The sequence below is a fragment of the Rhizobium skierniewicense Ch11 genome (assembly GCF_023757665.1).
Classification (GTDB): Bacteria; Pseudomonadota; Alphaproteobacteria; order Rhizobiales; family Rhizobiaceae; genus Agrobacterium; species Agrobacterium skierniewicense.
The window spans coordinates 283,782-397,806 of record NZ_RXPG01000009.1 but is presented as its reverse complement, the minus strand read 5'-3'; the positions used below and the strand labels follow the sequence as shown (position 1 = coordinate 397,806).

Genomic DNA, 114,025 nt, shown 5'->3' with positions numbered 1-114,025 from the left:
TGCGCTTCGAGGTTTATGGCCGACGATAACGTCAACCCGTCAAATGGTTAGGCCCGGTCAACTGCGCCCTTTACGGCGTCCTTGGCTTTACCGGTCGTGGACTGAATCTTGCCCTTTGTTTCCTGCGCTGCGCCTTCAGCTTCCAGACGGTCGTTGTCTGTTGCAGAGCCAATGCCCTGCTTTACCTTGCCAGCGATTTCATTGGCCTTGCCAGCGACTTTATCAGACATGCTACCCATGATGCTTCTCCCTAGTTTTTAAACCAGACTTGGTGCTGGCAACCGGTGTAAAAACGTCATCAGTTAAATTTTAGTTCCGCTAAATTTTAAATTCCTCAAGCATGCCCCGCTTGCGCCGAGAGCATTCTAGGATCGACGCCAAGAAGCCCCAGTGCGCGTTCGTATTTGTTGTCCAGCGTTCGATCAAAGATCAGCTCTTCGGACGCAGGGCAGTTCAACCACCCATTGCTGGCCATTTCGTTTTCCAACTGACCAGCACCCCAACCCGCATACCCCAACAACATGGTGGCCCGGTCCGGCCCCTGCCCGCTGGAAATGGCGCGCACGATATCCAGGGTCGATGTCAAGGAGATATCATCACTGACGGGAATGCTGGACTCGCTGCTGTAGTCATCCGAGTGCAGGACAAAGCCGCGACCTGCTTCCACAGGACCGCCGCATTGAACGGGAAAATCGCGGGTCTGGGTGGGCAGCATGATGGCGTCGGTCTGGTTCATCATCTTCAAATGCAGAAGCAGGTCGGTGAAGGTGATCTGCTGGCTCCGATTGATGATGAAGCCCATGGCACCCGCATCGGAGTGCGCGCAGATATAGACAACGGAACGCTCGAAAGCCCCACCCTCCAGCCCCGGCATTGCGATGAGAAAGTGGCCATCCAGAAAGCCTCTTTCTCTCTTGTTCAAAAGGGTCGAAAACGTCACCAGGGCCTCCGGTCTGCCGTACTCTGGCGCGACACCCGTACGGCATAATGGTTGGTCATGGCGTCAGGATGCGGCATCAAGGACAATCAATCAACCGAAAATGATGAACGGGTGAAAATCGTAACTTGGCCCCCGGCGCGGGTTAGGCTAGACCGAAAATATGAACGCCAAAGACTTTTTTATCACGCGCGCATCGCTGCTCGCATTTGCTCTCCTCGTGGCAGCGCCTTTCACTCCAAGACTGGCCCACGCCGAGACGACGGAGTGGGCGCAGAGCGAGGGCGGACGCATGCGCGTGATCAGCTTGCCTGTCAGTGCCGATGGCCGCATCGAAGCGGTTTTGCAGATCGATCTCAAGCCCGGTTGGATTACCTATTGGCGTGAGCCGGGTGAATCGGGCATTCCGCCGAAGATCACGCTCGACAAGACAAGCGAAGCAAGTTTGACTTCCTTGTCCTTTCCTGTGCCGAAGCTGATCAGGAACGACGAAATCGAAGATATCGGTTACGATACTTCGGTGTCCCTGCCGTTCGTGCTGCAATCCCAACCCGGCTCAAACAGCGAAAAGGCACGATTGACAGCCTTTATCGGCGTATGCCTCAACATTTGCATCCCGTTCGAGGCAAGTTTCGAAATCGACAAGGGCGCGGAAAAGACGGCGGTACAGCAAGAGACGGATGCGATCGCTGCGGCAAAAGCAACCTTGCCCGCACCTCCATCGGATGAGTTCAAAGTCGAGAATTTTCACATCACGCCTGACAAGACATTGCTTGGCGTGGACCTGCGCTTGCCGGAAAATTCGCCCAAGGAAACCGACATTTTTGTCGCCGGACCGTCGGGCTACGCCTATTTCGAGCCGCAGAACATGGTCCGTGACAAGCGCAAGCTGTCCTTTTACATGAACATCAAAGGTCTGCCGAAATCCTACAACCCGCGGGGGCAGCGCTGGATGATTCTGGTCAAATCCGGCGATCAGGTCATGGAAGCACCGCTCGAATTTCCGCGATGATAAACGCCAAAAATCAGTGGCGACTTTATAAAATCATCCTCTATAGTCGCGCCGGATCATTGCCACAGGAGCGATATTATGACCATCAAAATCGGCGACAAACTCCCCTCCGCGACATTTAAGGAAAAGACGGCCGACGGCCCTGTCGATACCACCACTGACGCCCTTTTCGGCGGCAAGAAGGTGGTTGTCTTTGCCGTTCCCGGCGCGTTTACCCCCACTTGCTCTCTCAACCACCTGCCAGGCTATCTCGAAAACCGTGATGCCATTCTGGCCCGGGGCGTGGACGATATTGCCGTTGTCGCCGTCAACGACTGGCACGTCATGGGCGCATGGGCCGAGTCGTCGGGTGGACAGGGGAAAATTCACTTTCTGGCAGATTGGGATGCCGCCTTCACTAAGGCACTCGGCCTTGACGCCGACCTGTCTGCGGGCAGCCTCGGTGTGCGCTCCAAGCGCTACTCCATGTTGGTCGAGGACGGTGTTGTAAAGTCTCTCAACGTGGAAGAAAATCCGGGTCAGGCGACTGTTTCATCCGCTGCGACGATGATCGAACAGCTTTAGTTCGATTTTCACTGCTATCCTCGGGCTTGGCCCGAGGATTTTCTGACTGCCCTTGGACGTCCCAAGCGGTTGATCCTGGCCAGCAGGCATGGCCGCATCGGCCAAAATCCCCCATACAGTCCCATCCATGCCACTCAAAACAGGCCTTTCTTCCGCCGCAATTGTTATATCATTACAGTAATTGTATAACATTATTGTGAGCACCCCATGCTGCATTCCTTTTCTCCCCGCCGCCTGTTGCAACAATCCGCAGCGGCAAGGCTTCTCGTCGCATTCGTCATCCTCGTTCCCCTATGGTTGGCCATCCAATGGGCGGTCCTGCTGTCATGACCGGCGCTGCAGTGCTGACGATCGACAACCTGACGGTGGCCTATAACCGTCATCCGGCAGTGCATCACGTCTCCGGCAGTTTCAACGCAGGCAGCCTGACAGCGATCGCGGGGCCAAATGGGGCTGGGAAATCCACGCTGCTAAAGGCCATCATCGGCGATCTCAAAGCATCTGAGGGCAGCATCATGCACACTTTGAAACGCGCGGAATTCGGCTATTTGCCGCAGGCAGCGGATATCAATCGGCGCTTTCCGATTTCAGTGTCGGAAACGGTGCTTCTGGGTTCCTGGAAAACCGCTGGCGCTTTCGGCACCATGGGCAAGGCCGATGAAGTGCGGGCACAGGACGCATTGGCCACAGTGGGACTGGCGGGTTTCGAGAACCGGTCGATCAGTGCATTGTCTGCCGGTCAGTTCCAGCGTGTTCTCTTCGCCAGGCTGTTGCTGCAAGATGCAAGCGTCATTCTTCTGGACGAACCCTTCACAGCCATCGATGCGCGCACGACCCGTGACCTTCTTGATATCGTTAGCCGCTGGCATGGCGAAGGCCGCACCGTTGTTGCTGTGCTGCATGATTTTGAGCAGGTCCGTTCGCATTTTCCGGAAACGCTGCTGATCGCGCGCGAACTGATCGCGTGGGGACCGACCCAGCAGGTCATGTCACCGATCAACCTCATGCGCGCCCGAACCATGTCCGAACGTTGGGACGATAACAGCGTTGTCTGCGAGCCCGCAGCATGACGGCTTACGATATCTTCCTCGCCCCGTTTCAGGACTACGGCTTCATGCGACGGGCGCTCATCGCCTGCTTTTGCCTTGCCGCCGGTGCCAGTCCCATGGGTGTTTTCTTGATGTTGAGGCGGATGAGCCTGATGGGCGACGCGCTCAGCCACGCTATTTTGCCGGGAGCAGCCATTGGATATCTCATCGCAGGATCACTCTCCCTGACAGCCATGGGCCTCGGTGGACTGGTTGCTGGCCTATCCGTTGCCCTGCTTTCCGGCCTAGTCAGCCGCATCACGCCGCTACAGGAAGATGCGAGCTTTGCGAGTTTTTATCTGGCATCCCTGGCTCTGGGCGTTTTGATCGTTTCCCTGCACGGGTCGAATGTCGATCTTCTGCATGTTCTGTTCGGCACGATCCTTGCGATAGATGCGCCTGCTCTCTATCAGATTGGCGCCATCACATCGCTGACGCTAATCGTTCTCGCCGTCATCTACCGCCCTTTGGTCACCGAATGTTTCGACCCCGGCTTCCTCAGAGCTGTGGGCGGGCGCGGGCCTCTATACCACGTCGTGTTCCTCGTGCTGGTCGTCATCAATCTGGTGGCGAGCTTTCAGGCACTGGGCACACTGATGGCCGTGGGGCTGATGATGCTGCCGGCAGCCATCGCGCAATTATGGACGCGTAGCCTGCCCGCCATGTTGATCCTTGCAGCGGTGAGTGCTGCCATCTCGGGCTATCTCGGCCTCGTCGTATCCTACCATTTCGAGCTCGCCTCCGGGCCGACCATCATCATGGCCGCAACCTGCCTCTACGGTCTGTCCATTCTGGCAGCACCGGCTGGCGTCGCAGGCCGCTATTTCACCCGCCCGCACTTGAAGGGCTAACCCCAGGAGACCTCCCACCATGCTGTGCCGCACATATCTTCTGACTGCCGCTGCCCTACCCGCCCTCTTGGCCTTCGCCGCGCCCGTCTCTGCTGCCGAACTGAAGGCCGTCGCCTCCTTCACGGTGCTTGCCGATGTTGTGAAACAGGTGGGCGGCAAACACGTGACGGTGACGAGCCTCGTCAAGCCGGATGGCGATCCGCATGAATTCGAGCCATCGCCATCAGACGCGAAAAGCCTGAAGGCGGCAGACGTCGTTTTCGTCAGTGGCCTTGGTCTTGAAGGATGGATGGACCGCCTGATTTCCGCATCCGGTACCAAAAGTATACCAGTAACGGTATCGGACGGCATAGAAACACGCAGCATGGAAGAAGACGGCAAAACCATCACCGATCCCCACGTCTGGAACAGCCCGATCAACGTAAAGACATGGGTGAAGAACATCGAAACGAAGTTGGCCGCCGCTGATCCTGCCGATGCCCGGGACTTCAAGGCAAACGCCGACGCCTATATCAAGACGCTGGATGAGCTCGACGCCTTTGCCCATGCCAAGTTCGATCCCATCCCGGCAGATCGTCGCAAGGTCCTGACCAGCCACGACGCCTTTGGTTATTTCGGGCGCGAATACAAGGTGACGTTCCTGTCGCCACTGGGCGTCTCCACCGAAACGGAAGCGTCTGCCGGAGACGTCGCCAAGCTGATCGAGCAGATCAAGGCGGAGAATGTGAAGACTTATTTCTTTGAGAACTCCAACGACCCGCGTCTGGTCAAGCAGGTGGCCAAGGCAACCGGTGCCAAGCCGGGCGGCGAACTTTATGTGGAGGCGCTCTCGAAAGCCAATGGCCCCGCCCCGACCTATGAGAAGATGTTCCGCTACAATGTCGAACAACTGGCCTCGGCCATCAACAAATCAAGCTGAGGCCTGAATCAAGAAGAGGTGCAGAACCGTTCTGCACCTCTTCGTATCTCACAGCCGGCCTCTGCTCAGGTCGCCATATCGAACACCAGAAGACCGGCGGCGCCGCCATCCACAAGGCCCATCAACCGTTCGCCAACATCCATATGTTTGGGATGCGCCAGATATTCGTCGCGCGCTTCGATGCTGTCCAGCGTCACGGCGAATCCATCCATGAAGCCACCATTCAGGCCTTCGGATGAAACATTCTGGCCGCATTTAACGTCTGTAATGCCCGGAACGACGTCTTTCAGTGCCGTGATAGCGTCAAAGATACCCTGTTTTTCGCCCGTCGTCGTTGCCGACTTGAAGCGTATGAATACGCAATGCATGATCATGAAGTGTTCCTCGCCTATTTTGTATTTGCCAGCAGGATAGGTTCCGACGCGTGATGCGCAACCCCAAATGCGTGTGAGTGTTTAACCGAGCAAAGACCAGGGTGAATACCCAAGGTGGTCTACCGCCGCTTGAACGGCTCCATACCCTTGCGGGCGAGTTCATCGGCGCGCTCATTCTCCGGATGTCCTGCATGGCCTTTGACCCAGTGCAGGGTGACCTTGTGGCGCTCTCTCGCCAGCTCCAACGCCTGCCATAGCTCGACATTTTTCACGGGCTTGTTATCAGCAGTCTTCCAGCCTTTTTTCTTCCAGCCGAAAATCCACTTGGTAATGCCGTCCTTCACATAAGCGCTGTCTGTGTAAAGATCGACCTCGCAAGGCGCCTTCAGGGCATTCAGCGACGAAATGGCAGCCATCAGTTCCATGCGGTTGTTGGTGGTTTCAGCCTCGCCGCCGCAGAGTTCCTTTTCAGTCTCACCGTAGCGGAGCACAGCGCCCCACCCACCTGGCCCCGGATTGCCGGAGCAAGCACCATCGGTGAAGATATCGACATGCTTCATGGTTCGGTCAATCCGTACTCGGCAACATTGCCAACGGCACGGTGGAAGCGCAGTTTGCGCAGATATTCCAGTGGGTCTTTCTTGACCACAAGTGCCCCTTCCGGCGTGGTCAGCCAGTCATAAAGGCGGGTCAGGAAGAACCGCAGCGCTGATCCACGCGCCAGAAGCGGGAGCGCATCAAGCTCAGCCTGGCTCATGGGCCGCACGGACTGGTAGCCTTCCAGCAGCGCCTTGCCTTTGGTGACATTGTACGAACCGTCCTTCTCAAAGCACCACGCGTTGAGGCAGATCGATACGTCATAGGTCAGGAAATCATTGCAGGCGAAGTAGAAGTCGATCAGACCGGAGAGCTCATCGCCGAGGAAAAACACATTGTCCTGAAACAGGTCGGCGTGGATGACGCCTGTGGGCAGATCCTTCGGCCAGTGTGCCGCAAGGAACGCAAGATCAGTGCCGATTTCCTGCTGCAGACCCTTTTCGATCTCGTCGGCGCGGGCTTGCGATTTCTCCCAGAGAAGCTTCCAGCCGTCCACGGACAGTGCGTTGGGCCGCTTCAGTTCAAATCCCTCTCCGGCCAGATGCATAGCGGCGAGAGCCTTGCCAACTTCGCGGCAGTGACGCGCCTCCGGCTTGCGCAGCCACATGCCCTCCAGAAACGAGATGAGAGCCGCTGGACGGCCCGATAACTCGCCCAGCAGTTCACCATCGTGACGTGGCAGCGGCAGGGGGCAGGACAGACCCTTTGCGAAAAGATGCTGCTTCAGGCCCAGAAAAAACGGCAGATCGGATTTCTCCACACGCTTTTCATAGAGCGTGAGGATCAGCGGATCCGTGGTGGTATGGAGCAGGAAGTTGGTGTTTTCGACACCTTCGGCGATGCCCTTGTAGGAGGTTAACTCGCCGACATCATATTGCGTCAGAAATTGCTTCAGATCGTCTTCGCTGATGTCGGTGTAGACTGCCAATTGATGATCTCTTCTGCGGGAAATAGGGTGTTACAGGATCAAACCGCAGGCTTGGGTCTGGATGGCAAAGCGTCGCTTGCCGTTCCATTGACGAAAGCCATATCCTGTGTGGTCAATTCGATATCGCGCAGTTCGCGGTTGACCAGAAAATGTTCTGTTTCCTCAACCGTGACAGCCAGATCGAGCGTGGTTTCATAACGCGCCTTGAAGGCCTGAATGATCTCGTCAACGATGACTTCTGGCGCCGACGCACCCGCAGACAGCCCGACTGTCTGTACATCACCTATGTCGTCCCAATCGATTTCAGCAGCGCGCTGCACCAGCACGGAGCGCTTGGCGCCAGCGCGCAAAGCCACTTCCACCAGCCGCTTGGAGTTGGAGGAGTTCGGCGCACCGACGACGATGAACAGATCGCAACCCGGCGCTGCCTGCTTCACAGCATCCTGACGATTGGTCGTGGCGTAACAAATACTGTCTGCAGCAGGCGCCTGCATGGCCGGAAACCGTTCCTGAAGCTTGGCGATAACGCCAGCCGTATCGTCTACGGAAAGGGTCGTTTGCGTGACGAAACCCAGATTTTCCGTATCGACCGGCTGGTAACGGGCCGCGTCCTCCACGGTGTCAACCAGCGAGACCGCGCCCTCAGGCAGCTGTCCCATCGTGCCGATCACTTCCGGATGGCCTGCATGGCCGATAAGAACAACATGCCGACCGAGGCGCTGGTGGCGCATGGCCTGCTTGTGTACTTTGGACACCAGTGGGCAGGTCGCATCCAGATAAAACAGGTTCCTGGCTTGCGCGTCTTCCGGCACGGATTTCGGCACGCCATGAGCAGAAAAGACAACGGGCTGCTGGCGATGCTCGGGCGGGATTTCGTTCAACTCTTCGACGAAGATCGCACCTTTGGCTTCCAGCCCTTCCACGACGTAGCGGTTGTGGACGATCTCATGGCGAACATAGACAGGCGCTCCATAGGCCTTCAACGCCAAGACCACGATCTGGATTGCGCGGTCTACACCGGCGCAAAAGCCGCGCGGGCCGCAAAGCCTGATCGTCAGAGGCGGCTTGGAAACGGTCACGTTCATTCCTTCTCCTTCAGCCTCCCGGTCTTTCATCCACGCGAATTTCGTCTACCCCGGACATAGGCAAAACCGACCACGATGACAAGGGCGAGCGCCAAACCGTACCATGTAATCGCGTATTGGAGGTGATTATTTGGCAGATCAATCAGTGTCACGCCACCCTTGGGCCAGCCACCGGGATTGGGCGTGGCATCCGCATCCACGAAAAACGGGACGACCTGACCGAGCGGCAGACCGGCACTCCCGACCATGGCTGACAGGTCTTTCCAGTAATAGATGTTCTTTGCCATATCGTTTTCGGGGAGCAGGCTTGACGGCTTCGAACCCAGACGTGCGCGCGAAAGACCCTGGACGGTTACAACGCCGGGCACCTGGCCTGCGGCCCGTTTGGCCGGCTCTTTCATGTCATAAAGCGCGAAACCGCGATTGACGAAGATAGACCGCCCATCCGGCAGATGAAGCGGCGTGTAGATGTAATAGCCGGTCTGCCCCTGGAAGGTCGCGAAGAAATGCTGTTCCTTGGCGTGATCAAAGGTGCCGGACACTGTCACGGTCCGATATTCGATATCGCCGCCGGATGCCGCCATCGCCTCGATCTGCGCAAGCGGCGCGGCGGGAGCCTGTGTGCGCTGCTGGATGTCGGCGAGAAGTGCTTCTTTCCAGTACATGCGTTTGACCTGCCACGTGCCCAGCGCGATAAGAAGCACAAGTGCCAGAAGCACGAGGGGGGCAGCGAACCAGATACGGCGATGACTGGGCTTGATTGTCTTCTTATCAGTCACGATCAATCCGGCCCTCGCTGGCATTGTGGCGATATTGCAAAGCGATCATGATGCCTTTCATCTTCCGAAGCAGGACAAGAGACAGGGTAATCGCAAGGGGTATCCAGATCAACGCATGCAGCCAGACGGGGGGCGCAAAGCGTGCATCGAACCAGAGCGCCATACCGATGATGACAAAACCAACGATGAGCATCACGAAAACGGCTGGCCCCTCTCCCGCATCGGCAAAGGCGTAATCGAGGCCGCAGGCGCTGCACTTCGGGTTCAGCTTCAAGAAGCCTTTGAACAATCTGCCATGCCCGCACCGTGGGCAGCAGCCACGCAAACCCGTTTTGACCGGGTCCACCGGTGGATAGAACGCCTCGTCATCCTGCGTCACCGTATCGCTCCTCCTTAGAATCGTTCAATCCGCAGAAAAACAAAGGGCGGCCCGCGCCGCCCTCTGTTTCATCGATGAATTGGCTTCAACCTGCCAGAGGCGCACCCCAGCCACCCCAGACGTAGATGGCGAAGAAGAGAAACAGCCAGACAACGTCCACGAAGTGCCAGTACCAGGCGGCAGCCTCGAAGGCGAAGTGACGCTCGGGTGAGAAATCACCCTTCATGGCGCGCAGCAGGCAGATGAGCAGGAACACCGTGCCCACGAAGACGTGGAAGCCGTGGAAGCCCGTCGCCATGAAGAATGTCGCGCCGTAGATCGAGTTTTTAAAGTCGAATGGCGCGTGCATGTATTCGTAGACCTGCACGAAGGAGAAAAACGCGCCGAGTGCAACGGTCAGCGCCAATCCGTTGACGAGACCCTTGCGGTCATTGTGCAGCAGCGCATGGTGCGCCCAGGTCACGCAGGTGCCCGATAGCAGAAGAATGACCGTGTTGTAGAGCGGCAGATGCCAGGGATCGAGGACCTCGATACCCTTGGGCGGCCACTGCCCGCCGGTGAAGGCCAGACGCGACGCTTGAATGGCCTCGTGCGGATAGAGGCTGGCATCGAAATAGGCCCAGAACCATGCCACGAAGAACATGACTTCCGAAGCGATGAACATGATCATGCCGTAACGCAGATGGAGTGAGACGACAGGCGTGTGATGCCCCTCGTGCCCCTCCTTCACCGTATCGGCCCACCACGCGTACATAACGTAGAGAACCATGGCCACACCGATATAAAACAGCCATGGATTGGCCAGCTCCATTCCGAACAGGTGGAAAGACCCGCCATTCAGATAGCGAATGTAACAGACGGCGCCAAATGCCAGAAAGAACGCGCCGACCGAGGCCAGAAGCGGCCAGGGACTGGGGTCTATGATGTGATAGTCGTGTTTCTTTTGATGTGCGTCTGCCATGTGTTCGATCCCCGCAGGCTCTTCCCTGGTCTCACTCGATGCTATGACCTTTTTTAAAAAAAGATCACTTAATGCGGCACGACCGGCAAAGGTCGTACCTCCCTCTCTCAAAGTTTCGTCTCGCCAAGCGCCGTCTTGACAGGCAAGGACGCAACCGGTTTTTCCGTCTTGGCTGGATAGAATGTATAGGACAGTGTCAACGTATGGATGCCTTTGGTTTCCCGGGCCTTCACGATTTCCGGATCGATGAAGAATACCACCGGCATGTCGAGCGTCTCACCCGGCTGCAAGGTCGTTTCGGTGAAGCAGAAGCATTGGACCTTGTTGAAATAGGCACCGGCCTCCATCGGCGTGACGTTGAAGACGGCGCTGCCCGTGGTGGCGACAGGCGAACGATTGGTGGCCCTGAACATCACCTGCACTGTTTCGCCGATCCTCGGCTCCACTATTTTGTCAACTGGACGGAAATCCCAGTTCAAACCGTTGGAGGTGTTGGAATCAAACGTCACCTTCATCGTCCTGTCGAGAATGACATCCGAATATTGCTCGACGCGCTGCGTGGTACCATTATAGCCGGTGACCTGGCAAAACAGCCGGTACAGCGGAACGGATGCGTAGGCCATACCGACCATGCCGCACACGAATACGAGGCACAACACCAGGATCGAGCCGTTACTCGTTTTATTTGCGGTTGTCTCCGTCACTGCCATGTCTCCTCCCCTCCTGCCGCTCGCCGGTCAGAAACCGCCGATTTTTATGATGGTGATGATGTAGAAAAGAACAACAAGCGCAGCCAGGGCGATCCCCAAGGCGACATTGCGGCCTCGTCTGGACCTCTTTTGCGCTTCGTTGAGCTTGATCGTTTCCATTATGCCGAACCTCCCAGCAACGTCAGGAATGACGGCGCGAGATGATCGGCCAGCAAGCCAGAAAAAATCGCAAACAGGTAAAAGACGGAATAGGCAAACATCTTCTTGGCTTGGACCATGCGCTCATCGCCATCAGGCATGCGTCGAACCGAGATGGAACAGTAGATGAAGATGGCGCTGAGCACGGCGGCGAAGATGCCGTAGCCTGCACCGGCAAGCCCGGTAAAATAAGGTGCGACAGCGGCAACTGCGGTCAGCACCGCGTAGGCGATCATCTGATTCTTGGTGGAACGTTCGCCAGCGACATTCGGCATCATCGGAATGCCAACGGAACCGTAATCGCGCATCTTAAACAGAGCCAGAGCCCAGAAATGCGCCGGCGTCCAGAGAAAGATGATGAGGAACAGGATCGTGCTGTCCACCGATACACCGCCCGTGACACAGGCCCAGCCGAGCATGGGTGGAAACGCGCCCGCCGCTCCACCGATGACGATGTTTTGCGGTGTCGAGCGCTTGAGCCACATGGTGTAAACGACAGCGTAAAACACAATCGTGAAGGCCAGGAGACCGGCGGAAAACCAGTTGACGGCAAGACCAAGGATTGCGACGGAAAAAACCGAGAGCGTCAGCCCGAAGGCCAGTGCTTCCGTTGGCGCGATCCGGCCGGAGGGGATGGGACGCCGGGCTGTTCGCGTCATGACGGCGTCGATATCGGCATCATACCACATGTTCAACGCACCAGACGCGCCAGCGCCCACCGCGATGCACAGAATAGCAACGACGGCCAAGACTGGATGAATGCTGCCCGGTGCCAGAACCAGCCCTGCAAAACCGGTGAACACCACCAGGGACATGACGCGGGGCTTCAACAGTTCGAAATAATCGCGTGCGCTCGCTTCGGAAAGCCTGATGCCATCCATATCCAGCGTGTCGCGATTGTCGATAACGGTCATATTACCTGCTTTCATAGGAAACGCCGCGCATATATGCGGCGCTCCTTTTAAGTCTTTTATCTGAGCGTGAAACCCATCTCTACCATGACTGGTTGAAGGACACGCTTGGACAAAATGCCTCAGCGGATACGGGGGAGCTGTTCCCACTGGTGATACGGCGGAGGAGACGACAACTGCCATTCGAGCGTCGTCGCGCCTTCACCCCATGGATTGTCGCCTGCTACCCGCTTCTTGGCGAAGGCTTCCCAAACGCCGGCGAGGAAGATGAGAACCGCCACAGCCGAGATATACGAGCCATAAGACGATACCGCATTCCAACCTGCGTAGGCATCCGGGTAGTCGATGTAACGACGCGGCATGCCAGCAAGACCGAGGAAGTGCTGCGGGAAGAAGATGAGGTTAACGCCGACGAACATCACCCAGAAGTGAAGGTTGCCGATCTTCTGGCTGTACATGTAACCGGTGATCTTCGGGAACCAGTAGTACCAGCCCGCGAAGATTGCGAAGACGGCGCCCAGCGACAGCACGTAATGGAAGTGCGCCACGACGTAGTAGGTGTCGTGCAGAGAGCGGTCGAGACCGGCATTGGCCAGTTGCACGCCCGTCACACCACCCACCGTGAAGAGGAAGATGAAGCCGATGGCCCAGATCATCGGTGTCGAGAACGTCAGAGAACCGCCCCACATCGTTGCAATCCAGGAGAATATCTTGATCCCCGTGGGAACCGCGATGACCATGGTTGCGAAGACGAAGTAGCGCTGCGCTTCGAGTGAGAGGCCGACCGTGTACATGTGGTGCGCCCACACGATGAAGCCGACGGCGCCGATCGCCACCATGGCGTAGGCCATCCCGAGATAGCCGAAGACCGGCTTCTTGGAGAAGGTCGATACGATGTGGCTGATGATACCAAAGCCAGGCAGGATCAGGATATAGACTTCGGGGTGACCGAAGAACCAGAACAGGTGCTGGTAAAGGATCGGATCACCACCGCCCTCCGGCGAAAAGAACGCGGTGCCGAAGTTGCGGTCTGTGAGCAGCATGGTGATGCCACCGGCCAGAACAGGCAGGGACAGAAGCAGAAGAAACGCAGTGACCAGAACCGACCATGCAAAGAGCGGCATCTTGTGCAGGGTCATGCCCGGCGCGCGCATGTTCAAGATGGTGGTGATGAAATTGATCGCACCAAGGATCGACGACACACCAGCAATGTGAAGCGAAAAAATCGCCAGATCCACCGCAGGCCCCGGCATCCCGCTCGTCGAGAGCGGCGGATACATGGTCCACCCGCCACCGACACCATAAGCGCCTGCAGGTCCCTCCACGAAAAGCGAGAGAAGCAGGAGAATGAAGGCGGGCACGATCAGCCAGAAGGAGATGTTGTTGAGGCGCGGAAACGCCATGTCCGGCGCGCCGATCATGATCGGCACCATCCAGTTGGCGAAACCGCCGATCATGGCGGGCATGACCATGAAGAAGATCATGATCAGCGCATGGGCTGTTGTGAACACATTGTACATGTGCTTGCCACCATCGATAGCGGCATCGCCTTCAAAGCCGTACACCATGGCTGCGAGACCATGGAAAATCTGAATGCCCGGCTCCTGCAACTCCATGCGCATGACAACGGACAGGCCACCGCCAATGATACCGGCAATGATCGCGAAGATCAGATAGAGCGTGCCGATGTCTTTGTGGTTGGTCGAAAAAAACCAGCGCTGAGCGAAGGTCGGCGTGTGCGCATGGTGCGCGTGGTCGTCATGATGAACATCATGGGCGTGAGAGTGGTGATCGTCGTGTGCGGATGGTCCAGCCATTGTCCTCACTCCTTACCTTACTTGGTTTCGTTTTCGGCAACTTGAACGGCACTTGGCGCACCATCCATCGAAGCCATGAGCGCCCGGTTCGCACCGCTCAGATCTGAGGCGGCAGCGGTATGCCAGGTGTTGTACTGCTCTTCGGAAACCACCCGTATGGCGATTGGCATGTAAGCGTGATCCTTGCCGCAGAGCTCGGAACACTGCCCGTAATAGAGGCCTTCCTTCTCAGGCTTGAACCACGTTTCGTTCAAACGACCCGGCACAGCGTCGATCTTGACGCCGAAGGCCGGCATGGCGAAGGCGTGAATGACATCGGTCGGCGCAGATGTCACCAGCAGGCGCACGGTCTTGCCCACCGGAACGACCATTTCATTGTCCACCGCAAGAAGGCGCGGATAACGCGCAATATCGCTTTTGCCAGCGGCCGAACGGTCGGCGTCTTTCAGCAGGTAGCTGTCGAAAGCGAGCGGCTCGGCACCTTCCGCTGCGGTGTATTCATAATTCCACTGCCACTGGGTGGCGGTCGCCTTCAGTGTCAGATCCGGGTTTTCCGGCTGCGTCAATTGCGCATTGAGAAGGTTGAACGACGGGAATGCCAGGAACATCAGGATGAGGACCGGCGCCAGCGTCCAGACGATTTCAATCGCAGTGTTGTGACTGGTCTTGGATGGAACCGGATTTTTCGATGCACGGAACTTGACGGCAACGACAATCAACAATGCGAGCACGAACAGCGTGACCGGAACGATAAACCAAAGGGTATATTGTTCGAACCAGCGAATTTCATGCATGATGGGCGTTGCCGCCTCCTGCAAACCCATCTGCCACTCTTTCGGCTGATCGGCGCTGACGCCGCCAGCCGTGAGCAGACAGATACTGCCCACCAAGCTTGCGTAAATTCTGTTAGTCACGGTACCTCTCCCTCACGCGCCTGATCAAGATCAATCTCAAACGCAGAATCCATGCATATAGACTAGACTTCAAATCATAGTTTGCCTTTCGCCGCAATATCGCCTTGGTTTGCAAGCGACGCATTTTTGCCTCTCTCCTCCCCCATTTAACGCGGTTAAACTGCCCGTAAAGAGCTCGCATCCCGCAAACCGTGTTGGGAGAGGGCCACAAAGTCCTATTTTGGCCGCACTCCCTTGGAATTGAAGACGGCGGCTCTTTCCTTTCCGGTTCGGGAGGTCAAAATAGCCGCACTGATTCGAATCCTGAGGTATCCATGCGTCTGTCCCCGATTGCGCGCGCTTTATTTATCGCCGCCGGTCTTTCCATCACCCTTCCGGCAGTCGGTTCTGCCCAGCAGCAGCAACAGCCGGCACCGGGTCAGCCGCAGCAACCGGGAACGCCGAAATCGACGCATGGTGCATGGTCCGTCATCTGCGACAAGCCTGCAGGCGCATCTGAGGATCAATGTGCTCTGATGCAGAACGTGATTGCTGACGACCGGCCCGAGGTTGGGCTGTCCGTCGTCATCTTGAAGACAGCGGACCGCAAATCCCGCATCCTGCGCATTCTCGCACCCCTGGGCGTCTTGCTGAAGGACGGGATGGAACTCTACATCGACAACAACAATATCGGCCGCGCCTATTTCACACGCTGCTTCTCCGAAGGTTGCTATGTGGAAGTCGATATCGACGACGAATTGCTGAAGGTGCTGCGCGCCGGCAAGAATGCGGTTTTTGCACTACGTGAATCCGTTGATCAGGACCGCGTGGGTATTCCCATCGAGCTTGCCGGCTTTGCCGAAGGCTATGACACGCTTCCTTGACCAAACTTGCGCGCCGAGGCCTCAGCACTTAAATGCGCTGTCAACAGCAACGACTGGAGCCTGCGATGACCCAAGATCTTTTGACGCTTTTCGATTGCGATGAAGGGCAGTTGCGCGCCAAGGTCGCTGATGCACTAGCGGGTTCCGATGACGGCGAGTTGTTCGTGGAGCACGCGCAGGCGGAATCGCTGACCTTCGACAATGGTCGCCTGAAGGGCGGGAGCTTTAACACCGATCAGGGTTTTGGGCTTCGCGCCGTGGCGGGCGAAACCGTGGGTTATGCCCATGCGGGCGAGCTTTCGCTTTCGGCCCTTGAGCGTGCATCCGATGCCGTTGGCGCGGTGACACGCGGTTACTCCGGCTCTTACGCGGCCGCCCCGCAGCGCACCAACAAGAAGCTCTACGGTGACGAGAACCCAATCGGCGCGCCAAGCTTTGAGGAAAAGGTCAAGCTTCTGACAGAAATCGACGCTTACCTGCGTGACAAGGACCCGAAGGTTCGGCAGGTCACGGCAAGCGTTGCCGCAAGCTGGCAGGTGGTGGATATCCTGCGTGCCGACGGACACCGCGTCAGCGACATCAGACCTATGACACGGATCAATATTTCGGTGATTGCCGGCGAAGGCGACCGACAGGAAAGTGGTTCCTACGGCATTGGCGGGCGCGCCGGCTTTGGCGATTTCATCACGACGGAAAACTGGCAGCGAGGCGCGGATGAGGCTTTGCGGCAGGCGCTCGTCAACCTCACTGCGGTCGATGCGCCTGCGGGCACGATGGATGTGGTGCTGGGCGCCGGGTGGCCTGGTGTGATGCTGCACGAAGCTGTCGGTCACGGTCTGGAAGGCGACTTCAACCGCAAGAAAACGTCGGCCTTCGCGGGCCTGCTGGGCGAGATGGTGGCCGCACCCGGCGTGACCGTCGTGGATGATGGCACCATCGACAACCGCCGCGGCTCGATAACCGTCGATGATGAAGGTACGCCTTCTGCCTATAATGTCCTGATCGAGGATGGCAGGCTGGTGGGCTACATGCAGGACCGGCAGAATGCGCGCCTTATGGGCTTAAAGGCCACCGGCAATGGCCGTCGCCAAGGCTACTCGCATGTGCCGATGCCACGCATGACCAATACCTATATGCTGGGCGGGGACAAAACGCCGGAAGAAATCATCGCTTCGGTGAAGAAGGGTATCTACGCTGTCTCCTTCGGTGGCGGTCAGGTGGACATCACATCAGGCAAATTCGTCTTCGGCTGCACAGAAGCCTACCTTATCGAAAACGGCAAAATCGGCGCGCCGGTCAAGGGTGCCATGCTGATCGGCAACGGGCCTGACGCCATGAAGCGAGTTTCGATGGTTGGCAACGACATGAAACTCGACACCGGCGTCGGCAATTGCGGCAAGGCGGGGCAATGGGTGCCTGTGGGCGTGGGCCAACCGCATCTGCGCATGGACCAAATTACCGTTGGTGGAACGAAGGCGTAAGCGCCCGCCCCCCCAACCTATCGAAAAACCTCTTCCGATTGTGCGCTGCACTGCAACGGTTTCGATCAACTGGAGTTGCCATCTCTGCGCGTCAGCGCGATATTACTCTCTTTTTAAAGGCGATATGGCCCAAAAATGACTTTTACAGCAAATGCCCTCGTCCCCGAACTGGCCGTCAGCGACTGGCCGAAAAGCCGATCTTTCTATTGCGATCTGATTGGTTTTCACGTGGTGTACGAGCGCCCGGAAGAGGGGTTTACCTATCTTGCGCTGGGCGACGCACAATTGATGATCGACCAGTTGGGTGCGGGGCGCACATTCGAAACCGGGAAAGTGCCGATCAACTACCCCTTCGGACGTGGCATGAACCTGCAAATCGTCGTTCCTTCTTTGGAAGCTATTCTGGAGCGGATCGAGCGAGCCGGTATCGAGCTTTACCTGCCGCTTGAAGAGAAGTGGTATCGCCGCGGAGAAACCGAGGTGGGAAATCGGCAATTCATCGTGGCGGACCCGGACGGTTACCTCATCCGTCCATTCGAAAGCCTGGGCGAACGCCCTTTCCGGTTCGGTTGAACGAATGAAGCAACTGCTACGAAGACCAAAAGCCATTATTTTCGATATGGATGGTGTCCTGATCGAAAGCGAAAAGCATTATCGCGATTCCTTTCTGGCCGCCTCGGATGAGGGTGGCCACGGCATGTCTGTGGAGGTCTATCAAAGGGTGTGCGGTAGCCCGTGGGATACGATCACGGCGACGATCCGCGAGGATTATGGTGATGATTTTCCGATGAGCGACTTCCGCGATGCGTGGCTTCGGCATCTGGCGATCCAGATGGCCGATGGGGTGGCCTTGAAAGCGGGTGTTTTCGAAATCCTGGATTTACTGGATACACTTGGGCTGCCTCGGGCTATTGCAACCTCATCCGGTCACGACTCCGTCAACCGCCACCTTGGTCCTTTCGGCATCCTGAAACGGTTCGATCATATTCTGGCGCGCGGCGATTATGCCGAACCCAAGCCTTCGCCACTCCCCTATCTGACCGCAGCGGCACGTCTGGGCGTAGCACCGGAAGATTGTCTTACGATAGAAGATTCCTACCACGGCGTTCAATCGGCCTGGAGCGCCGGTACGCAGACGGTCATGGTGCCCGATGTTGCACCAGCAACCGATACGATGCGAGAGAAATGCGTGGCGATCTGCGACAGTCTTTTCGATGTCGCAACACTGTTAAAGTCAGTATAATTTGATGTCAGACGCTCGGATCAAATAGCCATTTGCGCTTGATCGACTCGTCAAGGTCGAGCCCGCTGTGATGGGCGAGCAACAGCACATGTCCCAACACATCAGCGGTCTCGTCCGAAAGATCCCGACGCATTTCCTCTTGCGTCTTGCCTTTGCTACGTCCGCGACCACTCAACCGGTTCCACGCCTGGGTGACCTCTCCGACTTCTTCCTGAAGCTTGAGAAGATACCAGTCCGGGTCCCGCTCGATACCATTGGCTTTTGCGTATGTCTGCGAGGCAGACTCAAATTGCTGCATGAGTTTGGTCAGCATGATGTTCATCCTTTGTTCGGAAGAACCCAACATGATTCCTTTTGGCGTGTCGAGATGAAACAGGCGGTAGCTGTAAAAGCCACCGCCTGTGAGTGGTCAGGGATACATCCGCACCTTGGACCATTCGCCTTCCGGCATATCACGGCGGAATTCGATGCGGTCGTGCAGGCGGAACTTGCCATCCTGCCAGAATTCAATCGTCAGGGGCTGGATGCGGAAACCGGACCAGTGCGGCGGGCGTGGAATCTCGCCGATCGCGTATTTTGCGGTATAGGTGGCAACGGCTTTTTCGAGCGCAAAGCGGCTTTCAAGCGGGCGCGATTGCTTGGACGCCCATGCCCCGATGCGGCTGCCGCGGGCGCGCGATGCGTAATACTCGTCCGCCTCCTGATCGCTGACGACCTCGACCGAGCCACGGATACGAACCTGCCTGCGCAGGCTCTTCCAGTGGAAGCACATGGCACCTTTTTTCTGTCCCAGCAGCTCTATGCCCTTGCGGCTTTCGAAATTTGTGTAGAAAACAAAGCCGCGTTCATCGGCATGTTTCAGCAAAACCATACGCACGCTGGGCATGCCATCTTCGTCCACCGAGGCAAGCGCCACGGCGTTTGGATCATTGATTTCCGAGGCCGTTGCATCTCGCAGCCAGTCCGCGAAAAGTGCAAAAGGTTCATTTTCCTCAGTAAAGTCACTGGATGTTAACCGACTTTCCGACATATTGAATAAAATGCTCCTGAGCTGATTTTCACACCAGAGATGGATTCTGGCCTTAAGATGGTGATCGTCATAGCAAAGTCGAACAGTCGAACAAAGAGCTTCTTAGCTTCAGTCGTGGATGTTTCCGCGACTGCCTGCATGCTTGTCATGTTGACCAGTTGCGTTAGTCTCGATCTTTTCGGCGGAGAGAAGGTCGACAAATCCCTGTCCACCGCTTCGGTACCCAACCATCAGACAACGCAGACTGTGTCTGATGATGCGACAATCCGCAATGCCGTTACCTCGGCCGATCTTGCCAAAGTCTCGGACGCGCCTCTTCCCTGGGCCAATGCAGCAACCGGCAGCGCAGGCGTTGTCACTGCCATCCGCGAGGACCGAAGCACCGGCTTCGTCTGCCGCAACTTCGATACCACCCGCCATTCCTTCGAGGGCGTTGCCAGCTATAGCGGGCAAGCATGTCTGTCCGAGACGGGTGACTGGTTAATGACCCGGTTCAGCCAGAAATAAAGCATTTACCTTATCTGGCTGTTTCAGCAATGCGGTAAGTCCGGTTGCTGGACCGTAAAGGTCTGATTAGCAACTTCTTGCGACAGTGAAGCCCAATTTCAAAAGAACGATGCAACGCAAAACACTGCGTGAACGTTCATGGCGGGTGTAATTCGTGTTGAAGGCTTTTCATGACGAAAAAATACCGCCTCAACAGACAAGCATGACGGGTGGTGCGGATGCGTGATCCCTACTCTATTCTCGGCGTTCAAAAGGATGCCGGATCGGATGAGATAAAGGCGGCCTGGCGGTCGCAGGCGAAAGCCGTTCACCCGGATCATAACCGCAACGATCCCGATGCCACCGCACGCTTTGCGGAAATTGGTCAGGCCTATGATCTGTTGAAAGATCCTCAAAAGCGCGGGCTTTACGATCAGGCACGCCGCGCTGCCGAGACCAAAAAGCGCGATCAAACCATCATTCAGCAGCGTGCTGCCGCCAGAGAGGCCGCACAGCGAGCAAAAGCCGCCGAAAAACTTATGGAAGAGCTCGCGAAGGCGCAGGCTCGAAATGTCGAAGCCCAGGCGCAAGCCACCGACGAGAGCGCAAAGCCTGAAACGGCCGAAGACATGCTGGAGCGGATTTTCGGAGCAGATGCCAAGGCCAAGGCCGCAGCTGCTGGTCAGGCGACAGGCGCTGAAGCAGCCCAAGCTTCTGCCGACGACAGCACCAAGACCCAGAAGGAAAAAGACGACGCGCGCACCGAACAGGCGACGAGCTTCTTTGCCGCCCTGATGCGCCGTATCCGCGGTACAACCCCGTCAGCGGAAAAAGCCCCTGATATCACGGCGGAAGCTATCATTACCGTGACCGACCTGATCGAGCAGAAGTGGCTGACGATCAATATGCCGGAGGACCGGGAAGTTCGTTTCGCGCTGGAGCCCGGCATGACGGACGGTTATGTGGTGCGGTTGAAAGGCCAGGGTCTGAAACTGCCCGACACCAACAGGGGCGACCTTGTCGTAACCCTGCTCGCATCGCGCGAAGGTCCGTACACGATCAACAATTTCGACATACACACGACGCTTCCGGTTTCCTTGGCGGATGCGGTCCTGGGTTACGAAGCGACAGTTCAATCCCCACACGGCGAGCTGAAGGTGGATGTCCCGCCATGGTCCGGTTCTGACCGCTCCATCCGGGTAGAAGGCAAAGGTCTGCGCGACGCGTCCGGCGGTTACGGCGACTTCGTGGTCGAGGTCCGCATCGTCCTTCTGGATACGCCTGACGCCAAGGTCATGGACCTCATGCGCCACATGCGTGAAGGCCTTTACCTTTAAACCCTGGCCATCAGGATTTCCCGGATTTAATCGGCAAAGCCATTGCCAGACGAACCGTTTGTCTACTTGGCGTCTAGTCGCGAGCTGTCGAGACCTGTTTCACGGAAAGACGTGCACAACCCACCCTTTGTTACATTCCCTAACATGAGATGATCTCGGGCCTGCTTGAACCCGCGTTCGGGCTATGCCATAGGCAGGTTCGATTTATGTATAGGGAGCATCCAATGGCTCAGACATCCGGCCTGATGGCTGGCAAGCGCGGCCTCATTATGGGCGTCGCAAACAATCGCTCGATCGCCTGGGGGATTGCGAAGGCCTGTGCCGACGCAGGTGCCGAACTTGCATTCACCTGGCAGGGTGACGCCCTGAAGAAGCGTGTCGAACCACTCGCGCAGGAACTTGGCGCGTTTATGGCAGGCCATTGCGACGTGACCGATCTCAGCACGATCGATGCGGTTTTTGCAAACATCGAAGCGCATTGGGGCAAAATCGATTTCGTCGTTCACGCCATCGCGTTTTCCGACAAGGACGAGTTGACAGGTCGTTATCTCGACACCAGCCGCGACAATTTCAATCGTACCATGGATATCTCTGTCTACTCGCTGGCCGCTGTTGCCAAGCGCGCAGACCCTGTCATGAACGATGGCGGCTCGCTGCTGACGCTGACCTATTACGGCGCGGAAAAGGTGATGCCGAACTACAACGTCATGGGCGTTGCAAAGGCTGCGCTTGAGGCCAGCGTCCGCTATCTGGCGGTCGATCTGGGTGGCCGTGGCATTCGCGTCAACGCCGTTTCGGCCGGTCCGATCAAGACGCTCGCCGCCTCCGGCATCGGCGACTTCCGCTACATTCTCAAATGGAACGAGTACAACGCTCCCCTCAAGCGTACCGTTTCCATCGAGGAGGTTGGCAAGTCTGCGCTCTATCTTCTGTCGGATCTGTCGACGGGCGTGACGGGTGAAATTCACCACGTCGATTCCGGTTACCACACGATCGGCATGAAAGCGGTGGACGCACCAGACATCTCTGTCGTAAAGGATTGAAGGGTTAGCTGTCGCGCGAATGTGTAAGGCATATTTGCGCGACATGTGCGATCAACGGTCGAAACGCGTCATCAATGATTCGTTTATAATGCATCGTATAAGACAGGAGTGCCGCTTTGCTGGTCTATGTTATCCGCCACGGACAGACAGACTGGAATGCGATACGCAGGCTTCAAGGCCAAAAAGATATTCCCCTCAATGACTTCGGTCGCTCGCAAGCTGTTGCGAACGGCAAAGCCCTGTCCGGGATTCTCGGCACGACAGCCAATGATTTCGACTATGTCGCAAGCCCCCTTGGCCGAACCCGTGAAACGATGGAACTGTTGCGCGGCGCGATGGGGCTGGAGCCTGATGCCTATCGCACGGATGCACGTCTCGTCGAGGTTTCGTTTGGCGATTGGGAAGGCTATACCATACCAGAGTTGAAGCTGGCCCACCCTGACAAGGTGAAAGCGCGCAAGGCAGCGAAGTGGGACTTCATTCCACCGGGTGACCATGCCGAAAGCTACGAAATCCTATCCTGGCGGATTGGTGCCTGGCTGTCCTCGGTCGAGCGTCAGACAGTGTGTGTGTGCCATGGCGGCGTTATCCGCTCCATCTTCCGCCTCATCACCGGTATGGATAAGGAAGAGGCTGCGGATATCCCTATTCCGCAGGACCAGATTTTGAGGGTTGAAGCAGATCTTCGAAAAGCCGAATGGGTCGATACAATCTCTCACGCGTAACGTCGGTTACTGGATGACCTCGAGATCATCCACCACCCTCTTGCCATCGACCTCAGTGTAGAAGACCACGACCTTCACACCTGCCTGCAAACCGTCAAAGTTGAACTCTTCCGGCACTTTGTAGCTTTTGCCATCCGCAAGGGTAATTGTCAGTCCCTTCACATCAACTTTGCTGATGGTCGATTCGACGTCGACGCTCTGCGCAAATGCGTTGAACGGAGCAAACAGACCTGCCGTGGCCAAAAGTGCGGCAATCATCAAACGCATCGCAATTGCTTTCTTAAAGCTGCTGAGAAAATTCATCTGCACCAAGATTTGCCTCCCGAATGTGGCGGAATTTGCCCGCAAACATGACATTTTCAATCCAATTGATGAATGAATTTTAACCTTTGATCAAGGCTTTAGCCAGGTTTCCTGTCCGCCTATAAGAGCATGCTTCCGTTTGGTTTACTGTGTTCATTCGATATCACTGAAATCGACGCCGATATTTACAGATTCAGAATATATTCGGTTTTAAGCTGTATAGACGTGTTATTTCGAAGATTACCGAAGGATAAGACCGGGTGAGTGTTTGGGCCAATATTGGGGACAGCCTCAACCAAATTATCAAAAAGCGAGCAATTGCGGCCCTTCTGGCGGTCGCCATCGCAGGCGTGACGCTCAGCGCCTTTCACATCATCGAAACCCGCGAAGAGACTGCCCATCGCGATGGGACGACGGACGATCTCGAGCGTGCCGTTACCCTTTTGCATGACAGGCTGGTCACGCGCATCCGTCAGGATGTTACCACGCTGAAGGCGCTGGCCCATTTCACCACCATAAACCCGGCAGCCACTCCGCAGGATTTCAGTGCAATGGCTGATCACCATCTTGCGCAGAACCCGCATTTCGTGGGTATCGGCTTTGCACCCCATCTCAAGCTTCAACAGTTTTATCCCGCCCCATCACCGGCAAGCCTCCCACACGAGACCCTGGATGCCATCTTGAGCGACCGACTGGTCCGACTTGAGGCTGTATCCGAGACGAAGAACGATTGGCAACCGATCATCGAGACGGGACCGAACGGCACGTTGTTGTTGATCGTTCCCGTCAAGTCGGGCGGGGAGGTATCGGGCGCAATACCCGGCCTCATCGATTGGCGCAGAATGCTGGACGGCATCGGATACGCATCCGGGACATCCGGCGACATGCGATTCGAGATTCGAGACAAGCTGACAAATACCACGGTGGCAGGCGACGTTGGTCCAGCGGGCGAAGACCCGTTCGTCAAGGCTATTGATCTGGATGGGACCGATTGGGAGATCCGTGCAACACCTGCGTTGGGATGGGGAGCGGCACCGAAGACCAGTCAGTCCTTGCAAGCCACCCTCGTGATCGCCGTCGCCTCCATGCTGCTGCCCATCATCGTCGCCGCATTGCTGCTGTCGGAACGCAACCGCAACATCAAGACGTTGCGTCTTCGCGAGGCAAAACTGGTGGAGCTTTCCCAACGTTTCAAACTCGCGATGGATTCGTCCAATATCGGGATCTGGGAAATCGAGAACGACACGTCCTGTTGCTATCTCGATGAGCGAGCCGCGAGCCTGCACGGTTTTCACATGGTGGAAAAACGTGTTTTACTAACGGAGTGGCTGACTGCGCTTGTGGTGGGGGACCGGTCCAAGGCTGCGCGGTTCTTCTTCACATGTTCCAGAGGACAGCAAACCTCTTCCGAGGTCTACAGAATTCCCGTGGTTGACGGTACCGTGCGATATCTGCGATCGGCTGGTTCCAGCTACATCAAACCCGACGGATCGCACCAGACCACCGGTATCATCTGGGACGTGACCGCAGACATGTTGATGGCGCAGAAACTGCGCGAATCGCGCGATACCAGCGACATCAAGAATGCTGAACTGGAGCTTGCCTTACAGGAACTATCCAACCGCGAGCACGAGCTGGAAGAATTGTCGGGGCGTTTGACCCTTGCGCTTGAATCCTACAATTGCGGGATATGGGAGGCTACGCACGACTATTCTCTGGCGATCTGGAACGAGCGCATGTGCGAGCTGTATGGGTTAGCTCCGCAGCCGGAACGTCGCGTGACACAGCAGGATTTCCTCAATTGCCTAGCGCTGGAGGAGCGTGCCGGCCTTTTCGACGACAACCTGATCAGTGAAGCCGACCCTTACCGCGCTGTCGTTCATCGAGTCGTCCTGCCGGATGGAAGCCTGCGCTATGTGAAGGCCGTCGGTCGCCTCCACGTTCACCGCGATGGTCGAAAGAAAATCGTCGGTATCGCTTTCGACGTGACAGCGGATGTGCTGATTTCCGACCAGCTTCAGTCGGCGAAAAACGATGCGGAAGCGAAAAATGCCGAGTTGGAGCAGACAAAGACACGCATCGAGCATAATGCGCTTCACGATCCGCTCACCGGCCTCGCAAACCGTCGCAAGTTCGATCAGGATCTGGATGCCTTGTCTTTGCAGACAAACGACGAAACCAAGCCATACGCGATCCTGCATCTCGATCTCGATCGCTTCAAGCAGATCAACGATACGCTGGGTCATGCTGCAGGCGATGCCGTGCTGGCCCATGCCGCCGGCATCTTGAGGAGCATCGTACCGGAAAACGATACGGTAGCGCGCATCGGCGGCGACGAGTTCGTCATTCTCATCCGAAACCTCGGCGACAAGGATCACATCAAGTCTATCGCAACGAAGATCATTGAAGCCTTCAGCCAACCTTTCGAATTTGCCGGCTTCACCTGTCGTTACGGGGTGTCCATTGGCATCGCGTTTGGAGATGGGACCACGGTGGATGCGCGAGCAACCCTCATCAATGCCGATCTTGCACTTTACCGCGCCAAGGCGACGGGCCGAAACCGATACGAGTTCTTCACCCAGAACCTTCAGGCCGAAATCATCAACCATAGGAAAATCGCCGACGAAATTCTGGTCGGCCTGGAGAACGGCGAGTTCGAAACCTGGTACCAGCCGCAATTTTGCGCCAACTCGCTTGAAATGACGGGTGTGGAGGCTCTGGTTCGATGGCGCCATCCCGTCAGAGGCATTCTGACGCCGGACAAGTTCCTGAAGATCGCTGAAGAACTCAATGTCGTATCGAAGATCGACCATCTCGTCTTGCAGCAGGCTCTTCATGACAAGGACATCTGGCGCATGAAGGGCATCGACGTGCCGCGCGTCTCGGTCAACGTCTCGGTTCGCCGCCTGCATGACGATCACCTCATTGAAAGTCTCAGCACTCTCCCGATCGGGCCTGGCGAAATCACCTTCGAACTGGTGGAGGCGATCTTCCTCGACGAGCACGAGGATGTGGCCACCGGCAATATCGACCGCATCAAGGCTTTGGGCATTGAGATCGAAATCGACGATTTCGGCACCGGCCACACGTCCATCATCAGCCTTTTGCGCCTGAAGCCGAAGCGTCTGAAGATCGACAGACAACTTGTCATGCCCATTCTCACCTCGCCACAGGAGCGGTCACTGGTCAGCTCCATTATCGACATTGCCCATTCGCTGGGCGTCGAGACCGTGGCCGAAGGTGTGGAAACACAGGAGCATGCGGTGTTGCTGAAACAATTGGGCTGCGACATTTTGCAAGGCTATGCCTTTGCCCGACCGCTTGCGCCACAGGATTTCTCGGCATTCGCCAGCGCACAGGAGTGGCGCCAGGTTTCCTGAGGAACACACTCGTCACCCATCAATGCGAACCGAATTGGTGAAATAAGGCTTTCGTCCCTGCCATCTTTTACACTATGACAAACCCGCTTCTTTTTAAAAACGTATTCCGTGTCTGGAATGCTGCTGGTTCGGTCTGGTTCTATGTCGCATAATACATTTGGTTATCTCTTTCGTGTGTCCACCTGGGGCGAGAGCCACGGCCCGGCCCTTGGCTGCGTGATCGATGGCTGCCCTCCGGGCATTCGCTTTACGCTCTCGGAAGTCCAGTCCTGGATGGACAAGCGCAAGCCGGGCCAGAACCGTTTTGTCACCCAGCGGCGTGAAGACGATATCGTCAAGGTGCTCTCCGGCGTCATGATGGATGCGGACGGTGAGACGATGATCACCACAGGCACGCCTGTGTCCATGATGATCGAGAACACTGACCAGCGCTCCAAGGATTACGGCGAGATCGCCCGCAGTTTCCGTCCCGGCCACGCCGATTTTACCTATGATCTGAAATACGGCATTCGCGATTATCGCGGCGGCGGACGCTCTTCTGCCCGCGAAACAGCCGCCCGTGTTGCCGCTGGCGCACTGGCCCGCAAGGTCGTACCGAGCCTTAACGTTCGCGGCGCGATGGTGCAGATCGGCAAACACAAGATCAACCGCGCCAACTGGGATTGGGCACAGGTCGATCAAAACCCGTTTTTCTGCCCGGATGCGGAGATGGTTCCGGTGTGGGAAGCGTATCTGGATGGCATTCGCAAGGCAGGCTCCTCCATCGGCGCCGTCATCGAAGTGGTGGCGGAAGGCGTGCCTGCCGGTATCGGCGCACCGATCTACGCCAAACTCGATCAGGATATTGCCTCCAATCTGATGTCCATCAACGCCGTTAAAGGCGTGGAGATTGGCGAAGGGTTTGCCTCTGCCGAACTGACAGGCGAGGAAAACGCCGATGAAATGCGGATGGGCGATGACGGCAAGCCGCTTTTCCTGTCCAACCATGCCGGCGGCATTCTCGGCGGCATCGCGACGGGCCAGCCCATTGTCGCACGCTTTGCGATCAAGCCGACCTCTTCCATTTTGACCGAGCGCCAATCCATCGATGCTGATGGCAACAATGTCGACGTGCGCACCAAGGGTCGTCATGACCCATGCGTGGGCATCCGCGCCGTGCCGATCGGTGAAGCTATGGTAGCCTGCACGGTTGCCGATCATTATCTCAGAGACCGCGGCCAGACCGGGCGTTTGAAGTAGGAACTTAGCATGGCATATGATCAGAAGCGTGTTGTTGAAGCTATCCGAGCCTTTGAGGCTGGCGAAATCGTTGTGGTCATGGATGATGACGACCGCGAAAACGAAGGCGATCTGATTGTTGCCGCCGTGCATTGCACGCCGGAAAAGATGGCCTTCATCGTGCGCCACACATCCGGAATTGTCTGCGCGCCCATGCCACGGGACGAGGCAAAACGCCTCAACCTCAACGCCATGGTCGCGGAAAATGATAGCGCGCATACGACTGCCTTTACGGTTTCGGTGGACTTCAAGCACGGCACCACGACCGGTATTTCCGCCAGCGACCGCAATGTGACGGTTCGCAACCTGGCAAATCCCAATGCGGGCGCGGCCGATTTTACCCGCCCTGGCCACATCTTCCCGCTGATTTCGCGAGAAGGCGGGGTTTTGATGCGCTCCGGGCATACGGAAGCTGCCGTCGATCTGTGCAAGCTGGCCGGCCTTCCATTGATCGGCGTCATCAGCGAACTCGTCAATGATGACGGCACCGTCATGCGCGGCCCTCAAGTTTCCGCCTTTGCCGACACACATGGGATGAAGCAGGTTTCGGTTGCCGATCTCATCGCCTATCGCCAGCGCAAGGAAACACTGGTCGAAAAGGAAAGCGAGTTTACGCTCGAAACGCCATTTGGCCCTGCAAAGGCGCAGACCTACTCCCTGCCCTGGGATCCGATGGAGCATATGGCTGTCATTTTTGGCGATATTCGCGATGGCGTCGATATTCCTGTGCGCCTGCATCCCGAAAACGTGGCCGACGACATCTTTGGCAAGAAGAAGCCGGTTCACCACTACATGGAAAAGATCGCAGCCGAAGGGCGCGGCGTCATCATCTACTTGCGTGAAGGATCGGTCGGGGTCGGACAGGTCGCAGGACGACGCAAATCCCGCGATCCTGATGAAGCCCACGTGCAGGCCCGGTCACGCGACGACGAATGGCTGGAAATCGGCCTCGGTGCGCAAATCCTGAAAGAACTCGGCATCACGTCGATCAAGCTTCTAACCTCCCGCGAGCGCCACTATGTCGGCCTCGAAGGTTTTGGCATCGAGATCAGCTCGACAGATATCGGATGATTTGCCGCGCATCTTGTCACCCGGCCTTGAGCCGGGGCGACGGGGTTGTGTCATTCACCGCTGATCGCTCTACCCCAGCCAGCCATCCAGATACCGAACGGTTTCCACACCCGTGAACTTAGCAAGGCGGTTCAACTCGGCATCCAGCTTTGCCAGACGTCCCGACGTCGCGAGCACGCCCTTTTCAAGCCAAAGGCGCTTCACATCCAGCCTACCGCCCTTACGCTCCGCCTTCATGTCGATGCGGCCGATGAGGCGATCCGCTTCCAGAAGCGGGAAGACGTAGTAGCCGTATTGCCGTTTCGGCTCCGGCACGAAAACCTCGATACGGTAGTAAAAGCCAAACAAGCGTTCCGTGCGGGCGCGGTTGCGCAGAAGCGGATCAAACGGGCTGAGGACACGGATGCGGTTGGGAGCCTCGATATTGGCGTCCGTCTCCCCGGCAAACCCTTCGAAGGCATAGGAAACGCGCGCCTTTTCCCCGTCGCAGGAAGCGAGCGAGACCTCGCAGAGTTCGTCGCGATGATCTGTCACCCATGCCCGCGCTTCCTGCGGCGTGACGATATCGAAAAAGGCGGCAAGCTCGCCCGAGGTGGCAAAACCGAGCCGCGTCAGCGCTTCCCGGCAGGCCCAGTCCAGGAATTCGTGGTGAGGCACTTCAAGGTCGTGATGCACAGGTGGAATGACCCGTTCCGCGAGATCATAGACCTTCTGGAAATTGACGCGGCCAGCCACGGCCAGCTTGCCGGTGTGCCACAGATATTCCAGTGCCGTTTTCGATGGATGCCAGTTCCACCAGCCGCCGGATTGATGCCCCTGCGCTTTCATGTCGCGTGACATGGTGGGGCCGTTTTCGGCGATGCGACGATAGGTTTCCTCGAAGGCCGAATCGAACCCCTCCCCGTGCCAGTTACGCCAGCGTTCCTGAATGATCGGCTCACGGCGGCGGAAGCGGTGTTTCCAATAGGGGTAGAAGGTCGCCGGCAGGATCGAGGCGTCATGCGTCCAGTGTTCGAACAGCGCCCGGTCTTTCTCCAGCAGTTCTGTCAGATGGTGACGCTTGTAGGTCTGATTGCGGGAAAAAATGATCTGGTGATGCGCCCGCTCCACGGTGGCGATGCTGTCGAGTTGCACAAAGCCGAGATCGGTGATGAGTTTCAGCAAGTCGTCCTTGCCCATGGCGCGGCTGGGCGATGCGGATAGCCCCTGTCGCGCCAGAAAAATACGTCTTGCTGCTTCGTTCGAAATCCTGATCACCATGGCAAAAGCGTATGGTCACATCCCTTAAAAATCAATGTTCTTTTTTTGTTCCTTGTTTCGTTTGCCCTCCCATCCGTTTATAGAAACCGGGACATATTTCGGGGACCAGCAGTTGGATATTCGTTTTGACGAAGCAGGCGTAGCCTTCGAGGGCAGAGCGGCAGTAGAGCCGCTGACGCTTGCGCTGACCGAACGACGCATCGGCGTGATCGGCCTCAACGGGTCCGGCAAGACGACCTTTGCGCGGATGATCAACGGACTGACGAAGCCGACCAGCGGCCGTGTCATCGTCAACGGGCTGGATACGGTCAAAGACGCATCCGAGGTCTTGAAGGACGTTGGCTTCATTTTCCAGAACCCGCAAAACCAGATCATCCTGCCGATTATTCGTGACGACATCGCTTTTGGATTGAAAAACAAGGGACTGAAGAGCTCGACCATCGATGAGGCGGTGGATGCCATTTTGCAGCGTTTTGATATCCCGCATCTAAGCCAGCGTCGCGCACACGAACTATCTGGTGGGGAATTGCAGCTCTCCGCTTTGGCGGCGCTGACCATCACACGTCCGAAAATCCTCATCATGGACGAGCCGACGAACCAACTGGACCTAAAGAACCGCGCGCTGGTTGAGCGGACGATGGTGGCGCTGGAACAGGATCTGATCGTCATTACCCACGACCTGCCGCTCTTGGAGACTTTCGACCGCGTGCTTGTGTTTCATCGAAACAGACTGCACGCCGATACCTCTCCCACCGACGCCATTCAGCTTTACCGGAAGCTTGCGCTCACATGAAAAGCCTCCACGTCGAAGGAACCGGCTGGCTCTACCGGATCTCGCCACGCATCAAGCTACTCGGCCTTGCGCTCTTCAGCATCGGCCTGTTTCTGACGCGTGATCCAGTCATCCTCTCCTCAGCGGTTCTCATGGCGGCGGTGGTGCTATGGCAGGCGCATTTGGGGTTTCAGGAAACCGTAGCACGGTTGCGGCCCGTTTTGCTGACGATTGCCGTGATCGCGCTGTTCAGTTTCCTGTTCATGTCGGCGCTGGATGCAGCGATTGCCCTCCTGCGGTTGACGGCGTTGACGGTGCTGGCAACGGCTATAACCGCGAGCGTCAGCATCTCGCAGTTCATGGATGAAATCACCTTCGCGCTTCGTCCACTGGAAAAAATCGGCGTTGCCAATGCCGCCGATGTGGGCTTGGCCGTTGGGCTCGTCGTGCGTTTTGTGCCGGACGTCATCAATCGATACGAGACGCTGCGCGATGCCCATCGCGCGCGCGGAATGAAGGTCAGGCTGCATACGATTCTGGTCCCGCTCATCATTATGACGTTGAAGGACGCCGATGCCATCGCGGATGCCATTGACGCGCGCGGTTTCAGAGGCCAAACCTCAAAAGACATAAAAGGGAGAGTTCCATGAAGACGCGTGACCTCGTTCTGATTTCGCTGTTTTCGGCCATCATCATTGCGCTTGGCCTGCTGCCGCCCATCCCGCTTGGTTTCATTCCCGTTCCCATCACCGCGCAATCGCTCGGCGTCATGCTGGCCGGTGTGGTGCTGGGCGCGAAACGGGGGGCATTTGCCGTACTGCTCACCATTCTTATCGCCGCCATCGGCCTGCCGGTGCTATCGGGCGGTCGTGGCGGTCTTTCCATCTTCTACACGCCGACGACGGGCTTCCTGATCGGCTGGATCGCTGCAGCCTTCACGACCGGATATCTCTCGGAGCGTTTGGTGAAGCGCGATCAATCGGGTCTCGCGCAGGGCGTCGGCTTCTTTCTGGCCAGTGTCGCCGGTGGCGTGATCGTGCTTTACGCTTTCGGCATCACCTATCTCGGTTTTGCAGCAGGCATCGGCTTCACCAAGGCGTTCATCGGCTCCATGGCGTTCATTCCGGGTGATGTCGTCAAGGCGGTCCTCGCTGCGTTGGCTGGTCGTGCTGTCATGGCCGGGTACCCCCTGCTGCCGCAGCGCGCTTAATTCCCTACACAACCGTTCAGGAGTCACCGCCATGGCCACACGGCTTTACGAGCACCCGATATTCCTGGAACACATAACACCGGAAGGGCACCCTGAGCGCCCTGACCGGCTGCGTTCGCTCAACATCGCACTGGAGCATCCGAATTTCGAACGGTTGGACCGGAAGGAGGCGCCGCAGGCAAATGAGGATGCCGTGCTTCTGGCGCACCCGGAAAGCCATCTCATCTCCGTCATGCGACAAATCCCGGAAGAGGACGGCGAGATCAATCGCATCGAGGCCGATACCTATGCTTCACCCAAAAGCCTTCAGGCGGCGCTGACCGGCATCGGTGCTGCGATGGCGGCGGTGGACGATGTGTTCAGCGGCGCAGCCGATAACGTCTTCGTCGCCAGCCGGCCACCCGGCCACCATGCCGAGACGGAAAAAGCCATGGGCTTTTGTCTGTTCAACAATGCCGCCATTGCAGCGCGCCATGCGCAGAAGACCTATGGCGCGGAACGCGTCGCTATCGTGGATTGGGATGTCCACCACGGCAACGGGACACAGGATATTTTCTGGAACGATACATCCGTTCTCTTCTGCTCCACACACCAGATGCCGCTCTATCCCTGGAGTGGTGACAAACGCGAGACAGGCATCAAGAACAACGTCGTCAACGCCCCACTTTCGCCCAACACCGGCAGCGACCACTTTCGCGAAGCATTCAAATCCCGCGTTCTTCCAGCGCTTGCCGATTTCTCCCCCGATCTTATCATCATCTCGGCGGGTTTCGATGCGCATCACCGCGATCCGCTGGCGCAGATCAATCTGGTGGGTGAGGATTTCGACTGGGCAACGGGGCGAATTCTGGAGATGGCCGACAAATTTGCCGCCAACCGGGTCGTCAGCCTGCTTGAAGGTGGTTATGATCTGGAAGGGCTGGCGGAATCGGCAGCCATGCATATTTTGAGAATGATGAAGGGTTGAACATGACGGAAAATGCCAACACAGCCGATGTCAGCGGTTATTCTTTCGAAAAGGCTGTCGCCGAGCTGGAAAGCATTGTCGCCCGTCTGGAACGCGGCGATGTGGCGCTGGACGAATCTATCGCCATTTACGAGCGCGGCGAAGCCCTGAAGAAACATTGTGAAGTCCTGCTGACGGCCGCAGAAAAGCGGATCGAGAAAATCCGGCTGGATCGCGCAGGCAAGCCGGTTGGCGTGGAGCCATTGGACGGCGAATAGGCTCCCTTCCCCGGTTCTTGGGCTTCGACGGACCGCACGAAAACAGACCGTTTAGTATTGATTGCTAACGAACGCCTTGAATCATGGTAAGCTACGACCTGATCTCAGGAGATTGCCATGTCATTTTTTCCGGGAAGAGACCCGGCAGCAGGCGATGCTTTTGCCTGTGACGCCATCGAAAACCTGATTATTCCGCGCTCCAGTGATATTGGCGGGTTTGCCGTGCGCCGGGCCCTGCCAACGCGGGACCGGCGGTTGGTGGGCCCCTTCATCTTCTTTGACCGGATGGGCCCGGCCATTCTCAGAGCCGATCAAGCGCTGGATGTGAAACCGCATCCCCATATCGGCCTTTCGACGGTTACCTATCTGTTTGATGGCGAAATCAAGCATCGCGATAGCCTCGGTACCGAACTGGTGGTCCGCCCCGGCGATCTCAACCTGATGACCGCAGGACGCGGCATTGTGCATTCCGAGCGGACACCGGAAAACCTGCGCGGCCACCCCCTTTCCATGTCCGGTCTGCAAACATGGCTCGCCCTGCCCGATGGCAGCGAAGAAATCGCACCAGATTTTTCCCACACCGGACGCGAGGCCATGCCTGTGATTGAAGTCAAGGGCGCGACCGGCCGGATCGTCATCGGAGGATTTGCAGGCGCTGCATCCCCGGTCAAGACGTTGACCGATACGCTTTACGTTGATCTGACGCTTGATGCCGGGGTCAAGTTTCCCTTTCCAGCTGATCACGAAGAGCGGGCGGTCTATATTCTCTCCGGTTCACTTGATGTCGCGGGTGACGTTTTTGCAGCCGATCAGCTCATCGTCTTCCGCGCGGGCGATGATATTACGTTGAAAGGCGGCATCAGCGGTTGTCACATCATGCTTTTCGGCGGCGCGGCCATGAATTCCAAGCGTTATATCTGGTGGAATTTCGTATCGTCATCAAAAGAACGCATAGAAAAAGCCAAGGAAGAGTGGAGAACCGGGCGCTTCGACATCGTACCGGGGGACGAAGAAGAGTTTGTCCCTTTGCCGCAGAGTTGAAATTCGTTAAAACGAATTAAATCTTGCCGAAGTCTGCATTGCACACCATCTGGTAGCAGCAGGTTGAACCGATAAATACGAAGGCCGAACGATTGACCGGAATGCCAGAGACACCATTGCTTGACCGGGTGAAATTCCCATCCGATCTCAAGTTGATCGAGGATCGCGATCTGCCGCAATTGGCCAGAGAATTGCGCGACGAGATGATCGATGCTGTCTCAACGACCGGCGGCCATCTGGGTGCAGGTCTGGGCGTGGTCGAACTGACCATTGCCATCCACAAGGTGTTCAACACACCGGACGACCGGCTCATTTTCGATGTCGGCCATCAATGTTATCCGCACAAGATTCTGACGGGCCGCCGTGATCGCATTCGCACCTTGCGCCAGGAGGGCGGTCTGTCCGGCTTCACCCGCCGCGCCGAAAGCGAATATGATGATTTCGGCGCCGGCCACTCGTCCACCTCCATTTCCGCAGGTCTCGGCATGGCTGTAGCGGCTGAGCTTGATGGCAGCGACCGCAAGGTGATTTCCGTAATCGGCGATGGCTCCATGTCCGCTGGGATGGCGTTCGAGGCGCTCAACAATGCCGGTGCGCTGGATGCCAGGCTGATCGTCATCCTCAACGATAACGACATGTCGATTGCACCGCCAACGGGGGCGATGAGCGCGTATCTGGCGCGTCTCGCCTCCGGGCGCACCTATATGGGCTTTCGCGATTTCGGCAAGAAGCTGACGGCCTATCTCGGCAAGACCATCGACCGGGCGATTACGCGCGCTGTGACCCATGCACGGGGCTACGTCACAGGTGGCACCCTGTTCGAAGAACTCGGCTTCTACCACATCGGCCCTATCGACGGTCACTCCTTCGAGCATCTTTTGCCCGTTCTGCGCAATGTGCGCGACAACCAGAAAGGCCCCGTGCTGATCCATGTCGTGACGCAGAAGGGTAAGGGCTACGCCCCTGCCGAAGCGGCCGCGGACAAATATCACGGCGTCAATAAGTTCGACGTCATCACCGGGGCGCAGGCAAAAGCCAAGCCTAATGCACCCAGCTATACCAGCGTGTTTGCAGAAGCGCTGATCCACGAAGCCACGCTGGATGACAAGATTGTCGGCGTCAGCGCCGCGATGCCAAACGGAACCGGTCTGGATAAACTGGCCGAACTGTTCCCGAAACGCAGTTTCGATGTGGGCATTGCCGAACAGCATGCCGTGACCTTCGCGGCGGGCCTTGCTGCCGATGGCTACAAACCGTTCTGTGCGCTGTACTCCACCTTTCTGCAACGCGGTTACGACCAGCTGGTGCATGATGTGGCGATCCAGAGCCTGCCGGTGCGCTTCCCGATAGATCGCGCCGGGTTTGTTGGTGCTGATGGCCCCACGCACTCGGGCTCTTTCGACACCACTTTCCTCGCTACCCTGCCCGGCATGGTGGTCATGGCGGCGTCTGACGAAGCAGAGCTGAAACATATGGTGCGCACGGCGGCCGCCTATGACGAGGGTCCAATTTCCTTCCGCTATCCGCGCGGCGAAGGCGTCGGCATCGAAATGCCTGCGCGTGGTGAAATTCTAACGATCGGCAAGGGTCGCATCGTCAAGGAAGGCTCCAAGGTCGCCCTGCTTTCCTTCGGCACCCGTCTTACCGAGTGCATGTCTGCTGCGGAGGATCTGGACGCGGCGGGCCTTTCCACCACCGTTGCCGATGCACGGTTTGCTAAGCCGCTGGACCTCGATCTCATTCGTCAGCTCGCCAGCCATCACGAAGTTCTCATTACCATCGAAGAAGGTTCGGCGGGCGGCTTCGGCGCGCATGTCCTGCACTTCATGGCAAGTGCCGGTCTCCTCGACACCGGCCTGAAGGTCCGTACGCTGACACTTCCCGACCAGTGGGTCGAACAGGCCAAGCCGGAAATCATGTATGCCAATGCGGGGCTTGATCGTGCAGGTATCGTTTCCACGGTCTTCAAAGCGCTGGGCCAAAAGCAGGCCGGGCTTGGTGTCGCCGGATAATCCCGTTTCCCGACTCGATAAGCCATTAGAGCGTTTCCTTGTTAAATGGAAACAGTTCTGTTGGTTCAAACGGGATCGACTGCTTGTCCGGATGGCGCGTGGCGTAGCCTTAGCATGCGGCCAAGCCGTCCGGGCAGGCAGATGGCCCGTTTCAACCAACCCAGAGGGCCGGAGCATATTTCCGCCAGGACAACGGCGATCGGCTCGGCCGTACCTTAGGGTATGCCCTTCGTCAATCGCCGTTGTCCTGACGAAAATCTGCTCCGGCAGAACGTTTCCATTTAACAAGGAAACGCTCTAAAAAACCCGCCAGATCGCTCCGGCGGGTTTTGCGTTTCAAGTCATGGCTTATCTCAGAATTCTTCCCAGTCCTGTGCCACCGGCTTGGCGGATGTTTCGGCCTTGGGCGAGAAGGCTTTTGCCAGGCTCTGGCCGAGCGCGCGCGCCGGAGACGAAACAGGACGCGCCGTTGGCTGAGCAATCTTTGCTGCAGGGCGTGGAGCCTGCGAATAGACCGGCTTCGGCGCCGACGCAGAGAAGGAGCGCGGTGCAGTGTGCTGTGCTGGTGCAAAGGCTGGGGCGGCACGGGCGCCATTGCCCAGGTTGAACTGGCCGATGAGGTCGTTCAGTGCTTCTGCTTCGCGGGCAAGGGCGTGGCTCGCGGCTGTCTGCTGCTCCACCATCGCGGCGTTCTGCTGCGTGCCTTGATCCATCGTGTTGACGGCCGTGTTGATTTCCTGAAGACCGGTTGCCTGTTCGCGGGCAGCCGTGACGATGGTGCTGACGTGGGTGTTGATTTCCTCGACTTCAGCGATGATCAGTTCCAGCGCCTTGCCGGTTTCTCCGACGAGGTTCACGCCGTTTTCGACCTGCTGGGTAGAGGCGCTGATCAGTGTCTTGATCTCCTTTGCCGCGTTGGCAGAACGCTGCGCCAGTTCACGCACTTCCTGCGCAACAACCGCAAAGCCTTTGCCCGCTTCACCGGCACGCGCCGCTTCGACACCGGCGTTCAAAGCCAGAAGATTGGTCTGGAACGCGATGTCGTCGATGACACCGATAATATTGGTGATTTCGCCCGAAGACTTTTCAATGGCCTGCATGGCAGAGACGGCGCTGCGGACGACGGTGCCTGATTTTTCAGCTCCGGAGCGTGCACGCTGAACCAGAGCGCTTGCCTCTTCTGCGCCCTTGGCGCTGTCACGCACGGTGGTCGTGACTTCTTCGAGCGCTGCGGCCGTCTCTTCGATAGAAGCCGCCTGCTGCTCGGTGCGACGCGACAGATCATCGGCAGACGACAGCATCTCGGACGCACCGGCATTGATGGCGGACGCATTTTGACCGACCGTGCGCATGGCTTCCTGAAGCTTGTCCAGAGAGTTGTTGAAGTTGACGCGCAAGGGCTCGATGAACTCGGCAAACGGCGTGTCGATCCGGTAAACCAGATTGCCGTCGGCCAGCGCTTGCAGACCCTTGGCCAATTCATCGCGCGCAAACGTCTGTTCAGCTTCGGCGCGGGCTTTGTCGGCTTCATGGCGACGACGATCTGCCTCTGTCGAGGAGCGCATACGGTCGCTTTCGTCCGAAAGGCGGGACTTTTCGATACCGGCTTCCTTGAAGACCAGAACGGCTTGCGCCATCTTGCCCACTTCGTCGCCACGGTCCAGTGCTGGAACCTCGACGGTGGTGTCACCACCGGCAAGGCGGCTCATCGCATCCGTCATACCGACAATCGGCGAAACGATGGCACGCGATAACGACCAGATCAGCACAACGGCAACGAGACCAGCGGCAGCACCGCCACCGAGAAGCGCAAGCTCAAGGTTGGTATGGGCGGCGGCCTGTGCAGCAACCTGCGCTTCGGACGCGGTGGTCAACTCCGCCTTGATCTTGGCCGCAGCGGCACGGAAACTATCCAGCTGGCCCTTGGCCTGATTGCGTCCAATCTCGATGACCTCGGAAATCGGCGCCTCGGTGTTCTTGCGGGCTGCCATCTGAGGCTGAGCCAACTGCGTATAGAACACGGTGGCCGTTGCCTGCATGTCATCGATGGATTTCAGAATGTCGGGCTGGCCGGCGGCCAAGATACGGGCTTCGTCCAGTTTCTTCAACATCAGGTCGCGCTGGGCAAACACATCATTATACGTGCTGTCGCTGCGAAACAGCAGGAAGCCGCGCTGGTTGACCGCCTGCTCCAGCATCGCCGCTTTTGCATCATCGATATTCGACACGATTTTGGCGGTGTTCGTCTGACGTTCAGAAACACGCTTGGCTTCAATCGTCTGCATGAATACAATCGCTGACGCCACCAGGCAAACAGCCATCAGGGCAACGAATGTGACGACCAGCTTCAGGTTGATAGGTAGATTTTTCAAAGACATCGAGAACTCTTTCGACACGCTTTCGGTGTGACAACAGGCAAGCAGCCTGGACACCACGCAATCTCTTTCGGGGAGGCCCGCCTTCATGGCGGAAATGTTACGTCTAAAATCAGTTATACGAGACAATGCCATAAAGCCGTTTATTTTCGCTTAAGCGCTGGGGAGGACCACAGGTGCTGGACCAGTGTGGAAACTATGTTTTGCGCTCCGCTCAGTGCTTGGCCGTTACAAAATGCTTGCTTTCCGGGCTTTTGGCAGTCATTGACACAACATGTCTCATTCATCTGAAAATCACCGGCTGGACCAGCTTCTGGTATCGCGCGGCCTGTTTGCCAGCCGCTCCCGTGCACGCGATGCCGTGGCGCGCGGCACCGTTCGCGTCAATGGCAAGGTCGTCACAAAACCCAGCCTGACATTCCCGGGAAATGTCGTCTTTGAGATCAGCGATCCCGCGCAGGATTACGTATCGCGCGCGGCATTGAAACTGGTTGCAGCACTCGACTATTTCGAACTGGACCCACGCAATCTGGAATGTCTTGACGTTGGCGCCTCCACGGGTGGCTTTACCGAGGTGTTGCTGAAACGCGGCGCCTCCCACGTCACCTCTATCGATGTCGGCCACGGCCAAATCCATCCCCGCATCGAAAACGACCGTCGTGTTACCAGCATCGAAGGTTTCAACGCACGTTTCCTGACAAGCGACGATATCGATAACCGGCCGATACGGTTTATCGTGTCGGATGTGTCGTTCATATCGTTGAAGCTGGCGCTCGCGCCTGCCCTCGAATTGGTCGAGTCCGGTGCGCTGGCCATTCTGCTCGTCAAGCCGCAATTCGAAGCAGGACGCGATGCGATCAGCAAGGCCGGCCTGCTGAAAGAGCCTGAGACAGCACCGGCTGTTGCCGCAGAACTTGAGCGCTGGCTGGTGGAAGACATGGGCTGGATCAGCCTTGGCCTCATCCCCTCCCCCATAGCTGGTGGCGATGGGACCGAGGAGTTTCTTCTCGGAGGTCGCAAGCCATGACAGCCCAGACCGTGAAAATACAAGGCCTCGGCGCGCAGGGCGATGGCATCGTGCACGACGCGGATGGGCCGATCTTCGTCCCATTCGCGCTGCCCGGAGAGACCGTTGCGATTGCCCGGATCAAGGATCAGGGCACCATCATGTCGATCACCGAAGCGGCACCCGAGCGGCGCGAGCCTGCCTGTCGCCACTTCGGTCCCGATGGCAAGAACGGCACCTGCGGAAGCTGTTCCCTGCAGCATCTGGCCGATGAACCCTATCACGTCTTCAAGCGCAGCCTCGTCGTCGCCGCATTGAAATCCAAAGGTCTCGACGCCGAAGTAGGAGCATTGGTGCACTGTCGCCCCGGTGAAAGACGCCGTGTCGTCTTCACCGCCCGCAAAACCGAAAAAGGCCTCCTGCTGGGCTTCAGTCAGGCCAACAGCCACCATATCGTCGCCATCGAAGAATGTCCCGTCACGACCGATGGTATCGTCTCGCGTCTCGATGCGATCCGAGCCATCGGTGCACCGCTTGCAACGACCGCCGAACCGTTCCGCATCACCGTGATGGAAACGCTTTCAGGGCTTGATATTTGCTTCGAAGGTATCAAAACGGCCAGCGACAAGCAGCGCCGTACTGTCACTGAAATCGTGCTGTCGATGCCCGGTATTGCCCGTGTTTCGCTCTCGGGTGAAATCCTGATCGAACCACTGAGGCCTGTTATTCAATTCGACGGCGTCAACATCACGCCCCCCGCGGGTAGTTTTGCACAGGCCACGAAGCAAGCCGAAGACGCCATGGCCGAACTGGTTGTCGCGCATGTCGGCAAATCCAAGCGCATCGCCGACCTGTTCAGCGGCTCCGGCACCTTTGCCCTGCGGCTGGCCCGTCTGGGTAAGGTTCACGCGGTGGAGGCCGAGGACAAGGCGCTCAAGGCGCTTGATCTTGCGGCCCGCAACACGCAAGGCCTGAAACCCGTAACCATTGAAAAGCGTGACCTTTTTCGCCATGCACTGACCGTCAAGGAACTGAAGAACTACGATGCCGTGGTCTTCGATCCGCCACGCGCAGGGGCAGAGGCCCAGTGCAAGGAACTGGCCCGCAGCGGCGTGAAGAAGATCGTCGCTGTCAGTTGCAACCCGCTGTCGCTGGCACGAGACCTCGCTATTCTGGTTGAGGGTGGTTATCGCCTGACCAAAGTCACGCCTATCGACCAATTTTTATGGTCGCCGCACGTGGAAGCGGTCGCAACGCTCGAAAAGTAACGCTTACCAGGCGGTATCGATATTGCCGTTGCCGACCACGCCGCTGCAACGACAGCGTCCACCAACCCGTCCTTGCTGAACAGGGCAGACATAGGGTCGCGAGCGGTTGGCGCTATCAGGTGGCGTGACAACGCAGACGAAGCGCTGATGGCGGCGCTCATAACCGTTGTTTTGGTTGGACGAACCCGCCTGACTGTTGAAATTTTGCACGTCAATGATATCGCTGTGCGCCAGCTGCGACATTGAGGGCGGCTGAAGGCTGGCCGCACCGGCGACAGTGGACAGCGACATGATGATGGCAAGCATTGCGAAAATGAGCGGGCGCATGGATGGGCTTTCTTGAAAACGGAGTTTCCTTCCCCAAAGACTAAACAGCCTTCTTTGGCAATTCCACAAGACCCGCCCATTTTCACCAGCCACGCTTAACGACGCATGAATGCCTCGAACGCCGCTCTGGCTTCCTCACTCTGTAGCTGGGCAGCAAAATGCACGATTTCAGCGTCGATCCGCGCCCGAATGTCAGCGCTGTCTCCACGGAGAAGATCACGGGCGATCTTGAGCGCCTGCGGTGGCTTTGCTGCAAGCGATGACGCAATTTTCAGCGTTTCGCTCTCGACGTCGGCTTCGGGCACGACTTTCCATATCAACCCAGCCTGAAGCGCCTGTTCTGCCGAAAAGCCTTCGCCTGCGGCCAGCAGCGCGAAGGCACGCTGGTGGCCCATGATGCGCGGCACGAGCAGGCTGGAAGCCGCTTCCGGCACCAAAGCCAAATCCACGAAAGGCGTCTTGAACAGACTGCGGGCAGAAGCAACCGTCATGTCGCAATGCAGGTTGAGCGTGGTACCGATGCCGATGGCGAGACCATCCACACCGGATACGATGGGTTTTTGAACGCCGACCAGCGCATGCAGGAAATCCCCCGCCGCCAGCCGGCCCTTGCCGCCGGACATGGCAAAGGCCATGAAGTCAGCCATGTCATTACCCGCCGAAAAGCAGCCGTTTGAGCCGAGAAAGGCGATGACGCGAATTTCAGCATCCGCATCTGCCGTCTGCAAGGCCTCGATCATGGTGCGATACATGGCATCCGTAATGGCGTTTTTCTTGTCCGGTCGGTTGAAACGAATGACCAGCACGCCGGGTGCCGCTTGCGGACGTTCAACAAGGATATGATCGGCAGACATGAGAACTCCTTAGGCCAGAACGGCGCGGGCGGCTTCAAGGCTCGCGGCTCCAGATATCACACGATCCTTCAAGGCGGACGTTTCAGCAAGAAGGTTCTCCGCAGTGAAACGGCAAAGCGCGGTGCGGTTTGTCCCCTGCCCGTCGTCGACCGAAGCCAAAGCACCCTTGGCCAGATAGACCCCGGTCAGAGCCAATCCGAACAAACGCTGGTACGGTGTGGCACCGGCAAGTGCTGCGGCAGTTTCGCCCTTTGCCAAGGCACCCAGCAACCAATCGGTCGACTCTTCCAGATCGGCAATGCTCCGGTCGAGATAGCGGGCCGTCTCGCCAAGCTCCGGTGTGTTAGAAGCATGCACCGCTTGTGCCTGTTCTTTCAATTCGGCGATAAACCCACGCACCTGCGCGCCCTCGGAGAGCAGCAATTTGCGCGTGACAAGATCGATGGCCTGAATACCGTTGGTGCCTTCATAGATCGGTGCGATACGCGCATCGCGCAGGTAACGGGCCGCACCCGTTTCCTCTATGAAGCCCATACCGCCATGCACCTGAATGCCGAGCGAGGCCACGTCCACGCCGGCATCGGTTGAGAAAGATTTGGCAATCGGTGTCAAAAGGGCCGCCCGTTCCTGCCAGAACGTGCGCTCCGCTGCATCGGTTTTCACATGGCTCATATCGATGGCATGGGCGCAGGAGAAGGAAATGGCGCGGGAGCCTTGGGTCAGCGCCTTCATGGTCAGAAGCGTTCTGGCGGTGTCAGGATGCTCGATGATCGGGCTCATGCCCGTCGCTTTGGTACCGGGTGCTTTGCCCTGGGCGCGCTCCTTGGCATAGGCAATCGCCTTCTGCGTCGCCGCTTCGCAGATGGCCACACCCTGCATGCCCACGGCCAGACGTGCATTGTTCATCATGGTGAACATGCAAGCAAGACCCTTGTTCTCTTCACCCACGATCCATCCGATAGCACCCTTCTCGGAACCATAGCGACCGTCACCGAAAATCATCGTGCAGGTGGGGGAGCCGTGAATACCCAGCTTGTGCTCCAGCGCGTGGCAGAAGAGATCGTTGCGTTCACCGGGATTGCCTGCCTCATCGGGCAGGAATTTCGGGACGAGAAACAGTGAGATGCCGCGTGTACCCGCAGGCGCATCCGGAAGGCGCGCCAACACCAGATGGATGATGTTGTCGGCTGCGTCGTGCTCACCCCAGGTGATGTAGATTTTCTGGCCGAAGATCCGATAGCTGCCATCACCGACGCGCTCTGCCCGGCTTTTCAAGGCAGCGAGATCCGATCCGGCCTGCGGCTCCGTCAGGTTCATGGTGCCGGTCCAGACACCGGATACCAGTTTTTCCAGATAGATCGCTTTGAGATCGTCGCTTCCATGGGTGGCGATGGCTTCCACCGCACCCATTGTCAGCGTCGGGCAAAGGGCAAACGCCATGGAGCCGGAGTTCCACATCTCAAGAGCTGCGACATTCAACAGATGCGGAAGAGCCTGTCCGCCGAATTCTTCCGGCGCGGTCAGGCCGTTCCAGCCGCCGTCTGCCCAACGGCGGTAGAGATCGGCCCAGCCATCTGGCGTGCGCACGACACCATCCACGATGGTGGAGCCTTGGCGATCACCGATCTCCGCCAGAGGCGCAACCTCTTCGGTGGCGAAACGACCGGCCTCATGGAGAATGGCATCGACGGTATCTTCATCGAGATCACCGAACGCGCCCTGTTCCAGCGCGACCTTCAGGCCTGCCACGTGTTTCAGCGTAAAAGCGATATCGTCTACCGGTGCGAGATACATTCTGCCTCCTCCCGAAGCGTCAAAATTGCAAAGCGATAGCCTTCGGGGCTAATTGATTTTTACGTAAACGTCAATTTGAAATATCCCCGATGTGTTCAACTTAAAGCGTGGTGCGGTCTGCTTTCGTAACCGGCCTGCGCCAATCGGCATGACCGTAATCAAACTGTCACAAAACTCTGGTCAGCATGAGTTCGTCGCATAAGCGGGATTGTCTTCCGCTCCTCGCCGCGACCGTGTTTCAGGATCAAGCGCATGGACATTCCTCACCCCGCCATTCCCGGTCTCGTCTGGGCCTACCGTTTTCGCCCCGGGGTCGAGCCCTGCGTCCGATTGGGCGCTGACGTAACACTTGCCGATCTCCAGACCGAAGACGGTTTTTTCTGGCTACACTTGAACCTCGCAGATTCACGCGTCGCGGGCTTTCTGGAGAGCGTTCATGCACTCGATGACAGTATCAAGGCGAACCTGACAACGCATGAAACGCACCCTTCCATCGTCGTCGATGACGGCGCGCTCTATGGAACGCTGATCGATTTCCAAAGGGAGTTCGATCAGGAAACCCGCGATATCGGTTGGCTGCATTTTGCGCTGGGCGAACGCTACATCATCACGACCCGCTTGCAGCCACTTCGGTCCATCGACCGTCTGCGCGCCGCTATCGACAAAAACCCGAAGCGCTTTTCCACGCCCTCGCATGTTTTCGAGGGCCTCGTCGCGGAATTCCAACGCAGCCTGATCGCGCTGGTGATGGAAACGACGGAGGAGTTGAATGCCATAGAGGATTTCGTTTATGACGCCACGCCCTGCGACGAACGTCGCAGGCTGGCGCCGGTACGCCGTACCGTGGTGCGCCTCCACCGGCATCTGCGCACGGTGCTGACACTGATGCGCAGGGCGTCCGCGGCCGATGACGAGGAAATGCCATTCGGCTTCGAAGAGATCGCGGCCCGTCTGACCGGACGACTTGAGTCCATCGATCACGATGTCTACGCGCTTCAGGAGCGGGCAAGGCTGCTACACGAAGAGGTCGATTCGAAGCTTTCCTCGGAAACCAACCGGCATCTCTACATCCTGTCGCTGATGACAGCGTTTCTTTTGCCTCCGACGCTCGTCACTGGTTTTTTCGGCATGAACACCGGTGCCCTCCCCTTTACGGAAGGAGCCAGCGGCACGATCTATGCCGCCAGCTTCATCGTTGCATCCATTCTCTTTGCCTGGATCATCCTGCGCCGTGTCGGCATTCTCTAAATGCAAAACGCCGCCCGGATGGAGCCGGACGGCATTTCTCACTTTGAAACTTATGTCGATCAGCCGTAAGGCGAATAGCATGGCTGGCGTGGGCCGTTATAAGGCTGGAACGTGTTGCTATAGGCATCATACGAACGGTAGCGACCCGAGCACCAGTTCACGTGGCTTTGGCTCAAGCCGACACGCGGAGCAGCGCGGTAGACCGGACGCGGACGGTATTCCGGCACAGGGCGGTAAACTTCGCGAGGCTGAGCTAGGGCGCCGCCAATGATAGCACCAGCGCCAAATGCGGCCAGCGGGAACCAGTAGCCATTGTGGTGGCGATATCCCGGACGGTAATCACGATAGCCACGATGGCCGCGATAATAACCGCCACCATAGTCACGTCTGTAACCACGGTCACGCCAGTACTGGACGTTCACCACACCACTATCGGCCTTCTCGACGGCTGGTGGAGCAACGGTCAGTGGCATGGCCTGCGCAGGGACGATGGAGCCTGCGGCGATCAACGCCGAGAAACCGGCGGCCCAAAGGATTTTCATATAGTTTTGCATCTGATTTCCTCCATCCACGGCCGGATACACTGCCGGCGCATTGTGAATAACGATGTTCTTCTTTTGATATTCCGTTTACGAAATGCGGTTCAATTTATATATTGTTCAGAATATAAATGGCTAGCTGAACCCAGCATTAACAGTTCGTTCACAGTCACTTGATCGGCTCTGAATTGAAACAATAGAAAAAGCCCGGCATGATGCCGGGCTTGATTTAAATCTGCATATCACGGCGAAACGCACTGACGGCGGGGGCCATTGTTAGGCTGGAACGTGTTGTCATAGGCGCGATACGAGCGGTAGCGGTTCGCGCACCATTGCTGATGGCTGCTGCCGTATGACGGACGCGACTGAGACACCGCACCACCGATGATCGCACCGGTCGCGAAAGCAGCCAGAGGGAACCAGTAACCATTGTGCTGGCGATAGCCACGGCGGTATTCGCGGTAACCTCGGTGACCGTTGTAATATCCGCGTCGTGCCTCGGAGCGACGGAAATCGCGATCACGATGGCGATAATAGCGACGTTCACCGTAACTGAACTGCACAGGAACAACGTCCTGTGTTGTTGCCTGAACAGGCTTTACCATTGGGATCGGGGCCTGAAAAGCCTGCGACGGTGCGAAGCTAGTCAGAAGCATGACGACTGCGGTAGCGACGCTCGTCTTGCGCAAATTCAGCATGAGTTTCCTCCATTGTGGACACGACGCGTTGAACCGCGTTTCGATGAGCACCTAACGGAAAGATCGGATATTGGTTCCATTGCGCAAAATGGAACCCAAGTATCATCACGCCTCTACTTGAACATCCGTCAACGGACGCGAGCAGCAGGCAAGGATATATCCCTCCTCGATATCCTCGTCGAGAATGCCGCCATTGTGGTTCATTTCAACCTCGCCCGAAAGCTTCAGAACGCGGCATGTTCCGCATATGCCGGATTCGCAGGCCGCGCCAATGCGCACACCCGCCGCACGTGCGGTCATCAGGATCGTCTGGCCCGGCTGGCAGGGGACGTCCTTGCCGGAAAGCGTAAAGCCGATCTTCGCCAGGACCTCGCCATCTTCAAGGGCCGCACTCGGGCCGACCGCAACGGGCGTTGCGGGAGCAAAGCTTTCCTGATGATAGCGCGCCATGTCGAAGCCCGACGCTTCCAGCATGGAATGGATGGCCGCCATAAACGGTTCAGGACCACAGCAAAATACTGTGCGGTCCATGAAATCATGCGAGAGCAAAGCGATCTTGGCCTTGTCGACCATACCCTTCAGCCCAGACCACAGATCGGTACGCCCGCAATTTTCAACGATGAAACCAAGCGAAAGATTGGGCATGAAGCGGGCAAGATATTCGAGTTCGTGCCGGAAGACGATATCGGAGGGAGAGCGCGAGCAGTTGATGAAATGAATGTCGCTTAGCGGTGCGCGGTCGCTCATGTCCCGCACCATCGACATCATCGGCGTTACGCCGGAACCTGCCGAGATGAAAAGATACTTGTCGCCGGGATGGCGCACATAGGAAAAATCCCCCAGCGGTCCCAGCGCGCGAATGCGCATGCCCGGCTTGAGGTTGTTGAACATCCAGCGTGTTCCGATGCTGGCGGCTTGCGCCTTGACTGTGACGGCCAGCGCATAGGGGCGCGATGGACTGGACGACAGCGTGTAGGTGCGAAACAGAGGCTCCGGCCCGACCGGAAGTTCCAGAGTCACGAACTGACCCGGCAGATAACGAAACCAGTTGGGACCTTCGGAGCGAAACAGGAATGTCATCACGTCAGGCGTTTCGGGCGTGACCGAAATGCATTCCAGCATGTGAAGCTTGTCGCTCCACGGCTTCATTTCGTCGATATGCCTGTAGGTGGTCGCCATGTTCACCAAGGTCATGCGACAGCCGAGAGTTTTTGCTTGTCTCCCGACAGACGGTCGATCATGAAATCGGAGTACCAGTTTACGAATTGCATGACACCGCCTTCGTCTTCCGGTGAATAGGGCCCCGGCTCATAGGCAGGCGAACGGATGCCGAACGCATTTTCCTCGACGATGCGGCGGTCCTGATCATTGGTCTCGTTCCAGACATGCGTCAGGTCTTCCAGATTGTAATCGACACCTTCAACGGCGTCCTTGTGGACCAGCCATTTGGTCGTGACCTGTGTCTCCTGCGGCCCAAGCGGCACCACACGGAAGGAAATCAGGTGGTCACCGAGGAAGTGGTTCCACGTCGTCGGGTAGTGGAACAGCAGCAGTGTACCGATATGGTCGATGGTCACATCGTCGGACAACGGGCGGCGCACGGCACGCTTGCCGGACATCGTATAGCTTTCCGCTTCTCCGATCAGCGGCATGCGCGCCACGCGGAATTGTCCCTTGGGATCCATCTTAAAGCGGCTGGGGAGGCCGGCGGCCTCGCAGCGCGCCCAATGACCGCCGATTTCAGGATCGCTGGCACCGCCATCCGTGCCTGTCACGCTCGGGTTTTCCGGGTAGGTGCGGCACAGCTCGGGGTGGTTGGCGGCGCAGTGATAGCACTCGCGATTGTTTTCCCAGACGAGCTTCCAGTTACCCTTTTCGATGATGGTGCTTTCATGGGCGACTTTCGCCTCCCAGATGCGGTGCGGCGCCATGTAGGCTTCGACTTCGGCACGCACCGGAGCGAAATCCATCGGCTGCTCTGCCAGACAGATGAAGACGTAGCCAGCAACGGCTTCACAGGCGATCGGCTTCAGACCGAAATCTTCCTTGTTGAAATCGTCGCCCATGTGGCGGGCAAACAAAAGCTTGCCATCCAGGTCGTAGGTCCATTGGTGATAGGGACAGACGAGGCGAGCGGATTGACCCTTCTGGCTGGTGCAGACGCGTGAACCACGGTGCCGACAGGAATTGTGGAAGGCACGTATGGTGCCATCCTTGCCACGCACGATGATGACAGAGTAGTCACCGATTTGAACCGTGAGGTAGGTCCCGGCCTTTGGCACTTCGCAATCATGCGCCACAAAAAGCCAATCGCGATACCAGATATTTTCCATATCCAGCTGGAAATAGTCCTGATCCACGTAGAAAGGTTGCTCCAGCGTGAAGCCTTCACGACGGTTTTTCAGTTGGCGCAATACGGTTTCACGCAAATCCATGGCCATGTCCTCGAAAAGTCGCGGCTCGCTTCCAAAGCATCCCCCCGCGTTCAGCTGGGATGATCTAACCATTCGCGTCGATCTTCAGCACCACATACAGCGACATCGGCTTCCGCATTGGCGACAAATTGCGACATGCCTCATAAATGCGACATCACCAGATTATACATTTAAAACAGGGCGTTAATACGCGGCTTCCGAAACATTTCGTCGCAGTATGCCAAAAACGGCGAGTAGACGTTCCTTAACATCGATTCCCTCGCAACAAGAGAATCTTAACCTACTCCCCGTAAAAACAAGGGGGTAGGCAACAGGAGCTCTCTCGATGGAGAAGGGAACGCAAATCCGCTACTTCGATGTGAGCGCTCGCAATATGGCTCCCACACGCTCGAAAACAGCGCATTCGGACTTTCTTCGAACCGGTAAAATCGCCCGTTACGAGCAAAAATGGATACCACGCGAACCGCGTTATCTGACTCATGATGAAGTCGCCGAAATTACCGGGCGCAAACTCCAGACCGCTGGTGAAATGACCCATTCCCGGCTGAACTCTTTTCATCAGTCGATCCGTTTTCCGCAAATGGTGTTTCATCGCACCATCGAGGAAAGTCCGCACCTCGGCTACTGCCACGTGACGGCATCCCGCACCAGCTTCGATGCGCATACGCCGGTGCTGTTTTCGTTTTACTTCGCCAATTTCTTTTCCGAACTGTGCGGCGACGAGCAGTTCTTCGAAAATATCGACCCACGCCAGTCGCGCATGTATTTCGCCATCGCCATGGATATGGCCGGTGACAAGACAGTGAAGATCAACAAGGCGATTCATCGTGATGGTCTGTTGTTTCGCACGAGCGACCCGAAAATCGCGCTCAAGAACGTGCTGATGCTGGGTACCCGCTCCAGCGAGATGCGCAAGTTCATCCGCACGCTCTGACACCGTTGCGCAGATGGCTTTTCAACTGGGCTGAAAACCTCTAAAGGATGCCGCGCGAAAGTGTGGCGCCAAAGGCGGCACGCCTGAAAGGCTCAAGCATCCATGGCGCGTCATATTCACATCGATCATAACAGGGAAACGGCGCTTCGCGACGCCGTCCATGTCCTGTCGTCCGGCCATCCCGTCGCCATTCCCACCGAGACGGTCTATGGCCTTGCAGCGGATGCCACGAACCCTGCCGCCATTGCCCGCATTTATGAAACCAAGGGACGCCCTCAGTTCAACCCGCTGATCTGCCATATGGCAAATATCCAGATGGCGGAAGATCATGCGGTTTTCGATCCCATCTCGCGCAAACTGGCGAATGCATTCTGGCCGGGACCGCTGACCCTCATCCTGCCTTTAAAGCCCGACAGCCAGATCCACGCGCTGGCGACGGCGGGTCTCGATACCGTTGGCATCCGTATTCCCCAGGGCTTTGCCAGTGATTTGATCGCGGCTTTCGGAAAGCCGCTCGCAGCCCCCAGCGCCAACAGCTCCGGCAAGATCAGCTCTACCAGCGCTGCCCATGTGGAGGTGGATCTGGGTGATAAGGTCAGCCTTATTCTGGATGGCGGCGCAGCACCGGTGGGCGTGGAATCCACAATCCTCAAAGTCGAAACGGATGGCTCGGTTCGCCTCCTGCGTCCCGGCGGGCTGGTTGCAGAAGAGATCGAGCGTATCCTGGGTCTGACGCTTGCCCGGTCGGAAAAAGCATCCGCTACCATTGAAGCGCCCGGAATGCTGGCCTCTCATTACGCGCCCGGTGCATCAGTGCGATTGAATGCCGTTTCCGTCGAGAAGGACGAGGCCCTGATCCGCTTTGGTGGCGCAGCGATAGCCGGTGAGGCACATGCCTTGACGGTGCTTGATCTCAGCCCTACCGGCAATCTGGCGGAAGCTGCGACGAACCTGTTCGACCACCTCAAAACCGCCGATGCCAGCGGCGCGCGCAGCATCGCCATTACCTCCATTCCCGAAACAGGCCTTGGCGAAGCCATCAACGACCGGCTGGCGCGTGCCGCTGCACCACGACCCTCAACGAGGGCATCATGACCACCACCGCCCTGCCCGACGATCTACTCCAGCGTTTCGTGACCATCGTTGGTGAGAAGAACGCCGTGCGCGATCAGGCTGATCTTGCACCTCATCTCGTCGAAAATCGCGGACTGTATAAGGGCGCCTCGCCGCTGCTGCTAAAACCGGCCTCTACGGAAGAGGTCGCCGCCATCCTGAAGCTCGCCAGCGAAACCGGCACGGCCATCGTCCCGCAAACGGGCAACACCGGTCTGGTGGGCGGGCAGACGCCGCGCAGCGATGGCAACGACGTCATTCTGTCGCTGGAACGCATGAACCGCGTTCGCGACATCGATCCCATTGCCAACGTCATCATTGTGGATGGTGGCTGCATTCTGGATCACGTTCATCAGGAGGCCGAGAAGGTGGAACGCATGTTTCCACTGTCGCTGGGTTCGCAAGGGTCCTGCCGCATCGGCGGAAATCTTGCCACAAATGCGGGCGGCACGGCCGTTCTGGCTTACGGCAACATGCGGCAGCTTTGCCTGGGGCTCGAAGTCGTCCTGCCGACAGGCGAGATCTGGAATGGTCTTCGCCGCCTCAAGAAGGACAATACGGGTTATGATCTGCGCGATCTGTTCATTGGCTCCGAGGGCACGCTTGGCATCATCACCGGTGCGGTGTTGAAACTCTTCCCCAAGCCGAAAGGGCATCAGGTCGGCTTTGCCGGGCTCAATTCGCCGGAAGAGGCGCTGAAACTGTTCGAGCGCGCCTCGACCTTGTGCGGAGCGGCGCTCACCGGCTTCGAGTTGATGCCACGCATCGGCATCGAGTTTACGGCCAAACATATTCCGGGCGTACGCGACCCCTTGGAGACAGCGCATCCATGGTATGCGCTTATCGACATCTCGACCTCTGACAAGGCCGAGACGGCACAGACCATGATGGAAACTCTGCTGGAACAGGGTTTTGAGGCCGGTATCGTACAGGATGCGGTCATAGCCGCATCGGAGGCGCAGCGTCAGGCTCTGTGGCACATGCGTGAAAGTATGTCAGATGCGCAAAAACCGGAGGGCGGCTCCATCAAGCACGACGTGTCCGTGCCGGTCTCGAAAATCCCCGAATTCATGGCGGAAGCGGCGGCTGGTGTGATTGACGCCATTCCCGGTGCGCGCATCTGTGCCTTCGGTCATCTCGGCGATGGCAATATCCATTACAATATTTCCCAGCCTGTCGGTGCCGACAAGGCAGAGTTCATTGCCCGCTGGCGTGAGATCAATCACATTGTCCACGGCATCGTGCTGTCATATGGCGGATCGATTTCTGCGGAACACGGCATCGGCCAGTTAAAACGTGACGAGCTTGCCGATATCCGCCCAGGTATCGAAATGGAACTGATGCGCCGAATCAAGACAGCCTTCGATCCGGCGGGCGTCATGAACCCGGGCAAGGTCGTTCGCATTTAGCGGTCATCTCTATCGCTTCCGTTTAAGAATAGAGCACTCTACCCACAGCCCGAGCTCCCGTTGTGGCGCCTTTTTTTGGGCGTCACGCTCGTCATCCCCACCCATTTTTGGCTTTCGCATCCTTGGCAATTGCCGGGAGCGCTGAGCCCTGCGCTAGCTGTTTCTCAGGGCGATGCGCGCAGGGACGGCCAACGCGTTTTCTCCTGTCTACATGAACTGGAAATCCGATCTCGGCACGGACGCCTGCCCACAGGCTGCCGTGCCAATTCAGGATTTCGAAACCCTATCGGTCCGCCTTTTGCTAACCATCTGGGAATGCAAAGTTTTCTTAACCTCGATTTTTAAGCTGTCTCGAACAAGCGGCCGCTATCTTCTCCCTATCAGAGGACGAAAAGTCCCGGACGAGACCATGAAACGGCTCTCAGGTAAAACAAGGATAGCATGATGACCAACACTGTTCTGAAGCCCGAATGGGCAGGCGCGACACTCCGGCTCGACCCTACACGGTTCCCGCAGCAGATCACCTACGGCAAGGACAAGGGTTCAGCCGATATCGCTATCACGCTCGACGAGCGCGGCGCAGTTCTTCGCAAGGTTCTCCAGTCCAGCGGCCTTCCATTGTCCTTTGCGCTTCCGGCCAGGGCGTTCAAGGGTGTTGCCGCACGCGCCATCGACCATGGTGACGGACAGGTCACCGTGACGCTCGAACTTCACCACGACGACCCGGACCTCTGCATTCCGCTGCTGGTGGCGCACGACCTGTGCGACATCGCTGCCGATTGGCGCAGCTGGTCTGAGGCCTACCGCATTCCCATGCTGATGGTCGAAGCGGATGGCGTTGCCCGCCCACTGGAAGATCATCTCGGCCATGTGCGGACCAAGACCACCAGCCCGCGTCGCCGCCACTCCTACTTCGCCGACCGCCGCCCGCGCTTCCTCGTGCGCCGCAGCACCGGTTCGCTGGGTATGAGCCTGCGTATTCAGGGTAAGGAAATCATCGCCCGCAGCTGATCCTCCACATCTGCGGACAAAACGAAAAAGCCGGTGCGTCGAAAGACGTCGCCGGTTTTTGCGTGTCAGCCAACGACCAAAGGTAACAGCAGCCCGGCGAAAATCAAAAGACCAACGCGGTTGTTGGATTTGAACAGAGCCAAGCATTGTTCGACATTGTCGATATCGAGAACCCTTACCTGACCAAACAACAGGAAGGCAGAGATGACGAGGCCAAGATAACCCGACCAGTGAACACCAGCCGTCAAGAATGCCAGAAAGATGAAGACCAAGGCTGCCCCGTAGAGACCAATCAGCCAACTATGCGTCTTCTCTCCGAACAAAAGCGCGGTCGAACCGATACCGGCAGCGGTATCGTCTTCCCGGTCCTGGTGGGCATAGATCGTGTCATAACCAATTGTCCAGGCGATAGCACCGACGTAAAGCAGGACTGGCGAGATCGATAGTGAACCGAATTGACCCGCCCAGCCCATCAGGGCGCCCCATGAGAAGGCAAGCCCGAGAAAAAACTGCGGCCAGTTGGTGAAGCGCTTGGCGAAAGGATAGATCGCCACGAATATGAGCGATGACAGGCCAACGACAATGGCAAAACCATTAAAGGACAACAAAACCGCAAGTCCGGCCATCGCTTGGATGACAATGAAGATTTTCGCCTGTTTGCGACTGACCCGCCCCGACGGCAAGGGCCGAGAGCGGGTGCGCGCCACCGCCATATCGATCTTGTGGTCGACCAGATCGTTATAGGTGCATCCAGCGCCACGCATGGCGACGGAACCGGCGAAAAACAGAAAGAGATGAAAAAGCAGAAGGACCCAGGAGAATATGCCGAGATGCTGCGCTGTGTTCGCCGCCATCGCTGCGGACCAGAAACAGGGCCACATCAACAGTTCCCAGCCGATAGGACGGTCCCAACGCGCCAGCTGCGCATAGGGCCATAGCGTCCTCGGCAATATCCGATAGACCCAATTGTTGGATGGCGCATCAGAAACGCGGCCGGAAAGATCGCCTTGGTCAACCATATCAAGCGTTCTACGCTTGGCTTTTACGAAGCGTCAAGCAAAACACCTCGGCACCGCCCGCTGCCTCGTCAAAACAGAACTTTTTCCAGCGGTGGTCGCGTCTTTTCGAATTCGCGCAATCTCTCTTCCGTCGCAGCGATATAGTCCCGATTGTCCGGCACGACGTCTCCGCGCTTTGCCAGTTGAATCTGGAAAATATGGAAATTTTCGTGCGTGAACGCCATCTCGGAACCTGCGAGATAAAATTCCCACATTCGGAAAAACCGCTCGTCGTAAATGGCAATGGCTTGGGCCTTCTTGGCTACGAAACGCTCGCGCCATTTGCGCAAGGTGTGGGCATAGTGCATCGGCAGTATTTCGATATCGCGCACCAGCAATGCGGATTTTTCGACGGCGGGCAAAACCTCCGATAAGGAGGGGATATAGCCGCCGGGGAAAATATATTTTTCGATGAAGGGATTTGTTGCGAGTGCAGGATAGGGCTGGCCGATGGAATGCATCACCATCACACCCCTATCATCCAGCAACTCTGCAGCTTTGGTGAAATATTCGCGGTAATGCGTCGGCCCGACATGCTCGAACATGCCGACCGAGACGATACGGTCATATTTGCTGGAGGCGGGCAGATGACGATAGTCCTGCAATTCGAACCGGAGCTTGTCCGCCAGCCCTCGCTTTTGCGCACGGTCGCGCGAGACCCGCAATTGCTCTTCGCTCAGCGTGATGCCGGTAACATCCACACCTGAACTCTCAGCCAGATACATGGCCATGCCGCCCCAGCCGGAGCCTATTTCCAGCACGCGTTGCCCCGGCTCCAGCAGCAGTTTTGCCGCGATATGCCGCTTCTTGGCAACTTGCGCCTCGTAGAGGCTAATGCCAGGCGGATTGAAGTAGGCGCAGGAATATTGCCAGTCCTCGTCCAGAAACAGATCGAACAGCTTGGCGCTCAAGTCGTAGTGGTGGGCGACATTGTCCTTGTTGTGGTTGATGGGCAGATGCATCTTGATGCGCGACGCAATGATGCGCGCCATGCCGCGCCAGACCATGCCGAACGTCAGCGCCTCGCTCAGCGTGTTGCCTTTGATCAGTGCCAGAAAATCATAGATGTCGCCTTCAACGACGGCCATGCGGCCTTCCATATAGATTTCAGCGAGTTTGAGGGCAGGATCTCCGGCAATCTCATCCATCGCCGCATCATCGGTGAAGTTGAGAGCAACTTTTTTCCCGGTTCCGTTACCATACACGTGCAGCCCGCCGGGGCCGGTTACGACGAGATTGCCGGTCTTGACTATTTTTCCAAGCAGAGCATGCAGAGACGAGGCCATTTCACCCCCCATAAGCTAAGTCTCACTTATCAATTGGGGTAAAGCTATCGCTTTCGTTCAAAGTTTCAAGCGACTCTAGTTTCAAATAAATTGAATGATTTCATGCTGTAAAAGCGGCTTCCTTTGATGGAAACCGCTCTTTTCAACCTTGGGTCAACGTTTCTTCATGGCTTCGGCCATCGCCGCAGCCAATGCACCGCCGGGTTGCGCCGTCTCTGTGCGCGGTTGCGGCTTGGCACTGGCATGGCGCATGGCATTTGCGGTGCCTTTTTCGCGCATCGGCTGAGGTGCCGCCTCACCTGCGTCCTTGCGCATGGTCAGCGCAATGCGCTTGCGCTTCACGTCGACCTCTACCACGCGCACCTTTACGACATCGCCAGCTTTCACGACCTCATGCGGGTCCTTGACGAAGCGGTCGGCAAGCTGGGAGACGTGAACCAGACCGTCCTGATGCACGCCGATATCCACGAAAGCGCCGAAAGCGGCAACGTTCGTGACCGTTCCCTCCAACAGCATTCCAGGTTTTAGATCGGTGATTTCATCGACGCCATCGGCAAAGGTTGCGCTCTTGAAACTCGGACGCGGATCGCGACCGGGCTTTTCCAGTTCGGCAATGATGTCTTTAACGGTGGGGAGACCGAACTGCTCATCGATGAACTGTTTCGGGTCCAGAGACTTCAATGCCGCGCTGTCGCCCATCACAGAGCGCAGGTCGCGACCGCAGGCGGCGACGATCTTTTTGGCGACGCCATAAGCTTCCGGGTGCACGGAAGATGAGTCCAGCGGCTCCTTGCCGTTGGAGATGCGCAAAAAGCCCGCGCATTGCTCGAATGTGCGCTGTCCCAAACGTGGCACCTTTAGCAGTTCCTTGCGGCTGGCAAACGGCCCGGTCTGGTCACGGTGCGACACAATCGCATCGGCAATCGAGCTACCCAGGCCCGAAACGCGAGACAGGAGTGGTGCCGATGCCGTATTGAGATCGACACCCACCGCATTCACCGCATCTTCCACCACCGCATCCAGAGAGCGAGACAGCTTGCCTTGGTCGACGTCATGCTGGTACTGGCCGACCCCGATGGATTTCGGTTCGATCTTCACCAGCTCCGCCAGCGGATCTTGCAGACGTCGAGCGATGGAAACCGCACCGCGCAACGAAACATCCAGATTGGGGAATTCGGCAGCAGCACTGGCCGAGGCAGAATAGATCGACGCGCCAGCTTCCGACACGATGACCTTGGTGGGCTTTGCGCCGCTCAACTGCCCGAGCATATCGGCCACCAGCCGTTCGGTTTCACGGCTTCCTGTACCGTTGCCGATGGAAATCAGCTCGACATTGTGCTTCTTGATGAGGCTCGCAAGCTCCGCCTGCGTGCCGCGAATATCGTTTCGTGGCGGGAACGGGTAGACCGTGGTCGTATCCAGCAACTTGCCGGTGCCATCGATAATCGCCACCTTGACGCCGGTGCGGATGCCCGGATCGAGACCCATGGTGGCACGCGAACCGGCAGGCGCCGCCAACAGCAGATCTTTCAGGTTACGGGCAAAGACGTGGATAGCCTCTTCTTCGGCCCGCTCTCGCAATTCGCGCATCAGGTCGAGCGATAGAGACATGGATAGCTTCACGCGCCAGGTCCAACCGGCAACCTCCATCAGCCAAGCATCGGCGGGACCGGCGCTGCGAATATCGAACGCGCTGGCGACGGTGCGCTGCGCCGGTTTGACGGGAGATGGATCATCGGCATCGACATCGATTGTCAGCGTCAGAACCTCCTCGTTCCAGCCGCGCAGCATGGCCAGCGCCCGGTGGCCTGGCACAGTCGCCCATTTTTCGGAATGGTCGAAATAATCAGAGAACTTTTCGCCCGTCGCCTGCTTGCCGTCCACCACCTTGGCGCGGAAGGTGGCGTTGCGGCGCATGTAATCACGCAAACGGCCGAGCAGATCGGCATTCTCCGTCATGGTTTCGGCAACGATGTCGCGGGCACCCTCAAGCGCCGCCTTCACATCCGCGACCTCTCCCTGCACATAGGCCTGCGCCAAAACGGAAGGGTCCGCACTACGATTGTCCCAGATAGCCTGCGCCAACGGACCCAGCCCACGCTCACGGGCAATCTCGGCTCGGGTACGGCGCTTGGGTTTGTAGGGAAGGTAGAGATCTTCAAGTTCGGCCTTGGTCACGGCAGACACGATCTTGACCATCAGCTCATCGGTCATCTTTCCCTGACCGCTGATAGAATCGACAATCGAAGCACGCCGGGCGTTGAGTTCACGCAGATAGGACAACCGTTCCGCCAACGTGCGGAGCTGGGTATCATCGAGCCCGCCGGTCACTTCCTTGCGGTAGCGGGCGATGAAGGGAACGGTCGCACCCTCGTCCAGCAACGCAATCGCCGCCTTTACCTGTTCGGCGCGGGCGTTGATCTCGGAAGCGATGGTTGGTGCAAGGCGGGCATTATCTGCGGACATATGGTTCTCTGAACTGTTTTAAATTTTGCCAGAACATAGATACTGAATGTAGCATGACAACAAGAAGCTTGCGCGATTCCACAGAAAAGCATGGGCTGAGCTTGACCTTTCAGCCCTTGGCCCTTAACGCCCCAACAACACGATTAAAGGCGAGATGACAGGGGTGTCGACCATGAAAGTTCTGTTGATCGGTTCCGGCGGACGCGAACATGCGCTGGCATGGAAAATCGCCCAGTCCCCCCGTCTTGAGCACCTTTACGCCGCCCCCGGCAATCCCGGCATCGCCGAACACGCCACGCTGGTCTCGCTCGATATTGAAGATCACGCTGCGGTTATTTCCTTTACCAAGGACAAGAATATCGACTTTGTCGTCATCGGCCCGGAAGCCCCGCTGGTTGCTGGTCTCGCCGATGATCTTTGCGCCGCTGGTATCGCCACCTTCGGCCCGTCGAAGGCGGCGGCTCAGCTGGAGGGGTCCAAAGGTTTCACCAAGGATCTCTGCGCCCGTTACGATATTCCAACCGGTGCCTACCAGCGCTTCAAGTCTGCAGAACCGGCCAAGGCCTATGTCCGTGAACAGGGAGCGCCCATCGTCATCAAAGCCGATGGTCTGGCCGCGGGTAAGGGCGTGACCGTCGCGATGAGTGAGGCGGACGCCCTTGCCGCCATCGATGATTGCTTTGATGGCGCCTTTGGTGCAGCGGGTGCTGAAGTCGTCGTGGAAGCATTCCTCGATGGCGAGGAAGCCAGCTTTTTTTGCCTTTCCGATGGCAAGACGGCGCTGGCGCTGGCCACCGCGCAGGACCACAAGCGTGTCGGCGATGGCGACACCGGCCCCAATACGGGTGGCATGGGCGCCTATTCGCCAGCGCCGGTCATGACGCCCGCGATAGTCGAGCGGACCATGAAGGACATCATCGAGCCGACGATCAAGGGCATGGCCAGGGATGGCAACCCGTTTTCTGGCGTGTTTTTCGCAGGCTTGATGATGACCCAAAAAGGCCCTGAACTCATCGAATACAATGTCCGCTTCGGTGATCCCGAATGCCAGGTGCTGATGATGCGCCTGAAAAGCGACCTGCTGCCCATTCTCTATGCCACAGCCACCGGCACGCTGGATCAAGTGACGGTAGAGTGGAGCGACGACGCGGCGCTCACCGTCGTTCTGGCCTCCAAGGGCTATCCAGCTTCCTACGACAAAAACACGCCCATTGCGCATGTTCCCGATGCACGCGAAGATGCCAAAGTCTTCCACGCGGGGACGGCGCTCAAAGACGGGCAACTGGTCGCGACCGGCGGACGCGTGCTGAACGTCACGGCCCTCGGCAAAACCGTAACGGAAGCACAAGCACGCGCCTATGCCCTGGCAAAAGACGTGACATGGGACAATGGGTTCAGCCGCAGCGATATCGGTTGGCAGGCCGTGGCTCGCGAGAACGCGACGTAAAACGAACCCGAATTTCGTTCAATATTTACCAAAATTCCTGACCCTATGGAAAGGAAGTTTCGGTAAATTTCCGCCCCAGTTGAAGCAGCAAAACGGCTGCGAGAAACGGGGGAAACCATGCGCAAGACTTTGCTGACGGTCGCAATCGTACTGACAAGCGGCTCTGCCATGGCGTCTTCCATCGACGTCATTCACGGCAACCGCACAGGCAACGGCAGCGTGATCTTGGTAACCTGCGAGGGTTGCCCGACTGCGGCGGTCAAGACCAAACCGGCAGATGCAGCACCCACACTTCCCCCCGGCATGCAGGATATCTCCATTCGCGATGTGGACGGCCAAAGGCAGATTGTGCGAAGAGAAGCATGGCTTGGCGGCTCGCCCGTGACCTATGTCAGCAAAAATCCCGCCTGGCTGCCGGCCGACGACACGGCAACGGCACTCGGCGAAACCGCTCCGACGATCGATACGCTGGTGAAGACATCCGCGGTGGACACCGTCATCGGCAAGGACGTTGTCGCTCCTGTCGCCGCAGATGCTTCGACACCGCTCGCCTTTGATAATTTGATGTTACGGCCATCCCACTGACGTCGGCCATCCCAAGTCAGTCTCGAGTATCAAAGGCAACCACCGATCGAAATACGGTGTCTGACTTTAGATAAATTGCGCCTTACTATCGTTCTTGACTAAAACTTAAATATTTATTCAGCGTTATAGCGCTTCATATTCTGTCAGAAGGTGCGATGAGCGCACCGGTATCGCGCATCAGGCGCTTATCCAAAACATACACCAGATCGTCGCGTTGTCGTTGAACGCGTCGTAGCCCCGTGAGCGCTCATGAAAAACCTGCCGATTTCCCGACAATTGATCCTGCTTGTGGTCGCCCTGATGGCAGCCTTTGCCTTGACGACCTATTTCCAGATCAAATCGTCCGTCAACGCCATTTACGAAGAGCGCTACGGCATGCTGCGCACGCAGGTGCAGTCGTCCATTTCGATTTTGCAGTCGTTTTACGACAAGGAACAAGCCGGCACGCTGACGCGTGAACAGGCCATGGCTCAGGCCTTCGCAATCGTCACATCCATGAAATATGTGCCGGATGGCTATATGTTCGGCTATGACTATGATGTGAAGATGCTGTTTCATCCCGATCCCAAGCGCGTCGGGCAAAGCTTCAAGGGCAAGCCAGACAGCCAGGGCTTCAACTACCGTGACGAGTTGGTTCGCCTCGGGCGCGCCGGTGGCGGCGAGACCAGTTTTTACGGCCCCAAACCGGGCGTGGAAGGCGACACCTATCTGAAAAGCTCCTACGCCATGGCGTTCGAGCCCTGGCAAGTCGTGGTCGTGACGGGTGTCTATGTCGATGACCTCCAGGCTCAGGTTCGTTCCACCATCATCAATGCCATCTCTTTCGGCGTCGGCGTGTTTCTGCTGGGCCTTCTGGCCGCCTATGTCGTCATCCGCGGTATTTCCAAGCCTCTCGACGATATTCACAAGGCGCTGGGCGAAGTCGCCAATGAGAATGTCGATCTGGCCATTCCGCACACAGGCATGAAAAACGAAATTGGCCTGATGGCCAAGGCCACCGAAGCGCTGCAACACAAGGTGCGCGAGCGCCACACCATGCAACGCCATCAGGAAGAGCAGCAGGACCAGCTGGACACGGAGCGCCAGAACAATCTGAACATGCAGCGTGACGAGGCCGAGCTTCAGGCACGTGTCGTCACCACCATCGGAGATGCGCTTGCGCAACTGGCTCAGGGTGATCTCACCGTTCGCTGCCGCGATCTCGGCTCCCGCTACGCAAGCCTGCGCGATAACTTCAATGATGCACTGTCGCAGCTGGATGCAGCGATGGAAAAGGTCAATATCAAGAGCATCGATATTGGTGGTTCCAAGGACGAAATCCGCAAGGCCTCCAACGAGCTTTCGCAACGCACCGAGCGTCAGGCCGCAAGCCTGGAAGAAACCTCAGCCGCTCTGGACGAGCTGACAGTTGCGGTTCGCCAGACGGCGGATGGTGCAACGGAAGCGGCAAAGCGGGTCAACTCCATTAGCAGCGATGCCAACCACAGCGACAAGATCGTCGAGCAGGCCATTGGCGCGATGAGCGGCATCGAGCAATCGTCGGAGGAAATCTCCAAGATTATCGGTGTTATCGATGGTATCGCTTTCCAGACCAACCTTCTGGCACTCAACGCTGGCGTCGAAGCCGCCCGCGCTGGTGAGGCAGGCAAGGGCTTTGCCGTAGTCGCACAGGAAGTGCGTGAGCTTGCGCAGAAATCCGCAGCAGCCGCCAAGGAAATCAAAGAGCAGATTGCCCGCTCCTCCACGCAGGTGGAAAACGGCGTGCGGCTTGTTGGCGAGGCAGGCGATGCGCTGAAGCGGATTTCCGACCAGATCAAGTCTTCGAGTGACATCGTCAGCAAGATCGCCCATTCGGCAGCCGAGCAGGACACGACGCTGCGCTCCATCTCCTCCTCGCTCAACCAGCTGGATGCGGCAACCCAGCACAATGCCGCCATGGCCGAGGAAACGACCGCATCGGCCGAAGCCCTGGCCGCCGACACGGAAGAGTTGCTCAACCTCATTCGCACCTTCCGCGTCTCGCAGTCCTCGGCATCCTCTCTGCATGGCATGGGTCAGCAGATGCGGATGGCAGGCTGACGCGCGTTAACGCGATGCACTGCAGATCATAAAACGCCGGGGAGAAATCTCCGGCGTTTTATCGTGTCAGCTGATCCAGCACATCGATCTCGGCGGGCGAAAAGACGGCAATGCCAGCTTGCCCGAGCAACGCAGCGGTAACGCCTTGGCCCGCCTGCTTGCGGCCGGAAAACGAGCCATCGTAGATGGCGACCGAACCACAGGACGGGCTGCCATCGATCAGCAGCGCGTAGCCGCAATCATTGTCTTTCGCGAATGCCAGCGCCTTCTGCGCCCCGGCGATGAATTGCGCCGTGACATCGCCACCAGTGATTTCGAGAACCCGCGCAGTGCCTTCCAGCACATCGAGACCAGAAGCCCCATTCTCAATTTCCGCAGGCGGACGCGGAACGGGCATACCACCCGCCATTTCAGGACAAATCGTCACCAGCCTGCCCTCATCTTTCCAGCGCTCTATGGCGGGATGCAAGAACGCCTTGCCCATGCCGTCATAGCGAACGGCGTGGCCGAGCAAACAGGCGCTGATGAGGATTTTGGAGGTTTTCATGCGTGGCCTACCCCGCTCTGCCCTGCAGGGCATCTCCCCCACACGTGGGGAGATCGACTAGTCGCGAACTCCCGGCAATCTCACCCACTGATCTTGGAGAAATCAGCAACCGTTCCTGTGGCCTCACGAATGGCCTTCAACAGCGCCAGACGGTTGGCGCGGATGGCGTTGTCTTCGTCGTTGACGAGCACGTCTTCGAAGAACTTATCCACGGGAGCGCGCAACGTCGAAAGCGCCTGCATCGCCGAACGGAAATCCTCCGTCTCGACCGCCTTGGCGGCATCGGCAGAGGCCGTCTTGATGGCAGCGTAGAGTGCTTTTTCGGCGTCGAGCTTCAAGAGTTCTTCCGAAACGCTGTCGGCCACCACAGTGCCCTTCTTTTCTTCTGCGGCCAGAAGCTGGGTGGCGCGCTTGGTGCCGGCCAGAAGGTTGATACCATCCTGATCGGTGACGAAAGCGGTCAGTGCCTCGACGCGGCGGGCGACCATGAGGAGGTCGTCGGTCTCAGGCGTGAGCACGGCTTCGATGAGATCGTAACGGGCGCCGAGATCGCGGAGGTAGACTTTGAGGCGGTCGTGGAAGAACGAGAGGAGGTCGGCGTCCTTGACGACACTCAGGAGAGGCAAGCGCACATTCCGCTCCAAAATCATACGCACCACACCCAATGCCGCACGGCGCAGCGCGAACGGGTCTTTCGAGCCTGTCGGCTTTTCATCGATGGCCCAGAAGCCGACCAGCGTATCCAGCTTATCGGCCAGCGCGACGGTGATGGCTACCTTGTCTGTCGGCACGCGGTCGGAGGGGCCCTGGGGCTTGTAGTGGTCTTCGATGGCAGCAGCGACGCTTTCGTTTTCGCCTTGGAGCGTCGCATATTTGCGGCCCATCAGGCCCTGCAACTCGGGGAATTCTCCCACGGCTTCGGTGCGCAGATCGGCCTTGGCGAGAACCACGGCGCGGTCTACCAATGCGGCATCGGCACCGATAACGGGCGCAAGCTGCTTGGCCAGTTCGCGGATGCGGGACACGCGTTCACCCTGCGTGCCGAGCTTGGCGTGGAAGATGACATCAAGCGCATCGAGCTTTGCCATGCGCTGGTCCAGCGGCTTATGGAGATCGAGATCGAACTTGGCGGCTGATGCGGTCAGCGTTTCCAAGTCCGGCAGGTCGCCCTGGTCGCGGGTCCAGAAGTGCTTGGCGTCTGACAGGCGGGCGCGCACGACCTTGCCGTTGCCGTGGATGATTTCCTTGCCGCCGTCTTTCGCTTCGATGTTGGAGACCAGAATGAAGCGGTTGGAGAGGCCTTCCGCAACGCCTTGCGGGCGGGTGACGAAGCACTTCTGGTTGGTCTTGATGGTCAGGCGAATGATTTCGGCGGGGATTTCGAGGTAATCTTCCTCGAATGTGCCGATCAGCACTTGCGGCCATTCGACAAGGCCGGAGACTTCTTCCAGCAGGCCTTCGTCTTCCACGAGGTCGAGACCGTTGGCGAATGCCAGATCCTTGGCATCGTGCAGGATGATGTCCTTGCGGCGCTCCGCATCCAGAATAACCCTAGCCTTTTCCAGATTGGCGGAATAATCTTCGAAGCGGCGCACGGTGATGGCATCCGGCGCGTGGAAGCGGTGGCCATAGGTGATGTTTCCGGCCACGATGCCATCTATTTCGAAGGGAATGACCTGCGTTTCATCATGTTCGGGTCCGAACATGCAGACGATGGATTGCAGCGGGCGCACCCAAGTTAGGCTTTCCGAACCCTTGCCTTCGATGCCGCCATAGCTGGAGCCCTTGGGCATGGAGGCCGGGCCGGAGCGCATGGAAACCGGCCATGGAAATTTACGGATAATGCCGGGCATGACGTCGGCGATGATCTCTTCTGCTGCACGGCCGGGCTTGTTGACGATAGCGACATAGAAATCACCCTTCTTCGGGTCGGATACGACCTGCGCCTGCGAAACATCGCTGAGGCCAGCGCCGCGCAAAAAGCCTTCGATGGCCTTTTCGTTTGCGTCGGTACGCGGGCCTTTCTTCTCTTCGCGCACATCGGCGGAGCGGGCGTTGAGGCCGCGAATATCCAGCGTCAGGCGGCGCGGCGTCCAGTATTCCCGCGCACCATCATAGGTCAGCCCTTTTTCCACCAGCGCATCGGTGACGAGCTTCTTAAGATCGCCAGCCGCCTTCCGCTGCATACGCGCAGGAATTTCCTCGGAGCGGAGTTCAAGCAGAAGATCAGGCATATCGAGTTTCCGGTATCATGGATTTTCAGTTGGCCTCTGCTAGCAAAATTTGAGGTGGATGCACAATGGTAATATCGGGCGGGCGCTTTACCGTTGCGCTTGAGCTTGCGGCGTACCCCCCTCTGCCCTGCCGGGCATCTCCCCCTCACGTGGGGAGATCGGCAAGCGGCACGACCTTCACTGCATCCGCAGCGTTCAAGATGGGCGAGAGCTAGCCACGGGTCGATCTCCCCACTTGAGGGGGAGATGTCCGGCAGGACAGAGGGGGGTATGCCACACGCTCGACGCCAACGATCCCACAGAAGTTCTTGACCCGCAGCCCTTCCCCGTGGCACCTGTCCGCATCCAAAGTAAGTAGCCACTTACTGACAACACTTGATGGCCGTGATGACTGCAATGACCGACGTTCCAGACCATATGAACCCGAAGCGTTCCTTTCAGGCACTGATCCTGACGCTGCACAATTACTGGGCCGACAAGGGCTGCGCGGTGTTGCAGCCTTACGATATGGAAGTGGGCGCGGGCACGTTTCACCCGGCGACCACGCTGCGCGCGCTCGGCCCCAAGCCGTGGAAAGCTGCCTATGTCCAGCCATCGCGTCGCCCGTCTGATGGCCGCTACGGTGAAAACCCGAACCGGTTGCAGCATTATTACCAATATCAGGTCATTCTGAAGCCGAACCCTTCCAATTTGCAGGAGCTTTATCTTGGCTCGCTGAAGGCCATTGGTCTTGATCCGTTGCTGCATGATGTGCGCTTTGTGGAAGATGACTGGGAAAGCCCGACGCTGGGTGCCTGGGGTCTGGGCTGGGAATGCTGGTGCGATGGCATGGAAGTGTCGCAGTTCACTTACTTCCAGCAGGTTTGCGGTATCGAGTGTTCTCCGGTTGCAGGTGAACTGACCTATGGCCTTGAGCGACTGGCCATGTATGTGCAGGGCGTGGACAATGTTTACGACCTGAACTTCAATGGCCGCGAAGGCGAAGAGAAGATTTCCTACGGCGATGTCTTTCTACAGGCAGAGCAGGAATATTCCCGCCACAACTTCGAATATGCCGACACCGCCATGCTGCACCGCCATTTCATCGATGCGGAAAAGGAGTGCCAGGCACTTCTGGCGGCGGGAGCGCCGGGCGAGAATGCCAACCAGATGCTGCACAAATGCGTGTTTCCGGCCTATGACCAGTGCATCAAGGCGTCTCACGTTTTCAACCTTCTGGATGCACGCGGCGTGATTTCCGTGACCGAGCGGCAGAGCTATATCCTGCGCGTGCGCACGCTTTCCAAGGCGTGCGGCGAGGCGTTTCTGATGACCGACGCCGGTGGGGCGAACTGGAATAAAGACGCAGCCTGACGACATGACGAACGGGCGATGACATGGCAGGCCGGAACCACTATCGTCCTGCCAGACCATAAGGTTTCATGAGGGGGACTGGGACATGTATATCGCACTGGCAGTCATCGCGGCAATCGCGGTCTATGTCGTCTTCATCTATAACGGCCTCGTCACGGCGCGGCAGATGAAAGAAGAAGCGTGGTCCGGTATCGACGTGCAGTTGAAGCGCCGCGCTGATCTCATCCCCAACCTCATCGAAACCGTGAAGGGCTACGCAGCCCACGAGAAAAGCACCTTCGAAGAGGTGGTTGCCATGCGCAACCGCGCTCAAGCCGTTCCATCAGGTGATGTCGAGGGGCGTGCGCAGGCGGAAGGTCTGCTCAGCCAGGCGCTCGGCAAACTGTTTGCATTGGCAGAAGCCTACCCCGACCTCAAGGCCAATCAGGGCTTTCTGGAACTGCAGAAATCGCTCGAGACCATAGAAGGCGAAATCCAGATGTCTCGCCGCTATTACAACGGCTCGGCGCGGGACCTGAACGTCAAGGTGGAGAGCTTCCCCTCCAACCTCGTTGCCCGCAATTTCGGCTTTGCCAAAGCGCCCTATTTCGAAATCACCAACGAGGCGGACCGCGCCGTTCCTTCCGTGAAATTCTGATATTGAGAACCGGCATGCGGCTGGTTGAGAAACGATAAAGCCATGATCGAACTGACCATTACCCCGCCCGACCACGCACTTTCCGGCAAGGTTGAGCCGCCCGGATCCAAATCCATCACAAACCGTGTGCTGCTTCTGGCCGGTCTTGCCAAGGGCAAAAGCCTGTTGACCGGCGCGCTGAAAAGCGATGATACGCTTTATATGGCAGAGGCCCTGCGCGCCATGGGCGTGACGGTGACGGAGCCGGATGCAACGAGTTTCGTTGTAGAGAGCGAAGGGTTTCTGAGGGCACCGGACAAACCCCTTTTTCTCGGCAATGCCGGCACCGCCACGCGGTTTCTGACGGCAGCCGTGGCTTCCGTGAACGGCACCGTTGTGGTGGATGGCGATGAGCATATGCGAAAACGCCCCATCCAGCCGCTGGTGGAAGCGTTGATCGCACTCGGCATCGAAGCTGAGGCGCCGACAGGTTGCCCACCGGTAACGGTGAAGGGCAATGGCCTCGGCTTTGCGAAGGATAGCGTCACCATCGACGCCAATCTTTCCAGCCAATATGTCTCCGCACTTTTGATGGCCGCACCCTGTGGCGCAAAGCCGCTGGATATCGTGCTGGCCGGTGAAGATATCGGCGCAAAAGGCTATATCGACCTCACCGTGGCGGCGATGGAAGCCTTCGGCGCGAAAGTCGAGCGCGTTTCCAACGCCGTATGGCGCGTGCAGCCTACAGGTTATACCGCCACTGATTTCCACATCGAACCCGACGCCTCCGCTGCGACCTATCTGTGGGGCGCGGAACTGCTGACGGGTGGCAGAATAGATATCGGCACCCCTGCCGATGCCTTCACCCAGCCGGATGCCAAGGCCTATGCCGTCATGGCGCAGTTTCCGAACCTACCCGCCGAAATCGATGGCAGCCAGATGCAGGACGCCGTCCCGACGATTGCGGTGCTTGCCGCTTACAACAACACGCCGGTCCGTTTCGTGGGCATTGCCAATCTGCGCGTGAAGGAGTGCGACCGTATCCGCGCTTTGTCGCTCGGCCTCAACCAGATCAGGGATGGTCTGGCGCATGAGGATGGCGATGATCTGATCGTGCATGCGGACCCGACGCTCGCAGGCCAGACAGTATCTGCCTCCATCGACACGTTCCATGATCATCGCATTGCCATGAGCTTTGCGCTGGCGGGCCTGAAAACTGGCGGTATCGCCATTCAGAATCCCGTTTGCGTCGGCAAGACCTACCCCGGCTACTGGAAGGCGCTGGCTTCGCTGGGTGTGAGCTACAGCGAAACCGGACAGGACTGACACACAGAAAGGGACGCCCGTGAAGACCATTGCTGCGAGATATCTAGCGCTTTTCGTCTTTATGCTAGCGGCCCTGCCCGCGGCGGCTGAGGAGTTCATCAGCTCGTACCATTCCGTCGTGGATGTCGCCAAAAGCGGTGAGCTGACGGTGACAGAGACGATTACGGCGCGCGCCGAGGGTGACCGGATCAAGCGCGGTATTTTCCGGGACTTTCCGCTCTATGTGCTGGACGGGAACGGCAACCGCACCAAGGTCGGCTTTCATGTTCTCTCGGTGGAGCGGGATGGCTCGCCGGAGGACTGGCGCACCGAAAACATCGATGGCGGTATCCGCATCTACACCGGCAATGCCGACCGGTTTCTGCCCACCGGCGACCATGTGTTCCAGATCACCTATACCACTGACCGGCAGATCCGATATTTCGATGGCTATGACGAGTTGACCTGGAACGTGACCGGCAATGGCTGGCAGTTTGCCATGCGCGACATCTCGGCCACCGTCTCCCTGCCACAGGGCGTGATACCGACCGACACCGCCGTCTTCACCGGACCTTTTGGTTCGAAGGGCAAGGATGCCCGCGTCATGACCGAGGGCAACGAGGTTTTCTTCGCCTCCACCCGTCCCTTTTATCAGGGCGAAGGCATGACGATTGCGGTAAAACTTCCCAAGGGTGCGATCAATGCGCCGACGGCTGCGCAGGCGCGGAGTTGGTGGTGGCAGGACCATCTGGGTTCGGTGCTGGGTGTTTCCGGCTTTATTCTGATTCTGCTTTATTATTATCGGGCCTGGTCAGCCGTTGGCCGCGATCCCGCCAAGGGCATTATCGTACCGCGCTGGGATGCGCCGGAGGGATTGTCGCCTGCGCTCGTCAACTATGTCGATAATCACGGCTTTTCCGATAATGGCTGGACAGCGTTTTCCGCCGCATCGCTCAACCTTGCGGTCAAGGGCTATGTCGTGCTGGAGGATTTGAAAAATTCGCTCATCATTCGCCGCACCGACAAGCCAATCGAGGGCAAATTACAGGCGGGTGAGGCAAAGATCATCAACACCGTTGATGAACCGGGCATGGCGTTCGAGATCAACAAGAAAAACGGATCGCGGGTCGTATCGCTCGGCAATGCTTTCCGCAAGGCGATCGAAACGGAACATAGTGGCAAATACTACCGCGAGAATGTCGGCTTTGTGGTCTTGGGCATTTTCCTATCCTTCTTCATCGTCATCGCCGTCTTGTTCTTTGGTAATTTCGAACCGGAGGCCCTTGTTGCGACCTTTGTCATCGGCATCCTGTCCTTTGTCGGAACGATTTTTGCATTCGCCTTCGGGAAATCTTTGACGCGGGGTGGCTCTCTGCTCAAGCGCATCGGGATGATCGTTGTTCTGGCGCTGGTGGCGTCCTTGCTGATCTCCGGTATTGCCGGCGTGATGACCGTCTTTTCGCTGGAAAAGCTCGAAGCCCTGCAATTGCCTGCCATCATGTCCGTCGCGGGTATCATCGCCACCAACATTGTGTTCCTGATGCTGATGGGTGCTCCGACACCCCTTGGGCGCAAGCTGATGGATGGCATTGATGGCCTGCGGCTTTACCTGACGGTTGCGGAGAAAGACCGGATGAACATGCAGGGCGCGCCGCAGATGTCGCCGCAGCATTTCGAAACGCTCTTGCCTTACGCCGTGGCGCTGGGCGTGGAGAAGCCCTGGAGCGAGGCGTTCGAAACATGGCTGGCGGACGCGAAGGCGGGCGACTATTCGCCGGGATGGTACAGCGGTAACTACAGCAATTTCGGAACCCGCATCGGCGGGTTCTCCTCCACCATGGCCTCGACTATTGCGTCCACCATTCCGCAGCAGACAAGTTCGTCTTCATCCTCGAGCTTCTCAAGCGGCGGCGGTTCGTCTGGCTCTGGCGGAGGCGGCGGTGGCGGCGGTGGCTGGTAGCCGCCTCTGCGACAGGGGTTAAACCTCGTCTTCCTTTTTCACTCGGTATTCCCCCGTGGCGGGGTCTTTGATCAACGTACCTGTTGCGCCCGTCTCGCGCTCTTTTTCCTGCCGTTTGGTTTTCTCGGACAGTTTTTTTGCATCGCCAACGAAACGTTTGTAAAGAATGATCGCCCCGAACATGAGCAGGGCGAGCGTGATTAATTGGGCCATTTATCGTTTGTCCATCAGAATCCGTAACGCGCCCACATTGCCTTTTCTTCCGCCACCTCCGCAAGCCCCGAGGCGGCCGATGCGGCGATTGACTGAGCGTGAAGATCGACACCCGGCAGTTTCTTGCCGAAGACGTTGCGCGCACCGCTGACCAGCTGTAGCTTGACCTTGTCCCCGTAACGTCGGCGCAGGACGTCGCGCATATCGCCCAAACCATCGATGAGACCGAGGTCGAGGCCACGCATGCCTGTCCAGAACAGGCCGGAAAAAATAGCAGGATCTTCCTTCAGCTTCGAACCGCGACGCATTTTCACCATATCGATGAAAACCTGATGGATTTCGAGCTGAAGCGACTTCAGATACTCGATATCGCCTTCTTTTTCGGGCTGGAACGGATCAAGAATCGCCTTATTCTGACCGGCCGTATAGACGCGCCGTTCCACGCCGATCTTTTTCAGCATTTCCGGAAAGCCGAAGCCGCCGGAAACGACACCGATGGAGCCGACGATAGAGGTGGGGTCGGCAATGATTTCATCGCCCGCCAAGGCGATCATGTAGCCGCCGGATGCTGCGACATCCTCTACGAAGATCAGAACTTTCTTGTTCTTTTCCTCGGCCAACTGGCGGATCCGGTTGTAGATCATCCGCGACTGGACTGGCGAGCCGCCAGGGGAATTCAGCGTGATCGCAACGGCGGGCGCCTCTTTCATCGCAAACGCCTTGTCTAGAAGCGGTGCATAAGACGCCAGATTGAGCGCCGGACGAAACTGACTGCCGCCTGCCATGATGGCGCCGTGCATGCGCACCACGGGAATCACCAGTTCCGTCTTGCGGAAACGCTTCGGCACCAGTCGCTTCAAAAATCCAGCCATTTCATCCTCATCGTCATTCCTGTGGGACCGATGTGGGTATGGCGGGGGCAAAGACAATGGCGAGGTGGTGATAATTTGGTGAAGCGCGGCTGGGGTCTGCCCTTGTACGACCTCTTGTCTGTCCCCTCTATCGAGGCTCCGGCTTCGTCTTGGCTCTCAGGATGAGGGTCGCGGCCTGTTGTCTGCTGTGGTTCCATCCTTGCGCTTATACCCAACCCGCCCGTTGCTCAAATCGTCCACCAGCGGCAAAAATGCGTTGCTGTCGTTTTCGTGCATCGTCAGCGGCGCTCGGAAGGTCAGGCGGGCTCGCGATCCTTTGATGGCGGTGACGAGCATCCGCACCGCGTCTTCGCCCGCACGCGGATGGATCAGGGTAATTTCCAGGCCGCCGAAGCGACGACCGCAGGCCGCGATGATGTCGGCTATCGATTGAGGACGGGCGATGAGAGACAATTGGCCGCCGGGAATCATAATGGCGGCGGCGGTTCTCAGCCAATGTTCGAAGAGATCCTCCGTCATGGCATGGGCGGCGGCTTTCAGCGCGTCTGGCGTCTTTCGGTCACCAGCGTCGTTATAGGGCGGGTTCATGATGACGTGATGGAAATGATTGTCGAGCAAACCGGCGTCTCTTCGGACATCGGCACGCAAGGTGACATCTGCCTGTTTTACGCAGATACGTTTGGCCAAGGCGGCGTTCGCTGGAAGTCGCAGGCTGCGTTGCGCAAAATCCACCATTTCCGGAGATAGCTCGAAGAGTGTCACGTCAACCTTTTCCAGACGCGATGCCACCGCCATACCCGCGGCGCCGGCACCGGCACCAAGATCGGCGACGCGACAGGCACTATCGTCCGCCACCAGCGAAGCAAGCAGCATGGCATCCATCCCCGCCCTGTGGCCCCTGCCCTTTGGCTGCAATATTTGAAAGCGACCGCGATGAAACGCATCGACTGTTTCGGAAACGTCGGGTGCCATTGGGTTTCAGACCGTGTCTTCGCGGAGCTCGTCTGCCAGCCCGGCATCGATCAGGATACGACGCGCCTCGTCTCCGCGATCCTCCTCCACCAGGAAGCGACGCGGCAGAAGCCCGAGTGAACCTTCAAGAATGCTCATTCCCTGGTCGGCAATGAGGCTATGAATGCCCGCATCCTTCATCAGGCTCTGTGCAAAGGACAAGAGAACGGCGTCGTTTGTACGGATCAGTTCACGCATAGGTCAGTTTCCACCCCAAATACCATCTTTTTGAACGGTGTGAGACAATTCGCCCCTTGCCGCTTGCACCGCCGCTTTCTATTGTCGGCGCCAATATCGAACAGGAGTCCGGTCCGTTGGGCGTCGTCATACCGCTTGAAGAAAGCAAAAACAAACTCGCATCCGTCAAGCCGCTTGTCGACCTGACCCGTCCAGATATGGAAAGGGTCAACCAGCTTATCCTCTCCAAAGCGGGTTCCGATGTCCAGATGATACCCGAAGTGGCCAACCACCTGATCTCGTCGGGTGGAAAGCGCCTTCGGCCGATGCTGACGCTCGCCTCTGCCGCCATGTTCAACTATCAGGGCGACCACCATATCAAGCTGGCGACCAGCGTGGAGTTCATGCATACGGCCACGCTTTTGCATGACGACGTTGTAGACGAGAGCGATCTGCGCCGCGGTAAATCCACCGCCCGCACCATCTGGGGCAATCAGGCCAGCGTGCTGGTCGGTGATTTCCTTCTCGGCCAGGCCTTCCGCATGATGGTGGATGTCGGCTCGCTGGATGCGCTGGACGTGCTGTCGACCGCCGCTTCCGTCATTGCAGAAGGCGAGGTTCTTCAGCTTTCCGTTGCCAAGAACATGGAAACGACCGAGGACGATTACCTTCAGGTCATCCGCGCCAAGACCGCCGCTCTTTTCGCTGCAGCAGCCGAAGTGGGGCCAATCGTTGCCAAGACCGACAAGGCGACCCGCAGTGCGCTGAAATCTTACGGGATGAACCTCGGTCTTGCCTTCCAGCTGGTGGACGACGTCCTGGATTACGGTGGCAAAGCCGCTGATCTGGGCAAAAACACCGGTGACGACTTCCGCGAAGGCAAGATTACGCTGCCCGTGATTCTGTCCTATCGCCGCGGTACGGAAGAGGAGCGCGAATTCTGGAAACGCGCGATCGAGCAGGGCGAAAGCACGGATGAAAATCTGGAAAAGGCGCTCGGCCTGATCAAGAAATACAACGGTCTGGTCGACACCATCAGCCGCGCCAACCACTATGGCACCATTGCCCGCGATGCACTGGCGCCGCTGCCGCAAAGCCCGTGGAAGAAAGCCCTGATGGAAGTGATCGACTTCTGCATCGAGCGCGTAAACTGAGACGGTTTTCGGCGCATCGCGGACCCTATCCGCTGCGTTTCTGCGATGTCGACATGTCACAATACGGAAATCATGGGTGGAATTTCTTGCAGGCTTGCTCCAAAAAAGCCATTCTATCGTGACCTGATATGTGATTGCCTGAATCGTTTTCGATCCAGGCAATCTAGCTCAATTCAAGCATTACAGCGTTCCGGTGCAATGGATTTGCCCCGAACTGTAAGGCGGGAAACTGATTTTTCGGTGCATATGCACAAAAGCAAAGGTTCCTTCATGCGGCGCAAACCAGCATTTCGTCTTCTCTGCGGCGCGGCGTTTATTGCCGTCCTTTCTCTTGGTGCAGGCTCCACCGCTTTTGCCGAGACGACGCCGGCAGACAAGGCCGCTGAAACAGTTACGTTCGACCCTGCAAAGGTGAACACATTCTCTGGCGCGTTTCTGGCAGCCCGCACGGCTGATGTGGATCAGGATTACGCGACCGCCATCACGCTTTATCAGAAAGCCCTGGATTTCGACACGGCCAACGTTGAAATCCGCCAGCGCCTGATGATTGCGCAGTTGCTCAGTGGTGATTTCGAGGCGGGTGCGAAAATTGCCGACAGCTTGAAGTCGGATTCGTCCGTCGAGCGTGTGACGACCATCATTCGGGCGCTGGCCGCTATCAAGCACAAGGAATTTTCCAGCGCGGAAAAAATCCTGAAATACACTGGCCCGAACGATCTGGACCGTATGGTCAACACGCTGTTGACCGCCTGGGCGCGCGCCGGTGCGGGCAAGGGCAAGGAAGCCCTGGCTCTCGTGAATGGCATGAAGGGGCCCGGCTGGATCTCGATCTTCCAGAAATACCATGCCGGTGCGATCGCGCTGGTAAATGGCAACACGGACGCGGCCCGCAAGAGCCTGAACGACGCCGTGACCGACCGTGAAGGCGGTGCCACAGCGACCGACACCTATATGCGCGCCGTGATGGCGCTCGCGCGGCTGGAAGCCAATGCCGGCAATAAGCAGAAAGCTCTCGACACGATCTCTGTGGGAGACACGTTCGCGCCGAACTATGCGCCGCTGAAGGCCTTGCGCCAGAGCATCGAGAAGGGTGAGAAGCCCGAGCAGCAGGTGCAGACGCCCGTCGAGGGTGCGGCGGCCGTCATGTTCTCCATCGCCGGTGCATTGAACCGCGAGGGTGCGGAAGAAATCGTCACGCTTTATCTCCAGACATCCCGTGCGCTAGACCCGAAAAGCGCCGATACGCTGATTCTTCTGGGCGGGCTCGCAGAAGCGCAGAAGCAGCCTGACCGTGCAATCGCTTTCTATCGCGAGGTTCCAACCGATTCGCCGATGCACCGTATCTCGGAACTGCAGTTGGGTCTGACGCTGGCACAGACGGACAAGGTGGAAGAGGCGCGCAAGCATCTCAAATCCCTTCTGGAATCCGATCCGTCCGATATCCGTTCCTATCTCGCCTATGGCTCTGTCCTGTCCGATGCGAAGGATTACGCGGCGATGGCGGCCAATTACGACAAGGCTGTTGAAGTCATCGGTGCGGTGCCGAAGAAGACTGACTGGACCATCTTTTTCCAGCGCGCCATTGCCTATGAGCGCCTGAAGCAGTGGGACAAGGCAGAGCCAGACTTCAAGCGGGCGCTGGAGCTGAACCCGGACCAGCCGCAGGTTCTGAACTATCTGGGCTATTCCTGGGTGGACAAGAATATGAACCTCGATCAAGGCATCGACATGATCCGTCGTGCGGTAGAGTTGCGCCCGAATGACGGCTACATCGTCGATTCGCTTGGCTGGGCGCACTTCCGCCTTGGTGCTTTCGATGAGGCGGTGACGGAGTTGGAACGCGCCATCGAGTTGCGCGCCGGCGACCCGACCATCAACGACCATCTGGGCGACGCCTATTGGCGCGTCGGCCGCAAGATCGAGGCCGTCTACCAGTGGAACCGCGCGCTGATTGGTGAAAGCGACGATGTCGATAAGGCCAAGGTGAAGGAAAAGATCGCGAATGGCCTGCCGCCTCTGGAAAAGGATGCGCAGAACACTGCCAAGAAGGATCAACCAACGCCGCAGCCACCTGTCGCGCCAGCCCCTGCCCCGGACAAGAAGTCCTGATGCATAATGTTTTCGCATAAGCCTGTGGGAGCGGTCGAAACAACGGAAGCCGCTCCTGCCAAGATCAATCTTGCCTTACATGTGACGGGCCAGCGGACCGATGGGTATCATCTGCTGGATACGCTGGTGACCTTTACCGAAGCGGGCGACGTCATTCGTATTCACGACGCGCCAGGGGATGGGTTTTCCATCTCAGGCTCTTTCGCCGATGTGCTTCGACAAGCGACTACCAAAGAAAATCTCGTTTTGAAGGCACGCGACCTGTTGCGCGAAGCCGCTGGAGCGCGTGCCCGACCGGTTGCTATTCACCTCGAAAAAAACCTTCCAGTGTCCTCCGGCATTGGTGGAGGTTCCGCAGATGCGGCAGCGACCTTACGAGGGCTTCGCCGTCACTGGAACATCGACATTGCAGACGCGGAGCTCGCGGAGATTGGGCTGAAACTCGGGGCAGACGTGCCGATGTGCCTGGCCCGCCAACCCTTGATCGCTCGCGGAATTGGTGAAGACATCAGCACTATCGATGACATGCCGGTCATACCGCTGGTTCTTGCCAATCCACTGAAGGGGGTCTCCACGCCGGAGGTGTTCAAGCGTCTGAAGAGCAAGACAAATCCCCCGCTTGAACACAGAGATGACAATACGTGGATGCCTTTCCTCACCAAAAGTCGCAACGATCTTGAGATACCTGCACGCAAAATTCTTCCCGACATTGATGACGTGTGCGATTTGCTGCGTAAAGCAGGCGCTCAGCTCGTTCGTATGTCCGGTTCCGGCGCCACCTGTTTCGGGATTTTTAAAACAATCGAAGACGCCAAATCTGCCGCTGATCAGCTTCGCCGGCAGCGTCCAGACTGGTATGTTCAGGCAACGAAAACCATAGGCGGACCTGCGAGATGACTGTTGAACGCGCGTTTATTCCCATCGGCATCGCGGTTCTGACCGTATCCGATACCCGTACCCTAGCAGACGACCGATCAGGCGATACACTGGTTGCCCGCATTGCAGAGGCCGGGCATGTCCTTGTGGACCGTGCCATCGTCGCGGATGACAAGGCCGCTATAGAGGCGCAGGTACGACGCTGGACGCTATCCGATGAGATCGACGTGGTCATTACCACCGGCGGTACAGGCTTTACCGGACGTGACGTCACCCCAGAAGCGCTGGAGCCGATGTTCGAAAAGCGGATGGATGGCTTTTCAGCCGTGTTTCACCGCATTTCCTATGACAAGATCAACACATCCACCATCCAATCGCGCGCGACAGCGGGATTGGCGAATTCCACCTTCATTTTCGTACTGCCCGGTTCTCCAGGTGCATGCAAGGATGCGTGGGATGGAATTTTGAAAGCGCAACTGGATTACCGCCACATGCCCTGCAATTTCGTGGAAATCATGCCGCGTCTGGACGAACATCTGAAGCGCGGTAAGGCTTGAGACCGACTACCGGGCGGAGCGCAGCACCCATGAGGGAATCAGTTCGGCGCTGAGGCGACGGGTTTTCTGTGATTTGGGGAAATGGTCGAGCCGCATGCCGGACTTGGCAATCGACAGTGCTTCGGGCTTCCCCAACAACAGGCCATATTCCAGCGGCGGTCTGCGCTGGATGAAGCGCGACAAAAGGGATGGGCGGTAATGACGCGAAGGCGCAAAGCGCGCAGGCAGCTTGCTCAGCGCCATGTATTCGCTGACATCGGCGATCCAGCCGCTTTGCGGGCGGCTACCCGGCTCCATCATCAAAATCCACTCGCCCCGCGCCGAGGCAATGATATCCTTGATGTCCCATTCCGTATGAAAGCGGCAGCCTGCGGCCTCGGCCACACGCGACGATCCGTCGCTGGAGGCGTGATCTAATATGATGACGTCACTGACCAGCCCCTCAACCGCGCCCGAGACGAGCGTCGCGAGAGTGTGAGCAAGCTCAGGCTCCTGATCCCGGCATTCCATGATGACTGTCAACATATGTGATCCCCGAGGGGGCAATAAACACAAAAACCCGCGCCGCTACAATATTTCATCGATGGGATTCCTACCGCAATGCAAAAGAAATAGCTATCGCGTGTTTTTGCATTTTGTTCTTGTCTTGTTCTCATTTTTAATTTAAGAATCGAGACATCCACACAGCCGGTTCATGCCGGTCAGGAGCATCCAGATGAGACAACATGTGCTTTCCGGGCAGGCTGCATTCCAGCCGGGTCATACGCCAGATATTGCCAATGCGCTGGCCGATGCATCCGGTCTTCGGATCGAGATCGATCGTCGGCGCGGGCGTGGAGCGGGCATCAATCCCGGTGGGCGTTTCGAGACCCTTCAGCATGAAGCCGTCGATGATGGCTGGCAGATCATAGAGGATCTGCCCGAGTTTCGCACTGAGGTGCAGGTGGAGAAACCGCGCACGATCATTACCCGCAATGATTCGCCGGACATTCCCTTCGACCGGTCTATCAATCCCTATCGAGGGTGCGAACATGGCTGCATCTATTGTTTTGCAAGACCCAGTCACAGCTATATGGGCCTGTCAGCTGGACTGGATTTCGAGGCCAAGCTGTTTGCCAAACCGGATGCCGCAAAGCTTCTGGAACGGGAACTTGCCAAACCGGGATACAAGGCGCGTGTCATTGCCATCGGCACCAACACCGATCCTTACCAGCCCATCGAGCGGGAATGGCGCATCATGCGGCAGATCCTCGAGGTGTTGGCAAAGGCTGATCATCCGGTCGCCATTGTCACTAAATCCGGCCTTATTACACGCGATATCGATATCCTTGCCCCGATGGCTGCAAAAGGGCTGGTGAAGGTCGGCATTTCCGTAACGACGCTGGACCGCAAGCTTGCCCGCAGTATGGAGCCTCGTGCCTCTACGCCCACCAAGCGGCTGGAAGCGATCAAGACGCTGACGGATGCGGGAATACCGACCGCTGTCATGATGGCGCCGGTCATTCCAGCGTTGAACGATCACGAAATCGAACGGGTGCTGGAAGCTGGAAAGGCGGCGGGAGCAACGGAGGCGTCGTACGTATTGCTGCGGCTGCCGCTGGAGGTCAGCCCCCTGTTTCGCGAATGGCTGCTGCGCAACTATCCGCATCGCTACCAGCACGTTATGTCCCTGGTGCGCTCCATGCGCGACGGCAAGGATTATGACGCGGAATTCGGCAAACGGATGAAGGGCGCCGGTCCGTATGCCTGGCAAATTGGTCGCCGTTTCGAAATGACGACAAAGAGGCTTGGGCTCATCCGCCGAGGCCTTCATCTTCGCGACGATCTGTTTATCGCGCCTGGAGGTGCAGGCGTGCAATTGTCGCTGCTGTGACAGTCGAAGCCAATATGATGGTCGAAATCACGGCATGCGCTAGGAGATTGCGCTTGCCGCTCAATCGGAAAAGCCTGAAATCGAAGGTCGGTTCTGGCTGATGTTCAAGAATACCCGTAGCGTCTATGCCCTGCGCTACGGGTTATACGCCCCCGGTGATCTGCCGCCTCGCATGGGTTCGCTCTTCCGCCCCGATGAGAAGAGCTTGAGGTCATGAGACCTCAGCCAGCACCCCTCCGCCCCGTGGGTTGCTGCACACCCTGCGACCGGGGGCTTGCAGGAGATCGGTTGCCTGTGTCAGTTTCCGCCAATGAAACGACGCACAGCATCCGATTCTCCTGCCCTCTTTGACTTTGTAAACTCCGGCCCGGATTTTAGTCTGGAGCTTGAGGCGAAACAGCGTGGTGAGTGGCCAGTGGCCGGGACGGATGAAGCTGGGCGCGGCCCGCTGGCCGGACCCGTCGTTGCCGCCGCCGTTATTCTCGATCCCGACAACATACCCGATGGGCTAAACGATTCGAAAAAGCTGTCCAAGGCGCGTCGCGCGTTTCTGTTTGAGAAGATTCTGGAAACATCCATCGTTTCCATCGCCTCATCCGGACCTCTGCTCATCGACCGGATGAACATTCTGAGGGCCAGCCTGGATGCCATGCGCCGGGCTGTGCTTGGACTTCAGACCGCGCCCGCTCTCGTGCTCGCCGATGGACGTGATATTCCTCCCGGCATACCCTGCCTCGGCAAAGCAGTGATCAAGGGCGATGCGCGATCGGTTTCGATTGCCGCCGCCTCCATCGTCGCGAAGGTGACCCGTGACAGGATGATGGAAAAGGCCGGATCAATCTATCCGGCTTATGGTTTTGAAGCGCATGTGGGATACGGCACGCCGGCACATCTGCGCGCCATCGAGACCAATGGCGCCTGTCCGCTTCACCGCATGAGTTTCAGCCCAATGCGCGTGGAGTGAGCGCTGTCTATCAGCCAGCGCGCCTCACCTGATAAACACCATGATCACGACCCTGCGACCCCGATTGGGCAAGCTGGAACTGTTGCAGAAGCGTCCGCAACTTTTCGCTTTCGCCTGCCAGCGCCGATGTCGCAGAGGTCGTCTCTTCCACCATTGCAGCATTTTGCTGGGTGGTCTGGTCCATCTGATTGACGGCTGTGTTGAGCTCTGCCAAACCCGTTGCCTGTTCCTGAGCGGACGAGGCAATTGCGCCCATGTGTTCGTTCATGACGGTCACGTGGCTTTCGATGGTTTTCAACGCATCGCCGGTCTGTCGCACGAGATTGACACCGTTCTCGACTTCCACCGACGACTTGCCGATCAATTCCTTAATTTCCTTGGCGGCCTTGGCAGACCGTTGTGCGAGTTCACGCACCTCCTGGGCCACAACCGCAAAGCCCTTGCCAGCTTCGCCCGCGCGAGCGGCCTCAACACCGGCGTTGAGGGCAAGAAGGTTGGTCTGGAACGCGATCTCATCGATGACGACGATGATACTTGAGATTTGCCCTGACGATTGCTCTATCCGGTGCATCGCATCGACAGCGGTGGCGACGACGTCACCCGACACCTTGGCTGCGCGGTTCGCCTCGGTTGCTGCCCCTCGTGCTTCATGCACACGTTTGGTGGAGTTGCTGACATTGACGGTGATCTGATCGAGCGCGGCCGCAGTTTCCTCAAGGGTTGCGGCCTGTTGTTCCGTCCGTTTCGACAGGTCAGCCGATCCGTCCGCAATTTCGCGAGTCCCATTGTTCATGGCGTCAATGGAATGGGCGATTTCCGACATAGTGGCGCCCAGTTGCTTGAGCGAGCGGTTGAAGTCTTGACGCAAAGGCTCAAAATCCGGCGCGAAGACGTCATTGATCTGGAAGGCGAGATCGCCGGAAGCCAGGCGGCGCAAGCCATCCGCCAATCCAGATGTGGCGATCCGCAGTCTTTCCTCTGCATCAGCCTCAGCTTTTTGCTGCGTGGCAAGACGCTCGACCTCAGCTTGCTGACGGTTTGTTTCCGCCTGCGCTTCCAGACGTTTGTTTTCGATAGCACTCTGACGGAAGACCTCGACAGCTCCCGCCATCGCACCGATCTCGTCTTTCCTGCCGCTTCCAGGAATGGTGATATCCGTGTCACCATCCGAAAGACGACGCATCACACCGGTCATCCGCACCAACGGTCTGGCAAGATGGAAATTTCCGAAGAGAGCAGCGCCGACACCAATGACAAGCGCAATGCCGAGTGAGATATAGTTGAGCGTAGAGGCAGAGGCGGCAGCCTGTGCCGTGACTTCACCCTCGCCCCGGACATCCATTTCCATATCATCCACTGCAGACTGCAAAACCGCCTTGGCTTCACCGTACGCCGCAAGGGCCTCGCCAACGAAACTTGCCCGCGCGTCCTCGATCTTTCCAGCCGCCAGCAACGCCTTCACGTCGTTCCAGCGTGCCTCTGCCAGTTTCCATTTTTCATCGAATGAAGCGAAATACTTTTTGTCCGCCTCATCGACGAGATAACTCTTATACGTACGCATATCCGCATCCAGCGCCGCACGGGTGGCCTGCATTTGTCCTTCGAATTGCAGCCAGCTATCGGTTTTAGACGTTACGATCGAACTTTGGGCGTTGCGAACGTCGCCAAGTTGCCCATTGATCTTGCCCAACAGGATAAAGGACGGAACGCGGCTATCCACGATGGTATCGATACCGCCTCTGATCTGATTGAGGGAGGAAATCGAGGCCATTCCCTGCACACCTGCAACCAACAACATGACGCCTGAGAGACCAGCAAGAACAATACCAATGGATAGCTTCATAATAGTCCCTCAAAGTGAATATTGGACGATGCAAGGGCAGTATGTCTTTACTCAAGACTTGGTAGTAGCCAAAAGCGCGGATTGTCGGAACATTGCCGTGAATACAATTCATGCCTTGAATACGTCGATATATTATTTTTTTGTTATTGATATTTCATTAAATTTCATTTGCGTAATACACTCAATCCATAGCCCCTTCTGAGCGGTTCCGTAGGAAGCAACACCGAATGGCCAGCTCGACGCCACTCATCAATTTCTTGAGCAATAGATAGCGTCGAGCATCTGCACCAAACTCTCGGAGCAATCAGCGCGCAATACACCAACAAAAAGCCCCGCCGATTGCTCAGCGGGGCTACAAATTTTGGAAACGGGTGGGGCTTTAACGCGGCCGACCGTCTATTCTTAATTCAGACGGGTCTTGACTTCGCTCACTGCTGTGCTGAAAAGCTTGGCCTTTGCAGCAGCGGTGGTCTTTTCAGCGAGGATTTTCTCGGACGCGGCGATCGCAAGGTCGACGGCGGCGGAACGTACGGCGCCTATTGCGTCCGTTTCCGCCTGCTTGATCTTCTGTTCCGACAAAGCGTTGCGACGGGCGACAAATTCTTCCGTCTTCACCTTGGCTTCGGATGTCAGGGCAGCCGCTTCACGCTCGGCAGCCGCAATGATATTGGCTGCATCGGCTTCGGCTTCCTTGCGCTTGCGCTGATATTCGGCCAGCAGATGCTGAGCCTCTTCACGCAGGCGCTTTGCCTCGGCGAGTTCTTCCTTGATGTTGCCAGCGCGTTCATCAAGCGAGTTTGCCAGCATGCCTGGCACCTTGAGATAGGCAATCAGGACGAAGAAAAGGATAAGACCGACGAGGGCGAAAAATGTTGCATCAAACGCCATATCAAGCTCCCTTCACAACGGACACGGCGGCCACTGCGGCTTTCACATCCGTATCCTTGACCTTGAGGCCGATCAATTGATCGACGATCGCGGTCGCGGTTTCCTCGGCAATGGTACCGACATCGGCAAATGCCTGCTGCTTGATCGTTTCAATGCGTGCTTCCGCCGCTGCGACCTTTTGGGAAAGGTCAGCCTCGATTGCGGCGCGATCTGCATCTGCCTTGACTTTCGCTGCTTCGCGGGCGGCAGCGGCGATGGAACCGGCCTTGGCGCGCGCTGCGCTCAATTCTTTTTCATAGGTTTCGATCGCAGCATCTGCCTCGGCCTTCAGCCGGGATGCTTCATCGAGGTCCTGTGCGATACGGCCATGACGGTCTTCGAGAATTCCGCCAACGCGCGGCACGATGACCTTTTTCATGAGCACGTAGAAAAGGCCGAACGTGATGGCCAGCCAAAGAAGCTGGGATGCGTAAGTGGACTGATCGAACGGTGGAAACACAGGGGACCCGTGACCGGCATCGTGTGCCACTCCGGTTTCCGTATGTGTTGCTTCCGGGGCAGTCTGACCGATAGCCGGAGTTCCGGTATTCGTTTCACTTGTCGCCGGTGCTGACTGGGCCAAAGCCTCGGTCACGAACATGCTCACCTCCAGGGGTCGTGCAAATGCGAAAGATCACGGCACGCGGTGCGAGCCGTGATCCAAACCTGATGCTGATATTAGACAGCGAACAGGAGAAGGAGAGCGACGAGCAACGAGAAGATGCCCAAAGCTTCCGTGACGGCAAAGCCGAATACCAGACGGCCGAACTGGCTGTCAGCGGCAGATGGATTGCGCAGTGCGCCCGACAAGAAATCGCCGAAGATACGGCCGAGAGCGAGGGACGTACCAGCCATGCCGAGGCATGCGAGACCTGCGCCGATGTACTTTGCTGCTTCCGCTTCCATGTTAAGCTCCTTAGAATGGGTTGTTGCGGCTATTTTTGACACCCGGTTTCCGGGGCCAGCGACTTTACTTCTCAGTGACCACCATGCACGGCATCGTTCAGGTACATGCAAGTCAGTACCGCGAAGACGTATGCCTGCAGGAAGGCGACGAGAAATTCCAGACCGGTCATTGCGACCGTCATGATGAGTGGCAGGATTGCGCCACCGATACCAAGGGCGCCCAAGGCACCCATGGAAGCGACGAAGCCCGAGAAGACCTTCAGCGTGATGTGACCGGCCAGCATGTTCGCAAACAGACGAACGGAAAGGCTGATCGGACGCGACAGGAAGGATATGATTTCGATCGATGACACGAGCGGAAGAAGAACTGCCGGAACACCCTGCGGCGCGAAGATGCCAAGGAAATGCAGGCCATGCTTATAGAAACCGTAAACGACCACCGTTCCAATGACCAAGCACGAGAGCGCAAAGGTCACGATGATCTGGCTGGTGACGGTGAAGAAGTATGGGAACATGCCCAGAAGGTTTGCCGTCAGAACGAACATGAACAGCGAGAAGACGAATGGGAAGAAGACCATTCCCTTTTTGCCCGCACCTTCGCGCAGCATCGAGGCGATGAATTCGTAGGACATTTCGGCAACGGACTGCATACGGCCGGGAATCAGACCGCGGTTGGACGTTGCGAAATAAAGAAAACCGGATGCGGCAGCGACAGTGGCAACCATGAACAGAGACGCGTTGGTGAACGAGAAATCCACGCCACCGATTTCAATCGGGATGATCGGCTGTACAATGAACTGATGCGTCGGATCGTTTGCCACCGGCTGCCCTCTTACCTGTTGCCGCTCGTGACGGCACTTAACTGTCTATGGGAAGGAGCGTATCAGTCGCCCTGCTTCCCACCCTTGTCTTTTCCCAGTCCGCCTTCGAGAAGCGGCGGCTTGGCCACCACTCCGGCGGAACGCAAAACGTTCAACACGCCCGCACAAAACCCGAGAAGAAGAAGAACGATCATCCCCCACGGCGACGTGCCAGCAAAATGGTCCAGAAGATAACCCAGCATCGCGCCGACGATGACTGCGGAAATGAATTCGGAAGAGAGCTTAATCGCCATTGCAAAACCCTTCCGGGTCTCCGCTGCGTTCTGCTCCGTCCGCGCTTCCGCGTCGTCCTCCGCCTTCACCTTTGCCAACTCATCGGCAAGGCGCTTGCGGCGCTCATCCAGACTATCGTTACGGTTGCCGGTCATGGCCAAATCCCACCCTTTGTCTCCATACTGGCATTGCCAGAACTCTTTGGAGTTGTAAACGGCAGGGCTTCAAGCCTGTTCCAGCCCGCTCTGAAGTCGCGCGCAACATAGTTTTAGGGACTTCTCTAGTCAAGGCACCGGGGGCGCTTCGCGGAATACAAATTTATTCATTTAAAACAAAGACTTGCTTTAGATTTTGGAATTTGTGGCCGCAATGGCGTTCGGAATCGGCAATTTTCGTGGCGTTATCCCGGTAAAAACCCCGTAATATCAGCTCCAACCACCGCCATAGGTACGATAGAAGACGTGAAGACCGATTCTGCCGACCTTCTTCATGGATTTGCCCCATGCAGGACGGACGTAGACGGCGTGATAATGGGTCGCGGAACCAACTTCTGTCAGCCAGATCTTGCCTGCAGAGGTCGCCATGGCCACTTCACGGGCCATCTTCCAGTGACGTTCGGAGTTGATGCGGTCCTTGATATTGTCGCAGGCAAAGGAAAACTGGCAACGATTGCGCCAATCCTTGTTCTGATAGACCACACCACAGATGGTTTTCGGATAGGAGGGATTGCGGACACGGTTGAGGATGACCTGGGCCACGGCAGCCTGTCCCTTTACCGATTCGCCGCGCGCTTCAAAGTAGATGCCGGATGCGAGACACTGTTGTTCGGCAGCGGAAAACACCTCTGCCGGAAGCGGCGTTGCCGCCCAGGCGTGGTCATCGGACGCGATTTTGGGAATGAAACGGCCTGCCTCAGGCTTCTTCAAAATAGCATCGAAGGGCGATTCGCGCGCGAAATCAGGCGCTGCGGGCGCATAGGCGGTGGCCAGCACATCAGCGTTACGGTTCGTGATCAACTCAGCCACCATGGGCGAGACGTTCTTTTCGACCTTCTTGTCGTCACGGCGGAAGTAGAAGGATGCCAGCTCGATGTCCTTGCTCTTCTTCCACTTCACGAATGCCGTACGATCGGTTCCCTTTAAGGGCTTGGTGTCCAGCATGCTGGTGCGGTTGAGAACGGAGCCTGCGGTAAAGGCTTTCGGTGGCTGCATGATTTCGGTGGTGACGATACGGCCCTTTTTGGCAGCGCGATTGACGCGATCGCTATCGGGGCTGGTCTCCTTGCCGTTCTTGCCGGTGACGAAGGCTACCTTCCGACCGTCTGCTGTAATCATTCCGGACCCACTCAGCGCCGGTGCGGCATCAGCATTGTTGAATGCAAGTGACGCATTGTGAACGGAACCTGCCGGCGAGTTGGTCAAGACCATGCGCCATTGTTCGCCGCCTGCATCGAGCCCCGCCAGCAGCGAGGCAAGATCGGCACGCGCAGCGAGAGATGGAAAGGCCAGCCATGCGGCGAGACCGAAGATGACAGGCGATGTCCATTTTTCAAACGAAAAGAAGAACCCGCGACGCGATACATTTTTCGAACGCAAAACCCGCACTCCGGCACACAGACTCAAACAGTTGGTATGACCGGATAATCTCTCATTAACCTTGATGCTTGGTTAACGGTACTCGGGCGAAACGTGTCACGTTAACGTGTGACCCTGCGAAAAACGCCATTCTTCTCCCGAAGAATGGCGCTCGATAGCTCTCAAAAATAGCATGGTGGATCAGATCACGACATGAGATCCGAGTTCGACCACGCGGTTTGCTGGCAGGCGGAAGTAGTCGGACGGGTCTGCCGCCGTTTCAGCCAGCCCGATGAACAGCCGGTTCTGCCATCCAGGCATGCCGGACTTCGGATCGGGGACGAGTTTGCGACGGCCCAGATAGAACGATGTCGACATGATATCGAACTTGTAGCCAGTGCGGCGCAGATAACCCAATGCCTGCGTGACGTTCTGGGTTTCCATGAAGCCGAAATGCAGTTCGACGACGACGAAGCGCTCGCTGATCTTGGTGATCGTATAGCGCTTGTCCGGATGAATACGCGGCGTGTCCTCGGTGCGGATCGTCAGGATGACGTTCTTGTCGTGCAGGACGTGATTGTGTTTCAGATTGTGCAGCAAGGCCGCAGGTGCTGTTTCCGGGTCGCCGGTCAGGAAGATCGCCGTACCGGGAATGCGCACGGGCGCGTGAGAGCTTTCCTTCTCGACGGAAGCAACGAATGCCTTCAATGGCACATCCGTGCGGCGGGTCTTGGCAAACAGGATTTTCGATCCCCGCTGCCAGGTCGTCATGATGATGGTGAAGGCGATGGCCAGCAATACCGGCACATAGCCACCGTCATGGATTTTCAGCAGGTTTGCACCAAGGAAGATCATTTCGAGTGAGATGAAGGGGAAAATGACCAAGGCTGCAACCAGCGGAGACCACTTCCAGTGGCTACGCGCAAACTGGAAGAACAACAGGCTGGTGACGACCATCGCACCGGTGACCGAGATACCGTAGGCCGTTGCCAGCGCATCCGAGCTTTTGAAGGTGAGCACCAGCGCAACGACGCCGAACAACAGGATCGTGTTGACCGACGGAAGGTAGATTTGCCCGGTGTTGGTTTCCGACGTGAACAGGATTTCCATGCGCGGCAGATAGCCAAGGTTTATGGCCTGACGAACGAGCGAGAACGCGCCGGTGATCACCGCCTGGCTCGCAATGATGGTAGCCGCCGTTGCCAGAATAACGGCTGGCAGCAACGCCCATTGCGGGAACATCAGGTAGAATGGGTTGGACATGGCCGCGGGATCTTTCAGAACCAGCGCGCCTTGGCCGAGGTAATTGAGGGTCAAAGCCGGAAAAACCAGGACAAACCATGCCCACTGAATGGGTTTGCGACCGAAATGCCCCAAATCAGCATAGAGGGCTTCCGCGCCTGTGATCGTCAGGAACACGGCACCAAGAACGACGATCCCGTAGAAGCCTTCGGCTAGCAGAAATTCGACCGCATGCCACGGATTGAAGGAATACAGAATGCTGTAATCGTCCGAAATGTGGGTTAGTCCGACAAAGCCCATGACCAGAAACCAGACAGCGGTGATCGGACCAAAGAACTTGGCAACGAATTCTGTACCGTGAGACTGGATGGCGAAGAGGCCGACGAGAATGCCGACCGAGATGGGAATGATGAATTCATCCATCTGCGGCGTCACGAGTTTCAAGCCCTCGACCGCCGATAGCACGGAAAGTGCCGGCGTAATCATGGCATCACCGAGAAACAATGCCGCGCCAATCAAACCTAGCATGACGAGCACGCCGCGTTTTTTGCCTGCTTTCTTCATCAAAAGCGCCAGAAGTGACAGCGTGCCGCCTTCGCCATCATTGTCTGCGCGCAGCAGAAAACAGATGTATTTGATGGTGACAATGATGGTGAGTGACCAGATCATCAACGAAATGAGGCCAATAACCTCCATTTCCGTCACACCATCGTGCGAGATGGGTTTCAACGCTTCGCGAAAGGCGTAGAGAGGGCTCGTTCCGATGTCGCCGTAGACGACGCCGATCGAACCCAGCATGGCAGCAAGAAAGCCTTTCCGACTGTGATCGTCGGGACCAGGCTTTTCGATGCAGTCCTTGTCCATGGCATGAGACATTGTGATCCTGACCGGTTAAAGCCAGCCCTTCCAGCGGAAAAAGATGAACGGAATGATGGCCGAGATGAGCATGACGAAGACCGCGAGTGGATACCCATAGGTCCACTGCAACTCCGGCATGACATTAAAGTTCATTCCATAAATGGATGCCACGAGGGTCGGGGGTAAAAAAACGACCGACGCGATGGAGAAAATCTTGATGATGGCGTTCTGTTCGACATTGATGATGCCCAGCGACGCGTCCAGCAGGAAGGTGAGATTTCCTGAAATAAACGAGGCATGCTCGGACAGGGACTGGATATCGCGCCCGATGGAGCGACCCATTTCCTTGGCTTCCTTGTCTTGCTGAACATTGGGTGTTGCCTGCAAAAAGGACTGAAGGCGGGCAAGCGACGCGAGGCTATCGCGCACCTTCGATATCAGACGGTGATAGGCAGAGATGTCGGCCAGCTTGTCTTCCAGATATCGCGGCGCCTTGCGCTTGCTGCGTGCCTTGTCACCAAAAATGCCTGCGGCGACGTCGTCGATGCGGACAACGGAATTTTCGAGAATTTCGGCGGTACGATCAACGATGGTTTCGAGAAGCTTCAACAACAATGCGGTGCCGCTGCGCATATCGTGCGGCACGCGGGTGATGGCTGCGATAAAGAGGTTGAAGGATTTCGGTTCAGCATAGCGGATGGTCACGAGCCGTTTGCCAGCCAGAATGAAGGCGACGTCGGTCAGGCGCGGATCTTTCGAATCCGCGTTCCAGACCAGCGAACCGGTCATGAAAACATTGCCCTCTTCCATAAAAAGGCGGCTCGAAGGCTCGATGTCCTTCAAATCCTCGCGCGTGGGAAGCTCAACGCCCAGCAGCTTTTCGACCTTGATTTCTTCATCCCGTGTCGGGTTCACAAGATCGATCCAGACAATATCATCCGAAATCTGCGTGACCTTCTGGTCCGCCGACAGGCTGATTGCCTCGCAATTCGAGCGATAGGCTTTGATCAATCAGTTTCTCCGGTCAGCACATCGACAAGGGTCGATACGCTGCTCTAACACATCATGTGTGGCTTCCGCAAACGCCCGGGATGGACGAGGGATCAAACGGCGCAGGGCTATGCTCTCAATGGCCTCAATAATCAAGGGGTAAAATTTGGGCACGGTCGATTCGTCACAAGGTTGAGGCGAAGTTATGATGACTTGAAAGCGGATCAAATGTTCAGACAAGACACGAAATCCACTCATAAAATTTATCAACTTCAACAGCTTAACCATTGAACTGTTAAAGAGCAGATGCCGACGGTAGTTAAGATACGGGAAATTTCTTCGCTTTCTCTAAGCGGGCGCGAACTGTCAAGCGGTGCGAAAGCCCGAGTGCTATGCACCCGGCGCATCGATAAATTCTAATCAAATACGATTTTCGGTGCAGTTTTTTGCTTCCCGGCACCGATTTCCGCCCAGACTTTCTGCGCAATATCCCTGTAGATTTGAGCCTGCGGGCCCTCCGGCTCCGCCATCACGACCGGGGTTCCGGCATCCGACAATTCACGGATGGAGATCGTCAGCGGCACCTCCCCCAGAAATGGAACGCCGATACGTTCTGCTTCTGCGCGCGCGCCACCGTGACCGAAAATATCGTAGCGGGTGCCGGTATCAGGCGCGATGAAATAGCTCATGTTTTCGATCACCCCCAGAAGCGGCACCTCGACCTTGCGGAACATGGTGATGCCCTTGCGCGCATCGATGAGTGCCAGGTCCTGAGGGGTTGATACGATGACAGCGCCTGCAAGCGGAACCTGCTGGGCGATGGTCAATTGCGCGTCGCCCGTGCCGGGTGGCATATCCAGCACCAGAATGTCCAGATCGCCCCAGGCGACTTCCCGCAGCATCTGCATCAAGGCGGACTGTACCATCGGTCCGCGCCAGATCATGGCCGCTTCCTCATCTACCAGAAACCCCATGGACATGACCTTGAGGCCATAATTCTCCATCGGCATGATGACGCGGCCCTCACCCTGCTGCGGGCGACCGGATATCTTCAGCAAGCGTGGAATGGATGGCCCATAGATGTCGGCGTCGAGAATACCCACGCGCAGACCCAGCGATTGTAAGCCGAGAGCAAGATTGACGGCGGTGGTGGACTTGCCAACGCCACCTTTGCCGGATGCGACAGCGATGATCGCGCCAATGCCCGGTACGCCGGTCTTGGGGCGTGGCTGCGGGGGTGCTTTTGGCTGAGACGGCGCCGGCTGTGGTGAGGGGCTTGTGCCCGGTTTGCGATCCGCCGTGAGGGTCACCATCGCAGCCTTGATGCCGGAGACACCGGCCGCTGCCTTTTCCGCAGCAAGCCGCAAGGGTTCCATCGAATCGGCCTGCTCAGCCGGAACCGTGATGGAAAAATAAGCCTTGGCGTCCGCAATGAATATTTCCGACACCATGCCAAGCGCAACGATGCTTTGATCGCCGCCCGGATACGCTACGCTTTCCAGTGCCTGCTCGATCTGTTTCTTGTCGACCTGTGTCATGTCACTATCCATTGTCCCATCCGCCGGTCTTCAATAACCAAGCGGATGAGTTTCGCCAACGATAAAGCGTGACCATACGGTCAATCGTCAGTTTTCGTCGCCGGTGTCGATTTTTTCAGGATCGAAAATGCTGCCGTCGAAAAAAGCATCTGGCCCAAGAACAAGGCCGGAGCGGGACGCCCCGACATGCACCGGCGCTTTCAATGTTCCCTCGACCTTCAGATTGGCTGTCGGAACCGGTGCGAAAATCGGTCGCATGGCCTTGCGGAAAATATCGGGGCGAAAGGCTTGGCTTGCTGCCTCGTAGATTTTCGCGTCGTCGGCAAACTCCGGCGGGCAATCTTTCCATCGCAACATCTGGCTGAAGAACCACAGTGCCTGACTTTGCCAGGGAAAGTTGGCAGCTTTGCCGCTGGTGGAAAAGAAGCTGCTGCATTCCAGCATCCGGGCGGGTGAATGCGAGATATAGCCGGTCAGTGCCGGCAATATGAGATCGCGATCCATGTCGAGGTAATCCGCCGCTGAAAGAATATCGGAAAGCTCTTCGTAATTGGCGCTGCTGGCGCACCATTCACCCGCTCGATACAGCGCCCGCAGAAGCGACTCCAGCGTCGCAGGATAAGCCTCTGACCAGTCTTGCGAGACTGCCAAGACCTTTTCAGGTGCATTCTGCCAGATATGTGATTTTGTGGTTACGATGCGAGCGGTCCCTTGTAAGACAGCGGCGCTGCCGTAAGGCTCGGCAACGTAAAAGCCGTCGATCTGTCCATTCTCCAGCAAATCCGGCATATTGGCGGGGAACGTCGGCATAAAGCTGATCTCGCAATCGGCGGGAAGACGTGCGCTCGCCAGCAGATAGCGCAGTTCGAATGCCGATACGGACAAATGATGCTCGACGGCAAAGACCAGCCGGGCAAGATCGGAGGTCTGGCGGGAGAGGGCGACACGAGCCAGCGCCCGCGCGACTGTTGCGGGATCAGGTATTTTCATACCCTCACCGACCAGATCTTTGTGCAAAGACTGAGATACGACCAAAGTCGCGCCGCCAGTGGCCAAAACGAAGGGCGCGATGAGGTCAGCGGGAAGTACAGGAAGACCGAGCGCCGAGGCGACGGGTAAGGATGCCGACAGATGGAGACCGTGAAGAGCACCTCTGTTCCATTCGGCCAGAAGCTCGTCCGTGCTGTTTTTTTTCAGCAATTCAAGGGTCACGCCCTCGTCGGCCGCAAACCCTTTTTCAACAGCAACAACAAGCGTCGCACAATCAACTGTCGGAGAAAATCCAGCTTTGAAGTTCTTCGACGCCGACAAACGAATCTCCTCTGCCGCAAGTAAAAGCGAGAATTGCTTACGTAGCGGAAGATAACAATCGAAAAATGGAAAAAATGACTACTTTATCAAACCGACACGTAAAGCCTTGGCGACCGCTTGGGTGCGATTGACAGTATTGAGCTTCTTGGTTGCACGGTTCAGATAATGGTTGACGGTATGCTCTGATAAGCTGAGGATTTCGGCGATCTCCACACTTGTCTTTCCCGCCGCCGTCCAGTTCAGACAGTCGATTTCACGGTCCGTCAATGTATCGGGAATACGCGCATCGAGACTTCGCACATAAGCGAGACGGCTGAAAACATGGGCGGAGATGAACGCAATCTCGGCCATCTCTGTTGGAGAAAAAGCTGATCGGTTTCCGCTAAAGGATATGGCTCCGCGCTGACCCGTTGCATCTTGAACCGGACACCATATGGAATTGATCATTTCAAAGCGATCAAAGAGTTCAATGATGCTCTTGATGGATGCCTCATCGTGACCGCGAACCACGAACTCCTTGTTGACCCAGAATGGAACGCTGGAATGCTTCAAATTGCGCAGCACATTGCTGCGGGTAAGCAATCCTTCATGATCGTACTGATGCAAAAGCTCTGCAGGCCAGTTGGTTATGATGGTATAATCCGACAATTCCAGCGACGTGTTGGTAGGAAGGTTGACCACCATGAAGGCTCTCATCGAAAAGGATTCAGTGACCCTCTTCAGAAAACGAAAGATGTCGAATTGGGTTTTGAGTTCCGCCACTTCCTGAGCACACTCCGCTACCAAGGGTGCGGGACTGGAAAAATCTGGCTTGGACATCATCCATATTTCTTTGCGATTTAGGCTTCTGTCAGAGTCTATACATGCAATTCCAGCACCAATAAATAACCGTTTAATTTTTTTGCACACAAAAGTTGCCTTTTGCGAACAGTCCGGTCGTGACCTGCAGCCAACGCTCGGCTGGGGAGTGCGACTTAGGAATGGGCGGGTGAAAGGCGTACAGACAGATCGCTGGAAATATTCTTCGCCGCCCCTCTAATGAGGTCCGCCCACCCTTCCAAACACTGCTTGGTGAGGCGGTAGGCCGGCCCGGTCACCGAAATTGCAGCGTGATTTTTTGTGCCAGCCGCATGAACCGGCACCGCGATGCACTGAATGCCGGTCTCATGTTCCTCAAGGTCAAAGCCAAAGCCACGATGTCGGATTTCGGCAACCTGCTTTTTCAACTCGGCAGCGGTCTTGACGGTGCTGGGCGTGAAAGCCCGAAAGATGATAGCATCGATGACGTCATCCAGCTCTTGTTTCGACAAGAGTGAGAGAGCAGCTTTTCCAACACCTGTACAATAGACCGGAGAGACGCGTCCTATCTGCGAGTGCATCCGCACCGCATGCTTTCCATCGATCTTGTCGAGATAGACGATTTCCGCGCCTCGCAGAACGCCAAGATGAACGGATTCCTGAGTTTTCTCATGCAGGAGGCGAAGATGCGGTGCCGCGATGGATCGGAGATCGTTCGTGTTCCAGGCCTGAGCGGCAAAGGTGAGGAGACGCACCCCTGCGCTGTATGTCTGATCTTCGTTCTGCTCCAGCAAGCCTTCCTCCAGCAGGTGCACCAACTGGCGATGGAGCGTGCCGCGTGGTTGGCCGGAAAGGTCCAGAATATCGGTAAAACGAAGCGGCTGAGACGACATGACGACCATTTCCAGAAGCGATATGGCTTTACCAAGCGTTCCCGTGCTGCTGTGACGTATCGTCTTCATATCATTGAGTGCCATGCTAATGTCCGCGTGCGCAGTGGTCGCACTTGACTTTGGGTGGAGGTCGGAGGCAATATTCCGTTAAATGAAACATAGTTCCAAATAATGGAACTTGCAATCCGCATCGGACGTCATGGCGACAGAGTTTCTGGCACAGCTTTCCGAATTTCAGGATCAGGGCGTGCTGATAACCGGTGGTGGTTCAGGCATTGGCGCCTGCCTTGTCACGGCCTTCGCAGCGCGCGGTGCGAAAGTCGCCTTTATCGATATCGATCAGGCAGCGAGCGAGGCGCTTGTCGAGAGACTGTCGGTGACAAGCCTTCATTCCGTCACCTTCGTCAAAGCCGACCTTCGTGACCAGTCACAATTGGCACAGGCGGTGGAAACGGCGGCCAAAGCGTTGGGTGGCATCAAGGTGCTTATCAACAATGCCGCCCGGGACGATCGGCACGATATCGACACCGTTACCAGCGACTATTGGGATGCGAACCATGCGGTTAATCTGAAACCAGTCTTTTTCGTCACGCAAGCGGCGCTTCCCTATCTGCGCTTTGCGCAAGGTGCGTCGATTATCAACTTTTCGTCCATTTCCTATCTGCTGAACATGGGTGAACTGCCCGCTTACGCCACCGCCAAGGCTGGAATCATCGGCCTGACGAAGAGCCTTGCTGGCAGGCTGGGACCTGAAAATATTCGCGTCAACGCCATTTTACCCGGCATGATCGTCACTGAACGACAAAGGGAATTGTGGCTGACTGACGCCTCTATTTCGCAGACCGTCGCGCGCCAGTGCCTCAAGCGCACCCTGATTGCCGATGATCTTGTCGGCCCATGCCTATTTCTGGCCTCATCGGCATCTGCTGCCATGACGGCCCAAACACTGATTATCGATGGAGGTCTTCTCTAATGGCTGATGCCGCATTTGTTGCCGTGGACTGGGGAACGTCGAGCTTCCGGCTCTGGCTTATGAGCAAATCCGGTGAGATACTGGGCGAGCGGCGCAGTGGCGAAGGCATGACCACTGCCATGCGGACCGGCTTTCCCGACGTTCTGGCTTCACATCTTTCTGCCCTTTCCGCACCGTCTGACCTGCCCGTCGTTGTCTGTGGCATGGCGGGTGCTCGCCAGGGCTGGGTCGAGGCAGGTTATGTGGACGTACCCGCTGATCTGGCAGATGTGCTGAAAGGTGCGGTTCGCGTGCCGGGAGAGGCTGCCGACATCCGCATCCTCCCGGGACTGGCGCAACGGTCGCAGGATACGCCAGATGTGATGCGTGGCGAAGAAACCCAGCTTCTCGGTGCGTTATCCGCTGATTACGCGACCGGCGAGCAGCTTGTCTGCATGCCCGGCACCCATTCGAAATGGGTCAGCGTCAGCAATCTGAAGGTCACCGGCTTTTCCACCTACATGACCGGTGAACTGTTCGACGTGATCTCGAAGCACTCCATCCTGTCGCATGCGGTGGAGGGTGCGGAAACCGTCGCTGGTGATCTTCCCGCGTTCCAGGGCGCCGTCGCTGAAAGTTACGAGAACCCGCAAATGGCAACGAACCGGCTGTTTACGGTCCGATCCGGGCAGCTTCTGCATGGACTTTCCGCCACAGATGCAAAAGCGAAACTGTCCGGTACGATGATCGGACTTGAGATTGCGGGCGCTCGTTCGAGTGGGCGCAACGATGCCAAGGTCATCCTGGTCGCATCCGGTGCGCTGGGAGAACTCTACAAGGCGGCTTTTGCCGCATTATCTATCGACTTTGTAACCATCGACGCCGATGACGCCGTTCGCCGTGGGCTTGTGGCAGCTGCCAACGCCATTTGGCAATGAGGAGAATACCTGAAATGCGCATTCCATTCCCAGATATGAAGTACCCACTCATCGCCATCCTTCGCGGCATCCGCCCGGAAGAGACGGAAGCCGTCGTGACAGGCCTTTTGGAAAGTGGCCTGCGGGCTATCGAGATTCCACTCAATTCGCCGGACGCCTTTCGCTCGATCGAAATCGCGACCAAGCTTGCGCCGTCAGATGCCCTCATCGGCGCTGGCACTGTTTTGACCGTGGAGAATGTTGCCAATCTCGATGCGGCGGGCGGCAAACTCATGGTGAGCCCTAACGTGGACGTCGAGGTCATCACCGCCGCGCGCGAAAAAGGCATGGTCACCATGCCAGGCGTTCTGACACCAACCGAGGCACTTCTGGCGCTGAAGGCAGGGGCGACAGGCCTGAAATTCTTCCCCGCCAGCGTTCTTGGGCCATCGGGCATCACTGCCATTCGCGCCATATTGCCAAAAGACACGCTGGTAGCGGCAGTCGGCGGCGTTTCCGACAAGAATTTCAGCGACTATACCAGCATCGGAGTCACTGCATTCGGCCTTGGCACCAGTCTCTACAAACCCGGAATGACGGCTGCAGAGGTGCAGGAACGTGCTGTTCTCACCATAAAGGCGTATGACATAGCGGTGGGAGCATAGACATGGCTGACATTCACCCATTTGCCGGGACGGTGCTGGATCATACCCAGATGCTGCTGGGTGAAGGCCCAAGCTTCGATCCGATCACGGGTAGACTGTGCTGGCTCAACATTCTTGGGAAAGAGCTGCACGAATACGACCCGCAAACCGATACTAAGACGGTTCACGCCCTGCCCTTCATGGCAAGCGTTGTCGCGCGGATCGATGACAAAAGACAGTTGCTGGCATCGGAAGAAGGGCTTTTCATTCGTGACCGGGCAACCGGCGACCTTTTTCTTCATGCGGACTTCGAACCGGGCAAGCCAGGCAACCGCTCAAACGACGGCCGCGTGCACCAGAGCGGCGCGTTGTGGATCGGCACCATGGGCAAGAAGGCGGAAGACAAGGCTGGAAGCATATACCACGTTGCCAAGGGCGTGGTGACGACGCTGTTTGCCGACATCAGCATTTCCAATTCCATCTGCTTTTCACCAGACGGTGCCACCGGATATTATGTCGACACACGGATCAATCAGCTCATGTCGGTGCCGCTTGATCCTGCAACGGGGCTTCCCACAGGCACAAGCACCGTATTGATTGACCGGGCTGGTCAGAAAGGCGGCAGTGACGGCTCTGTCTGCGATGCGGACGGCAATATCTGGAACGCCTGCTGGGGAATGGGTGCAGTGGATCGCTACTCGCCCAAGGGTCTCCATCTGGACCGCTATGAAGTGCCGGCTGCCCAAAGCACCTGCCCTGCGTTTTTTGGCGCATCCGCCAACCGCCTGGCTGTGACATCGGCCTGCGAGGGTCTAGACGCAGAAACGATCAAGGCCAATCCGCTTTATGGGACCACTGTCGATGTTGGAATAGAGGTCAAGGGTGTTTTCGATCAGGCTTATAAAGTCTGATCGAGCCCGTCTCCAAGACTATCCGAAATCGCGGCTCTGCGGAGACAATTCGCGATGGTTCTCCTGAAGATAACGGTGGGTGGTTGCGGCATCCACCGGGCGGCCATAGAAGTAGCCCTGCCCCATTGCACAACCCAGACTGCGAAGTTTCTCTGCCTCGCTTCTGTCTTCTATCCCCTCTGCGACGACCTCAAGATCAAGCCCGTCACACATGGCGACGATGGCCTTTATGATGTGCTCCGAAGGGCGATCCGTGCTGATCCGCGACACGAAGGCCCGATCGATCTTGACCTTGTCGAAGGAGAAGTCACGCAACCTTCCCAGGCTGGACTGACCGGTTCCGAAATCGTCAAGTGAAATACGAACGCCCTCTCGCTTTAGGTCGCTGATGATGCGTTGGGCGGTTTCAGCGGACGTCATGACCGCCGTCTCGGTAATTTCCAGTTCCAACCGCCGAGGATCAAGCCCCACCCGTCGCAAAATGGACAGAATGTTTTCCGCTGTGCCCGGGTCCATCAACTGAGCAGACGATAGATTGAAAGACAGGAACAGTTCGCGCGGCCATGACAGTGCCGCTTCGGCCGCCTTGCGCAGCAGCGTTTCCGAGAGAGCATCGATAAAGCCGCGCTCTTCGGCCAAGGGTACGAAGGTCGCTGGAGAGACGAAGCCGAGATCCGGATCGTTCCAGCGAGCCAAAGCCTCGAAACCGACAGCAATTCCATCGCTCAAACGCACGATCGGCTGGAAGTGCACGTCGACGGAATCGGTGATAATGGCATTTCTAAGCGCCTGTTCCAGTTGCGTGGCGCGCTTCATTTCCTGTGCGATCTCGCGCGAATAGACGGTGATCTGACCGCGCCCCCGCCGTTTGGAGCGGTAAAGCGCCGTCTCGGCACTTTTCAACAAATCCTCGAAATCCTCGCCTGCGAAAGGATAGACGGCAAAGCCGAAGGACGACGACAGCCGGACATTGCGGTCCCCCAGATCATAAGGCGCTGATAGTACATCCTTGATCATCTGCCCCACGCGCTCAGCGCCGACCCGTTCGAAGACCAGCGGCAACACGAATGCAAACTCGTCGCCCTCGTGGCGAGTGACGATGGCACCATCCGGCACACAGGCCTTGAGGCGATGGGCGACCTGACAGAGGATTTCGTCGCCGGCAGCCACGCCGAAAAGATCGTTGATGGGTTTGAAGCCGTCAATGTTGGCGACACCGATTGTGAAAGGTGCGGGATCGCTGGAGCGTTCGGCAGCCAGCATGCGCACCCTGTCACGCAGGCGGTAACGGTTTCCCAGACCCGTGAGCGGATCGCTGTATGCCATGGCCTGCAATTCGTGCTGGCTGACCTGCGGCGCATTGGGGTCTGGCGATTTCATTCGCGCATCCTGGACGATAAATTGTGGGAGAGTACGGATTTCAAAATGAGTCGTTCGTCCAGAATCACTATCGCTGAAGTTCCACAAATAGCCACTGATTTTAGCGTTAGTTGATTTTGCAAATGCTTATTTATCAGTATCAACTCACCATTCCAGAGACTTGCTGAGGCAAATAGCGCTTGAACAAGGCTTCCACCATGTCTGGGCTGACGGGTTTCAGCAACATATCGTCCATGCCCGAATCGATACACGCCTGACGATCCCCATCGAAGGCCAACGATACGACACCGATGATCGGTATGTGGGTACGCTCTGTCACTGTCATCTTGCGCAGTCTTCGCGTTGCTTCAAAGCCATCGAAGTCGGGCAGCGTCGTATCCATCAAGACAAAGGATGGTCTTTCCTGATCAAATGCGCGGATGGCATCCCTGCCTGTGGCAGCAATCTTATAGCTCAGGCCCAGACCCTCGAGGATTTGCGAGAAGACGATCTGGTTGATATTGTTGTCTTCGACCACGAGGACATCAAGCCCGGTTTTTTTGACGATCACAGGCGTTGGGGCAGATGTAATTTCCCAATTGCCATCTGTCGGCGCCCCATTGGCGACCTGACCGCGCATACGGAAATGGCGGGTCATCTGGTCGATGAGCGAGCTTCCCAGCTGGACATCATCGAACGTCATCGTATCGATACCATAGGCATGCGACACATCAAGGCAGGCCATCTCCAGTTGCACATCGACAATCACAAGGTCGATGCGAACATTCGCTGAGGCAGCGAACTCCATGAAGGCTTTTTGCTCCGCCCGGCCCGATGCAACCGCACAATCAACCCCGAGCGCAACAATTTTCTCGTGAGCAACCTCACCGAGCTGGGCATTGGGCGTCACCAGAAGGACGGCTCGGCCTTTCAATATTTGCGATGCCTGATGAAACTCGTCGTCCATGTAGGACGATGGTGTAAAGGTCATATGCTCCAGACCGGGGATGACTCGGCTGCCATCCACGCCGGCCGTTGCAAAGGTTGTCACGTCATCCATGGTGGTGACGAGGAAATAGCGACCGGGCTTGCCGACCCTTTGCTTGCGGGTGATGACAAGGACTTCCTCACCACTCACGCGGGTGACGCGTTCCGGCAGGATACCGGGCAAACCCGTTTCAAGAACGTGGCGATCCATCGCGTCGATGCGGGAGGCCAGCGGATCGGAGTGGATATCAGACACCGTCCGCCCCAGGATGAGGTCGGCAGATGTCTCCATCAGCGTGCAACCAGCCTTGTTAACAGCGACATAGGTGGTGTTAAAATCCTTGACGAAAATCGAAATGGGCAACGTATCCAGAATTTCTTCAGTCAACTGCACACGTTCGATATCGCAGCGCCATTGATCCTCACGCTTCTTCTGTTCAGAAATGTCGGATATGACGCAGATACCCATACCAGATGGCATGCGTCGTTTCATGAGGCGCAGCCAACGGTCACCGGCGGCATGCTCTACGCACTCCGACCGTTCCTTCCAATGAGATGCCAGTCGATCGGCGATCCAGTCTTCCCGCTCGACATCGTGGGGCGACGTTTGCGCATCTGAAACCTTCTGACAATCATACAGGGATGCCAAAAAATCACGAAGGCGGGTTCCGACTGCGATCTTGGTTTCGCACAACGCAAAATAGCTCAGGATTCTACGACTGGCGAAAATGATCTGATCATCGCGATCGTAAATGATGAGGGCAGACGAAATCGCGTCGCAGATCACGTCGAGCATGACAGCGTGAGTGTCTGCTTGAACAGACGCCATCGCACTCATCGTAAAACCTCACACGCACGTCTCAAGGCGAATTATACTTTCAAACGGGCCGGGGGCCGCACCGAAATGGCTGACGATATGGGACATGCGGGCTGGTGGCTTGAAGCAGATTTCCTGGCTATGCGGACGGGACCCTGCTTTCCGTCGCATACCCTTCGGACCGGCCGAAGGGACTTGGTTCTGCACTCATTTCAAGTTGATCCGACTTTAGAAGTTTTACCTTAAGACCCACTTAACGCTGTGCGCTGCGAAAGAATTGGCGGGACAACGGGCACATCTGACGGGCGTGCACCGATTTTCCTTTCACAACCGGCCCGAATCCACGAAAATAGCACCATGTCCATCAAGCAATTGTCAGAAACGCTCATCAACCAGATCGCCGCCGGCGAGGTGATAGAGCGTCCATCCAGCGCCGCGAAGGAACTGATCGAGAATGCCATCGATGCCGGCGCCACGCGCATCGAGATAGCAACGGCTGGCGGCGGCAAGGGTCTTGTCCGCATTTCCGACAATGGATGTGGGATGTCGCCCTCCGATCTGGAGCTGGCAATCCGTAGGCACTGCACGTCCAAAATATCAGCCACGCTGGATGACATTCGTACGCTGGGCTTCCGTGGTGAGGCGCTGCCGTCGATCGGCTCGGTTGCCAAACTGACCATTACCAGCCGCCAGCAGGGCGCGGCGGAGGGCGCGATCATCTCGGTGGCCGGTGGAAAACTGTCGCCTGTCCGGCCCGCCCCCTCCAATACCGGTACGATCGTTGAAGTCCGCGACCTGTTTTTCGCAACGCCAGCACGGCTGAAATTCTTGAAGAGCGAGAAGGCTGAGGCAGGTGCGATCACGGAAATCGTCAAGCGCATGGCCATCGCCTTTCCCCATATCCGCTTCGTGCTATCGGGCACCGACCGTTCGACGCTGGAATTTCCAACGACCGGTGACGACCATCTGGCACGCATGGCACAAATTCTCGGAGCCGATTTCAAGGACAATGCCATCGAGATCGATGCCGAACGAGAGGGCGTTACGCTTTCGGGGTTTGCTGGCGTACCCACCTTTAACCGTGGAAATTCGGCTCATCAATATATGTTCGTGAACGGGCGCCCTGTGCAGGACAAGCTGTTGCTGTCCGCCATCCGCGGCGCCTATGCCGAAACCATACCGCATGGCCGCTACCCGATTGCGGTTCTGTCTTTGCAGCTCGATCCGGCTTTCGTGGACGTCAACGTCCATCCGGCCAAGTCCGATGTTCGTTTTCGTGATCCCGGCCTGGTCCGTGGACTGATCGTCGGCGCTGTGCGCCAGGCGCTGAGCCGCGAGGGCGATCGTGCGTCCACCACCGGTGCGGCGCAGATGATGAATGCCTTTCGTCCCGGCTATAGCCCATCAAATATTCGGCCGTTTGCCTCGCAGGCATGGTCGCCAGCCACTTCGCCCTCCCGACCGCTTGCCGCGCAAGGTGGTGTGGCGCTGCAGGAAACAGACCAGTCCCGCTTTACAGACATCACCATGCCGACGGCGCGAGCGGACCGCTATGACACCCCCGAAAATGCAACGCAGGTGTCGGAGCCAGCGCGCTATCCGCTGGGCGCTGCACGCGCGCAGGTTCACGCCAACTACATCGTGGCGCAAACCGAAGACGGCCTCGTCATCGTCGATCAGCATGCAGCGCATGAGCGGCTGGTCTTCGAGGAAATTCGCAAAGCCCTGCATTCCAAGCGGCCCGCCTCGCAAGTCTTGCTCATTCCAGAAATCATCAATCTGCCGGAGGAGGACTGCGACCGGCTGATGGACCATGCGGGCGAGTTCGATAGCATGGGACTGTCCATCGAGCGATTTGGACCCGGTGCGGTCGCTGTGCGCGAAACCCCTGCCATGCTGGGTGAGGTCAATGTGCAAGGCCTGGTGCGGCAACTGGCCGACGAGATTGCAGAATGGCATACGGCGGGCAGCCTGGCTAACAAACTCGAATATGTCGCGGCCACCATGGCCTGCCATGGGTCGGTGCGCGCGGGCAGACGCATGCGGCCTGAAGAGATGAACGCCCTGCTGAGGCAAATGGAAAACACTCCGGGATCCGGCCAGTGCAACCATGGACGTCCAACCTATATCGAGCTCAAGCTTGCGGATATCGAAAAACTTTTTGGCAGAAGTTGAGATTATGGGCAATTCGCGGGCTGGCATTCCGGTAAAGCCGTCTTTAAAAAGGTAGCATCCACGGAGACGCAGGTATGAACAGATTTGAAGGCGGAAGCCATCGTGAAGCGAAGGTCGAATATCTCGATGGCGATATGCGCATCGTGCAAACCGGCTCCCATGTCGTCTGCGCCATGACCGGTAAACTCATTCCACTGGATGAACTGCGCTACTGGAGCGTTGTGCGACAGGAAGCCTATGCCGATGCCGCTGCATCCTTTGAGGCGGAGAAGCGCGCAGGCGCCCTGCCCAACCAACGGCGAAGCACCTGATTTTACAATTAAAAAATATATTTCTAAAATATAATTAACATTGCGCGCAACCCATCAGGAACTATGCGTATCTCTCCCTGTTAAAGACCCGTGCATCATCAATCGCACGTTTTTCAATGGGAGCTAACAATGGCCGAGAAGACACTCGACGACCTTTTCTATGACACACTGAAAGACATCTATTATGCCGAGCGGCAAGTGCTGAAAGCACTGCCGAAAATGGCACGTGCTGCAACCGACCCGAAACTGAAGGCGGCTTTCGAAAAGCACAAGGAAGAAACCCAGGGGCAGATCGAACGCCTCCAGGAGGTTTTTGAGCTGATCGGAAAGCGCGCGCAAGGCAAGACCTGCGAAGCGATCCAGGGTATTCTCGCGGAAGGCGAAGAGATCATCGAAGACTACAAGGGTACCCAGGCGCTCGACGCAGGCCTGATTTCGTCCGCACAAGCGGTGGAACATTACGAAATCGCCCGTTACGGCACGCTGAAGGCATGGGCTCAGAAGCTTGGCTACGACAAGGTCGTTCCGCTTCTGGACGCGACACTGCAGGAAGAGTCCAAGACAGACGAAGCGCTAACCACGCTTGCCGGCAAGTCCGTCAATGCAGCGGCGCAGAAAGCTGCTTAAGGTGCTGAAGATCACGTGAGCCGGGCATGATGCCCGGTTGACCTCAGAACACTAAAAAACCGGGCATCGCCCGGTTTTTTTTATTTCTGTTTCACGGTGCTGGGTTATGGTGCTGGCTGAGCGGGTCGGGCTGGCTGGCCGGGATTGGGGTTGCTGTCGGTGCCACCTGTTGCCGGTGCCGCACCAGATGGCGTGTTGTTATCGAACGAGCCGGCTGCGCGGGCGCCGGGATCGGCGGGCGCATTGGACGGGCCTGGCGCGGGCTGCGTCTCAGTGGTCGCGGGCGCTGTGGCCTCCCCCCAGGTCTCGGCAACCATCCAGACTGCGCCCGCCAGCACGAGGCTGATCACCAGAATCACCAGCACCGGGCTTCCCTTAAAACCTTGGCGGCTTTCCGTTGGAGTAAAAACTTTCTTTTCTGGACCCTGCGGCATAAATTCCTCCTCAACTCTCTTACGAACACTATTTATGTTCATGTTCTCATGAAAGCTCGCCAAGGATCGGATTGTTCCGTGGAGCGCGCAAGATTCATCGATTGAGGGTTGTCGAGCTAGATTTTATGTAGCCGTCGTCGGCGATAATTCGCAATGGCGGTATCGATCATCACATGTGCAGCATTGGGATCGTCAAAGACCATGTCGATTTCGATGACGAGGGTGCTGGAGAGCAATTCGGCTGCGGCGCCGTGGTGTCCATTCAGGCGAACGGCATCCTTGGCAGTGGTCACGAGCAGCAGATTTCTCTTGCTGGCCATGTCCAGCAGGTCACGCATTTCCTCATCGCTAAAATGGTGGTGATCCGAGAACGCCCGTTTCACTCCAATCTCAGCGCCCAGTGCTTCGACCGTCCGGTAGAATTTGTCAGGATCAGCAATGCCGGCATAGGCCAGAACACGTTTACCCGCAAAATTGGGCTGGGGCCTGGGCCGGATAGACGAGACGAAAACGGGTTTGCCTGCACGCGCCGCCGTACGAACGATAGCATCCGCCGCCTGTCCGTCACCTACTTTCAAAATGGCCGAGAGCTGGCGCATCTGCTCGTCCAGCGGTGCGCGAACGGGACCGCCTGGAACGAGATGGCCGTTACCGATACCACGCTGGGTATCGATAACAACAAGAGCGTAATCCAGTGTCAGCCGAGCGCTCTGAAACCCGTCATCCATGATGATGAGGTCGACCCCCTCTGCAACCAGACGCTTTGCGCCCTCGACACGTTTTCTGGAAATGACGGCTGTTGCCTCGCGTGCCAGCAACAGGGGTTCATCACCCACCGCGGCAGAGCGGTGATGGTGGGCATCAACCAGTGTGGTCACATCCAGCGTGCCGCCGTACCCACGGCTGAGAAAGCCGGGCTTCAGCCCTTTGGCGAGGGCGGCTCTGGCAATGGCGATCGCGGTCGGCGTCTTGCCCGCACCACCGACGGTGAAGTTGCCGATGCAGATGACGGGAACGGGAACGGATGCCCGCTTCGCCCTCTTCATCGTACGGCCCGCGACTTTGCCGTAGACGAACGAAAACGGCGCCAGCGCCCACGCCTGCCAACCGGATTTTTCCCACCAGAATGGCGGTGCTTCCGAAACCATAAGCCTAAAAACCCCGCATTCCCCTCATCGATTACCGCAGGTATCTGCCAGAAAGGTAAGGATTTTGCAAAGGACGCGGGTTTGAGCGGAATGACATCATGGTCCTTTGCGACTTCTGCCTATTGGCAACGCCATGGCAAAGGCATGCCAGCGCCGCTTGGTTTCCTCTCCCCTTGGAGACAAAGAGATAAGCCCAATTGCTCACGGCTCAAGATGCAGGACGCTGAGGCAGCAGGTCTTCCAAGCCGGTAATGTCGTCGAAACAATAATCGCAATCTGCCGACAGGCTTTGTTTCGAACCCGTGCCGGTAAGAACAGCGATGCGCAAACCGGCACCTGCATGTCTGCCCATGTGCAAATCGTGATTGTTATCACCCACCACAGCCACACGTTCCGGGGCCAAACCGAGGGTTTGGCAGAAGCCAAGGACCATGCCCGGCTGCGGTTTGGTGCCGTGCCCGCTGTCGTAGCCTGCGACGAAATCAAGGTCCGCTTCAAAGCCAAAGCGTCTTGCAAGCTTGAGAATGGAAGCTTCGTTGTCGCTGGAGGCGATGCCCAGCTTGAAGCCCCTGCCCTTCAATCGCGCGAAGAAGGCTTTGAGGTCTGTCACAGCAACCGATTTTTCAGCGGCATTGGTAAAAAGCTGGTCAAGGCGTTTTGTGAGTTCAGACACGTCGCAAGGTGAGCCGGCGGCAATCAGACCTTCGGCGATTTGCACGGTGTTGCCAGCGGCAAGCAGACTGTCTGGCATGACATGACCAGTCAAAGGGTCCATACCGCATGAGGATAGTAGCCTGTTTGCCAGTTCCGCGTCCCCTTGCGAGGCAATCGCGGCCAGTTCACGGTTCACAGGCCCCCAACTCGCATCGTAGCCAATGAGTGTACCGTCCTTGTCGAACAGGATGGCAGCAATGGCCGCAGCCGACCTAGGAGCTTCAGCCGTGCCCACGATCAGCCGACCGCGCTGCGCGGCTGGAGTTTAGCGGTCACCGTCAACGGATTTATGTAGGGCTCCAAAGCCTTGATGGTCGAAGACAAGGCGCCGCGCATATCCTGAATGACCTTGCCGCCTGCATCGATCATCTTGTAGCGCTCATTGTCGTTTACAAGCAGGTAGTGCACGGCCTTTGCCAGCATTTCTACATCGCGGATAATACGTCCACCACCAGAGCGTAGCAGCTTCTGATAGGCTTCTCGAAAATTCTGAACATGGGCGCCGGACAAAACCGCGCAACCGAGCATGGCTGGCTCCAGAGGGTTTTGCCCACCTTCCGCCATCAGCGAACGCCCGACAAAGGCAAGCTCCGTAAGCCGAAGGTAAAGACCCATTTCGCCGATGCTATCACCAAGGAAAATATCCGTTTGCGGCGTAATGACATCATTGCGGCTGCGGCGCGCGACCGTCAGGTTCATACCTTTCAGCATGGTTTCAATCTCGTCTGCCCGTTCGGGGTGACGTGGGACGATAATGGTGAGTTGCCCGTTGCGCGACTTGATCGCCGTATGAACAGTCGCTGCGGCCTTCTCCTCGCCATCGAATGTCGAAATGGCAGCCCAGGTCTTGCGATTGCCGATCTGACGGCGACAGGTGTCAAGGGCAGCCGCATCACACGGCGGCGGGTCTGTGTCGCCTTTCAGGTTGCCGGAGACGACGACAGGCCATGAGCCGAGGTCACGAAAGCGTTCAGCATCGACATCCGACTGCGCGACGACCAGGGCCAATTTGCTGAACAGCGCTTCTGCAAACGCGGAATGGCTGTGCCAACGCCCGAAGGACCGGTCAGAAAGCCTTGCGTTGACACGGATTTGCGGAATATGGCGACGCTCCAGTTCCATCATCGTCACAGGCCATATCTCGGACTCGGCGGTAACAGCCGCGTCCGGTGACCAGTATGTCAGAAAACGGGAGATGGAGAATTTGACGTCGAGCGGCACATATTGGTGGATCACATCATCGCCCAGGCGCGTTTGGCTGAGCTCTGCGGAGGTGACGGTGCCTGTGGTCAAAAGAACGTGAATGTCACGTTTTCTGATCTCTCGGATGAGCGGAACGAGCGCCAGTGTCTCTCCCACGCTTGCGGCGTGAAACCAGATCAGAGGGCCGCGCGGGCGCTCCTTGCTGGGATAACCGAAACGCTCCATGCGGCGGTATTTGTCTTCCTTGCCCTTGGCAGAGCGATACATGAGGTAGGGACGGGCGAAGGGATAGGCTGCGGCCCCTGCAATTCTGTAACCCGAAAGGGCGAAACGTACGATTCGGCTGTTCATGACATGCTGCCTTCGATCATTTCGCGCAAAGCTTTCCCCTGTGATCTCCGCTGACATCTCGCGTTCAAGAAACGCGAGATGTCAGCGTGTTCAGTCTTTATGGTTCGGCATCGTCGCTTCCAAGCAGCCTCGCGACTTTCAGGTCGATGCGTGGAAACGGTTTGTTACAAAAATGCGTCTTTTTTGTTTCAGACAGACACGGACCGGCGAAAATTCCGACGCCCCTGGAGGCTGCAATCTCTGCCAAAGAGACTCGCTTGCATCAACCTCTGTCCGCTATAGTACAAATATAGTCAAAAAGCAGCGCTTAATTGCTTTGCGGGTCGAGAAGGCGGTGCATATGCACTATAAAATAACGCATATGGGCGTTATCCACAGTCTGCTGTGCCTTTGACTTCCAGGCGGTCAGTGCCGTTGCATAGTCTGGATAGATACCGACGATGTCCAGCGCCTTCAAATCGCGAAACTGTACGTCCTGAAGATTTTCGAGTTCGCCGCCGAATACGAGATGCAGAAGCTGTTTCTGGTCGCCCGCTACAGTCATTTTTCTTCTCTTCTTTCTAATGGTCTATTGCCCGGAGAGGTTCTCATCTGCGATATTTCGTCGTGAAAATCAACCTCTGGCAGATAGGTTCAGAGACGCCAACAATTCCGGCAAGATATGATGTGCTGCGGCGCATAGTTCAGGGTGACGGACACTGGCACGATTGTAGATGAGGGGATTTCCCGATAGATCGACCAGCTTTCCGCCAGCCTGTTCGAGAATGAGGTCGGCTGCAGCCAAATCCCAGTCATGGGCATTGGCCATGACCAACGTGCCGTCGATGCGGCCGTCCGACACCATGGCAAGCCGGTAAGCCAGAGATGGCACATGCGGGATGCGATGAATGCGCGACTTCAGATTTTCTGGCAGCCGAGCGATCACAACGTCCGGCGCAGCCAGCTGTATTTGCCCGACAATGGAAGACGAGGTCGACAGAACCTGACCATTCTTGATGGAAGGCGCATCAAGGGATGCCGTGAACTCCTCGTCGAATGCGGGCGCCACGAGAACGGCTGCTACCGGGCGTCCCTGATGAACGACAGCCACGCTGACGCACCATGTGTCCTTGCCATTGATGAAAGCGCGCGTGCCATCGATCGGATCAACCACAAAAAGGGTTTCCTTGGACAGCCGGTTTTCGTTGTCGTCGGTTTCCTCTGAAAGCCAACCATAATCCGGGCGCGCCTTTTGGAGTATAGTGGCCAGCACCTCGTTGGCGGCATAGTCAGCGGCGCTCACGGGCGAATGGCCACTTTTCCACCAGACTTCCGGGTCTTTGCGAAAAAACTTCAGGGCAACGCGGCCCGCTTGCCGGGCAGCATCCACGATTAGGTCGAGATCGGAGCGCCAGTCTGCCCCTGTTGTATCGCTCATTATATCGTCGTTCATTTCGCGGGCCTCGACTGAGGCCGGTTTCCAGTCCCCGAACATGCGCATGGTGCAAGCGCCAAAGCAACCGTTGATTGACGGTATCAGCGTCCCGCTATGGTCATGCCTTCTATAGCAATCGTCGGGGCTGCCACGCCGTATTTGCGGTCTATGTCGTTTGCAGGTGTGACGCGCATAAACATATCCCTGAGATTGGAGGCGATGGTCACTTCCGAAACCGGAAAGGCTTTTTCGCCATTTTCGATCCAGAAACCGCTTGCGCCGCAGCTATACTCCCCTGTCAGCAGATTTGCGCCATGGCCGATCAACTCCGTGACGTAAAAGCCGGTGCCGACCTGGGCGATCAGATCCTGTGGCGAGATATCGCCCGGTTCCAGCGCCAGATTGGTAGAGGCCGGAGATACGGATGTTCCCCCACGCACACCACGGCCATTGGTTTCAAGTCCAATTTCTCGGGCGGTCGATGTTGACAGGAACCAATGCTTCAGGACGCCGTCCTCGATCATCACAAGCTTCTCGCCACGAACGCCCTCACCATCGAAAGGGCGTGATGACGGGCCGCGGACGATCTGTGGATCATCCGTAATCGACAGTCCCTTCTTCAGCACCTGCTGGCCCATCTTGTCACGCAGGAAGCTGGTCTTGCGGGCAACGGAAGCACCGTTGATAGCGCCCGCAATGCCGCCGACGAAGCCGCGAGCGATCCGTGGATCGAACACGACCGTGATATTGCTTCCGGTATCGACCTGACGTGGGTTGATGCGCTTGACGGCTTTTTCACCGGCACGACGACCGATATCTTCGGGCTTGTCGAGATCGGCAAAATAGAGACGGCTGTCATATTCGTAGTCACGCTCCATCCTGGTGCCTTCACCGGCGATGACGCTGACGGAGCGGCCGAACCGGCTGCCCAGATAGCTGCCAGAAAAACCATGGGACGTCACCAGCACCAGACCGCCCATGCCACTGGACGCACCCGCGCCCGAGGAATTGCTGACGCCTTGAACAGCCAACGCCGCCTCTTCTGCCGCCAACGCTGCTTCGCGCAGCTCGTCAGCAGAAATCTCGGTCGGATCGAACAATTGCAGGTCGTCGTAGGAATTTGCGAGCCGATTGCTGTCGGCGAGGCAGGCGTAGGGGTCTTCCGGTGAAACCTTGGCCATGGCAACCGCACGTTCAGCCAATGTCTTCAGGTCGAAGCCGGGATTTGCCGACACGCTGGCCACCCGCTTGCCGACGAAGACACGCAGGGAGAAATCATCGCTTTCGGCGGACTCGGTGCTCTCAACCTTGCCAAGCCGCACGCCGACGGATTGCGAACGGGACCGCACGATGACGGCATCCGCCTCATCGGCTCCAGCGCGCCGGGCCATATCGACCAGTTGGCTGGCACGATCGAGTAGCTTGGAGGAATCGATATCTGAGGACATAAGATGGGCCTTTCGTTGACCTTCATTTATTGCGGTGCACCTGCCGCATCAAGGCCAAAGCGGCATTTCACCGGTAATTGAGCGAAATGCTTATACCTCCACGCCGTGGCCACGGTGATAAAGCTCGACCTGGCGCTCGATCTGCCGCTTGAGATCGTCCTTCGTTATCTCAGATTCCGCCAAGACCTCCTGCGCCTTGCGGAAGTCCAGAACCTTGAAACGATTGACCGGCGGGCGCAGAAAAATATGCGGCGGATGCATGCGCAGCTTCAGCGAGATTACCGATTGCATCATCAACTGGCTGGCGCCGAACAGGCTCTCGAAGCGGCTGGGCATCGTCGTGCCGTCGCCCTCGGGACCACCGACAACATCCACCGCGATCACGATATCCGCCTTATCCAGCAGATGGTCATAGGGGACGGGATTGAAGATACCGCCATCGATCATGATGCGATCATTCATGCGGATTGGCATGAACAGGGCAGGAATGGCGGAGGAGGCTGCCAGCGCCTGACGCAGATCGCCGCTTTCGACGATGACCTCCGATTGCGCATAATAATCCGTCGCTGTCACTTTTAACGGGATTTTCAGTCCTTCGAAGGTCTTTGGCATGGCCGATGGCAGAAGAGCATCGAGAACAAGCTCAAGATTGAACTGCCCCAGACGAAAGCCGGATACGGCGTGGCGCATCGAGGCAGCTCCCAGGCTCCAGAGCTTGTTGGCAACGCTGCCCTTTCTGCCCATCAATTGCAGAGTATAGTCCCGGATATCGCGGCCGCTCATGCCGGCGGCCATGCCGGCACCTATAATGGAGCCGATGGACGAGCCGGCGATGGCCGTCGGGCGAATGCCGAGCTCATCCAGCGCTTCGACGATATTGATGTGGCAGATGCCGCGTGCGCCACCGCCCCCCAGGGCCAACGCGAATGTCGGATCACGCACCTCTGGTACAAGATTGTCTATCGCTGCGTCTTTGCGCTTGCGTTTCTTGCCAGAGAGCTTCTTTTTCTTATCAGCCACGGGTGCGGCCTCTCCTTCGTGTCATGTGCTGTCCCGCTCTATGACACAAAGACGACAGGAGAGTGACGCGCGCTCAAGGTCGCGCGTCATTGCGGTCAAACAGACGCTTCAGGCTCGTAGCGATAAAAGTGCATGACAGAATCCCCGAAGGTGCGGCTTTCCAGTAGCTTGAAGGCCGGATCGACCGTTACAAGCACATCGGCTCGCTCTTCGAGAATGGCAAGCGCACCCGGTACCAGCCAGCCGCCCAGATGTGCGGCCAGCATGGATTTCTCTCCATGACCGAAGCCATAGGGCGGGTCGGCAAACAGGACATCGAAGGGTTCGATGTTATTGACGCTGCCGAGCTTGGTGGCATCGCGGCGCAAAATACGCGCGCGACCATGCAGCCCCAGAGCATCGATGTTTTCCCACAACAGGCCCCTGCCCTCGACACCGTTCTCAACGAACAAAGCCACGCGGCAACCGCGTGACAAAGCCTCAAGCCCGACCGCGCCAGTACCCGCGAAGACATCGAGAATGCGCGTACCCTCAAGACTTTCCGGATAGGCGTGGCTCAGGATATTGAAGAGGCTTTCTCGCGTACGGTCGATCGTGGGCCTGATTGTATTCGATTTCGGAGCGGCGAGTGACCTGCCGCGAAACTCACCGCCTACGATCCGCATTACGCGTCATTCCCTTGCCACCAGAAGGTTTTCCACCCGGACCTTTGCCGCCAGGACCATTTCCAGGCCCCTTGCGATCCGGACCTTTGCCGCTCCCGGCACCTTTGCCCGAAAAACCACCTTCGGAACGATCGCCACGTGGCTTGCCGAAAGCCGGTTTGCCACCAAAACCACCGGGCTTGCCGCCGGAAGGCCTGCCTTCGCGCGGCTTGTCACCAAAAGGTTTCGTGCCACGCGGCTTATCGCCGAACGGGCGTTCACCACGGGGGCGATCGCCCTCTTCTCGCGGCTTGCGGTCGCTGAAGGGACGCTCGCTACGGGCGGGACGGTCACCAAACGGTCGTTCCGTACGGGCGGGACGATCCCCGAAGGAACGTTCGCCGCGTGAACGGTCACCGCGCTCTGCGCCATCGCGTGGCTTGCGGTCGCCATAAGGGCGTTCGCTGCGCTCACCGCTACGGGCCCGATCGCCACGATCTGGACGAGCGCTGAAGGGCCTGTCGCCACGGGGCCGATCACCACGACCGCCTGTGTCCCGGGGTTTGCGATCACCGAACGATTTCTCGCCACGCTCGCCTCTGCCACGACCACGGCTTTCGTCCTGCGCGGGCTTGTCTGCGCGGATCCACTCGCCGTCAACGTCTCTGTGTCTGACGATAGCGCGGCGAGCATCTGCCTCGGCGGAAGGCTTGAAGACGCTTTCGGCTTCCGCGCGCACAGATTTGCGCTCCTTGCCGTCACGCGTTGGCTTGGCACCCGGCGCCATCCAGACATTGGCGGTGCGGTTGCTTCCCATCTGCGGACGCTTGGGACGGTCGTCATCGCGCTCGTCATCACGACCCTTGGCAAAAGGCTTGCCAGGACGCTTGGCATCCGGCTTGCCCTGCGCGCGGTCGCGAGGATTGTCTCGCTTTTCAGCGAAATTGCCGCCGCGCGGATTTTGCTCCGCATCGCCGCGCTTGGTCCATTCGGATTTTACGGGACGCTGGACGGGGACGTCATCGTCTTCGGCAACGGCATCATAAATCGGCGCATCAAAATTGGCCCCGGCGGCTTCAATGAGGCGTGGGCCCAACTGGTCGCGCAGCATGCGTCCACGCACTTCCACCACCTGGCCTTCCGGCAGATCACCCAGCTGAAAGGGACCATACGAAATGCGGATCAGACGGTTAACCTCAAGCCCGATCGCGCCCAGCACGTTCTTGATCTCGCGGTTCTTGCCCTCGCGAATACCCATGGTGATCCAGACGTTGTGGCCCTGCGTGCGGTCGAGCGTCGCTTCGATGGCTCCGTAGAGAACACCATCGACGGCAATGCCGTCCTTCAGCTTATCGAGCGCGGCCTGATCGACTTCACCATAGGCGCGAACGCGGTAACGGCGCAGCCAGCCGGTGGTCGGCAATTCCAGAACGCGTGAC

The 114,025-nt window shown here is 57.4% G+C and carries 112 protein-coding genes (1 of these 112 running past the window's edge); 51 read left to right on the top strand and 61 right to left on the bottom strand.

Annotation, left to right across the window (positions count from 1 at the left end; genetic code table 11):
• Positions 1-47: 47 nt before the first annotated feature.
• Both EKM04_RS10375 and EKM04_RS10370 read right to left on the bottom strand, forming a co-directional pair.
• Positions 48-239 (bottom strand): CsbD family protein, encoded by a 192-nt coding sequence (locus EKM04_RS10375; RefSeq protein WP_174152280.1) that lies wholly within the window; start codon positions 237-239, stop codon positions 48-50.
• A gap of 95 nt (positions 240-334) precedes the next feature.
• Positions 335-940 (bottom strand): YqgE/AlgH family protein, encoded by a 606-nt coding sequence (locus tag EKM04_RS10370; RefSeq protein ID WP_174152279.1) that lies wholly within the window; start codon positions 938-940, stop codon positions 335-337.
• A 160-nt stretch (positions 941-1,100) separates the two neighbouring features.
• Between EKM04_RS10370 and EKM04_RS10365 the strand changes: the two genes are divergently transcribed.
• From EKM04_RS10365 to EKM04_RS10345, 6 genes are all read left to right on the top strand, one after another.
• Positions 1,101-1,949, top strand: a complete 849-nt coding sequence (locus EKM04_RS10365; protein WP_183894322.1) for a protein-disulfide reductase DsbD domain-containing protein — start codon at positions 1,101-1,103, stop codon at positions 1,947-1,949.
• Between the two features lie 78 nt (positions 1,950-2,027).
• Entirely contained in the window at positions 2,028-2,513 is a 486-nt protein-coding gene (locus tag EKM04_RS10360) for a peroxiredoxin (protein ID WP_174152277.1), read from the top strand.
• A 207-nt stretch (positions 2,514-2,720) separates the two neighbouring features.
• The gene (locus EKM04_RS22930) at positions 2,721-2,843 is read left to right on the top strand and encodes a hypothetical protein (RefSeq protein ID WP_268842294.1); all 123 of its coding nucleotides are present in this window, start codon (positions 2,721-2,723) and stop codon (positions 2,841-2,843) included.
• Positions 2,840-3,583, top strand: a complete 744-nt coding sequence (locus EKM04_RS10355; RefSeq protein WP_234910883.1) for a metal ABC transporter ATP-binding protein — start codon at positions 2,840-2,842, stop codon at positions 3,581-3,583. The genes EKM04_RS22930 and EKM04_RS10355 overlap by 4 nt, the downstream gene beginning before the upstream one ends.
• The gene (locus tag EKM04_RS10350; protein ID WP_183894318.1) at positions 3,580-4,452 is read left to right on the top strand and encodes a metal ABC transporter permease; all 873 of its coding nucleotides are present in this window, start codon (positions 3,580-3,582) and stop codon (positions 4,450-4,452) included. Before EKM04_RS10355 ends, EKM04_RS10350 begins: the two co-directional genes overlap by 4 nt.
• 19 nt (positions 4,453-4,471) lie before the next feature.
• A complete protein-coding gene (locus EKM04_RS10345; protein WP_183894316.1) occupies positions 4,472-5,371 on the top strand; it encodes a metal ABC transporter solute-binding protein, Zn/Mn family in 900 nt (299 codons plus the stop codon).
• 65 nt (positions 5,372-5,436) lie between these two features.
• Here the strand turns inward: EKM04_RS10345 and EKM04_RS10340 are convergent, their stop codons facing one another.
• The 12 genes from EKM04_RS10340 to coxB all read right to left on the bottom strand — a co-directional run bounded on the left by EKM04_RS10340 (position 5,437) and on the right by coxB (position 15,024).
• Positions 5,437-5,745 carry a Dabb family protein gene (locus tag EKM04_RS10340; RefSeq protein ID WP_183894314.1) on the bottom strand — a complete coding sequence of 103 codons (309 nt, stop codon included), beginning with the start codon at positions 5,743-5,745 and terminating at the stop codon, positions 5,437-5,439.
• Positions 5,746-5,864: 119 nt separating this feature from the next.
• Positions 5,865-6,305, bottom strand: coding sequence for a ribonuclease HI (rnhA, locus tag EKM04_RS10335; RefSeq protein ID WP_174152273.1), 441 nt, complete (start codon positions 6,303-6,305; stop codon positions 5,865-5,867).
• Positions 6,302-7,270 carry a homoserine kinase gene (locus tag EKM04_RS10330; protein WP_183894312.1) on the bottom strand — a complete coding sequence of 323 codons (969 nt, stop codon included), beginning with the start codon at positions 7,268-7,270 and terminating at the stop codon, positions 6,302-6,304. Before EKM04_RS10330 ends, rnhA begins: the two co-directional genes overlap by 4 nt.
• A gap of 38 nt (positions 7,271-7,308) precedes the next feature.
• Positions 7,309-8,355 carry a 4-hydroxy-3-methylbut-2-enyl diphosphate reductase gene (gene ispH, locus EKM04_RS10325; RefSeq protein WP_174152271.1) on the bottom strand — a complete coding sequence of 349 codons (1,047 nt, stop codon included), beginning with the start codon at positions 8,353-8,355 and terminating at the stop codon, positions 7,309-7,311.
• A gap of 26 nt (positions 8,356-8,381) precedes the next feature.
• Entirely contained in the window at positions 8,382-9,158 is a 777-nt protein-coding gene (locus EKM04_RS10320; protein ID WP_183894310.1) for an SURF1 family protein, read from the bottom strand.
• Positions 9,127-9,513, bottom strand: coding sequence for a DUF983 domain-containing protein (locus EKM04_RS10315; RefSeq protein WP_174152269.1), 387 nt, complete (start codon positions 9,511-9,513; stop codon positions 9,127-9,129). Before EKM04_RS10315 ends, EKM04_RS10320 begins: the two co-directional genes overlap by 32 nt.
• Before the next feature lie 85 nt (positions 9,514-9,598).
• Entirely contained in the window at positions 9,599-10,474 is an 876-nt protein-coding gene (locus tag EKM04_RS10310) for a cytochrome c oxidase subunit 3 (RefSeq protein WP_174152268.1), read from the bottom strand.
• Between the two features lie 107 nt (positions 10,475-10,581).
• Entirely contained in the window at positions 10,582-11,178 is a 597-nt protein-coding gene (locus EKM04_RS10305; protein WP_412762949.1) for a cytochrome c oxidase assembly protein, read from the bottom strand.
• Between the two features lie 33 nt (positions 11,179-11,211).
• Entirely contained in the window at positions 11,212-11,343 is a 132-nt protein-coding gene (locus EKM04_RS22925; RefSeq protein WP_268842293.1) for a cytochrome c oxidase system small membrane protein, read from the bottom strand.
• The gene (locus tag EKM04_RS10300; RefSeq protein ID WP_174152316.1) at positions 11,343-12,296 is read right to left on the bottom strand and encodes a heme o synthase; all 954 of its coding nucleotides are present in this window, start codon (positions 12,294-12,296) and stop codon (positions 11,343-11,345) included. Before EKM04_RS10300 ends, EKM04_RS22925 begins: the two co-directional genes overlap by 1 nt.
• Before the next feature lie 119 nt (positions 12,297-12,415).
• Entirely contained in the window at positions 12,416-14,110 is a 1,695-nt protein-coding gene (gene ctaD / locus EKM04_RS10295) for a cytochrome c oxidase subunit I (protein ID WP_183894307.1), read from the bottom strand.
• Positions 14,111-14,127: 17 nt separating this feature from the next.
• Entirely contained in the window at positions 14,128-15,024 is an 897-nt protein-coding gene (gene coxB, locus EKM04_RS10290; RefSeq protein ID WP_174152265.1) for a cytochrome c oxidase subunit II, read from the bottom strand.
• Positions 15,025-15,338: 314 nt separating this feature from the next.
• Here coxB and EKM04_RS10285 point away from each other — a divergent pair, with 314 nt between their 5' ends.
• The 4 genes from EKM04_RS10285 (at position 15,339) to EKM04_RS10270 (ending at position 18,611) form a co-directional block, all read left to right on the top strand.
• Entirely contained in the window at positions 15,339-15,887 is a 549-nt protein-coding gene (locus tag EKM04_RS10285; protein ID WP_183894304.1) for an invasion associated locus B family protein, read from the top strand.
• A gap of 65 nt (positions 15,888-15,952) precedes the next feature.
• Positions 15,953-17,368 carry a metalloprotease TldD gene (gene tldD, locus EKM04_RS10280; RefSeq protein WP_183894302.1) on the top strand — a complete coding sequence of 472 codons (1,416 nt, stop codon included), beginning with the start codon at positions 15,953-15,955 and terminating at the stop codon, positions 17,366-17,368.
• Between the two features lie 135 nt (positions 17,369-17,503).
• On the top strand, positions 17,504-17,941 hold the full coding sequence (locus EKM04_RS10275) for a bleomycin resistance protein (RefSeq protein ID WP_174152262.1): 438 nt from the start codon (positions 17,504-17,506) through the stop codon (positions 17,939-17,941).
• Between the two features lie 4 nt (positions 17,942-17,945).
• Positions 17,946-18,611 carry an HAD family hydrolase gene (locus EKM04_RS10270; protein WP_174152261.1) on the top strand — a complete coding sequence of 222 codons (666 nt, stop codon included), beginning with the start codon at positions 17,946-17,948 and terminating at the stop codon, positions 18,609-18,611.
• Between the two features lie 7 nt (positions 18,612-18,618).
• On the opposite strand, the gene EKM04_RS10265 is transcribed toward EKM04_RS10270, so the two are convergent.
• Both EKM04_RS10265 and pdxH read right to left on the bottom strand, forming a co-directional pair.
• Positions 18,619-18,924, bottom strand: coding sequence for a MazG nucleotide pyrophosphohydrolase domain-containing protein (locus EKM04_RS10265; RefSeq protein ID WP_174152260.1), 306 nt, complete (start codon positions 18,922-18,924; stop codon positions 18,619-18,621).
• A 96-nt stretch (positions 18,925-19,020) separates the two neighbouring features.
• Positions 19,021-19,641, bottom strand: coding sequence for a pyridoxamine 5'-phosphate oxidase (gene pdxH, locus EKM04_RS10260; RefSeq protein WP_183894300.1), 621 nt, complete (start codon positions 19,639-19,641; stop codon positions 19,021-19,023).
• 138 nt (positions 19,642-19,779) lie between these two features.
• Here pdxH and EKM04_RS10255 point away from each other — a divergent pair, with 138 nt between their 5' ends.
• From EKM04_RS10255 to EKM04_RS10240, 4 genes are all read left to right on the top strand, one after another.
• On the top strand, positions 19,780-20,148 hold the full coding sequence (locus EKM04_RS10255) for an RT0821/Lpp0805 family surface protein (protein WP_174152258.1): 369 nt from the start codon (positions 19,780-19,782) through the stop codon (positions 20,146-20,148).
• A gap of 218 nt (positions 20,149-20,366) precedes the next feature.
• On the top strand, positions 20,367-21,464 hold the full coding sequence (locus tag EKM04_RS10250; RefSeq protein WP_174152257.1) for a DnaJ domain-containing protein: 1,098 nt from the start codon (positions 20,367-20,369) through the stop codon (positions 21,462-21,464).
• 224 nt (positions 21,465-21,688) lie between these two features.
• On the top strand, positions 21,689-22,507 hold the full coding sequence (fabI, locus tag EKM04_RS10245; protein WP_183894298.1) for an enoyl-ACP reductase FabI: 819 nt from the start codon (positions 21,689-21,691) through the stop codon (positions 22,505-22,507).
• A gap of 116 nt (positions 22,508-22,623) precedes the next feature.
• Complete coding sequence (locus tag EKM04_RS10240) at positions 22,624-23,232, top strand: histidine phosphatase family protein (protein WP_183894296.1); 609 nt, start codon at positions 22,624-22,626, stop codon at positions 23,230-23,232.
• A gap of 6 nt (positions 23,233-23,238) precedes the next feature.
• Here the strand turns inward: EKM04_RS10240 and EKM04_RS10235 are convergent, their stop codons facing one another.
• Positions 23,239-23,499 carry a DUF1344 domain-containing protein gene (locus EKM04_RS10235; protein ID WP_174152315.1) on the bottom strand — a complete coding sequence of 87 codons (261 nt, stop codon included), beginning with the start codon at positions 23,497-23,499 and terminating at the stop codon, positions 23,239-23,241.
• Between the two features lie 296 nt (positions 23,500-23,795).
• Between EKM04_RS10235 and EKM04_RS23045 the strand changes: the two genes are divergently transcribed.
• The 3 genes from EKM04_RS23045 to ribB all read left to right on the top strand — a co-directional run bounded on the left by EKM04_RS23045 (position 23,796) and on the right by ribB (position 29,264).
• Positions 23,796-26,915 carry a bifunctional diguanylate cyclase/phosphodiesterase gene (locus EKM04_RS23045; RefSeq protein ID WP_183894294.1) on the top strand — a complete coding sequence of 1,040 codons (3,120 nt, stop codon included), beginning with the start codon at positions 23,796-23,798 and terminating at the stop codon, positions 26,913-26,915.
• 141 nt (positions 26,916-27,056) lie between these two features.
• Positions 27,057-28,154, top strand: a complete 1,098-nt coding sequence (aroC, locus tag EKM04_RS10225) for a chorismate synthase (RefSeq protein WP_183894292.1) — start codon at positions 27,057-27,059, stop codon at positions 28,152-28,154.
• A 9-nt stretch (positions 28,155-28,163) separates the two neighbouring features.
• Positions 28,164-29,264, top strand: coding sequence for a 3,4-dihydroxy-2-butanone-4-phosphate synthase (gene ribB, locus EKM04_RS10220; protein WP_183894290.1), 1,101 nt, complete (start codon positions 28,164-28,166; stop codon positions 29,262-29,264).
• A 69-nt stretch (positions 29,265-29,333) separates the two neighbouring features.
• Here the strand turns inward: ribB and EKM04_RS10215 are convergent, their stop codons facing one another.
• Positions 29,334-30,524 carry a winged helix-turn-helix domain-containing protein gene (locus EKM04_RS10215; RefSeq protein ID WP_183894288.1) on the bottom strand — a complete coding sequence of 397 codons (1,191 nt, stop codon included), beginning with the start codon at positions 30,522-30,524 and terminating at the stop codon, positions 29,334-29,336.
• 112 nt (positions 30,525-30,636) lie between these two features.
• Here EKM04_RS10215 and EKM04_RS10210 point away from each other — a divergent pair, with 112 nt between their 5' ends.
• From EKM04_RS10210 to dxs, 7 genes are all read left to right on the top strand, one after another.
• On the top strand, positions 30,637-31,317 hold the full coding sequence (locus EKM04_RS10210; RefSeq protein ID WP_183894286.1) for an energy-coupling factor ABC transporter ATP-binding protein: 681 nt from the start codon (positions 30,637-30,639) through the stop codon (positions 31,315-31,317).
• Positions 31,314-31,946: an energy-coupling factor transporter transmembrane component T family protein gene (locus EKM04_RS10205; protein WP_183894284.1), complete on the top strand. Its 633-nt coding sequence runs from the start codon at positions 31,314-31,316 to the stop codon at positions 31,944-31,946. Before EKM04_RS10210 ends, EKM04_RS10205 begins: the two co-directional genes overlap by 4 nt.
• The gene (locus EKM04_RS10200) at positions 31,943-32,506 is read left to right on the top strand and encodes a biotin transporter BioY (protein ID WP_174152248.1); all 564 of its coding nucleotides are present in this window, start codon (positions 31,943-31,945) and stop codon (positions 32,504-32,506) included. Before EKM04_RS10205 ends, EKM04_RS10200 begins: the two co-directional genes overlap by 4 nt.
• A gap of 31 nt (positions 32,507-32,537) precedes the next feature.
• On the top strand, positions 32,538-33,473 hold the full coding sequence (locus EKM04_RS10195; protein WP_183894282.1) for a histone deacetylase family protein: 936 nt from the start codon (positions 32,538-32,540) through the stop codon (positions 33,471-33,473).
• Between the two features lie 2 nt (positions 33,474-33,475).
• The gene (locus EKM04_RS10190; RefSeq protein ID WP_174152246.1) at positions 33,476-33,730 is read left to right on the top strand and encodes an exodeoxyribonuclease VII small subunit; all 255 of its coding nucleotides are present in this window, start codon (positions 33,476-33,478) and stop codon (positions 33,728-33,730) included.
• A 117-nt stretch (positions 33,731-33,847) separates the two neighbouring features.
• Positions 33,848-34,771, top strand: coding sequence for a pirin family protein (locus EKM04_RS10185; protein WP_183894280.1), 924 nt, complete (start codon positions 33,848-33,850; stop codon positions 34,769-34,771).
• 92 nt (positions 34,772-34,863) lie between these two features.
• On the top strand, positions 34,864-36,783 hold the full coding sequence (gene dxs, locus EKM04_RS10180; RefSeq protein ID WP_183894278.1) for a 1-deoxy-D-xylulose-5-phosphate synthase: 1,920 nt from the start codon (positions 34,864-34,866) through the stop codon (positions 36,781-36,783).
• Between the two features lie 353 nt (positions 36,784-37,136).
• On the opposite strand, the gene EKM04_RS10175 is transcribed toward dxs, so the two are convergent.
• Positions 37,137-39,161: a methyl-accepting chemotaxis protein gene (locus tag EKM04_RS10175; protein WP_183894276.1), complete on the bottom strand. Its 2,025-nt coding sequence runs from the start codon at positions 39,159-39,161 to the stop codon at positions 37,137-37,139.
• A gap of 271 nt (positions 39,162-39,432) precedes the next feature.
• Here EKM04_RS10175 and EKM04_RS10170 point away from each other — a divergent pair, with 271 nt between their 5' ends.
• Both EKM04_RS10170 and EKM04_RS10165 read left to right on the top strand, forming a co-directional pair.
• A complete protein-coding gene (locus tag EKM04_RS10170; RefSeq protein ID WP_183894273.1) occupies positions 39,433-40,185 on the top strand; it encodes a TlyA family RNA methyltransferase in 753 nt (250 codons plus the stop codon).
• Positions 40,182-41,432: a class I SAM-dependent RNA methyltransferase gene (locus tag EKM04_RS10165; protein WP_183894271.1), complete on the top strand. Its 1,251-nt coding sequence runs from the start codon at positions 40,182-40,184 to the stop codon at positions 41,430-41,432. Before EKM04_RS10170 ends, EKM04_RS10165 begins: the two co-directional genes overlap by 4 nt.
• A gap of 3 nt (positions 41,433-41,435) precedes the next feature.
• Here the strand turns inward: EKM04_RS10165 and EKM04_RS10160 are convergent, their stop codons facing one another.
• The 3 genes from EKM04_RS10160 to EKM04_RS10150 form a co-directional block, all read right to left on the bottom strand.
• The gene (locus tag EKM04_RS10160; RefSeq protein WP_183894269.1) at positions 41,436-41,759 is read right to left on the bottom strand and encodes a hypothetical protein; all 324 of its coding nucleotides are present in this window, start codon (positions 41,757-41,759) and stop codon (positions 41,436-41,438) included.
• 95 nt (positions 41,760-41,854) lie between these two features.
• A complete protein-coding gene (locus EKM04_RS10155) occupies positions 41,855-42,613 on the bottom strand; it encodes a crotonase/enoyl-CoA hydratase family protein (protein ID WP_183894267.1) in 759 nt (252 codons plus the stop codon).
• 9 nt (positions 42,614-42,622) lie between these two features.
• Complete coding sequence (locus tag EKM04_RS10150; protein WP_183894265.1) at positions 42,623-44,407, bottom strand: acyl-CoA dehydrogenase family protein; 1,785 nt, start codon at positions 44,405-44,407, stop codon at positions 42,623-42,625.
• Positions 44,408-44,659: 252 nt separating this feature from the next.
• Here EKM04_RS10150 and EKM04_RS10145 point away from each other — a divergent pair, with 252 nt between their 5' ends.
• Entirely contained in the window at positions 44,660-45,655 is a 996-nt protein-coding gene (locus tag EKM04_RS10145) for a transporter (RefSeq protein ID WP_183894263.1), read from the top strand.
• A gap of 59 nt (positions 45,656-45,714) precedes the next feature.
• Here EKM04_RS10145 and EKM04_RS10140 read toward each other — a convergent pair whose 3' ends face one another.
• From EKM04_RS10140 to EKM04_RS10125, 4 genes are all read right to left on the bottom strand, one after another.
• Complete coding sequence (locus tag EKM04_RS10140) at positions 45,715-46,209, bottom strand: BA14K family protein (protein ID WP_183894261.1); 495 nt, start codon at positions 46,207-46,209, stop codon at positions 45,715-45,717.
• Positions 46,210-46,436: 227 nt separating this feature from the next.
• Positions 46,437-46,892: a BA14K family protein gene (locus EKM04_RS10135; RefSeq protein WP_183894259.1), complete on the bottom strand. Its 456-nt coding sequence runs from the start codon at positions 46,890-46,892 to the stop codon at positions 46,437-46,439.
• A gap of 105 nt (positions 46,893-46,997) precedes the next feature.
• The gene (locus tag EKM04_RS10130) at positions 46,998-48,071 is read right to left on the bottom strand and encodes an FAD-binding oxidoreductase (protein WP_183894471.1); all 1,074 of its coding nucleotides are present in this window, start codon (positions 48,069-48,071) and stop codon (positions 46,998-47,000) included.
• An 11-nt stretch (positions 48,072-48,082) separates the two neighbouring features.
• Positions 48,083-49,327: an aromatic ring-hydroxylating oxygenase subunit alpha gene (locus EKM04_RS10125; RefSeq protein WP_183894257.1), complete on the bottom strand. Its 1,245-nt coding sequence runs from the start codon at positions 49,325-49,327 to the stop codon at positions 48,083-48,085.
• A gap of 325 nt (positions 49,328-49,652) precedes the next feature.
• Between EKM04_RS10125 and EKM04_RS10120 the strand changes: the two genes are divergently transcribed.
• The 4 genes from EKM04_RS10120 to EKM04_RS10105 all read left to right on the top strand — a co-directional run bounded on the left by EKM04_RS10120 (position 49,653) and on the right by EKM04_RS10105 (position 53,794).
• Entirely contained in the window at positions 49,653-50,261 is a 609-nt protein-coding gene (locus tag EKM04_RS10120; protein ID WP_183894255.1) for a DUF6656 family protein, read from the top strand.
• A gap of 102 nt (positions 50,262-50,363) precedes the next feature.
• Entirely contained in the window at positions 50,364-51,356 is a 993-nt protein-coding gene (locus tag EKM04_RS10115) for an L-threonylcarbamoyladenylate synthase (protein ID WP_183894253.1), read from the top strand.
• The gene (locus tag EKM04_RS10110; protein ID WP_183894251.1) at positions 51,353-52,783 is read left to right on the top strand and encodes an FAD-binding oxidoreductase; all 1,431 of its coding nucleotides are present in this window, start codon (positions 51,353-51,355) and stop codon (positions 52,781-52,783) included. Before EKM04_RS10115 ends, EKM04_RS10110 begins: the two co-directional genes overlap by 4 nt.
• 444 nt (positions 52,784-53,227) lie before the next feature.
• The gene (locus EKM04_RS10105; RefSeq protein WP_174152230.1) at positions 53,228-53,794 is read left to right on the top strand and encodes a DUF6101 family protein; all 567 of its coding nucleotides are present in this window, start codon (positions 53,228-53,230) and stop codon (positions 53,792-53,794) included.
• Positions 53,795-53,859: 65 nt separating this feature from the next.
• Here the strand turns inward: EKM04_RS10105 and ubiA are convergent, their stop codons facing one another.
• The 3 genes from ubiA to EKM04_RS10090 form a co-directional block, all read right to left on the bottom strand.
• Positions 53,860-54,813, bottom strand: coding sequence for a 4-hydroxybenzoate octaprenyltransferase (gene ubiA / locus EKM04_RS10100; protein ID WP_183894249.1), 954 nt, complete (start codon positions 54,811-54,813; stop codon positions 53,860-53,862).
• A gap of 68 nt (positions 54,814-54,881) precedes the next feature.
• Positions 54,882-56,138, bottom strand: coding sequence for a cyclopropane fatty acid synthase (locus EKM04_RS10095; RefSeq protein ID WP_183894247.1), 1,257 nt, complete (start codon positions 56,136-56,138; stop codon positions 54,882-54,884).
• 153 nt (positions 56,139-56,291) lie between these two features.
• Positions 56,292-58,604, bottom strand: a complete 2,313-nt coding sequence (locus EKM04_RS10090) for a Tex family protein (RefSeq protein ID WP_183894245.1) — start codon at positions 58,602-58,604, stop codon at positions 56,292-56,294.
• Positions 58,605-58,776: 172 nt separating this feature from the next.
• On the opposite strand from EKM04_RS10090, the gene purD reads away from it, so the two are divergent.
• The 3 genes from purD to EKM04_RS10075 all read left to right on the top strand — a co-directional run bounded on the left by purD (position 58,777) and on the right by EKM04_RS10075 (position 62,715).
• On the top strand, positions 58,777-60,051 hold the full coding sequence (gene purD / locus EKM04_RS10085) for a phosphoribosylamine--glycine ligase (protein WP_183894243.1): 1,275 nt from the start codon (positions 58,777-58,779) through the stop codon (positions 60,049-60,051).
• Between the two features lie 117 nt (positions 60,052-60,168).
• Complete coding sequence (locus EKM04_RS10080; RefSeq protein ID WP_183894241.1) at positions 60,169-60,636, top strand: plant virulence effector HPE1-like domain-containing protein; 468 nt, start codon at positions 60,169-60,171, stop codon at positions 60,634-60,636.
• A 249-nt stretch (positions 60,637-60,885) separates the two neighbouring features.
• The gene (locus EKM04_RS10075; RefSeq protein ID WP_183894239.1) at positions 60,886-62,715 is read left to right on the top strand and encodes a methyl-accepting chemotaxis protein; all 1,830 of its coding nucleotides are present in this window, start codon (positions 60,886-60,888) and stop codon (positions 62,713-62,715) included.
• 58 nt (positions 62,716-62,773) lie between these two features.
• Here the strand turns inward: EKM04_RS10075 and EKM04_RS10070 are convergent, their stop codons facing one another.
• Both EKM04_RS10070 and glyS read right to left on the bottom strand, forming a co-directional pair.
• On the bottom strand, positions 62,774-63,262 hold the full coding sequence (locus tag EKM04_RS10070; protein ID WP_183894237.1) for a 2-thiouracil desulfurase family protein: 489 nt from the start codon (positions 63,260-63,262) through the stop codon (positions 62,774-62,776).
• Between the two features lie 80 nt (positions 63,263-63,342).
• Positions 63,343-65,496: a glycine--tRNA ligase subunit beta gene (glyS, locus tag EKM04_RS10065; protein ID WP_183894235.1), complete on the bottom strand. Its 2,154-nt coding sequence runs from the start codon at positions 65,494-65,496 to the stop codon at positions 63,343-63,345.
• Between the two features lie 387 nt (positions 65,497-65,883).
• Here glyS and EKM04_RS10060 point away from each other — a divergent pair, with 387 nt between their 5' ends.
• The 4 genes from EKM04_RS10060 (at position 65,884) to EKM04_RS10045 (ending at position 70,730) form a co-directional block, all read left to right on the top strand.
• A complete protein-coding gene (locus EKM04_RS10060; RefSeq protein WP_174152221.1) occupies positions 65,884-66,849 on the top strand; it encodes a glycine--tRNA ligase subunit alpha in 966 nt (321 codons plus the stop codon).
• An 85-nt stretch (positions 66,850-66,934) separates the two neighbouring features.
• On the top strand, positions 66,935-67,486 hold the full coding sequence (locus tag EKM04_RS10055) for a LemA family protein (protein WP_183894234.1): 552 nt from the start codon (positions 66,935-66,937) through the stop codon (positions 67,484-67,486).
• 42 nt (positions 67,487-67,528) lie between these two features.
• Positions 67,529-68,791, top strand: a complete 1,263-nt coding sequence (locus EKM04_RS10050; RefSeq protein ID WP_183894232.1) for a 3-phosphoshikimate 1-carboxyvinyltransferase — start codon at positions 67,529-67,531, stop codon at positions 68,789-68,791.
• A 19-nt stretch (positions 68,792-68,810) separates the two neighbouring features.
• A complete protein-coding gene (locus EKM04_RS10045) occupies positions 68,811-70,730 on the top strand; it encodes a DUF2207 domain-containing protein (protein ID WP_183894230.1) in 1,920 nt (639 codons plus the stop codon).
• Between the two features lie 18 nt (positions 70,731-70,748).
• Here the strand turns inward: EKM04_RS10045 and EKM04_RS10040 are convergent, their stop codons facing one another.
• The 4 genes from EKM04_RS10040 to EKM04_RS10025 all read right to left on the bottom strand — a co-directional run bounded on the left by EKM04_RS10040 (position 70,749) and on the right by EKM04_RS10025 (position 73,024).
• Positions 70,749-70,943 carry a hypothetical protein gene (locus EKM04_RS10040; RefSeq protein ID WP_183894228.1) on the bottom strand — a complete coding sequence of 65 codons (195 nt, stop codon included), beginning with the start codon at positions 70,941-70,943 and terminating at the stop codon, positions 70,749-70,751.
• A 14-nt stretch (positions 70,944-70,957) separates the two neighbouring features.
• Positions 70,958-71,815 carry a S49 family peptidase gene (locus EKM04_RS10035; protein WP_183894226.1) on the bottom strand — a complete coding sequence of 286 codons (858 nt, stop codon included), beginning with the start codon at positions 71,813-71,815 and terminating at the stop codon, positions 70,958-70,960.
• Positions 71,816-71,971: 156 nt separating this feature from the next.
• A complete protein-coding gene (locus EKM04_RS10030) occupies positions 71,972-72,787 on the bottom strand; it encodes a tRNA1(Val) (adenine(37)-N6)-methyltransferase (RefSeq protein WP_183894223.1) in 816 nt (271 codons plus the stop codon).
• Positions 72,788-72,793: 6 nt separating this feature from the next.
• Positions 72,794-73,024 carry a putative signal transducing protein gene (locus EKM04_RS10025; protein WP_174152215.1) on the bottom strand — a complete coding sequence of 77 codons (231 nt, stop codon included), beginning with the start codon at positions 73,022-73,024 and terminating at the stop codon, positions 72,794-72,796.
• 116 nt (positions 73,025-73,140) lie between these two features.
• Here EKM04_RS10025 and EKM04_RS10020 point away from each other — a divergent pair, with 116 nt between their 5' ends.
• From EKM04_RS10020 to moaB, 4 genes are all read left to right on the top strand, one after another.
• Positions 73,141-74,157, top strand: coding sequence for a polyprenyl synthetase family protein (locus EKM04_RS10020; protein ID WP_183894469.1), 1,017 nt, complete (start codon positions 73,141-73,143; stop codon positions 74,155-74,157).
• Between the two features lie 270 nt (positions 74,158-74,427).
• Entirely contained in the window at positions 74,428-76,266 is a 1,839-nt protein-coding gene (locus tag EKM04_RS10015; protein ID WP_174152214.1) for a tetratricopeptide repeat protein, read from the top strand.
• A 6-nt stretch (positions 76,267-76,272) separates the two neighbouring features.
• Complete coding sequence (locus EKM04_RS10010) at positions 76,273-77,163, top strand: 4-(cytidine 5'-diphospho)-2-C-methyl-D-erythritol kinase (protein ID WP_183894221.1); 891 nt, start codon at positions 76,273-76,275, stop codon at positions 77,161-77,163.
• Complete coding sequence (moaB, locus tag EKM04_RS10005; RefSeq protein ID WP_183894219.1) at positions 77,160-77,699, top strand: molybdenum cofactor biosynthesis protein B; 540 nt, start codon at positions 77,160-77,162, stop codon at positions 77,697-77,699. Before EKM04_RS10010 ends, moaB begins: the two co-directional genes overlap by 4 nt.
• A gap of 6 nt (positions 77,700-77,705) precedes the next feature.
• Here moaB and EKM04_RS10000 read toward each other — a convergent pair whose 3' ends face one another.
• Entirely contained in the window at positions 77,706-78,224 is a 519-nt protein-coding gene (locus EKM04_RS10000) for a glycosyltransferase family protein (protein ID WP_183894217.1), read from the bottom strand.
• Positions 78,225-78,414: 190 nt separating this feature from the next.
• Here EKM04_RS10000 and EKM04_RS09995 point away from each other — a divergent pair, with 190 nt between their 5' ends.
• Positions 78,415-79,572, top strand: coding sequence for a PA0069 family radical SAM protein (locus tag EKM04_RS09995; RefSeq protein ID WP_183894215.1), 1,158 nt, complete (start codon positions 78,415-78,417; stop codon positions 79,570-79,572).
• A gap of 310 nt (positions 79,573-79,882) precedes the next feature.
• The gene (rnhB, locus tag EKM04_RS09990) at positions 79,883-80,536 is read left to right on the top strand and encodes a ribonuclease HII (protein WP_183894213.1); all 654 of its coding nucleotides are present in this window, start codon (positions 79,883-79,885) and stop codon (positions 80,534-80,536) included.
• Between the two features lie 10 nt (positions 80,537-80,546).
• Here rnhB and EKM04_RS09985 read toward each other — a convergent pair whose 3' ends face one another.
• The 13 genes from EKM04_RS09985 to EKM04_RS09925 all read right to left on the bottom strand — a co-directional run bounded on the left by EKM04_RS09985 (position 80,547) and on the right by EKM04_RS09925 (position 94,594).
• Complete coding sequence (locus tag EKM04_RS09985; protein WP_183894212.1) at positions 80,547-82,379, bottom strand: HAMP domain-containing methyl-accepting chemotaxis protein; 1,833 nt, start codon at positions 82,377-82,379, stop codon at positions 80,547-80,549.
• 402 nt (positions 82,380-82,781) lie between these two features.
• Positions 82,782-83,267: a F0F1 ATP synthase subunit B gene (locus EKM04_RS09980; RefSeq protein ID WP_183894210.1), complete on the bottom strand. Its 486-nt coding sequence runs from the start codon at positions 83,265-83,267 to the stop codon at positions 82,782-82,784.
• A gap of 1 nt (position 83,268) precedes the next feature.
• Positions 83,269-83,907 carry a F0F1 ATP synthase subunit B gene (locus EKM04_RS09975; protein WP_183894208.1) on the bottom strand — a complete coding sequence of 213 codons (639 nt, stop codon included), beginning with the start codon at positions 83,905-83,907 and terminating at the stop codon, positions 83,269-83,271.
• A 77-nt stretch (positions 83,908-83,984) separates the two neighbouring features.
• A complete protein-coding gene (locus tag EKM04_RS09970) occupies positions 83,985-84,212 on the bottom strand; it encodes a F0F1 ATP synthase subunit C (protein WP_027673924.1) in 228 nt (75 codons plus the stop codon).
• A 71-nt stretch (positions 84,213-84,283) separates the two neighbouring features.
• Entirely contained in the window at positions 84,284-85,033 is a 750-nt protein-coding gene (locus tag EKM04_RS09965) for a F0F1 ATP synthase subunit A (RefSeq protein WP_111840962.1), read from the bottom strand.
• Between the two features lie 62 nt (positions 85,034-85,095).
• Entirely contained in the window at positions 85,096-85,461 is a 366-nt protein-coding gene (locus EKM04_RS09960; RefSeq protein ID WP_174152205.1) for an AtpZ/AtpI family protein, read from the bottom strand.
• Positions 85,462-85,731: 270 nt separating this feature from the next.
• Positions 85,732-86,901 carry a cell wall hydrolase gene (locus EKM04_RS09955; protein ID WP_183894206.1) on the bottom strand — a complete coding sequence of 390 codons (1,170 nt, stop codon included), beginning with the start codon at positions 86,899-86,901 and terminating at the stop codon, positions 85,732-85,734.
• Positions 86,902-87,081: 180 nt separating this feature from the next.
• Positions 87,082-88,998 (bottom strand): potassium transporter Kup, encoded by a 1,917-nt coding sequence (locus EKM04_RS09950; RefSeq protein WP_174152203.1) that lies wholly within the window; start codon positions 88,996-88,998, stop codon positions 87,082-87,084.
• Positions 88,999-89,013: 15 nt separating this feature from the next.
• A complete protein-coding gene (gene corA / locus EKM04_RS09945; RefSeq protein ID WP_174152202.1) occupies positions 89,014-89,991 on the bottom strand; it encodes a magnesium/cobalt transporter CorA in 978 nt (325 codons plus the stop codon).
• Between the two features lie 395 nt (positions 89,992-90,386).
• Positions 90,387-91,508, bottom strand: a complete 1,122-nt coding sequence (gene apbC / locus EKM04_RS09940) for an iron-sulfur cluster carrier protein ApbC (protein ID WP_183894204.1) — start codon at positions 91,506-91,508, stop codon at positions 90,387-90,389.
• Positions 91,509-91,595: 87 nt separating this feature from the next.
• Positions 91,596-92,819, bottom strand: coding sequence for a CmpA/NrtA family ABC transporter substrate-binding protein (locus EKM04_RS09935; RefSeq protein ID WP_183894202.1), 1,224 nt, complete (start codon positions 92,817-92,819; stop codon positions 91,596-91,598).
• Between the two features lie 78 nt (positions 92,820-92,897).
• Complete coding sequence (locus EKM04_RS09930) at positions 92,898-93,638, bottom strand: helix-turn-helix transcriptional regulator (RefSeq protein WP_183894200.1); 741 nt, start codon at positions 93,636-93,638, stop codon at positions 92,898-92,900.
• Between the two features lie 155 nt (positions 93,639-93,793).
• Positions 93,794-94,594, bottom strand: a complete 801-nt coding sequence (locus EKM04_RS09925) for an IclR family transcriptional regulator (protein WP_183894198.1) — start codon at positions 94,592-94,594, stop codon at positions 93,794-93,796.
• Between the two features lie 115 nt (positions 94,595-94,709).
• Between EKM04_RS09925 and EKM04_RS09920 the strand changes: the two genes are divergently transcribed.
• Genes EKM04_RS09920 through EKM04_RS09905 form a run of 4 tightly spaced genes read left to right on the top strand, consistent with a single transcriptional unit; the run spans position 94,710 to position 97,934 of the window.
• On the top strand, positions 94,710-95,483 hold the full coding sequence (locus EKM04_RS09920; protein WP_183894467.1) for an SDR family NAD(P)-dependent oxidoreductase: 774 nt from the start codon (positions 94,710-94,712) through the stop codon (positions 95,481-95,483).
• On the top strand, positions 95,483-96,400 hold the full coding sequence (locus EKM04_RS09915) for a 2-dehydro-3-deoxygalactonokinase (protein WP_183894196.1): 918 nt from the start codon (positions 95,483-95,485) through the stop codon (positions 96,398-96,400). The genes EKM04_RS09920 and EKM04_RS09915 overlap by 1 nt, the downstream gene beginning before the upstream one ends.
• A gap of 14 nt (positions 96,401-96,414) precedes the next feature.
• Positions 96,415-97,044, top strand: coding sequence for a 2-dehydro-3-deoxy-6-phosphogalactonate aldolase (locus EKM04_RS09910; RefSeq protein ID WP_183894194.1), 630 nt, complete (start codon positions 96,415-96,417; stop codon positions 97,042-97,044).
• A gap of 2 nt (positions 97,045-97,046) precedes the next feature.
• Complete coding sequence (locus EKM04_RS09905) at positions 97,047-97,934, top strand: SMP-30/gluconolactonase/LRE family protein (protein ID WP_183894192.1); 888 nt, start codon at positions 97,047-97,049, stop codon at positions 97,932-97,934.
• Positions 97,935-97,952: 18 nt separating this feature from the next.
• On the opposite strand, the gene EKM04_RS09900 is transcribed toward EKM04_RS09905, so the two are convergent.
• Together EKM04_RS09900 and EKM04_RS09895 are read right to left on the bottom strand one after the other, a co-directional pair.
• A complete protein-coding gene (locus tag EKM04_RS09900; protein ID WP_183894190.1) occupies positions 97,953-99,314 on the bottom strand; it encodes a putative bifunctional diguanylate cyclase/phosphodiesterase in 1,362 nt (453 codons plus the stop codon).
• Between the two features lie 139 nt (positions 99,315-99,453).
• Positions 99,454-101,109, bottom strand: a complete 1,656-nt coding sequence (locus EKM04_RS09895; RefSeq protein WP_183894188.1) for a response regulator — start codon at positions 101,107-101,109, stop codon at positions 99,454-99,456.
• A 345-nt stretch (positions 101,110-101,454) separates the two neighbouring features.
• Here EKM04_RS09895 and mutL point away from each other — a divergent pair, with 345 nt between their 5' ends.
• From mutL to EKM04_RS09880, 3 genes are all read left to right on the top strand, one after another.
• On the top strand, positions 101,455-103,272 hold the full coding sequence (mutL, locus tag EKM04_RS09890) for a DNA mismatch repair endonuclease MutL (RefSeq protein WP_174152191.1): 1,818 nt from the start codon (positions 101,455-101,457) through the stop codon (positions 103,270-103,272).
• A 74-nt stretch (positions 103,273-103,346) separates the two neighbouring features.
• The gene (locus EKM04_RS09885; RefSeq protein WP_174152190.1) at positions 103,347-103,583 is read left to right on the top strand and encodes a DUF2093 domain-containing protein; all 237 of its coding nucleotides are present in this window, start codon (positions 103,347-103,349) and stop codon (positions 103,581-103,583) included.
• A gap of 129 nt (positions 103,584-103,712) precedes the next feature.
• Positions 103,713-104,210 (top strand): YciE/YciF ferroxidase family protein, encoded by a 498-nt coding sequence (locus EKM04_RS09880; RefSeq protein ID WP_174152189.1) that lies wholly within the window; start codon positions 103,713-103,715, stop codon positions 104,208-104,210.
• A 104-nt stretch (positions 104,211-104,314) separates the two neighbouring features.
• Here EKM04_RS09880 and EKM04_RS09875 read toward each other — a convergent pair whose 3' ends face one another.
• The 10 genes from EKM04_RS09875 to EKM04_RS09830 form a co-directional block, all read right to left on the bottom strand.
• The gene (locus tag EKM04_RS09875) at positions 104,315-104,644 is read right to left on the bottom strand and encodes a hypothetical protein (RefSeq protein WP_174152188.1); all 330 of its coding nucleotides are present in this window, start codon (positions 104,642-104,644) and stop codon (positions 104,315-104,317) included.
• Between the two features lie 116 nt (positions 104,645-104,760).
• Positions 104,761-105,792 carry a tetraacyldisaccharide 4'-kinase gene (gene lpxK, locus EKM04_RS09870; protein WP_183894185.1) on the bottom strand — a complete coding sequence of 344 codons (1,032 nt, stop codon included), beginning with the start codon at positions 105,790-105,792 and terminating at the stop codon, positions 104,761-104,763.
• Positions 105,793-106,000: 208 nt separating this feature from the next.
• The gene (locus EKM04_RS09865; protein ID WP_183894183.1) at positions 106,001-106,741 is read right to left on the bottom strand and encodes an HAD family hydrolase; all 741 of its coding nucleotides are present in this window, start codon (positions 106,739-106,741) and stop codon (positions 106,001-106,003) included.
• 2 nt (positions 106,742-106,743) lie between these two features.
• Positions 106,744-108,060, bottom strand: a complete 1,317-nt coding sequence (waaA, locus tag EKM04_RS09860) for a lipid IV(A) 3-deoxy-D-manno-octulosonic acid transferase (protein WP_183894181.1) — start codon at positions 108,058-108,060, stop codon at positions 106,744-106,746.
• 307 nt (positions 108,061-108,367) lie between these two features.
• Positions 108,368-108,604, bottom strand: a complete 237-nt coding sequence (locus tag EKM04_RS09855; protein WP_183894180.1) for a DUF4170 domain-containing protein — start codon at positions 108,602-108,604, stop codon at positions 108,368-108,370.
• A 69-nt stretch (positions 108,605-108,673) separates the two neighbouring features.
• On the bottom strand, positions 108,674-109,477 hold the full coding sequence (locus tag EKM04_RS09850; protein WP_183894178.1) for a 3'(2'),5'-bisphosphate nucleotidase CysQ: 804 nt from the start codon (positions 109,475-109,477) through the stop codon (positions 108,674-108,676).
• A 98-nt stretch (positions 109,478-109,575) separates the two neighbouring features.
• Positions 109,576-110,922 (bottom strand): TldD/PmbA family protein, encoded by a 1,347-nt coding sequence (locus EKM04_RS09845; protein ID WP_183894176.1) that lies wholly within the window; start codon positions 110,920-110,922, stop codon positions 109,576-109,578.
• Positions 110,923-111,012: 90 nt separating this feature from the next.
• Entirely contained in the window at positions 111,013-111,885 is an 873-nt protein-coding gene (locus EKM04_RS09840) for a patatin-like phospholipase family protein (protein ID WP_183894465.1), read from the bottom strand.
• Positions 111,886-112,037: 152 nt separating this feature from the next.
• On the bottom strand, positions 112,038-112,607 hold the full coding sequence (gene rsmD / locus EKM04_RS09835) for a 16S rRNA (guanine(966)-N(2))-methyltransferase RsmD (protein ID WP_183894174.1): 570 nt from the start codon (positions 112,605-112,607) through the stop codon (positions 112,038-112,040).
• On the bottom strand, positions 112,588-114,025 hold the 3' portion of the coding sequence (locus tag EKM04_RS09830) for a pseudouridine synthase (RefSeq protein ID WP_183894172.1). It continues 506 nt past the right edge of the window; the window shows 1,438 of its 1,944 coding nt (coding positions 507-1,944); its start codon lies beyond the right edge, outside the window — the gene reads right to left on this strand; its stop codon occupies positions 112,588-112,590. Before EKM04_RS09830 ends, rsmD begins: the two co-directional genes overlap by 20 nt.

What these genes read in the sequence shown, in the direction of transcription:
- EKM04_RS10375 (WP_174152280.1), bottom strand. Translation starts at nt 239, where the DNA reads ATGGGTAGCATGTCTGATAAAGTCGCTGGCAAGGCCAATGAAATCGCT.
- EKM04_RS10365 (WP_183894322.1), top strand. Translation starts at nt 1,101, where the DNA reads ATGAACGCCAAAGACTTTTTTATCACGCGCGCATCGCTGCTCGCATTT.
- EKM04_RS10360 (WP_174152277.1), top strand. Translation starts at nt 2,028, where the DNA reads ATGACCATCAAAATCGGCGACAAACTCCCCTCCGCGACATTTAAGGAA.
- EKM04_RS22930 (WP_268842294.1), top strand. Translation starts at nt 2,721, where the DNA reads ATGCTGCATTCCTTTTCTCCCCGCCGCCTGTTGCAACAATCCGCAGCG.
- EKM04_RS10355 (WP_234910883.1), top strand. Translation starts at nt 2,840, where the DNA reads ATGACCGGCGCTGCAGTGCTGACGATCGACAACCTGACGGTGGCCTAT.
- EKM04_RS10350 (WP_183894318.1), top strand. Translation starts at nt 3,580, where the DNA reads ATGACGGCTTACGATATCTTCCTCGCCCCGTTTCAGGACTACGGCTTC.
- EKM04_RS10345 (WP_183894316.1), top strand. Translation starts at nt 4,472, where the DNA reads ATGCTGTGCCGCACATATCTTCTGACTGCCGCTGCCCTACCCGCCCTC.
- EKM04_RS10340 (WP_183894314.1), bottom strand. Translation starts at nt 5,745, where the DNA reads ATGATCATGCATTGCGTATTCATACGCTTCAAGTCGGCAACGACGACG.
- rnhA (WP_174152273.1), bottom strand. Translation starts at nt 6,305, where the DNA reads ATGAAGCATGTCGATATCTTCACCGATGGTGCTTGCTCCGGCAATCCG.
- ispH (WP_174152271.1), bottom strand. Translation starts at nt 8,355, where the DNA reads ATGAACGTGACCGTTTCCAAGCCGCCTCTGACGATCAGGCTTTGCGGC.
- EKM04_RS10320 (WP_183894310.1), bottom strand. Translation starts at nt 9,158, where the DNA reads ATGCCAGCGAGGGCCGGATTGATCGTGACTGATAAGAAGACAATCAAG.
- EKM04_RS10310 (WP_174152268.1), bottom strand. Translation starts at nt 10,474, where the DNA reads ATGGCAGACGCACATCAAAAGAAACACGACTATCACATCATAGACCCC.
- EKM04_RS22925 (WP_268842293.1), bottom strand. Translation starts at nt 11,343, where the DNA reads ATGGAAACGATCAAGCTCAACGAAGCGCAAAAGAGGTCCAGACGAGGC.
- EKM04_RS10300 (WP_174152316.1), bottom strand. Translation starts at nt 12,296, where the DNA reads ATGACCGTTATCGACAATCGCGACACGCTGGATATGGATGGCATCAGG.
- ctaD (WP_183894307.1), bottom strand. Translation starts at nt 14,110, where the DNA reads ATGGCTGGACCATCCGCACACGACGATCACCACTCTCACGCCCATGAT.
- EKM04_RS10285 (WP_183894304.1), top strand. Translation starts at nt 15,339, where the DNA reads ATGCGTCTGTCCCCGATTGCGCGCGCTTTATTTATCGCCGCCGGTCTT.
- tldD (WP_183894302.1), top strand. Translation starts at nt 15,953, where the DNA reads ATGACCCAAGATCTTTTGACGCTTTTCGATTGCGATGAAGGGCAGTTG.
- EKM04_RS10275 (WP_174152262.1), top strand. Translation starts at nt 17,504, where the DNA reads ATGACTTTTACAGCAAATGCCCTCGTCCCCGAACTGGCCGTCAGCGAC.
- EKM04_RS10270 (WP_174152261.1), top strand. Translation starts at nt 17,946, where the DNA reads ATGAAGCAACTGCTACGAAGACCAAAAGCCATTATTTTCGATATGGAT.
- EKM04_RS10265 (WP_174152260.1), bottom strand. Translation starts at nt 18,924, where the DNA reads ATGCTGACCAAACTCATGCAGCAATTTGAGTCTGCCTCGCAGACATAC.
- pdxH (WP_183894300.1), bottom strand. Translation starts at nt 19,641, where the DNA reads ATGTCGGAAAGTCGGTTAACATCCAGTGACTTTACTGAGGAAAATGAA.
- EKM04_RS10255 (WP_174152258.1), top strand. Translation starts at nt 19,780, where the DNA reads ATGCTTGTCATGTTGACCAGTTGCGTTAGTCTCGATCTTTTCGGCGGA.
- EKM04_RS10250 (WP_174152257.1), top strand. Translation starts at nt 20,367, where the DNA reads ATGCGTGATCCCTACTCTATTCTCGGCGTTCAAAAGGATGCCGGATCG.
- fabI (WP_183894298.1), top strand. Translation starts at nt 21,689, where the DNA reads ATGGCTCAGACATCCGGCCTGATGGCTGGCAAGCGCGGCCTCATTATG.
- EKM04_RS10235 (WP_174152315.1), bottom strand. Translation starts at nt 23,499, where the DNA reads ATGCGTTTGATGATTGCCGCACTTTTGGCCACGGCAGGTCTGTTTGCT.
- aroC (WP_183894292.1), top strand. Translation starts at nt 27,057, where the DNA reads ATGTCGCATAATACATTTGGTTATCTCTTTCGTGTGTCCACCTGGGGC.
- ribB (WP_183894290.1), top strand. Translation starts at nt 28,164, where the DNA reads ATGGCATATGATCAGAAGCGTGTTGTTGAAGCTATCCGAGCCTTTGAG.
- EKM04_RS10215 (WP_183894288.1), bottom strand. Translation starts at nt 30,524, where the DNA reads ATGGTGATCAGGATTTCGAACGAAGCAGCAAGACGTATTTTTCTGGCG.
- EKM04_RS10205 (WP_183894284.1), top strand. Translation starts at nt 31,314, where the DNA reads ATGAAAAGCCTCCACGTCGAAGGAACCGGCTGGCTCTACCGGATCTCG.
- EKM04_RS10200 (WP_174152248.1), top strand. Translation starts at nt 31,943, where the DNA reads ATGAAGACGCGTGACCTCGTTCTGATTTCGCTGTTTTCGGCCATCATC.
- EKM04_RS10195 (WP_183894282.1), top strand. Translation starts at nt 32,538, where the DNA reads ATGGCCACACGGCTTTACGAGCACCCGATATTCCTGGAACACATAACA.
- EKM04_RS10190 (WP_174152246.1), top strand. Translation starts at nt 33,476, where the DNA reads ATGACGGAAAATGCCAACACAGCCGATGTCAGCGGTTATTCTTTCGAA.
- EKM04_RS10185 (WP_183894280.1), top strand. Translation starts at nt 33,848, where the DNA reads ATGTCATTTTTTCCGGGAAGAGACCCGGCAGCAGGCGATGCTTTTGCC.
- EKM04_RS10175 (WP_183894276.1), bottom strand. Translation starts at nt 39,161, where the DNA reads ATGTCTTTGAAAAATCTACCTATCAACCTGAAGCTGGTCGTCACATTC.
- EKM04_RS10170 (WP_183894273.1), top strand. Translation starts at nt 39,433, where the DNA reads ATGTCTCATTCATCTGAAAATCACCGGCTGGACCAGCTTCTGGTATCG.
- EKM04_RS10165 (WP_183894271.1), top strand. Translation starts at nt 40,182, where the DNA reads ATGACAGCCCAGACCGTGAAAATACAAGGCCTCGGCGCGCAGGGCGAT.
- EKM04_RS10160 (WP_183894269.1), bottom strand. Translation starts at nt 41,759, where the DNA reads ATGCGCCCGCTCATTTTCGCAATGCTTGCCATCATCATGTCGCTGTCC.
- EKM04_RS10155 (WP_183894267.1), bottom strand. Translation starts at nt 42,613, where the DNA reads ATGTCTGCCGATCATATCCTTGTTGAACGTCCGCAAGCGGCACCCGGC.
- EKM04_RS10150 (WP_183894265.1), bottom strand. Translation starts at nt 44,407, where the DNA reads ATGTATCTCGCACCGGTAGACGATATCGCTTTTACGCTGAAACACGTG.
- EKM04_RS10145 (WP_183894263.1), top strand. Translation starts at nt 44,660, where the DNA reads ATGGACATTCCTCACCCCGCCATTCCCGGTCTCGTCTGGGCCTACCGT.
- EKM04_RS10140 (WP_183894261.1), bottom strand. Translation starts at nt 46,209, where the DNA reads ATGCAAAACTATATGAAAATCCTTTGGGCCGCCGGTTTCTCGGCGTTG.
- EKM04_RS10135 (WP_183894259.1), bottom strand. Translation starts at nt 46,892, where the DNA reads ATGCTGAATTTGCGCAAGACGAGCGTCGCTACCGCAGTCGTCATGCTT.
- EKM04_RS10130 (WP_183894471.1), bottom strand. Translation starts at nt 48,071, where the DNA reads ATGGCGACCACCTACAGGCATATCGACGAAATGAAGCCGTGGAGCGAC.
- EKM04_RS10125 (WP_183894257.1), bottom strand. Translation starts at nt 49,327, where the DNA reads ATGGATTTGCGTGAAACCGTATTGCGCCAACTGAAAAACCGTCGTGAA.
- EKM04_RS10120 (WP_183894255.1), top strand. Translation starts at nt 49,653, where the DNA reads ATGGAGAAGGGAACGCAAATCCGCTACTTCGATGTGAGCGCTCGCAAT.
- EKM04_RS10115 (WP_183894253.1), top strand. Translation starts at nt 50,364, where the DNA reads ATGGCGCGTCATATTCACATCGATCATAACAGGGAAACGGCGCTTCGC.
- EKM04_RS10110 (WP_183894251.1), top strand. Translation starts at nt 51,353, where the DNA reads ATGACCACCACCGCCCTGCCCGACGATCTACTCCAGCGTTTCGTGACC.
- EKM04_RS10105 (WP_174152230.1), top strand. Translation starts at nt 53,228, where the DNA reads ATGACCAACACTGTTCTGAAGCCCGAATGGGCAGGCGCGACACTCCGG.
- ubiA (WP_183894249.1), bottom strand. Translation starts at nt 54,813, where the DNA reads ATGGTTGACCAAGGCGATCTTTCCGGCCGCGTTTCTGATGCGCCATCC.
- EKM04_RS10095 (WP_183894247.1), bottom strand. Translation starts at nt 56,138, where the DNA reads ATGGCCTCGTCTCTGCATGCTCTGCTTGGAAAAATAGTCAAGACCGGC.
- EKM04_RS10090 (WP_183894245.1), bottom strand. Translation starts at nt 58,604, where the DNA reads ATGTCCGCAGATAATGCCCGCCTTGCACCAACCATCGCTTCCGAGATC.
- purD (WP_183894243.1), top strand. Translation starts at nt 58,777, where the DNA reads ATGAAAGTTCTGTTGATCGGTTCCGGCGGACGCGAACATGCGCTGGCA.
- EKM04_RS10080 (WP_183894241.1), top strand. Translation starts at nt 60,169, where the DNA reads ATGCGCAAGACTTTGCTGACGGTCGCAATCGTACTGACAAGCGGCTCT.
- EKM04_RS10075 (WP_183894239.1), top strand. Translation starts at nt 60,886, where the DNA reads ATGAAAAACCTGCCGATTTCCCGACAATTGATCCTGCTTGTGGTCGCC.
- EKM04_RS10070 (WP_183894237.1), bottom strand. Translation starts at nt 63,262, where the DNA reads ATGAAAACCTCCAAAATCCTCATCAGCGCCTGTTTGCTCGGCCACGCC.
- glyS (WP_183894235.1), bottom strand. Translation starts at nt 65,496, where the DNA reads ATGCCTGATCTTCTGCTTGAACTCCGCTCCGAGGAAATTCCTGCGCGT.
- EKM04_RS10060 (WP_174152221.1), top strand. Translation starts at nt 65,884, where the DNA reads ATGACTGCAATGACCGACGTTCCAGACCATATGAACCCGAAGCGTTCC.
- EKM04_RS10055 (WP_183894234.1), top strand. Translation starts at nt 66,935, where the DNA reads ATGTATATCGCACTGGCAGTCATCGCGGCAATCGCGGTCTATGTCGTC.
- EKM04_RS10050 (WP_183894232.1), top strand. Translation starts at nt 67,529, where the DNA reads ATGATCGAACTGACCATTACCCCGCCCGACCACGCACTTTCCGGCAAG.
- EKM04_RS10040 (WP_183894228.1), bottom strand. Translation starts at nt 70,943, where the DNA reads ATGGCCCAATTAATCACGCTCGCCCTGCTCATGTTCGGGGCGATCATT.
- EKM04_RS10035 (WP_183894226.1), bottom strand. Translation starts at nt 71,815, where the DNA reads ATGGCTGGATTTTTGAAGCGACTGGTGCCGAAGCGTTTCCGCAAGACG.
- EKM04_RS10030 (WP_183894223.1), bottom strand. Translation starts at nt 72,787, where the DNA reads ATGGCACCCGACGTTTCCGAAACAGTCGATGCGTTTCATCGCGGTCGC.
- EKM04_RS10025 (WP_174152215.1), bottom strand. Translation starts at nt 73,024, where the DNA reads ATGCGTGAACTGATCCGTACAAACGACGCCGTTCTCTTGTCCTTTGCA.
- EKM04_RS10015 (WP_174152214.1), top strand. Translation starts at nt 74,428, where the DNA reads ATGCGGCGCAAACCAGCATTTCGTCTTCTCTGCGGCGCGGCGTTTATT.
- EKM04_RS10010 (WP_183894221.1), top strand. Translation starts at nt 76,273, where the DNA reads ATGTTTTCGCATAAGCCTGTGGGAGCGGTCGAAACAACGGAAGCCGCT.
- moaB (WP_183894219.1), top strand. Translation starts at nt 77,160, where the DNA reads ATGACTGTTGAACGCGCGTTTATTCCCATCGGCATCGCGGTTCTGACC.
- EKM04_RS10000 (WP_183894217.1), bottom strand. Translation starts at nt 78,224, where the DNA reads ATGTTGACAGTCATCATGGAATGCCGGGATCAGGAGCCTGAGCTTGCT.
- EKM04_RS09995 (WP_183894215.1), top strand. Translation starts at nt 78,415, where the DNA reads ATGAGACAACATGTGCTTTCCGGGCAGGCTGCATTCCAGCCGGGTCAT.
- rnhB (WP_183894213.1), top strand. Translation starts at nt 79,883, where the DNA reads ATGAAACGACGCACAGCATCCGATTCTCCTGCCCTCTTTGACTTTGTA.
- EKM04_RS09985 (WP_183894212.1), bottom strand. Translation starts at nt 82,379, where the DNA reads ATGAAGCTATCCATTGGTATTGTTCTTGCTGGTCTCTCAGGCGTCATG.
- EKM04_RS09980 (WP_183894210.1), bottom strand. Translation starts at nt 83,267, where the DNA reads ATGGCGTTTGATGCAACATTTTTCGCCCTCGTCGGTCTTATCCTTTTC.
- EKM04_RS09975 (WP_183894208.1), bottom strand. Translation starts at nt 83,907, where the DNA reads ATGTTCGTGACCGAGGCTTTGGCCCAGTCAGCACCGGCGACAAGTGAA.
- EKM04_RS09970 (WP_027673924.1), bottom strand. Translation starts at nt 84,212, where the DNA reads ATGGAAGCGGAAGCAGCAAAGTACATCGGCGCAGGTCTCGCATGCCTC.
- EKM04_RS09960 (WP_174152205.1), bottom strand. Translation starts at nt 85,461, where the DNA reads ATGACCGGCAACCGTAACGATAGTCTGGATGAGCGCCGCAAGCGCCTT.
- EKM04_RS09950 (WP_174152203.1), bottom strand. Translation starts at nt 88,998, where the DNA reads ATGTCTCATGCCATGGACAAGGACTGCATCGAAAAGCCTGGTCCCGAC.
- apbC (WP_183894204.1), bottom strand. Translation starts at nt 91,508, where the DNA reads ATGACACAGGTCGACAAGAAACAGATCGAGCAGGCACTGGAAAGCGTA.
- EKM04_RS09930 (WP_183894200.1), bottom strand. Translation starts at nt 93,638, where the DNA reads ATGTCCAAGCCAGATTTTTCCAGTCCCGCACCCTTGGTAGCGGAGTGT.
- EKM04_RS09925 (WP_183894198.1), bottom strand. Translation starts at nt 94,594, where the DNA reads ATGGCACTCAATGATATGAAGACGATACGTCACAGCAGCACGGGAACG.
- EKM04_RS09920 (WP_183894467.1), top strand. Translation starts at nt 94,710, where the DNA reads ATGGCGACAGAGTTTCTGGCACAGCTTTCCGAATTTCAGGATCAGGGC.
- EKM04_RS09915 (WP_183894196.1), top strand. Translation starts at nt 95,483, where the DNA reads ATGGCTGATGCCGCATTTGTTGCCGTGGACTGGGGAACGTCGAGCTTC.
- EKM04_RS09910 (WP_183894194.1), top strand. Translation starts at nt 96,415, where the DNA reads ATGCGCATTCCATTCCCAGATATGAAGTACCCACTCATCGCCATCCTT.
- EKM04_RS09905 (WP_183894192.1), top strand. Translation starts at nt 97,047, where the DNA reads ATGGCTGACATTCACCCATTTGCCGGGACGGTGCTGGATCATACCCAG.
- EKM04_RS09900 (WP_183894190.1), bottom strand. Translation starts at nt 99,314, where the DNA reads ATGAAATCGCCAGACCCCAATGCGCCGCAGGTCAGCCAGCACGAATTG.
- EKM04_RS09895 (WP_183894188.1), bottom strand. Translation starts at nt 101,109, where the DNA reads ATGGCGTCTGTTCAAGCAGACACTCACGCTGTCATGCTCGACGTGATC.
- mutL (WP_174152191.1), top strand. Translation starts at nt 101,455, where the DNA reads ATGTCCATCAAGCAATTGTCAGAAACGCTCATCAACCAGATCGCCGCC.
- EKM04_RS09885 (WP_174152190.1), top strand. Translation starts at nt 103,347, where the DNA reads ATGAACAGATTTGAAGGCGGAAGCCATCGTGAAGCGAAGGTCGAATAT.
- EKM04_RS09880 (WP_174152189.1), top strand. Translation starts at nt 103,713, where the DNA reads ATGGCCGAGAAGACACTCGACGACCTTTTCTATGACACACTGAAAGAC.
- EKM04_RS09875 (WP_174152188.1), bottom strand. Translation starts at nt 104,644, where the DNA reads ATGCCGCAGGGTCCAGAAAAGAAAGTTTTTACTCCAACGGAAAGCCGC.
- lpxK (WP_183894185.1), bottom strand. Translation starts at nt 105,792, where the DNA reads ATGGTTTCGGAAGCACCGCCATTCTGGTGGGAAAAATCCGGTTGGCAG.
- waaA (WP_183894181.1), bottom strand. Translation starts at nt 108,060, where the DNA reads ATGAACAGCCGAATCGTACGTTTCGCCCTTTCGGGTTACAGAATTGCA.
- EKM04_RS09855 (WP_183894180.1), bottom strand. Translation starts at nt 108,604, where the DNA reads ATGACTGTAGCGGGCGACCAGAAACAGCTTCTGCATCTCGTATTCGGC.
- EKM04_RS09850 (WP_183894178.1), bottom strand. Translation starts at nt 109,477, where the DNA reads ATGAGCGATACAACAGGGGCAGACTGGCGCTCCGATCTCGACCTAATC.
- EKM04_RS09845 (WP_183894176.1), bottom strand. Translation starts at nt 110,922, where the DNA reads ATGTCCTCAGATATCGATTCCTCCAAGCTACTCGATCGTGCCAGCCAA.
- rsmD (WP_183894174.1), bottom strand. Translation starts at nt 112,607, where the DNA reads ATGCGGATCGTAGGCGGTGAGTTTCGCGGCAGGTCACTCGCCGCTCCG.